90 protein-coding genes, 1 pseudogene and 1 other annotated feature (1 of these 92 running past the window's edge) are annotated in these 115343 nt (G+C 58.7%); of the genes and pseudogenes, 27 read left to right on the forward strand and 64 right to left on the reverse strand.

Annotated elements, in window-relative coordinates; all coding sequences use genetic code 11:
* The first annotated feature begins 547 nt into the window (after positions 1–547).
* Together LKX83_RS14980 and LKX83_RS34390 are read left to right on the forward strand one after the other, a co-directional pair.
* Positions 548–1210, forward strand: coding sequence for a response regulator transcription factor (locus LKX83_RS14980; protein WP_227883090.1), 663 nt, complete (start codon positions 548–550; stop codon positions 1208–1210).
* The gene (locus LKX83_RS34390; RefSeq protein ID WP_227883091.1) at positions 1197–4517 is read left to right on the forward strand and encodes an ATP-binding protein; all 3321 of its coding nucleotides are present in this window, start codon (positions 1197–1199) and stop codon (positions 4515–4517) included. Before LKX83_RS14980 ends, LKX83_RS34390 begins: the two co-directional genes overlap by 14 nt.
* Positions 4518–5344: 827 nt before the next feature.
* Here the strand turns inward: LKX83_RS34390 and LKX83_RS14990 are convergent.
* Positions 5345–6226, reverse strand: a complete 882-nt coding sequence (locus LKX83_RS14990) for a helix-turn-helix transcriptional regulator (protein WP_227883092.1) — start codon at positions 6224–6226, stop codon at positions 5345–5347.
* Between the two features lie 154 nt (positions 6227–6380).
* Between LKX83_RS14990 and LKX83_RS14995 the strand changes: the two genes are divergently transcribed.
* From LKX83_RS14995 to cdaS, 4 genes are all read left to right on the forward strand, one after another.
* A complete protein-coding gene (locus LKX83_RS14995) occupies positions 6381–7778 on the forward strand; it encodes an MATE family efflux transporter (RefSeq protein WP_227883177.1) in 1398 nt (465 codons plus the stop codon).
* 60 nt (positions 7779–7838) lie between these two features.
* Complete coding sequence (locus LKX83_RS15000) at positions 7839–8177, forward strand: L,D-transpeptidase (RefSeq protein WP_227883093.1); 339 nt, start codon at positions 7839–7841, stop codon at positions 8175–8177.
* Between the two features lie 96 nt (positions 8178–8273).
* Positions 8274–8771: a hypothetical protein gene (locus LKX83_RS15005; protein WP_227883094.1), complete on the forward strand. Its 498-nt coding sequence runs from the start codon at positions 8274–8276 to the stop codon at positions 8769–8771.
* A 29-nt stretch (positions 8772–8800) separates the two neighbouring features.
* Positions 8801–9421, forward strand: coding sequence for a sporulation-specific diadenylate cyclase CdaS (gene cdaS, locus LKX83_RS15010; protein WP_227883095.1), 621 nt, complete (start codon positions 8801–8803; stop codon positions 9419–9421).
* Between the two features lie 223 nt (positions 9422–9644).
* Here the strand turns inward: cdaS and LKX83_RS15015 are convergent, their stop codons facing one another.
* Together LKX83_RS15015 and LKX83_RS15020 are read right to left on the reverse strand one after the other, a co-directional pair.
* Complete coding sequence (locus LKX83_RS15015) at positions 9645–10721, reverse strand: lactonase family protein (RefSeq protein WP_227883096.1); 1077 nt, start codon at positions 10719–10721, stop codon at positions 9645–9647.
* A gap of 124 nt (positions 10722–10845) precedes the next feature.
* Positions 10846–11889, reverse strand: coding sequence for a DUF3221 domain-containing protein (locus tag LKX83_RS15020; RefSeq protein ID WP_227883097.1), 1044 nt, complete (start codon positions 11887–11889; stop codon positions 10846–10848).
* 172 nt (positions 11890–12061) lie between these two features.
* Here LKX83_RS15020 and LKX83_RS15025 point away from each other — a divergent pair, with 172 nt between their 5' ends.
* Complete coding sequence (locus tag LKX83_RS15025; protein ID WP_227883098.1) at positions 12062–12664, forward strand: TetR/AcrR family transcriptional regulator; 603 nt, start codon at positions 12062–12064, stop codon at positions 12662–12664.
* A 70-nt stretch (positions 12665–12734) separates the two neighbouring features.
* Positions 12735–14183 (forward strand): MFS transporter, encoded by a 1449-nt coding sequence (locus LKX83_RS15030; protein WP_227883099.1) that lies wholly within the window; start codon positions 12735–12737, stop codon positions 14181–14183.
* 69 nt (positions 14184–14252) lie between these two features.
* Here the strand turns inward: LKX83_RS15030 and LKX83_RS15035 are convergent, their stop codons facing one another.
* Positions 14253–15056, reverse strand: coding sequence for a hypothetical protein (locus tag LKX83_RS15035; RefSeq protein WP_227883100.1), 804 nt, complete (start codon positions 15054–15056; stop codon positions 14253–14255).
* Positions 15057–15062: 6 nt separating this feature from the next.
* On the reverse strand, positions 15063–15944 hold the full coding sequence (locus LKX83_RS15040; protein ID WP_227883101.1) for an ROK family protein: 882 nt from the start codon (positions 15942–15944) through the stop codon (positions 15063–15065).
* A gap of 84 nt (positions 15945–16028) precedes the next feature.
* Between LKX83_RS15040 and LKX83_RS15045 the strand changes: the two genes are divergently transcribed.
* Complete coding sequence (locus LKX83_RS15045; protein WP_227883102.1) at positions 16029–16751, forward strand: hypothetical protein; 723 nt, start codon at positions 16029–16031, stop codon at positions 16749–16751.
* Between the two features lie 816 nt (positions 16752–17567).
* On the opposite strand, the gene LKX83_RS15050 is transcribed toward LKX83_RS15045, so the two are convergent.
* The 3 genes from LKX83_RS15050 to LKX83_RS15060 all read right to left on the reverse strand — a co-directional run bounded on the left by LKX83_RS15050 (position 17568) and on the right by LKX83_RS15060 (position 22551).
* On the reverse strand, positions 17568–18848 hold the full coding sequence (locus tag LKX83_RS15050; protein ID WP_227883103.1) for an ArsB/NhaD family transporter: 1281 nt from the start codon (positions 18846–18848) through the stop codon (positions 17568–17570).
* A gap of 217 nt (positions 18849–19065) precedes the next feature.
* A complete protein-coding gene (locus LKX83_RS15055; protein ID WP_227883104.1) occupies positions 19066–21306 on the reverse strand; it encodes an ATP-dependent helicase in 2241 nt (746 codons plus the stop codon).
* Positions 21307–21318: 12 nt separating this feature from the next.
* A complete protein-coding gene (locus LKX83_RS15060; protein WP_227883105.1) occupies positions 21319–22551 on the reverse strand; it encodes an MDR family MFS transporter in 1233 nt (410 codons plus the stop codon).
* A gap of 252 nt (positions 22552–22803) precedes the next feature.
* Here LKX83_RS15060 and LKX83_RS15065 point away from each other — a divergent pair, with 252 nt between their 5' ends.
* A complete protein-coding gene (locus LKX83_RS15065; protein WP_227883106.1) occupies positions 22804–23286 on the forward strand; it encodes a DUF4358 domain-containing protein in 483 nt (160 codons plus the stop codon).
* Positions 23287–23296: 10 nt separating this feature from the next.
* Here the strand turns inward: LKX83_RS15065 and LKX83_RS15070 are convergent, their stop codons facing one another.
* The 4 genes from LKX83_RS15070 to LKX83_RS15085 are packed head-to-tail and all read right to left on the reverse strand — an operon-like array spanning position 23297 to position 27440.
* Positions 23297–23494, reverse strand: coding sequence for a CLC_0170 family protein (locus LKX83_RS15070; RefSeq protein ID WP_227883107.1), 198 nt, complete (start codon positions 23492–23494; stop codon positions 23297–23299).
* A gap of 47 nt (positions 23495–23541) precedes the next feature.
* Complete coding sequence (locus tag LKX83_RS15075; protein ID WP_227883108.1) at positions 23542–24777, reverse strand: Ger(x)C family spore germination protein; 1236 nt, start codon at positions 24775–24777, stop codon at positions 23542–23544.
* The gene (locus LKX83_RS15080; protein ID WP_227883109.1) at positions 24755–25867 is read right to left on the reverse strand and encodes a GerAB/ArcD/ProY family transporter; all 1113 of its coding nucleotides are present in this window, start codon (positions 25865–25867) and stop codon (positions 24755–24757) included. The genes LKX83_RS15075 and LKX83_RS15080 overlap by 23 nt, the downstream gene beginning before the upstream one ends.
* A gap of 4 nt (positions 25868–25871) precedes the next feature.
* Positions 25872–27440, reverse strand: a complete 1569-nt coding sequence (locus tag LKX83_RS15085) for a spore germination protein (protein WP_227883178.1) — start codon at positions 27438–27440, stop codon at positions 25872–25874.
* A 246-nt stretch (positions 27441–27686) separates the two neighbouring features.
* Between LKX83_RS15085 and LKX83_RS15090 the strand changes: the two genes are divergently transcribed.
* Positions 27687–29219, forward strand: a complete 1533-nt coding sequence (locus LKX83_RS15090; RefSeq protein ID WP_227883110.1) for an MDR family MFS transporter — start codon at positions 27687–27689, stop codon at positions 29217–29219.
* A gap of 155 nt (positions 29220–29374) precedes the next feature.
* Here the strand turns inward: LKX83_RS15090 and LKX83_RS15095 are convergent, their stop codons facing one another.
* The 8 genes from LKX83_RS15095 to LKX83_RS15130 all read right to left on the reverse strand — a co-directional run bounded on the left by LKX83_RS15095 (position 29375) and on the right by LKX83_RS15130 (position 41394).
* Positions 29375–33370, reverse strand: a complete 3996-nt coding sequence (locus tag LKX83_RS15095) for an S-layer homology domain-containing protein (protein ID WP_227883111.1) — start codon at positions 33368–33370, stop codon at positions 29375–29377.
* A 223-nt stretch (positions 33371–33593) separates the two neighbouring features.
* The gene (locus LKX83_RS15100) at positions 33594–34151 is read right to left on the reverse strand and encodes an NUDIX hydrolase (protein ID WP_227883112.1); all 558 of its coding nucleotides are present in this window, start codon (positions 34149–34151) and stop codon (positions 33594–33596) included.
* 107 nt (positions 34152–34258) lie between these two features.
* Entirely contained in the window at positions 34259–35035 is a 777-nt protein-coding gene (locus LKX83_RS15105; RefSeq protein WP_227883113.1) for a Cof-type HAD-IIB family hydrolase, read from the reverse strand.
* 194 nt (positions 35036–35229) lie between these two features.
* On the reverse strand, positions 35230–36054 hold the full coding sequence (locus LKX83_RS15110; RefSeq protein WP_227883114.1) for a carbohydrate ABC transporter permease: 825 nt from the start codon (positions 36052–36054) through the stop codon (positions 35230–35232).
* On the reverse strand, positions 36051–36935 hold the full coding sequence (locus LKX83_RS15115) for a carbohydrate ABC transporter permease (RefSeq protein WP_227883115.1): 885 nt from the start codon (positions 36933–36935) through the stop codon (positions 36051–36053). The genes LKX83_RS15110 and LKX83_RS15115 overlap by 4 nt, the downstream gene beginning before the upstream one ends.
* 97 nt (positions 36936–37032) lie before the next feature.
* Entirely contained in the window at positions 37033–38370 is a 1338-nt protein-coding gene (locus LKX83_RS15120) for an ABC transporter substrate-binding protein (RefSeq protein WP_227883116.1), read from the reverse strand.
* Between the two features lie 151 nt (positions 38371–38521).
* Positions 38522–39595, reverse strand: a complete 1074-nt coding sequence (locus LKX83_RS15125; RefSeq protein WP_227883117.1) for a response regulator transcription factor — start codon at positions 39593–39595, stop codon at positions 38522–38524.
* On the reverse strand, positions 39592–41394 hold the full coding sequence (locus LKX83_RS15130; protein WP_227883118.1) for a sensor histidine kinase: 1803 nt from the start codon (positions 41392–41394) through the stop codon (positions 39592–39594). The genes LKX83_RS15125 and LKX83_RS15130 overlap by 4 nt, the downstream gene beginning before the upstream one ends.
* Before the next feature lie 264 nt (positions 41395–41658).
* Here LKX83_RS15130 and LKX83_RS15135 point away from each other — a divergent pair, with 264 nt between their 5' ends.
* Genes LKX83_RS15135 through LKX83_RS15155 form a run of 5 tightly spaced genes read left to right on the forward strand, consistent with a single transcriptional unit; the run spans position 41659 to position 46799 of the window.
* Positions 41659–43164, forward strand: a complete 1506-nt coding sequence (locus tag LKX83_RS15135) for a spore germination protein (RefSeq protein WP_227883119.1) — start codon at positions 41659–41661, stop codon at positions 43162–43164.
* Entirely contained in the window at positions 43161–44249 is a 1089-nt protein-coding gene (locus LKX83_RS15140) for a GerAB/ArcD/ProY family transporter (RefSeq protein WP_227883120.1), read from the forward strand. Before LKX83_RS15135 ends, LKX83_RS15140 begins: the two co-directional genes overlap by 4 nt.
* A complete protein-coding gene (locus LKX83_RS15145) occupies positions 44246–45460 on the forward strand; it encodes a Ger(x)C family spore germination protein (RefSeq protein ID WP_227883121.1) in 1215 nt (404 codons plus the stop codon). Before LKX83_RS15140 ends, LKX83_RS15145 begins: the two co-directional genes overlap by 4 nt.
* Positions 45457–45690, forward strand: a complete 234-nt coding sequence (locus LKX83_RS15150) for a hypothetical protein (RefSeq protein WP_227883122.1) — start codon at positions 45457–45459, stop codon at positions 45688–45690. The genes LKX83_RS15145 and LKX83_RS15150 overlap by 4 nt, the downstream gene beginning before the upstream one ends.
* A gap of 8 nt (positions 45691–45698) precedes the next feature.
* Complete coding sequence (locus LKX83_RS15155) at positions 45699–46799, forward strand: GerAB/ArcD/ProY family transporter (protein ID WP_227883123.1); 1101 nt, start codon at positions 45699–45701, stop codon at positions 46797–46799.
* A gap of 95 nt (positions 46800–46894) precedes the next feature.
* Here LKX83_RS15155 and LKX83_RS15160 read toward each other — a convergent pair whose 3' ends face one another.
* Positions 46895–47494, reverse strand: coding sequence for a 5' nucleotidase, NT5C type (locus LKX83_RS15160; protein ID WP_227883124.1), 600 nt, complete (start codon positions 47492–47494; stop codon positions 46895–46897).
* 150 nt (positions 47495–47644) lie between these two features.
* On the opposite strand from LKX83_RS15160, the gene LKX83_RS15165 reads away from it, so the two are divergent.
* On the forward strand, positions 47645–48460 hold the full coding sequence (locus LKX83_RS15165; RefSeq protein WP_227883125.1) for a PPK2 family polyphosphate kinase: 816 nt from the start codon (positions 47645–47647) through the stop codon (positions 48458–48460).
* A gap of 103 nt (positions 48461–48563) precedes the next feature.
* Here the strand turns inward: LKX83_RS15165 and LKX83_RS15170 are convergent, their stop codons facing one another.
* The 4 genes from LKX83_RS15170 to LKX83_RS15185 form a co-directional block, all read right to left on the reverse strand.
* A complete protein-coding gene (locus tag LKX83_RS15170; protein WP_227883126.1) occupies positions 48564–48884 on the reverse strand; it encodes a barstar family protein in 321 nt (106 codons plus the stop codon).
* Between the two features lie 21 nt (positions 48885–48905).
* On the reverse strand, positions 48906–50960 hold the full coding sequence (locus LKX83_RS15175) for a PrsW family glutamic-type intramembrane protease (RefSeq protein WP_227883127.1): 2055 nt from the start codon (positions 50958–50960) through the stop codon (positions 48906–48908).
* 226 nt (positions 50961–51186) lie between these two features.
* Entirely contained in the window at positions 51187–52311 is a 1125-nt protein-coding gene (locus LKX83_RS15180) for an NADH:flavin oxidoreductase (RefSeq protein ID WP_227883128.1), read from the reverse strand.
* Between the two features lie 161 nt (positions 52312–52472).
* Positions 52473–52790, reverse strand: coding sequence for an ArsR/SmtB family transcription factor (locus LKX83_RS15185; protein ID WP_227883179.1), 318 nt, complete (start codon positions 52788–52790; stop codon positions 52473–52475).
* Positions 52791–52973: 183 nt separating this feature from the next.
* On the opposite strand from LKX83_RS15185, the gene LKX83_RS15190 reads away from it, so the two are divergent.
* A complete protein-coding gene (locus LKX83_RS15190; protein WP_227883129.1) occupies positions 52974–54038 on the forward strand; it encodes a ParB/RepB/Spo0J family partition protein in 1065 nt (354 codons plus the stop codon).
* 283 nt (positions 54039–54321) lie between these two features.
* On the opposite strand, the gene LKX83_RS15195 is transcribed toward LKX83_RS15190, so the two are convergent.
* Together LKX83_RS15195 and LKX83_RS15200 are read right to left on the reverse strand one after the other, a co-directional pair.
* A complete protein-coding gene (locus LKX83_RS15195) occupies positions 54322–55512 on the reverse strand; it encodes an aminotransferase class I/II-fold pyridoxal phosphate-dependent enzyme (RefSeq protein WP_255654589.1) in 1191 nt (396 codons plus the stop codon).
* 158 nt (positions 55513–55670) lie between these two features.
* Positions 55671–55905 (reverse strand) — a binding site (T-box leader).
* Positions 55906–55975: 70 nt separating this feature from the next.
* Complete coding sequence (locus LKX83_RS15200) at positions 55976–56392, reverse strand: DUF2203 domain-containing protein (RefSeq protein ID WP_227883130.1); 417 nt, start codon at positions 56390–56392, stop codon at positions 55976–55978.
* Between the two features lie 138 nt (positions 56393–56530).
* Between LKX83_RS15200 and LKX83_RS15205 the strand changes: the two genes are divergently transcribed.
* Positions 56531–56707: a hypothetical protein gene (locus LKX83_RS15205; RefSeq protein ID WP_227883131.1), complete on the forward strand. Its 177-nt coding sequence runs from the start codon at positions 56531–56533 to the stop codon at positions 56705–56707.
* Between the two features lie 172 nt (positions 56708–56879).
* Here LKX83_RS15205 and LKX83_RS15210 read toward each other — a convergent pair whose 3' ends face one another.
* On the reverse strand, positions 56880–57509 hold the full coding sequence (locus LKX83_RS15210; protein ID WP_227883132.1) for a TVP38/TMEM64 family protein: 630 nt from the start codon (positions 57507–57509) through the stop codon (positions 56880–56882).
* Between the two features lie 253 nt (positions 57510–57762).
* Between LKX83_RS15210 and LKX83_RS15215 the strand changes: the two genes are divergently transcribed.
* The 4 genes from LKX83_RS15215 (at position 57763) to LKX83_RS15230 (ending at position 61486) form a co-directional block, all read left to right on the forward strand.
* On the forward strand, positions 57763–58680 hold the full coding sequence (locus LKX83_RS15215) for an SDR family NAD(P)-dependent oxidoreductase (protein WP_227883133.1): 918 nt from the start codon (positions 57763–57765) through the stop codon (positions 58678–58680).
* A 47-nt stretch (positions 58681–58727) separates the two neighbouring features.
* A complete protein-coding gene (locus tag LKX83_RS15220) occupies positions 58728–59318 on the forward strand; it encodes a TetR/AcrR family transcriptional regulator (protein ID WP_227883134.1) in 591 nt (196 codons plus the stop codon).
* Positions 59319–59428: 110 nt separating this feature from the next.
* Positions 59429–60016 carry a TetR/AcrR family transcriptional regulator gene (locus LKX83_RS15225; protein ID WP_227883135.1) on the forward strand — a complete coding sequence of 196 codons (588 nt, stop codon included), beginning with the start codon at positions 59429–59431 and terminating at the stop codon, positions 60014–60016.
* A 66-nt stretch (positions 60017–60082) separates the two neighbouring features.
* On the forward strand, positions 60083–61486 hold the full coding sequence (locus LKX83_RS15230) for an MFS transporter (RefSeq protein ID WP_227883136.1): 1404 nt from the start codon (positions 60083–60085) through the stop codon (positions 61484–61486).
* A 14-nt stretch (positions 61487–61500) separates the two neighbouring features.
* Here the strand turns inward: LKX83_RS15230 and LKX83_RS15235 are convergent, their stop codons facing one another.
* The 6 genes from LKX83_RS15235 to LKX83_RS15260 form a co-directional block, all read right to left on the reverse strand.
* Positions 61501–62787, reverse strand: coding sequence for an extracellular solute-binding protein (locus LKX83_RS15235; protein WP_370639084.1), 1287 nt, complete (start codon positions 62785–62787; stop codon positions 61501–61503).
* A gap of 93 nt (positions 62788–62880) precedes the next feature.
* The gene (locus LKX83_RS15240; RefSeq protein ID WP_227883137.1) at positions 62881–63735 is read right to left on the reverse strand and encodes a carbohydrate ABC transporter permease; all 855 of its coding nucleotides are present in this window, start codon (positions 63733–63735) and stop codon (positions 62881–62883) included.
* 3 nt (positions 63736–63738) lie between these two features.
* The gene (locus tag LKX83_RS15245; RefSeq protein WP_227883138.1) at positions 63739–64707 is read right to left on the reverse strand and encodes a carbohydrate ABC transporter permease; all 969 of its coding nucleotides are present in this window, start codon (positions 64705–64707) and stop codon (positions 63739–63741) included.
* Between the two features lie 69 nt (positions 64708–64776).
* Entirely contained in the window at positions 64777–66180 is a 1404-nt protein-coding gene (locus tag LKX83_RS15250; protein WP_227883139.1) for an ABC transporter substrate-binding protein, read from the reverse strand.
* A 219-nt stretch (positions 66181–66399) separates the two neighbouring features.
* Positions 66400–67188, reverse strand: coding sequence for a response regulator transcription factor (locus LKX83_RS15255; protein WP_227883140.1), 789 nt, complete (start codon positions 67186–67188; stop codon positions 66400–66402).
* A complete protein-coding gene (locus LKX83_RS15260; RefSeq protein ID WP_227883141.1) occupies positions 67185–68966 on the reverse strand; it encodes a cache domain-containing sensor histidine kinase in 1782 nt (593 codons plus the stop codon). The genes LKX83_RS15255 and LKX83_RS15260 overlap by 4 nt, the downstream gene beginning before the upstream one ends.
* A gap of 207 nt (positions 68967–69173) precedes the next feature.
* Between LKX83_RS15260 and LKX83_RS15265 the strand changes: the two are divergent.
* A pseudogene (locus tag LKX83_RS15265) lies at positions 69174–69407 on the forward strand (alpha-N-arabinofuranosidase); the annotation flags it as partial.
* 912 nt (positions 69408–70319) lie between these two features.
* Here LKX83_RS15265 and LKX83_RS15270 read toward each other — a convergent pair.
* Positions 70320–70646 (reverse strand): winged helix-turn-helix transcriptional regulator, encoded by a 327-nt coding sequence (locus LKX83_RS15270; RefSeq protein WP_370639085.1) that lies wholly within the window; start codon positions 70644–70646, stop codon positions 70320–70322.
* A 180-nt stretch (positions 70647–70826) separates the two neighbouring features.
* Between LKX83_RS15270 and LKX83_RS15275 the strand changes: the two genes are divergently transcribed.
* Positions 70827–71171, forward strand: a complete 345-nt coding sequence (locus LKX83_RS15275) for a DoxX family protein (RefSeq protein ID WP_227883142.1) — start codon at positions 70827–70829, stop codon at positions 71169–71171.
* A 416-nt stretch (positions 71172–71587) separates the two neighbouring features.
* Positions 71588–72031 (forward strand): Lrp/AsnC family transcriptional regulator, encoded by a 444-nt coding sequence (locus tag LKX83_RS15280; protein ID WP_227883143.1) that lies wholly within the window; start codon positions 71588–71590, stop codon positions 72029–72031.
* A gap of 339 nt (positions 72032–72370) precedes the next feature.
* Here the strand turns inward: LKX83_RS15280 and LKX83_RS15285 are convergent, their stop codons facing one another.
* The 14 genes from LKX83_RS15285 to LKX83_RS15350 all read right to left on the reverse strand — a co-directional run bounded on the left by LKX83_RS15285 (position 72371) and on the right by LKX83_RS15350 (position 93887).
* On the reverse strand, positions 72371–72565 hold the full coding sequence (locus LKX83_RS15285; RefSeq protein WP_227883144.1) for a hypothetical protein: 195 nt from the start codon (positions 72563–72565) through the stop codon (positions 72371–72373).
* A gap of 412 nt (positions 72566–72977) precedes the next feature.
* Positions 72978–77786: an S-layer homology domain-containing protein gene (locus LKX83_RS15290; RefSeq protein ID WP_227883145.1), complete on the reverse strand. Its 4809-nt coding sequence runs from the start codon at positions 77784–77786 to the stop codon at positions 72978–72980.
* Between the two features lie 204 nt (positions 77787–77990).
* Positions 77991–79106, reverse strand: coding sequence for a BTAD domain-containing putative transcriptional regulator (locus LKX83_RS15295; protein WP_227883146.1), 1116 nt, complete (start codon positions 79104–79106; stop codon positions 77991–77993).
* Positions 79103–82219, reverse strand: coding sequence for an ATP-binding protein (locus LKX83_RS34395; RefSeq protein WP_227883147.1), 3117 nt, complete (start codon positions 82217–82219; stop codon positions 79103–79105). Before LKX83_RS34395 ends, LKX83_RS15295 begins: the two co-directional genes overlap by 4 nt.
* Before the next feature lie 113 nt (positions 82220–82332).
* Positions 82333–83589, reverse strand: coding sequence for an FAD-binding protein (locus LKX83_RS15305; RefSeq protein ID WP_227883148.1), 1257 nt, complete (start codon positions 83587–83589; stop codon positions 82333–82335).
* A gap of 206 nt (positions 83590–83795) precedes the next feature.
* Entirely contained in the window at positions 83796–84707 is a 912-nt protein-coding gene (locus tag LKX83_RS15310; RefSeq protein WP_227883149.1) for a fumarylacetoacetate hydrolase family protein, read from the reverse strand.
* A gap of 66 nt (positions 84708–84773) precedes the next feature.
* A complete protein-coding gene (locus tag LKX83_RS15315) occupies positions 84774–85604 on the reverse strand; it encodes a carbohydrate ABC transporter permease (RefSeq protein WP_227883150.1) in 831 nt (276 codons plus the stop codon).
* The gene (locus tag LKX83_RS15320) at positions 85597–86475 is read right to left on the reverse strand and encodes a carbohydrate ABC transporter permease (RefSeq protein ID WP_227883151.1); all 879 of its coding nucleotides are present in this window, start codon (positions 86473–86475) and stop codon (positions 85597–85599) included. The genes LKX83_RS15315 and LKX83_RS15320 overlap by 8 nt, the downstream gene beginning before the upstream one ends.
* Positions 86476–86505: 30 nt before the next feature.
* Complete coding sequence (locus LKX83_RS15325) at positions 86506–87822, reverse strand: ABC transporter substrate-binding protein (protein ID WP_227883152.1); 1317 nt, start codon at positions 87820–87822, stop codon at positions 86506–86508.
* Positions 87823–87865: 43 nt separating this feature from the next.
* Positions 87866–89422: an FAD-dependent oxidoreductase gene (locus tag LKX83_RS15330; protein WP_227883153.1), complete on the reverse strand. Its 1557-nt coding sequence runs from the start codon at positions 89420–89422 to the stop codon at positions 87866–87868.
* Between the two features lie 44 nt (positions 89423–89466).
* Positions 89467–90588 (reverse strand): hypothetical protein, encoded by a 1122-nt coding sequence (locus LKX83_RS15335; protein ID WP_227883154.1) that lies wholly within the window; start codon positions 90586–90588, stop codon positions 89467–89469.
* Positions 90585–91379, reverse strand: coding sequence for a creatininase family protein (locus LKX83_RS15340; RefSeq protein WP_227883155.1), 795 nt, complete (start codon positions 91377–91379; stop codon positions 90585–90587). The genes LKX83_RS15335 and LKX83_RS15340 overlap by 4 nt, the downstream gene beginning before the upstream one ends.
* On the reverse strand, positions 91376–92131 hold the full coding sequence (locus tag LKX83_RS15345) for an SDR family NAD(P)-dependent oxidoreductase (RefSeq protein WP_227883156.1): 756 nt from the start codon (positions 92129–92131) through the stop codon (positions 91376–91378). Before LKX83_RS15345 ends, LKX83_RS15340 begins: the two co-directional genes overlap by 4 nt.
* 34 nt (positions 92132–92165) lie before the next feature.
* Positions 92166–93887 (reverse strand): amylo-alpha-1,6-glucosidase, encoded by a 1722-nt coding sequence (locus tag LKX83_RS15350; protein WP_227883157.1) that lies wholly within the window; start codon positions 93885–93887, stop codon positions 92166–92168.
* A gap of 179 nt (positions 93888–94066) precedes the next feature.
* Here LKX83_RS15350 and LKX83_RS15355 point away from each other — a divergent pair, with 179 nt between their 5' ends.
* Positions 94067–94939, forward strand: a complete 873-nt coding sequence (locus tag LKX83_RS15355; RefSeq protein ID WP_227883158.1) for an AraC family transcriptional regulator — start codon at positions 94067–94069, stop codon at positions 94937–94939.
* Between the two features lie 11 nt (positions 94940–94950).
* On the opposite strand, the gene LKX83_RS15360 is transcribed toward LKX83_RS15355, so the two are convergent.
* From LKX83_RS15360 to LKX83_RS15430, 15 genes are all read right to left on the reverse strand, one after another.
* On the reverse strand, positions 94951–95733 hold the full coding sequence (locus tag LKX83_RS15360) for an IclR family transcriptional regulator (RefSeq protein ID WP_227883159.1): 783 nt from the start codon (positions 95731–95733) through the stop codon (positions 94951–94953).
* A complete protein-coding gene (locus tag LKX83_RS15365) occupies positions 95730–96119 on the reverse strand; it encodes a RidA family protein (RefSeq protein WP_227883160.1) in 390 nt (129 codons plus the stop codon). The genes LKX83_RS15360 and LKX83_RS15365 overlap by 4 nt, the downstream gene beginning before the upstream one ends.
* Positions 96120–96206: 87 nt before the next feature.
* A complete protein-coding gene (locus LKX83_RS15370) occupies positions 96207–97526 on the reverse strand; it encodes an aspartate aminotransferase family protein (RefSeq protein ID WP_227883161.1) in 1320 nt (439 codons plus the stop codon).
* Complete coding sequence (locus LKX83_RS15375) at positions 97523–99007, reverse strand: M81 family metallopeptidase (RefSeq protein ID WP_227883162.1); 1485 nt, start codon at positions 99005–99007, stop codon at positions 97523–97525. Before LKX83_RS15375 ends, LKX83_RS15370 begins: the two co-directional genes overlap by 4 nt.
* A gap of 229 nt (positions 99008–99236) precedes the next feature.
* Positions 99237–100352 carry a glycosyltransferase WbsX family protein gene (locus LKX83_RS15380; protein WP_227883163.1) on the reverse strand — a complete coding sequence of 372 codons (1116 nt, stop codon included), beginning with the start codon at positions 100350–100352 and terminating at the stop codon, positions 99237–99239.
* A gap of 52 nt (positions 100353–100404) precedes the next feature.
* Positions 100405–101295 (reverse strand): carbohydrate ABC transporter permease, encoded by an 891-nt coding sequence (locus tag LKX83_RS15385; RefSeq protein ID WP_227883164.1) that lies wholly within the window; start codon positions 101293–101295, stop codon positions 100405–100407.
* A 16-nt stretch (positions 101296–101311) separates the two neighbouring features.
* Positions 101312–102178 (reverse strand): ABC transporter permease, encoded by an 867-nt coding sequence (locus tag LKX83_RS15390; protein WP_227883183.1) that lies wholly within the window; start codon positions 102176–102178, stop codon positions 101312–101314.
* A 165-nt stretch (positions 102179–102343) separates the two neighbouring features.
* Positions 102344–104068: an extracellular solute-binding protein gene (locus LKX83_RS15395; RefSeq protein ID WP_227883165.1), complete on the reverse strand. Its 1725-nt coding sequence runs from the start codon at positions 104066–104068 to the stop codon at positions 102344–102346.
* A 104-nt stretch (positions 104069–104172) separates the two neighbouring features.
* A complete protein-coding gene (locus LKX83_RS15400; protein WP_227883166.1) occupies positions 104173–105471 on the reverse strand; it encodes a response regulator transcription factor in 1299 nt (432 codons plus the stop codon).
* A gap of 18 nt (positions 105472–105489) precedes the next feature.
* Positions 105490–107211, reverse strand: coding sequence for a cache domain-containing sensor histidine kinase (locus tag LKX83_RS15405; RefSeq protein WP_227883167.1), 1722 nt, complete (start codon positions 107209–107211; stop codon positions 105490–105492).
* 509 nt (positions 107212–107720) lie between these two features.
* Complete coding sequence (locus LKX83_RS15410) at positions 107721–107921, reverse strand: DUF3502 domain-containing protein (RefSeq protein WP_465249332.1); 201 nt, start codon at positions 107919–107921, stop codon at positions 107721–107723.
* Between the two features lie 172 nt (positions 107922–108093).
* A complete protein-coding gene (locus tag LKX83_RS15415) occupies positions 108094–109164 on the reverse strand; it encodes an NAD(P)H-dependent flavin oxidoreductase (RefSeq protein ID WP_227883168.1) in 1071 nt (356 codons plus the stop codon).
* Positions 109165–109426: 262 nt separating this feature from the next.
* Positions 109427–110698, reverse strand: a complete 1272-nt coding sequence (locus tag LKX83_RS15420; protein WP_227883169.1) for a prolyl oligopeptidase family serine peptidase — start codon at positions 110696–110698, stop codon at positions 109427–109429.
* Positions 110699–110733: 35 nt separating this feature from the next.
* Positions 110734–113022, reverse strand: coding sequence for a beta-glucosidase (locus tag LKX83_RS15425; RefSeq protein WP_227883170.1), 2289 nt, complete (start codon positions 113020–113022; stop codon positions 110734–110736).
* 22 nt (positions 113023–113044) lie between these two features.
* Positions 113045–115343, reverse strand: partial view of an alpha-L-rhamnosidase gene (locus LKX83_RS15430; protein WP_227883171.1) — the 3' portion only. The gene runs 380 nt beyond the window's last position; only the last 2299 of its 2679 coding nucleotides appear in the window; the start codon falls outside the window, past its right edge; the stop codon is at positions 113045–113047.

Raw genomic sequence — 115343 nt, forward strand, 5'->3', positions numbered from 1 at the left:
CAGGGCGAATGTATGGATCTCCGAGCGATCGGCGTCATCCAGGGCGAATGTATGGATCTCCGAGCGATCGGCGTCATCCAGGGCGAATGTATGGTAAGTTTTCCCGCTCATCCGCCATATGAAGCCGAATGAACGCAAGGTGCGGTATTTGCTCCCGCTCATCGCACGCTCGGCCTCACTTTCCCCGGAATGTACGATACTTTTTCCCACTCATCCGTTACCCGACGCCGAAATGACGCCATGTGCGGAACGTTTTACTGCTTTCCGCTCGACCAACGCAGTCCTAGCCAAATATACAGATCTTTTCCCCCTCATCCGCCGCCTGACGCCCGAAACGGATGCGTACACCTTAGATGCCGCCGCCGTTGCCGACCGCGCTTCATGACTTTCGTCATCGTGCTCATGTGACGACAACGGGTAGAAACGTGACGCGAGTCCCAACGGTCATGCGCCCGGTCACCGCTTTGCCCAAACCCCTATTCGCGGTGTGGCGCCGTCTGTTACTATCAAAATGAAGCGAGGACGTTCGATCGAAAGAGGGGCTCCCATGATCCGCATCGTCATTGCCGACGATCAGCGCCTGATGCGCGAAGGGCTGCAGACGATCCTGCAATTGGAGGAAGATATGGACGTCGTCTTCAACGCCGAAAATGGCCGAGAAGCTTACGAGGCGGCGGGACGCTGCCGGCCCCACATCGTCTTGATGGACGTCAAAATGCCGGTGATGGACGGAGTCGAAGCGCTGAAGCTGATCAAGCGGGATTATCCCCATATCGTCGTGCTGATGCTGACGACGTTCGCCGAGGAGAAGATCATCGTAGACGCGCTGGCGAGCGGGGCTAACGGCTTCTTGCTGAAAGACTTCGCAGCCGATCGCGTCGTCCGGACGGTGCGCGACGCGATTGCGGGAGAGCTGCTGCTGCCGCCGCTGGTCGCAGCCAAGCTGGCGGCCCGGGTCGCTTCGCAAATCGCCTACGACTTCGATGAGGCCAAGCTGAGCGGGCAGGGACTGGTCTTCACCGACCGGGAACGCAAGATCATCCTGCTGCTGGTCGAAGGCTATACGAACAAACAGATCGCGGCCACCCTGTTCATGAGCGAAGGGACCGTTCGCAACTATGTCAGCGTCATCTACGGCAAGATCGGCACGAACGACCGGCGGGCTGCCGCCGATTGGCTAAAGGAGCTGCTGCTGCGTGCCCGCCTCTAAACGACGTTTTCCATTTCTGGCAAAGGCGCTGGCGCTCGTCGCCGCGTCCCTGACGGCGCTTCTCGTGCCTCTGGCGCTGAAAGGCTCGCATGCCGTCTCCGAGGGCGCGATCATCGCCTCTTACGAAAAAGATTGGAGCGTCCTTTGGGGAGAACGCGCCCAGGACGGCCAAGAGGATTGGAAGCCGCTGAACAACGCGGAAAAACGGGGTTTCGCCGATTACCGGGGGATCGTCTGGCTGCGGCGGGACATGCCGAAGCTCCATACGGCGGACCCAAACGTCACGCTGATTTATGCCAAATCCTTCGAAGTTTACGAGAACGGCAAGCGGCTGTTCAGCTATAACATGGAACATCCAGATCCCTACCTGAATCCCGACATGTCCATGCAAATCGCCAAGCTGACGCCAGGCGACCAGCCGCGCGAGCTCGCCTTCAAGATCCGCTGGGACCGGCATCCCCTGCCGCCCGTCTGGCATATCATCGCCGACCGCCGCATGCTGGACCGCCTAATCGTGCAAAACGACTCGCTGTACGCGGTGTTCAGCGTCCTGTTCTCCGCAGCGGCGGCCGTATCGCTGCTCGTCTATCTTCGGCGCCGCTCCGAAGCGCTATACGCATGGTTTGCGCTCATCACGGCCTGTGCGGGCGTCGGCTTCTTCTCGAACCTGGTATCCACCCGGGTCTTTCTTGATTTGCCCGTCTCCCATCTGTCCTATTTCCGCGACCTGCTCCTCCCGCTCGGCATCGTGGGCTTCATCGGCTTTTACGGCGGGGCGCTGCGCGGTTCTTACACCCGGCTGTACCGCGCGTTGACGGCGGGCGCCCTTGCTTATACAGGCATAGCCGCTTGGCTTTCCCTGATCGACAGTCATCTGTACCAGGCCAGCATTCTGCAGTGGCCCGTCTTTATCGTGCTTCCGCTCTGCGGCCTCATGTCCTATACGCTCGTCCGCAGCCGGCGCAAGCTGCTCCGGGAGAATCCGAACGAATTCCGCTGGCTGTCGTTCGGCTTTGCGGCGTTGTTCGTCGGCGTTTTCGGTTATTTGTTCTTGACGAACGCCGACGCGCTCTTCGGGGACAGCTTGGAGTTTATGCTGCCTATGCCGGTCTACTACGCGATCGCATACGCGCTGCCCCTCGGCCTGTTTATGTTTATCGGCAGCTTGCTCATCGTCCTGCTAGGGCGCTATGCAGGCGTCTACCGCTCGCTGCAGCGCAACGCCGAGCGACTTGCGGCGGCCAACCGGGAGCTATCGGCGCTGTCCCGGCTGAAGGACGACTTCCTCAGTCACACGTCGCATGAGCTGCGCACGCCGCTTCATGGCATCTCCGGACTCACGGAAGCCATGCTGGACGGCGCCGCCGGCCCCGTCGGCGGCGAGATGGAGCGCAACCTGCGGCTTGTCCGAGACAGCGCCGAGCGGCTCCTGCATCTGGTCAACGACATTCTCGATCTGGACCGGCTGCGGAACGACGACATCAAGCTGAGACTCGCCCCCGTCGATGCGGTCGCCGCCTGCGAGACCGTCGCCGCCGCGCTGGCGCCGCTAGCCGCGCGCCAGCAGCTGAGGCTGTCGGTGGAGCGGACTCCGGCGACGGACGAAGGCGGCTTGCCGCTCACGGCGCTTGCCGACGCGGCCCGCTTGGAGCAGATGCTGTACAACCTGGTCGGCAATGCCATCCGATATACCAAAGCGGGCGAAGTGCGGATCGCGGTGTCCGGCGAAGCGGACCGGATCGTCGTCTCCGTCGCGGACAGCGGTCCGGGCATTCCGCCGGAGCGGGCAGAGACGCTGTTCGAGCCGTTCGGCGCGCCAGCGGCGGAATATGGCGGCGGCATGGGCCTCGGCTTGCCCATAACGAGCCGGCTGGCCAGCTTGCACGGCACGGCCCTGTCCGTCGTTTCGCGTCCGGGCGAGGGGACGACAATCTCCTTCGGCTTGCCCTATGCCGACAAGGACGCAGCGGACGAAGCGGATGAGAAAATGGTGCCGGAGCTCCTCGCGCACACCGGGATGCTGCAGGATTCGGCCAGCCGACTTGCGGAAGGGACCGAACCCCCACAGAACGGCCTGCAGCCGAAAGAGGAGAATGGCCGAATCCGGGAAGACGGCATCCTCCCTCTTTCCTTGGCCCCTTCTCGGCCAGACGACACCCCGCATGAAGGGACCGAGGCCGGCTCGATCGCGGCCGGACGGGAACGGCCGACCCTCCTTCTCGCCGACGACGAACCGGTCAATCTCGAGGTACTCCGCCACTTTTTGCGGCACGCCGACTATCGCCTGATTACCGCCGGCAACGGCGTCGAAGCGCTCGCCGCCGTCATGGACGGCCAGATCAAGCCCGACCTGGTGCTGCTCGACGTCTTGATGCCGGGGATGACCGGCTATGACGTTTGCCGACGCATACGCGAACGATGGAGTCCGAGCGAGCTGCCGATCATCCTCCTCTCCGCGTACCACCGGATCGACCGGCTGACGCTCGGCTTCGACGCCGGCGCCAACGACTATTTGACCAAACCCTTCACCCAAGGCGAGCTCCTCGCGCGGATCGAGATCCAGCTGAAGCTCGCTCAGTTCCACCATTCGCTCGAAGACCTGGTACGTCGGAGGACGCTGGAGCTGGAGGAAGCCAATCATCACCTCGCCGGATCCGTGCGAGAGACGGCGGAGGCGCTGGCGGAAGTCTCCGTTCTCGAGGAGCGCAACCGCATCGCGCACGATATGCACGACCTCGTCGGCCACTCGCTGACGGCGGCGATCGTCCAGATCGAAGCGGCCAAAAAGCTGGCGGATCGCGATCTGGCGAAGTCGGTCGAACGTCTGAACGCCGCCGGCGAGATGGTCCGCAAAGGACTGAACGACGTGCGCCGGACGGTGCGGATGCTCAAAGAAGACGATGTCGAGTTCGACTTGCTCACCGCCGTGAAGGAGCTGATCCGCGAGAGCGCCGTGCAAACGGGCGCGTTTTTCGCTTATAAGCCGCAGCCGCTCCCGTCTCTCAGCCCCCTCCTTCAGAAGGTGGTCTACCACGCGCTGATGGAGGGCATTACGAACGGCCTTCGCCACGGGCGCTGCGACACCTTTTGGTTCGAGCTTTGGGCGGCGGAAGACCGGCTTGAGTTCGACCTGTCCAACAATGGACTGCCTTTCGGCACGGCCAAGCCCGGCTTCGGCCTCAGCGCGATGATGGAGCGCGTGCACCTGCTCGGCGGCACCGTCCGCATCGGCGAGACGGAGGATGGCGGCGGCTGCCGCCTCCGAATCACGCTGCCGCTGGACGTGCAGGAAGAGCAAGGCGCTTAGCGTGACGCGATCGGCTGCGGTGCGGGGGCGGAGGCTTGCGGGCAGGGAAATAGTTGATATTTCGACGATGTCAGGGGCTAGAGAGCTCGTAGGCAGGGAGTTCGTCGATTTTTTCGACGATGTCAGAGACGAGAGGGCTCGTAGGTAGGGAGTTCGTCGACTTTTTCGACGATGTCAGAGACGAGGAGGCTCGTAGGCGGGGAGTTCGTCGATTTTTTCGACGATGTCAGGGGCTGGAGGGCTCGTAGGCGGAGATTTAGTCAATTTTCACGGCGATCTCGAGACTACGAGTTTTGTAAGGACAGCGTTACTCGGTTTTTCCGCTTAACTCGCACTCCCGGACACCAGCGAACGTAAAGCTACTCGGTTTTTCCGCACAACGCCAGGCTGCGAGGGCTTGGAGGGACAGCGCTGCTCGGTTTTTCCGCATATCTCGCACTCCCGGACACCAGCGAACGCAAAGTTACTCGGTTTTTCCGCATAACTCCAAGCTACGAGGACTTGTAGGGGCAGCGTTGCTCGGTTTTTCCGCATATCTCGCACTCCCGGACGCCAGCGAACGCAAAGTTACTCGGTTTTTCCGCACAACTCCAAGCTGCGAGGACTTGGAGGGACAGCGCTGCTCGGTTTTTCCGCTTAACTCGCACTCCCGGACACCAGCGAACGCGAAGTTACTCCGTTTTTCCGCACAACTCCAAGCTGCGAGGACTTGTAGGGACTGCGTTACTCGGTTTTTCTGCACAACATCTCGATCAGGGCTGCCCGAGGGTCGTCAACGACTCGTCGGGCAGCCCTTACCGCGCGTTTGTCCGCATTCGCGGCAACCTTCACCCCTGCGCGAACCGCTGCCTGTACTTGCGCGGAGAGAGGCCTTCCACTTTGAGGAAGCTGGAGCTGAAGTACGGCGCCTGGTTAAAGCCGACCTCCTCGGCGATGCGGGCGATCGTGTAATCCGTCTGCATCAGCAGCAGCTTGCTCTGCTCGATCCGGTACCGCAGCAAGTATTCGGTCGGCGAGCAACCGTACTCCCGCTGCATGCAGCGCGCGATGTAGACGGGGTGGAACCGCAGACTTTCGCCGAGCTTCTGTGCCGTGATCTCCTCGCGGTAATGGCTGCGCAAGTAAGCGGCTGCCTGCTCCGCGCAGGAGGTGCCCGGCGAAGACCGCTCGGGCGCGACGCAGGCGGCCAACTGCTGCACGATCTCCTGAAACAACAGCTGCTGCTTGAGCTTGGCGGCTCCGAGGTGGGCCGACGGCGCCAGCTGGACGAGCTGCTGCAGCGTCTCGATCGTCTTGACCGGCTGCAGCAGCTTGGCGTACTGTGGGAGCTGAAGCGGAAACGTCCGCGTCGCGAACTGCACGGATGGAGAGTTGACATCGATCGGCACATGATAGCCTGACGTTTCCAGCGTGTCGGTCGCCGTCCAGCTTCCCGTCGTCTGAAAATGCAGCCAATAGTAGGAGGTCAGCTCCCTACAGCCTTCCGTCCCGTAGTGGTACCGGTCCGGTCGCAGGATGAGCGACTCGCCGACGCCTACCTCGAACCTCCGGTCCTCCTCGCCCATGAAGAGGCGTCCGCGGTTCACGACGAGCAGATCGAAAATCTGTACGTTGCGGCGGTTCATATGCCGATGTCCCGGCTCGAAGTCGGTATGCCCGCTCACGATGTAGTGCGGCAGCGGAGGCACCGTGAATTCCAGCAGATTCACCTCTCCCCTCCTCCCTATTGAGGTTTGTAAATTGAAAGTTTCGGTTGGAAATCTGACACATGCCTCCCAGTATAGCATCTATAATTTGTTCTGACTATGAACATGGCAACAGAGCCTCATCATATCGACACCAAGGGAAAGCAGGAGGGTTTCAATCTTGAAAGCAAATTCCAATCCATACGGCCTGTGGATGCTCGCGTGGCCGATCTTTATAGAAGTGTTCTTGCAGGCGCTGCTCGGCATGGCGGATACGATCATGGTCAGCCGCATCTCCGACGACGCCGTGGCGGTGGTCGGGCTCGCCGGACAGCTGTTCAACGCGCTCACCACGCTGTTCATGACGATCTCGGGCGGGGCCGGCATCCTAATCGCCCAGCGGCTGGGCGCGAAGCGCGGCGAGGACGCCCGCACGATCGGCATCATGTCGGTCACGATCAGCACGGGCATCGGCCTTTTGATCAGCACCGTCCTGTATCTGATACCGGTGCCGCTCGCGCGTCTTCTGCACGTCTCCGAAGAACTGATCCCGCTGTGGAAAACCTACGTCGCCTACTTCGGCGGCGGGATGTTCCTGACGGCGATGATCGCCAGCCTCAGCACCTCCATTCGCAACACAGGCAATACGCGCGCGCCCATGTTCGTCGGAATCGGGATGAACGCGCTGCACATTTTTCTGAATTACGTATTCATCTTTGGTTCTTTCGGCATGCCGAAGCTGGGTCTCGCCGGCGTGACGATCTCCGGCAACGCGAGCCGGCTGCTTGCCGTATTCGTGCTGCTGTACCTGTTCCTAAATACGTTCGAACGCAAAATCCGGCTGCGGGACTTCTGGGTGTGGAGCACCGGCCTGTTCAAAGAAATATTGCGCATCGGCTGGCCGCTCGGCGTCAATATGTCCTGCTGGGTGTTCTCCCAGCTCGCGATCTATTCGTATCTGGCGCAGCTCGGAGCCAAGGAACTGGCGGCCCGGACGTACATGAACACGCTCGAATCGTTCTGCTTTATGCTCGGCTACGCCTTTGCGCTCGCGGTCCAGATCCAGATCGCCCATCTGTACGGGGCGGGCAAAACGCGCGAGGCTTACCGCAGCGCCTACCGCGCGCTGTATATCGGATTGGCGGTCGTGACCGCCAACGCGCTGCTCCTGTACCTGCTCGGCCACGCGCTGCTCGGCATGTTCACCTCGGACGCCGACATCGTCGCCATGGGCGTCTCCCTGCTCGCGCTCAATCTGCTGCTGCAGCCGTGCAAAATGCTCAACATGGCCATCGGCAATTCGCTGAACGCCGTCGGGGATACCCGCTATACGATGTACACCGCCATCGGCTCGATGTCGATCATCGCGACCGGCTGCTCGTATTGGCTCGGCATCGGCGCTGGCTGGGGGCTGATCGGCATCTACTGCTGCATGATCGCGGACGAGATGGTGCGGGGACTCCTCGTGCTCGTCCGCTGGCGCGGCCAGAAGTTCCTCCGCAAGGCGGAAGCCTCTGACAGACCTGCCGGTCCTTCTTCCCGCGGACAACAGAAAGGACTTCCGATGTCCGTCTAGCCAAGTTGGGCTGACCCGATCCCCTCCCCCGTCATACGCTGGCGGAAGGAGGGGATTCGCATGCCGGTCTACCGGATCATCGTCGATATCGGCGAACGCACGCTGTATCTGCTCGACGGGGACAGGGTCGTGGACCAATACCCGGTCGGGGTGGGCAAGATGGTCACCCGGACGCCGACCGGCGATTTTCGCATCATCAACAAGGAGCCCAATCCCGGCGGACCGTTCGGCGCGATGTGGATGGGACTGTCCAAGCCGCATTACGGCATTCACGGCACGAACGACCCGTCCTCGATCGGCCGGATGGTGTCGCACGGCTGCATCCGCATGTACAACGAAGACGTGCTGAAGCTCGCCTCGCTCGTCCCGATCGGGACCCGCGTGACGATTCGGCCGTAGCTACATTAACGTTTTCTGATAAACGTGCTTCGGTCCGCGATCTTTGGTACGATGGGGAAACCAAACCCTGAATTCCATAGAAAGGACGGGCTCCCGATGAACGAGACAACCGAGAACTCGTCGCTAGAGCTGGAAGAAGTCGCGGAGCTGTTCAGACTGGTCTATCCGGCGTTTATCGTCGAGATCGAACGCGCCGAAGCAACCCGCGGCCAGCTGAAAGAATTCCACCTCGCCATGGCCGCGGAGCACGCCAAAAACAGCGTGCGCATCCTGGGCTGGGACAGCCGCAGGACGCTGAACGCCATTTTCGAGACATACAAAGACATCTACCTGCTCAAGGGGCGAATCGCTGCGGACATGTGGGCCAGAGAAACGTTCGGCTGCACCCCCGAAGTCGCCATCCACGATCCGGAAGGGGCGCGCGCGCTGGAGGAAAAGATCGAAGCGATGCAGCTCCTCATCCAGGACAAGGAGGCCGAACTGCTGCACCTGTACCGGGAAATTCACATGCTTCAGGAGATGTACGCGATCAAGAATCAGCCGGTCGTCACCGTAAAAGGAATAACGCCCAGCGACGAGGGAGAACCTTCCTAAGTGAACGACTTGCGAGGGACGTGAACCGGATGGCATGGAGCGGGCAGAGCGAAGATTGCGACTTTTCCCCCATGAAGGAAATGATCAAGACCAATCTGACGGAGCTCGCCGCCGAGCTCCAGGAGAGCATCGGAAGGATCGACAGCGAGGGGCAATGCCTGCTGGAGCGGTTCGAACAATTCGGTCGCCGCTTCCAGCGGGTGCAATCCGTGGCGGGCAGCTTTTATTTGAATTGCTATCTGTCCCCTTTCACCGAACGGTACAACGAGCTTACGCTGAGCCTCCGGCATCTGTCCAAGCGGAAGATCGGGGCGCTCATCGTCGTGCAGCGGGACGACTTGCTCGCGGACTTTCTGCACAACGGCATTCCCGTCGGCGCCTCGGTCTCGCACTTGCTGCTCGAATCGTTGTTTCACCCGGGCAGCCCGCTCCACGACGGCGCCGTTCTCGTCCAGGGCAACGCCATCGTCAGCGCGGCCAATGTGCTGCCGCTCTCGGCGATCCACGTCCACCAAAAGATGGGCACGCGCCATCGCGCGGCCGTCGGGCTGTCCGAGCGCAGCGACGCCATCGTCCTCGTCGTGTCCGAGGAGACTGGAGCGACGTCGTTCGCCGCAAACGGCCACCTTTACCCGGTCCTGCTCCATTGAAGAGGAGCAGGGCTTTTTTTGTTTACGTTGACGTTACAACGATGCAGCGGCGGATTCGGGTGTTGCGACTACATATCAAACTCGCATACATGCCAAAAGGCTTGCCCGATCGATAAACCGGGCAAGCCTTTCAACGTGCGCTTCCTTCACGTGCAAATACTATCCGTTGGGGAGCACAATGCGTTTCGTCAACGGGCACAAAGCCAAGGATGTTCCCAGACGATTAAATGCGTTCCAGCAGACGGATGCAGACCGGCTTGCGCATCGGGTAGCCGGACTCCGTCAGCGTCGGATAGCCGTCCTCGTCGACGGAGAGCACCGCGATCCAGTCGGTATCCTGATTGGCCGAGAGGATCCAGCGGCCGTCCGGGAGCGGCAGGAAGTTACGCGGCGTCTTGCCGCCGGACGGCGTATGGCCGATCGGCTCCAGCAGGCCGTCCGCGCCGACGCGGAACGAGGCGATGCTGTCGTGGCCGCGGTTGGAACCGTAGACGAAGCGTCCGTCGCGGGAAACGGCCACCTCCGCGCAGTAGCTCTTCCCGGCGAACGCCTCCGGCAGCGTGGACAGCGTTTGGAGGTGCGTCAAGGCGCCTTCAGCCGCGTCCAAGGCAAATACGTCGATCGCGCTGGACAACTCCTCGATGACATAGACGAACGGCCGCGTCGGATGGATCGCCAGATGGCGCGGGCCGGCGCCGGGGACGACCTTGGTCTCGCGATGGAGCAGCAGCTCTCCCCGCTGCCGGTCGAGCCGGTACGTATACACCGTATCCGTGCCGAGATCATTGGCCAGATAAAAGTCCGTGCCCGGTACCGGATAGATCGCGTGCGGGTGCGGGCCTTCCTGGCGATCCGCGTTTACGCTGCTCCCCTTATGATCGAGCTTTTGCGAAAGAGCGCCCAGCGCGCCGTCCGACCCGATCGGGTAAATGGAGATCGAGCCTCCGCTGTAGTTGACGAGCAGCAGCCAGTCGCCAGACGGATCGAGAGACAGATGGCACGGATGATCGCCGAGCGTCGGTTGACGGTTGATCTCCGTCAACCGGCCGTCGTCCGGGTCGACGCGAACGGCGACGACCGCGCCGCCCTGCGCGTTCCCGTCGCCGGTCTCGCTGACGACGTACAACGTGCTGCGACGGGCGTCGTAGGCGAGAAAGGAAGGGCTTTCAATGCCGGTCAGACTTTGCTCTTGCTGCAGCTTGCCGGATTCGGGGTCGAACGTGAACAACCGCACGCCCGCCTCGGCGGCGGAGCCGTAAGAACCGACGAACAAGGGATAAGAGCGGGACTCCTGCGTCATGCTGGACCTCCTACTAGGTTTCGTTTCTGCTAGCATACTTGGGGCGTCGTAAGGAAGTCAACACGGTTGCTGCTCCAGATCCCGGTTGCGTGACGCAGATCCCTCTCTCGAACTCGCCGGCAATTCAGCTAATCCAAGTCGTCTTCGCCGCCGTCACAAGCCAACGCCCGTCCTTTCGCTCCAGCGCAACTTCCATTCCGCTTCCCCCTTTGGGCGAGCGATAGACGCTGCCGGTCAGGACGGCTTGATTCGCCTTCACGACCGCATCGTCCACCTTCAGCAGCACCCCGTCCGGCAGTCCGCCGGATTCATCGGTCTTGCCGTCTTCCTTCAGCTGCTCCAACGTCGCGGCGATCGCCTCCACCCCGCGCATAGCGCCAAGCGCGGCCAGGACTGCTTGTTGTTCCTGGACGGATGGCGCCCGTTCGCCCCAAACGACGGCGGCATAGCGGATGTAGCTCCCCGTCTCCACGCCCGCCGCCGTCAGAAAGGCGTCCATCGCGAGCGCGTACATCTCGGCTGGGGAGCCAGCCGGTGCTTCCACGGAAACCTTTTCGTCCGCCCGTCCCGTCCGATCGTCAACGCGAAGCTTCGCCATTCCCTCTCCTCCGCCGCCCGCGATCTCGACCGTCCAGATGGACGAGGCGGCATCGAACGCGACCGACTTCACGACGGGCGCCAACCTCGCGTATCGTGCGGCCGCAGGTGATTCGAGCGCCGCGCGGATCGCCTCCGCTTCGGTCCGCTTCGCTCCGTCCGGCCGGACCTCGTCCGCGACTTCGACGCGCTCCGCGCGGGCTTGTCCCGGGTAAGACTCGTCGATCATGGTCGTCCATACCTGAACCCGGCGGCCGACTTTGGCCTCGGAGGGGGCGCCGGTAAACCAAATCGCCTCGTAATACTCGTTCCTGCCTCCCTGTGCGCCGAAGTGCTTGGCGACAGGCGTGACTACCAGCATGCGGCCGCCGTCCCGCCGCACGACGAAGCCGTCCAAAGTCGGCTTGGACGTCTCTTGCTCCATCATCGGCGAAGCGACCGTCTCTGCGCTCGCCGACCCCAAGCCGCGATCTCCGCCCGCGACGGAGCTGCCGCCGCAGCCGGCCAGCGCCGCAACCAGCGCCGTCCCGGCCAGCGCGAGCGCCGTCGTCTTCCGCAGGTTCCGTTTCATCGCTCCCGCCCCCTGTTCCCAGTCTCTCCTCCCTAGACGGATTCCGAGCGGGAATGGTTGCGGGCGATTGGAGCCTTGACATTTCATGGAGCGCATCCTAAGATAGGAGAACGATAGTTAGCATTCACTAACAAACCAACAATGAGCGTTCCTTGAGAAAGGAGGGTTGCGCATGATGACGAATGCCGATCGAGGAGGCAAACGCGGCACCAAGGATCGCCTGCTGTACGCGGCCGTCGATCTGATCGCCGAACAAGGCTACAAGGGCACCACGACCAAAGAAATCGCCGCCGCCGCCAGCGTAAGCGAGATGACGCTGTTCCGGCACTTCGGCAGCAAGCAGAGCCTGCTCGAGGAAGCGCTCGACCGGTTTCACTACGCCGGCGAGATGCGCAAAATCTTTGCAGAGAAGCTAGTAGGCGACCTCTACACCGATCTCCGCTACGTCGCCGCCGCCTATCACGAGATCATGCATCGCAATCGCAAGATTTTGCATATTATCATGAAGGAAGGCAAGCAGATCCCCGGCTTCGTCGCCCGCGCGCACAAGCATCCCCAGGCCCTTCGGGAGATGCTGACGGACTATTTGAAACGCCTGCAGCGGGAGGGCAAGATCATCCCGATCGACGCCGTAACACATTCGGCTGCGTTTCTGTGGATGCAGCACGGCGCCTTTCTGAACAACCAGCCGGGCAGCTCCGACATTGCGGACATTCCCATCGCCGACTTCGTCGAGAGCAGCGTTCAGCTGTTCGCTAGGGCTTTGACGCCCTAGTTTTTTTAACACGAAAATGTTAGTGAACGCTAACCAACACTCACATGAAACGGAAAGAGGGTTTTCTCCCATGGCAACAGAACCGTCATCTCTCCGCGCAGCCCGAACGGCTGCCGGCGCGGGCGCTCCAGGCGCCGCCGATTCCGGCAATGTCGACAAGCTTGTCCGGCTGCTCTGCTTTATTCTGCTTTTCTCGGTCATGAACGCCACGATGTTCAACATCGCGCTGCCGGAGATTTCCCGGGCGTTTCATCTACTCCCGTCCGAAGCCGGCTGGGTCGTTACCGGCTACTCCATCATCTATGCAGTCGGATCGCTTACTTACGGCAAACTCGCCGATAAATACCCGCTGCGCAGGCTGCTCACCATCGGACTTCTGCTGTTCGCCGCCGGCTCGATCCTCGGATTCGCGTCGCAGAACTATCCGATGGTGCTTGCCGCCCGCTTCATCCAGTCCGCCGGGGCCTCCTCCATTCCGGCGCTCGCGACGATCATCCCGATCCGTTTGTTCGCGCCGGAACGCCGGGGCCGGGTGCTCGGCGTCATCGCATCGGCGATCGCCTTTGCTTCGGGCGTCGGCCCAATCGTCGGCGGCTTCGTCTCGGGCTGGCTGGACTGGCGCTTCCTGTTCCTCATCTCCGTCGGCACCCTCGCGACGCTGCCCTTTCTGCGCCGCTGGCTGCCCAGGGAAGAGGTCCGGCCCGGCCGGTTCGACCTCCCGGGCGCCGTCCTGCTGGCCGGGGCGATGGCGACCGCCATGCTGGGCATCACCCGTTGGAACGGCTGGCTCCTCGCGGCCGGCGCCGTGCTGCTCGCGCTGTTCGTCGTCCGCGTCCGCACGTCCTCGCATCCGTTCATCCAGCCGGCCGTCTTCCGCAGCGGCGGCTTCCGCGCGGGACTGACCATCGGCTTTCTGACCTTGGGCGCGGCCTTCGCCGTGACGTTCCTGACGCCGATGATGCTGAGCGCGGCCTACGGGGCGAGCACCACCGAGATCGGCCTTATCCTGTTCCCGGCGGCGATGAGCGCCGCGCTCCTCGGCCGCTACGGCGGGAAGATGACCGACCTGAAAGGCAGCCTGCCGATGATCGTCTGCGCGCTCAGCCTTCTGATCGTCGGCATGCTCGCGCTTTCGTCCGTCAGCGGTTATGCCGTCTGGATCGTCTCGCTCTGCCTCATTTTCTGCAACGTGGGGATCTCTTTCTACCAAGCGTCCATGACCAAGCTGCTCGCCGCCACGCTGCCCGCAGAGCAAACCGGCGTCGGCATGGGCGTCGTCTCGCTGTCGAACTTCATGTCCGGCGCGGTCACGGGGGCGATCGTGAGCAAAATCGCGGACGGCGCTTCGGCCGGTACACCGTTCAACCCGCTGGCGCGCGCAGGCGCCGCCTCGCTGTTCAGCAACGTCTATCTCGGTCTGGCCGCGGTGACGCTGCTGAGCCTCGCGCTCGTCTATTTCGCCTTCGTCCGAACGCCAAAAGCCCAGGCGACGTCCGGGACCGTCAAGTCCCGCGCCTGAGCTTTCGCTCCGACCAACGACAGAGCCGCCGGAATCCGAATCGATCCCGGCGGCTCGCCGCGCTTTCGCTTAATGCAACAGACTCATCATCTGCACGACCGGACGGTTGTCCCCCGGCAGGCTCATCTCCCGGCTGCGCAGCTGGGAAGAGCCGTCTCCGTCGAGGAAGACGCCGTCCTTCAGCTTGCCCTGGCCAACGGTCTCGAGGATCGCTTCGCGGAAGGCAGCCAGCGTCCCGCGCGTCCGGCTGACGACGAGATACAGGCGGCCCTCCTCGTCATAGACGGCCGCGGACCGCAGACGCTCCTCCTCGGCGAAGGGAGCGTTCTCCAGCAGCGTCTGAGCGGCCCAGCTCTCGTCCAGGCCGAGGCTCATGCTGATGCCGCCCTGCGCCCAATAGTTCGCCCGGTCGGCGACCTGCAGCTCCTCCGGCCTCCGAACCACCTGTACGCTGAGGGCGCGCGAGACGCCGTCCCACACGAGCGTCCCCCTCGCGTATTTGACGTTTTCGCTGCCGGCGCCATAGCGTCCGGCATCGCCCGCGACGGGCGCACCGTTCACGATCGCCATGCTGAGCAGGTCGTTTTCGTAGAAAAAACCGCCATTGATGCCGTAGAAGGGCGCGACCGTCAGGTTGTTCCGCACGGCCAATAGCGTGATGTTGGCCGGATCGGTCTGCAGCACGTGCAGCTCCATCCCGTTCGCCGCCGTCGCCGAGGCGTAGGTATATTCGCGGGGCTCGTTCAGCAGCTGCATCCGCTCCTTCATCCCGCCGGGCTGCGCCGCAAGGATAAACAGCCCGAACATCAGGACGAAGAAGCAAGCGCCGACGCCGATCCACAGCGCCCGGTCCCGCCGCGCCGCAGGTCGCATGAGGCGTCAGACCCGCGCGCGGAGCGCGTTCAAGCCGAGGGCGAGCGAGCCGGCGAGACCTGCGTTGTCGCCGAGACCCGGCGGCACGATGTAGGTGTCGATCTCGGCGAGCACGGCCTCCGCGCGCACGTAGCCGTTCAGGTTGCGCTGCACTTCGGCGCGGACGAGCGGGAACAGCTGCAGCTGATGCATGACGCCGCCGCCGAGGATGACCCGCTTCGGAGACAGCAGCAGAATCGTGCCCGCCACCGCTTGTCCAATGTAGAATGCCTCCATCGCCCAGGCCGGATGGTCGGGCGGCAGCTCGCTGCCCTTGACCTTCCATCTCCGCTCGATCGCGGGGCCGGCGGCGATGCCTTCGAGGCAGTCGCCGTGGTACGGGCAGAAGCCCTCGTACGTATCGTCCGGATGGCGACGAGTCAGAATATGGCCGCCTTCCGGATGGACGAGACCATGCACCAGCTTGCCTTCGGCGTAGACGCCGACCCCGACGCCCGTGCCGATCGTATAGTAGACGCAGCTATCCAGCCCTTGGGCCGCCCCCCACGTCGCTTCGCCGAGCGCGGCGGCGTTCACGTCGGTATCCCAGCCGAAGGGGATGTCGAACGCTTCCTTCATCTTGGCGAGGAACGGGTAATTCGTCCAGCCCGGCTTGGGGGTCGTCGTTACGTGTCCGTATTCCGGGCTCGAAGGGTCGATGTTGATCGGTCCGAACGAACCGATGCCGATCGCCTCGACATGTTTGTCCTGAAAATAAGCGATGATCTGCGGCAGCGTCTTTTCCGGCTGTTCGGTCGGAAAGCTGACCCGATCTTCGATAATGCCTTGCTCGTTGCCGAGGCCGCACACGATTTTCGTGCCGCCGGCTTCAATCGCGCCGATACGCATGGTTATTACTCCTCCTAGAGATGGCGATACTTTATTGTAATCGATATTCCGATAGATTTCGATGTCGAAGGAGGATCACCCCGCATGACGAACTGGCCGGCGCCGAGATGGTGCCTGGGAGCGCTCGTCTCCCTCGCTTTGCTGCTCACCCCCGCGGCGGTCGCCGCCGCCGAATCGATTCCGCAGGACGCACGCGCCGCGCTCAAGCGGCTCGAGCGGATCAGCGGCGCGCCCGTAAAGCTCCGGTGGAACGAGGAAACGGGCACGCCCGCCCTCGTCGCCGGCGAGCTGTCCGGTCCGTCGAATCATTCGCCCTCCTGGATCGCCTATACCTACTTCGAGCGGACCAAGCGGCTCTACGGCCTGCGACAGCCCCGCCAGGACCTCGTCGTGACCGGATTCCGGGTGGAGGACGGCGTGTCCCATATCCGGCTGGAGCGGCTCGTCTACCGGACGCCGGTGTGGGGGGACGGCGTCGAGCTGGAGATCGGTCCGAAGGGCGTCCTCCAACGCGTCGAAGGCGTCATCCACCCCGGCCTCGAGCGCAAGCTGTTCTACCGCGCGCAGCATCCGGCGATCGGCGAGCGCCAAGCGGCGGAGCAAGCGGCGGCCGCGACGGGCGAGGCGCCGGCGGACCTCGGCCGCCCGAAGCTGTACTACCTGGCGGATCGTCCGGGCACCCCGCTCGTCTACGCCGTTCCCTACGGCGTACGCGCCGACGGTTCGGCCGAAGGCCACGTGCTCGTGCATGCACTAACCGGGCGCGCGATCCGGACCGTGCCGGCCTCCGCCGGGCGCGCGGGTTAAGAAAGAAGCGATTGGAAAGAAGCGATAAGGAACAGAAGGAATGTATCTCCCGGAGGAGCGAAGCGTTTGCCTTTTGCCGCCATGAAGTCCCCTTATTACGGGGTTCCCATTTCAAATTTCATGGCGGCATCCCGGGGTCCCCCGCAAAGTATCAGATACCGCTTCGGAGCGATTCATCACTTTGTGGGGTGGATCAGCAACCGGAGGGTGATACATCCCCCCATTTCAAATCGCTAAGCTTCTTTGGCTCACCCTAGAAATCGGTGCTTGACCAACGAATGAGCCTCGAACGAGTGACCCGTTTGGAACATGGCTACGGTAACGGTTACCATTGCGCTTAATCGGACAAAAAAACGGAGGTTTCTTTTTAACGGTTGTATGCGCGCCTATTTGGACGAAACAGCCCCTCTGCCTACGAAAAAACGGGAAATAGGCTCGCCGGCAACCGTTACATTTTGCAAACCCCATTTTCAGCCCAAATAGCGTCGCTCACAACCATTAGATTTTGGCACGCTTTTTACGTACTCGTATTTTTTTCTCTGGTCAAGCACCGATTTCGGTTTTGAGCCGTCTTTGCCTTTAAAGTTGCGAGAGGAAAAAGGGGATGTATCTCCCGGAGGAGCGAAGCGTTAGCCTTTTGCCGCCGTGAAATCCCCTTTTGACGGGGTTCCCATTTCAGATTTCACGACGGCATCCCGGGGTCCCCGCAAAGTATCAGATACCGCTTCGGAGCAATACATCACTTTGTGGGGTGGATCAGCAACCGGAGGGAGATACATCCCCGTAAAAATTTCAAATCGCTTATGTTTCTTTGCATTACATCAAGTATCTCAAATAAACATAGCCGCTCGCGATGACGACGGACAGCAGCATCAGCGGAAAGCCGATCTTCAGGAATGACACGAAGCGGATCGGATACCCTTCCTTGCCGGACAGCCCCGCCGCGATCAGATTCGCGCTCGCGCCGATGAGCGAGCCGTTGCCGCCGAGGCAGGCGCCGAGCGCGAGGCTCCACCAGAGCGGCTCCAAGTTGGTGACGCCCATGTTGCCCATCTCCTGGATCATCGGGATCATCGTGGCGACGAACGGGATATTGTCCAGGAAGGCGGAGGCGATCGCGCTCAGCCACAGGATCAGCATCGACGTGGCGACCGGATCGCCGCCGGTCCATTCGATCGCCTTGGCCGCGAGCTCCGCAATGACGCCGGTCTCGACCAGCCCCGAGACGAGGACGAACAGGCCGACGAAGAAGAAGATCGTCGTCCATTCGACCTTGGTGAGCGCGGATTCCATCGCGTGCTCGCCGGTCAGCAGGAGCAGCAGGAACGCGCCGGCGAGCGCGACCGTCGCGGACTCCAGATGCAGCGCCTGGTGAAGGAAAAATCCGATGATCGTCAGCCCCAGGATAGACAGGCTCTTGATCAGCAGCTTGCGGTCAGTAATCAACTGCCGTTCGTCCATTTCCATGATGCCGCGCGTCAGCTCCGGCGTCGTCCGGATCTGTCTGCGGAACAGCAGCGCGAACAGCGGCAGATAGACCAGCATGATAAGCGCCGCGACCGGAGCCAGATTCGCGATAAACGACATGAATGTCAGCTCGGGGACGGCGCTGCCGATCATGATGTTCGGCGGGTCTCCGATCAGCGTCGCCGTGCCCCCGACGTTCGAGGAGATAATCTGGGCGATCAGGAAAGGAACGGGATTGACGCGCAGCTGCCGCGTAATGCTGAAGGTGACCGGCACCATCAGCAGAATCGTCGTGACGTTGTCGAGGAACGCCGAACCGATCGCGGTGATGACGCTGAGGGCGAGCAGGATGAAGACGGGGTTCCCTTTCGCTTTTTTGGCCGCCCAGATCGCCATATAACGGAACAAGCCCGTCTCGGCGGTAATATTGACGATGATCATCATCCCGATGAGCAGACCCAGCGTATTGAAGTCGATGTGATGGATCGCCGTCTCCTGCCCGACGATGCCGAGCGCCACCATCAGCACGCCGCCGATCATGGCGACGATCGTCCGGTGGATCTTCTCGGAGATGATGAGCGCGTAGATGATAAGGAAAATCGCAATAGCCAAAATCGCTTGCTGTTCCATGATGACCTCCCGAAAAATGAAAATGGCCTCCGCGTCCGGAGGCCCTCGCATGCCTAAAAAAGGCAAAGAGGAGCCTGTCATTGACAGGCTCCTCCAGTAACGCTGCGTTTATTCGTTTGTTGGATCGATCTGAACAAATTGTACCGGACCGCAGCGCCGTTGTAAAGATTTTTCGATCGGGCCGTTCCCTCTTTCCGGACACGGTCCCGGCCGCTCCTTATACCGGCTCGAGCAGTCCCTGCTCCGCGCAAGCCTGCACCGACAGCCGCTTTTCCCCGGTCGCGAACCGGATGCGGATGCGTTCTTCGTCGCGATCCACGACCTCTCCGTCTCCGAACGTCCGGTGCCGGACGAGACTGCCCGCCCGGATCGACGGCGCGAGGCTGGGGGCCGCTTTTTTTGCCGGCTGCGGAACGGCGCGTCCGGCGCCGGCTTGCGTTCGCGGGCTCCCGGCTGGCGACGGCTCGGCGCCCCGCACCGCCGTCATGAACCGCGACTCCCGTACGAGCGCGCCATCCTTGCGCTTGTACGACAGCAGCGTGAGGCGGCTGCGCGCCCGCGTCATCCCGACGTAGAACAGGCGGACCGCCTCTTCCATGTCGGCAGGCTCGTCCCGCTCGTCCTTTTTGATGTCTTCCTGCGAAGGAATGATCCCTTCGATGAGGTCGATCATGTACACCTCGTCGAATTCGAGCCCCTTGGCGCTGTGGAACGTGGAGAAGGTCACGGCCCCTTCCCGCTTGGAACGGTAGCGGGACGCCTTCATGATTTCCTCGAGGTACTTGAGCCGCCCTGCGAAGTCGGTCATCGTCTCGAGCGTATCCGCGATATCCTCCAGCGTATTCAGGACGCCGACGAGCGTTTCCAGCCGGAATCCGAACCGCTCGCACAGCCGCTCGAGCGCCCGCTCGTATCCGAGCTGCCAACGGATCGTGCGGATCGCCTGGCGCGGAGGCAGCTCCTTCATCCGCTCGAACGTCGTTTTGACTTCCTGGATCAGCTTCACCTGGTAGTCCCGCAGCGGCACGTGCGCGAGGAGGTTGTCGAACACCGAAGCCTGGTTGTCGATCCGCTTGAGCGCTGCCATCTGGTGTTTGGTAATGTAGCCGTTCAGCTTGGCGTGGATGCGCTCGAGCAGGTCCGGCCGCTTGTCCGTATAGGCCATGCGCATGAAGTTCAGCACGTCCTCCACGACCCAATGGGCGAAAAAGCGATGATCCCCGTCCTTCATGTAGAACGGGATGCCCGCCCGGTCGAACTCGTTCAGGATGACGATGGACGACGCGTGATTGCGGTACAGGATCGCCGCCGCTCCGGGATCGGACAAAGCCGCGATCCGACGGGCCAGGTGCTTGGCCTGCTCCTTGAAGTCGGGCAGGCAGCGCTTCTCGATGGCCGCGCCTGCCGGATTGTTCGTGCGCATCTCCTTCGGATATCGATTCCGGTTCCGCTTGATGAACTGGTTCGCCGCCCCTACAATCTCCCGAGTGGAACGGTAATTCTGCTCCATGAGGAGGACATCCGCCCCGGGGTACGCTTGCTTGAAGTCAAGCAAATACCGCGGCTCGGCGCCGCGCCAGCCGTAGATGCTCTGATCGTCGTCCGCGACGACGCACAGATTGCCGTGCGACCGGACGAGCTTGTCCAGGATGGCGAACTGGACAAGAGACGTATCCTGGCTCTCGTCCGCGAGCACGTAGTCGTATCGGCGCTGGTACCGCCTGAGCAGGTCCGCGTCCCGCTCCAGCGCGTCGTTGCAAATCGTGAGCATGTCGTCGAAGTCAACAAGGAGACGGTCGCTCCCCGTTCGCTTGTACTGCTCGTAGGCCTGCAGAATCCGGTCGGCGTCGCGCACGTCGCACGGCACGTCCGCCCAGCCGGCGGGCGGAACCATTTTGTTTTTCACGTAGCTGATATAGGTCAGCAGCACCTCCATCTGATCGTCCGTGATCGTCTCTCCCTTGACCGTCCGATACAGATGGCGCAGGATAAACTTCTTGTGCGGCACGGGCACGTCGGGGTCCGGACTCTGACCGGCCTGCGGGAGGGCTCCCCCCTCCTCCGCTTCCTCCTCCCGCTCGATATCCCCTTCGATGAGCCGGTAGGCGATGCCCGCCCGGCGATAATGCTCCCGCACCACCTCGAAGGCAAAGCTGTGTATGGTGGAAAAGCCCACCCGTGCTTCCGCCTGTGCCGGGAACAGCCGCGCAAAGCGCTCCTTCATGTCCCGGGCGGCGGCGCGGCTGAACGTAACGGCCTTGATCCGGGGCGGGAGCACGCCGAGCTCCTCGATCAGGTAGCCGATGCGCATCATCAGGGTCGTCGTCTTGCCCGACCCCGGCGATGCGAGCAGCAAGAGCGGCCCTTCGGTGCGAAGGACCGCCTGCTTTTGCACTTCGTTAAGCGACACGCCGACTTCTTGCCGTTTGCGTAACCAAAATCTCTCGATCGCGTTCATCCGACCATTATATCACGGAGCGGGCGCCCGGGAGAACGCCTGATCGCGTCCTCGGCCGAGAAAGCGGCGATCGCCCGACCCGTAAAAGACGGAAGAACAAAGCAGGATGACCGCGATGAGGCTGAAGGCGATGCCCCCGGTCGTCCGGTCGAGCAGCCAGCCGCCGAGCATCGGTCCCATGAACTGGCCGAGGTTGCCGAACGTCTGGGCGCCGAAGTACGCCCCCCGGAGGTTGTCGGGAGCGAGCCTGTCCAGCAGCAGGTTGCCGGCCGGGTAGTTCAGAATTTCCCCGATCGTGAAGACGATCATCGAGACGAAGAGCAGCGGGACGTTCGGCGACAGGCCGAAGCCGACGAGACCGATCGCGAACAAGACGTTGCCCGCATGGATGGAGACGATCGGACGGCGTTTCTCGGCCAGCTTGGATAGCGGCAGCTGCAGCAGAATGACGGTGAGGGCGTTGGCGGTCATAAGCCACCCGAACACCTTCACGCCCTGCGCGAAGTTCGACTCCAGGTGCTGCGAGAGGGTGACCGTCTCCTGGCTGTAGCCAATTCCCACGAGAATCGCGCCGGCGATGTACATCTGCAGCACGCGGTCGCGGCGGAAGGCGTGCAGGGCCGACCCGATCGTGATTTTCTCCTTCTTCGTCCCTTCGATGTCCTTGATGCCGAAGGCGTTCATCATGGAGAACAGGATGATGCCGTACAGCAGGTAGATGAGGCCGGTGACGAGGAAGGGAAGCGCGCCGCTGCCGACGCCGAGCCAGACGCCGATCAGCGGTCCGACGGAGACGCCGACGTTGCCCATGAGATAACGCATCGAGAACACCCTGAACCGGCGTTCGGGCTCCGTGAGGTCCGCCATGAGCACCTGGGCGACAGGTTCGAACCAGGAGCGGCAGAGGCCGTTCAGCAGGCTGAGGAGAAGGAGCAGCGCCGGCTGCGTCGTGAGCGAAAATCCGACGAATACGGCGCTCCAGGCGAACAGCGAGATGAACATGATGATCCTGCGGCTGTACCTGTCCGACAGCGCGCCGCCGACGAACCCGCCGAACGTGGCGGCGAGCGCCCCCGCGCCCGCGACGAAGCCGATCATGGCCGCGCTCATATCGGTATGCTTGGCGAGATAGAGGGCGAGGAAGGGCATGCTCATCGACGTGGCGATGCGGGAAATCATCTGGCCGACGAGCAGCGACAGGACGATCGGATGATAGGAACGCAGAAAGAGCTGAATGCGATTCATGACGGAACACCGCGCTTTGCAGGAATTGAGCCCAAAATGCGACTACCGTCTATCATAATAGATCGTTACGGCTTTGCACCAATAAAAAAACGATCAATTGTTTGCACTTTGCCGAGCGATCGCCCGCGATTCCTTCGAAAAGTCCTTCCCACGCCCGCATTCCTAGATTTACTAGCCTCCCCTTCGTGCAACATTCCCGCAGCGCGTTCCGTTACAGACTACGACACGTCCATGACGAAAGGAGCTGCCATGATGAACAATACCCGCGCGGTCGGGGTTGTCCTCCTGCTGCTGATAACCCTTCTTGGCGCCTGCGGCGGCAAGGACGCATCCTCTGCGGTCCCGCCGAGCTCCGGCCAAATGGCGGATAAGCTCGTCCAACAAATGCAGCAGACGAAGTTCGCGAGCCTGGACGGCAAGATGATAAAGATGATGTATCACCTCGATCCCGCCGTGCTGGAAGACTATGCGGTCCGTACTCCGCTGCTGAACGTCCGGACGGACGAGATCGCGATCCTGAAAGTGAAGGATGCCGCCGATCTGAACGCGGTCGAGACGGCCGTCCGGGAGCGTGCGGCGGACGTGCAGCGGCAGTACGAGTCGTACGAAAAGGCCCAATACGAGAAGGCCGTGCGCTACAAGATCGTCACCCGGGACCGTTATGTTCTGTTTGTGATCTCCGACCGAGCGGATCAACTTCTGCAGACGTACGATTCCTTTTTCGCCTCGAAATAGCCGCTACCTGCTACGTGAACCATTGCCCGACCCAGATCGCGAGGCCGATCGCGACGTTGAGCCATCCAATCCCCCTGCTCACGGCCGCTTCTTTCTTCATCTTCTTCGACCGAAAGATCGCGGCTTCGAGATGAAGGAGGAGATAACCGGTGATGAGCCAGATGGGGATCGAAAAGGTAAAAAACGTGTTGCTGTATTCGCCGCCCACCGATCCCCCTCCTTTCCTCGACTGTGCCGGCGTCACGGAAGCCCGGATCATTGCGATTTCATGCCGATTCGGCGGATCCGGACATCCAGATGGACTTCGACGGAGACGTCTTTATACATGTTCTGCCACTTTTCGGTGGTCTTTATGTTCCGGTTCCAGTAGGCCGGCTTTTTCGCCCTCACATACTCCCCGAAGCCGAAGATGTCCGACCCGACCCGCTGTGTCTGCTTAATAAAGTCTTCAACCGCCTGTTCCGTTTGGCGGGACTGCAGACGCTCGATCGTCTTGATCGTTTTCATGTCGTTGATCAAGAGATCCCCGCTAATCTTCTCTTCGAAATTGATCTCGATCGCGGCGGTCACGACGAAAACCGGCCGTCCGTTTTTGATCGCGACGTCGATTTTCGATTTGCGGTGCGTCGCGGCCGTCGTCACCTCTTTGTTCGTGCCCGGAATCTGGATGAGCACCCGATAGCCCGCCGGGTTGATCCCCTTCACGACCATATAGACTCCGATGCCGATCGGATCCGACTTGCCGACCATTTGGTCGCTGCGGAAGTACGCGATCCCCTTGATCTCCACGTTTTGATGCTTTTTCAGTTCCACATAAGGCAGAAATCCCTCTTGTCCCTTCTTGGCAGACCGGCTCCAGAACATGCCGATAAAATCGATCGGGAACTTGCCCATCCCGATCGCTTCGTCCAACGTCGACATCAGGTACAACGTCGGAACCCGCTCCAGTTGGGGCGCCGCGGTCATCAGCGCCTTGGCGCTGCCTTTGGCAATCAACAGCCAGGCCATCCGGCGCACCTCGGAGTTGCGGTGGAAGTAATCGTTGATGTTGCTGATCCCTTTCTTCGCCACTTCCTCGGACACGACGATGACGCGCAGATGGCCGAAAAACAATCGACTGGACAGCTGCTGCTGCAGATTCATGACCGCGTCGTCGATCGAATGTCCGACCACGTCGATGACCCATACGGTACGTTGGGCGTTTGTCGCGCCTCCGCCGCCTTCCCCGGGCCCCAGAGGAATTCGGCCCGGCAGCGCGATCTGCACGGCGACCCGCACCATCTCCTTGCCCGCTACGGCCGGCGCGTCGGCTTTGTGCGTCGTTTCGTCCTCTTCTGCGATCGCCTCGGGCTTTTCCGCGTCGACGGAAATCCCAAGCACAACCGCCCGGTCTTCGATCTCCAGCCTGTCCCAGCAGCCCGTCAAAAACGGGAGCGCCAGCATCCCGATGCAGAGCAGCTTGACCGTTTTAACCGCTTTTTGAGCTCCCAAGGGGCTTCCCTCTTTTCTTCCGCAGGATGGCGACGAGGAGCAGCAGTCCCGGATAGGCGATCGTAAGGACAAGTCCCACCCGGCCGACCTGCATGATTATCCCGTACATCTGGACGATGTTCTTCGGAAACATCGCCATGAGGAAGACGAACGGAAGGAGAAAAATCGAAAACATGCGGTGATCCTTGAGCCGAAACAGAAACGCGATCGCCTGGTTCGTCAGAAAGTAGCTCGAGAGCAGCGTCGAAAAGACGGCCGTCACCCAGACGGCGAGGAAAGCCGCGTCGAGCCGCTCGAGCACATTGGCGGGCAGGGAAGTCGCCTTGGCCAATTCCAGCGTCGGCCAGAGCAGCTTTTTGGTTTCCTCGGCGCCGAACACCGCGACCGTCGCGATGACGATCGTGACGTACAGTCCGCCTGCAATCAGCATTCCCCAGAAGCTGGCCCTCATCGCCTTCTTTGGACGGCGCATGGCCGGGATGACCATTGTCAGAATGAATGAGCCTTGACAGAGCGCCGCGATCGTTACCGTTCCCCCCAGCATATCCTTTCGCTCGTTGCCCCAGATCGGCTCCAGGTTCAGAATATCCGCGTTTTTGAGCGACAGGGCGACGATGAGAATCGCGGGGCCGATCAGCAGCGGCATGTAAAACATATGGATGTAAGCAAAAGTCGTGATGCCGTTGCGCGACGAGATGGCGGCGAGCACGAGCATGACGATGACCGTCACCTCGACCGGCGTCGTCTTCAGGACCGAGGTGACGACGACCTCGCCGAATTCGCGGGCCGTGAGCGACGTCAACACCGCGAAAAAAACGATGATGCAGCCGCTGCCGATCCAAGCGAGCCAACGGCCGATGATCGCTTCGCTGTACTGCACGATGTTTCTGTCGGGGAAACGCATGCCCAGCCAGGTGATGAGCAGGAGCCCGACCATGGCGATCAGCATGCCGAAAAAGGTGACGAGCGGCGCTCCCGAATCCGCCGCCCGCACGGCGAACAGCGGCAGCGGCAGCACGCCAACGCCGATGATCGTGCTTACGAGGACGGCGGCGGCTTGCGTAACGGTAACTTGACGCGTTTGTTCCATTGGTTTAGGACTTCTCCTTTCCACCTTGGAACTTGGCCGGATCCAGGGCGTTTTCCGACTGCTCGTGCGTAGAGGTGGACGACTGTCCGCTATTGCGCGTCCGGTCGAGCGGATACAGGAACGACGGGCGCTTGTTCGACCACCATAGCGGTCCGCGGATGAGCAGGTCCTTCATCCCCTGAAAGTCGCCGGGCACGAGCGGGCTGAGATAGGGGACGCCGAACGACTTGAGCGACAGCAGATGGTTGGCGATCAGGATGAGACCGATCATGACCCCGTACAAGCCGAAAATGCCCGCCAGAATCATGAGCGGGAACCGCAGGAGGCGCAGGGCGAGCGCGGCGTTGTAAGCCGGCGTCGCGAATGAGCCGATCGTCGTAAGTGCGATGATGACGACCGTGATCGGGCTGGCGAAGCCTGCGGAAACGGCCGCCTGGCCGATGATGAGCACGCCGACAATGGAGAGCGCGCCGCCGACCTGCTGCGGCAGCCGGATGGTCGCCTCCCGGAGCACCTCCATCGAGATCTCGATGATGAGCACTTCGACGACCGCGGGGAACGGGACGCCGGCTCGCCCGCCCGCGACGGCGACGGCGAACTCCGTCGGGATCAGCTCCGGGTTAAACGAAATGATCGAGACGTAGATCGAAGGAAAGATCAGCGAGAACATAAGCGCGACCAGTCGAACGATCCGGATCGGAGACATGAGGAGATAGCGTTCGGTGTAATCTTCGACCGTCTGGTAAAACTGGTTGAACACCGTCGGCACGATCAGCGCGAGCGGCGAGCCGTCCACGAGGATGGCCACTCGGCCTTCCAGCAGATTCGCCACCACTTTGTCCGGCCGCTCCGTGTACTGAACCTGGGGAAACGGGGACAGCTGATTGTCCTCGATGTACTGCTCGAGGTAGCCCGAGTCCAGGATGGCGTCCACGTCGATGCGTTTGAGCCGATTGTTGACCTCATCGACGAGTTCCGGATTGGTCAATCCCTGCATATAGCAGATGGCGACCTTCGAGCGGGTCTTGCGCCCGATGTCCATCTGCGCTACGCGCAGCTCCGGGGATTGCAGGCGATACCGGATGAGGGACAGATTCGTCCCGATCGTCTCCACGAACCCTTCGCGCGGCCCCCGGATGACTTGCTCGGTGGCAGGCTGTTCGATGCCGCGCTTGTCGATCTGCCGGGTCGCGATCAGGAAGGCTTGCTTCAATCCTTCGACCGCGATGATCGTCTCGCCGCGTAGGATACCTTTGACCAGGCTGGGCAGCAGGCTCTCCGTCTGGCAGTTGCTATGGTAAAGGGCATTGTTAAGCAGGACGTCCTGCAGCCGCTCGGGCGGCAGTTGTTCTGTTTGGATGTGAGGCGGCGTATACATGAGCGGCTTGAGGATGCTCTCGTTCAGCATGCTCGGATCGACCATCTGGGAGAAGTAAAACATCGTGGCCGGGTACTGCCCGAATACGTGAAATTCCCGCATGAGAAAATCGCCGTTTTCCCCGAGCAGCTTGATGATGAAGTCGGTCGTCTCCTTTAGATTGCCGGTGATTTTGGCATCTTTGTGCTCCTCCATATAGGCGATGGGAGCATTGACCGACGGGATTTTGTTTATGGCCTTGTTACGGCGTCTGAATAAGGGCATCGGGCAGCCTCCAGGCTTTGGGGTTTCTTTCCATGATGTCCTATCCATTTTTCTCTTATCCATCCCGGTTTAAACGTTGACACACAGTTGTCAGCAATCCCTCCTTATAATGAAAACATCGACGAGGAACGGCGTTCGCGCCGCCTTAATACCATAGAAAAGGGATGAAGTTCACGTATGCGTCAAACGAGAAACAAAACGGGGCTGGTCATCGCGGGGTTGCTGCTCGCCATCTTGACGGCTTCCATGGACAATTCGATTACGGCGACCGCCATGGGTACGATCATCGGCGATCTGGGCGGGCTGGATAAGTTCGCCTGGGTCACTTCCGCCTACATGGTCGCCGAGATGGCCGGCATGCCGATCTTCGGCAAGCTGTCGGACATGTACGGCCGCAAACGGTTTTTCGTCTTCGGGATCGTCGTCTTCATGCTGGGGTCCATTCTGTGCGGCATGGCGACGTCCATCGTGCAGCTCAGCCTCTTCCGGGCCGTTCAGGGCATCGGCGCCGGCGCGATGGTGCCGATCACCTTCACGATCATGTTCGACGCCGTCAAGCCGGAGGAGCGCGGCAAGCTGGGCGGCCTGTTCGGCGCCGTATTCGGTCTCTCCAGCATCTTCGGCCCGCTCATCGGCGCCTTCATCACGGATCACCTGCACTGGCAATGGATCTTCTACATCAATTTGCCCCTCGGCTTCCTCGCGTTGGCGCTCGTCGCCTTTAGCTACCGGGAGTCCGCGATGCACGCCAAGCAGCGGATCGACTGGGGCGGCGCCGTCACGCTGGTCGGCGCGATCGTCTGCCTCATCTTCGCGCTAGAGCTCGGCGGCAAGACGTTCGCCTGGGATTCCGCGCCGATTCTCGGCCTGCTCGCCGGCTTCGTCCTGTTCGCCGTCCTGTTCCTCGTCGCCGAGCGGAAGGCCGAAGAGCCGATCATCTCCTTCCGCATGTTCCGCAGCCGGCTCTACGCCACCAGCAACGCATTGGCGCTGCTCAGCGGCGCGGCCTTCATCACCGCTTCGATGTTCATCCCGATCTTTATGCAAGGCGTGCTCGGCGGCACGGCGACGAACTCCGGGATGGTGCTGCTGCCGATGATGCTCGGCACCGTCGTGACGGCTACCGCCGGCGGCACGCTGCTCGCCAAGCTGTCCTACCGCGCGATCATGATCCCGACGCTGGTCGTGCTGGTCGCCGGCATCGCGCTCCTGACGACGCTGTCGGCCGACTCGCCGCGCTGGATCGTCACGCTTTACATGGTCCTCGTCGGCCTCGGCATCGGCGCGAGCTTCTCGGTGCTCAGCAACGCGGCCATTCACGCCCTGCCGATGAATCAGCGCGGCGCGGCTAGCGCGACGCTGAACTTTCTCCGCTCGCTCGGCATGACGCTCGGCATCACGCTGTTCGGCATCGTCCAGAACCACGCGCTGACGCGCAAGCTGGCGGATTCCTTTGCCGGCGGCGACGCGGTCGGGCTGCCCCAAGGAATGAATCTGAGCGATCCGCATGCGCTTATGGATCCGGCGAGCCGCACCCAACTGCCGGCATCGGTGCTGATTAAAATCACCGAAGGGCTCTCTTCCTCGATCGCGCTCACGTTCGCGTGGGGATTGATCCCGGCCGTCCTAGCGCTTGTCACGGCGCTCCTGATGAGCAAGGAACGCTTTGACCCGAAGGCCGAATCGGAATCTTACGCGGCCTCGCATTAACCGCTCTGGGGGTTGCTCTCCTCCATTCGGCTTGACGAACGGAAACAAAAAGCCTCCGACCCTTCTTCGGGTCGGAGGCTCTTAGGTTGCGGTAGTTCGTTTCGACGAAAAATGAATTGCTGCGTCCCGTCCCTCCTGCCGACGCGAATTAGACGTCAGCTGTCGAAGACGAAGATGCGAATCGGAGACACCGTTTGGAAGTTGGCGTCTTTCACGCCCGTGATCTCCAGTTCCTTCGGCACATTCCCTACATCCGGCAGTTGAACCGCCAGATAGCCGTAGCCGATCGCGAATACGTACGAACCCGGTACGTTCGCGCCGTCCATTTTCGCCACGGCGTTGGGTTGATCCATATAGGTTTGGCCGCTGAACTTGACGATCAGGTATTTGGCCTGGCCCATATTCAGCGGCCGTTCCGAGGTATTGTCCCGGATATCCTGACTGTACACGACATTGGTGACCGAGCCGCCGCCGTCGATGAAGCGGTCGGTAGAGGAATACAAATAGAGGGGTGCAATCGCGTCGAACCGTACTTCAACGGAAAATTGCGCTTGGAGCCCGCCGAAGGCCGCGGTGACGGTCGTCGCCCCGTTGGCATGCGGAATGACCGACCCGGTCGCGGTCACGGCGACGACCCCGTCGTCCGCGCTGGACCATATTGCTTCATTCGTAACGTCCCTTTCGGAGCCGTCGCTGTACGCAGCCCTGATCTGGAGCTGACGGGGCTGCGAATCGACGAACGTATACGGCCCCGTCGCGTAGATGAGTCTAGCCACGCTTGGCGGCACGATCTTCGCCGTTCGCAGGCTCCAGGCGTAAGCATCTCCTTGCGCGACCGTCACAACCGCATAGACGAGAGCTCCTTCCTCCAGCCCGTCGGGTACGGTCAGCTCGACGGACTCGGCCGTCTGGCTTTCGTTGCGCGCCTTCGCGAGCAAGACGCCTCCCGTCCCGGCATCGTATACCTCTACTGTTGCTTGTGCAGGGACGAGGTCTACCGTAACGCTGTCCGGACCCGACGCCCGATTGTCGATGCGGATGCGATCCGCCGCCGGGGCCGCCGGATTCGGCGCGACGGTCTGGGCCGTACGCTCGCTCTCGACCTCGCCCGGATGGGTTACGGTCACGTATACACTCGCTAGTCCGTTGTCGAAGCCTTGCGGGATGGAGGCCGCGGCCCGAGCCCCATCCGGCGTCTGAACCGCGGTCGCTTCGGCGAGTAAGCGTCCCCCTATTGGCGCGTCGTATACCTTGACCAGCGCGCCCGGTCGCAGATCGATCATTCTGATCTCGTCCGGACCTTCAGCATAGTTGTACGTACGGATCGTGCTCGGGGAAGGTTTTGACGTTTGTACGTCGAGATGAGGCGTAAATGTCACAAACTGCACGAAGTTGCCCTGCCTGGTCTTGACCACCAGATAGATCTTGTAAGCGCGCTCCGTGAGCGGGTTGCCCTCGCTGTCGAGCGTCAGCTGCCTCGTGCCGCTCCAAGTCGTCGCCGGATTCAGGACAAGGCCGACCGGCTGTTTCCCGGCGTAGAGATCGTGATCGGCAGAGACAAGGTAGACCTCCGTCGATCTGAAGTCGGCAGCCGAAGTCGCCCAGCTCACCTTGAAATCGCGGCCGTCGATGCCCGGAGTCGAATCCGGGTCCGCAGCGTCGATCCGAAATGCCGCCGCTCCGACCGGGTATTGGACCTGGCCCGCGACGACGCCGTCTCGTACCCACTGCACGGCGATCGATTGGTTCAGGTTCAGCCGCTCCCCGGACGCAGGCCATTGTACGGCGAAAGAAGACGGCTGAACCGAGTCCGGTACGATTCGGTACCCCGTCAACGGTTGCCCCGTCGCGACGTCAGCGATACGCAAAGTATACGTCAAGCCGTCGTAGGTCGCCCGGCCGTTCTCGTCAAGCCCGATCGGCGCAGCCATCGTCACTCGGAGCGACTCGAGCAGGACCTGCTTGGCTTCATCATCGTAGCTGCTGGTCGCGGCGACGTCGACGATTTCGAGCGAACTTACGGCGGCCTTTACTTTGAGGATGAACGTCTGCTCGACCGTCATTCCTTTTTTGCCGATCGTGGCGGTCAACGTCACCGTCGTGTCCTTGGGCGGCCGGGTAACTTTGCCCGCGCTCGTCAGGATGCCGGGTTGGTCCGAACGCCAACTCACACTCGTGCCGTTCGCTCCCTCGGCAGACAGAGAGATATCGCGTTTGACCGTGTACGCGTTGTCTCCCTCCGCGTATTGAATCGGCAGGGCTCTCGCCGCGCCCTCCAAGTCCCGCTTGACCCGCAGCACGGGATCGATCAGTTCGTAAACGCCTTGTTCCAGTTCGTCCCAACCATTCATCAGACTAGCCCCGACGTAGCTGGCGACCGTCAATCTGCCCAAGATCCGGCCCACGTGCTCGCCCATCTCGTTGGTAAACGACGCCATCTGATCCAGCCGCGGATATTTGTTTTGAAAGCTCCCGGCTTCCTCCGCCAGCTGCGTCAACGCCAAGCCGACCAGCGGATTGTAATAGACGTCTCCACCGTACTCTACGGCCGGATCCGCTATGATCGAGGATCTGAAAATATCCTCGGGACTCCCTTGAAGCTTGACGTCCTCGTGCAGTCGGAGCTGGGAGACGGTCGCGTTCGGCGCGACGCCGATCGTCGCGCCTGGCGCGTAATTGTCGACCGTGTCCGCGAAGCTCCCCCTGAATTCCACGGTCCGGCCGGTCGCGCCTTGAAGAATGGCGATCGGACCGAAGGCGCCTGCGCCCGATTCGAGGATCGCACTGCCGTCAACGAGGGTCTCCCGAATCCTTGTCCCCTCCTGGGCCACGACGCGAACCGGTTCCGTTTGTCCGTCGGCGTGAATCTGCAGGGAGCGGATCACGCTCACTCCCTGCAGCTTGATGGAGTGCGAGGAACCCGAAGCGACGACGAGCTCGTCCGCCTCCACGTTGCGCAGCGCGATCTCTCCGGACGGCCCGGGATCGAGCGTCAGGGTGCCCGTCACGACAGCGGTACCTGAGGCGGGACCGATCGTGCCTCCGCTCGCGACGCTCAGATCCCCGTCGATGGTCTCGCCGCGATTCAGGGCGGCTGCAGCCGCATCTCCCGGGATACCGGGCGAAGAGGGCGAGGAAGGCGAGCTGGGGGCGCGGTATCCCGTCACGGCGATACCCGTATCCTTGCCCTTGTAGCTGAGCTTGTACGATTGTCCTGGCGTCTGGCTGCCCGTCGTCAGCACGACGAGGGACGTGCTCCCCGAGCCCGGCGCGAAAGCAGCGCTGACGATGGACAGTCCTCCGTCGAACGCGAAGTCTCCGGCGTTCAGATCGCGAATTGGACCGTCGAACGCCACCTCGACCGTCGTGCCGCTCGCGGCGGAAGCCGAGATCACGGCCGCCGCCTTCGGCGGCGGCGTCGGCGCAGCGGTCCCGAGCTCGTCCGCCCTGTCCTTGTACTGAGCGCCGTTATGGATGAACTCATAGGTCAATCTCGCCACAGCTTGACGCTCGGCGACGGCCTTCGGTTGGAACAAGATTCGGCCGTCGGGGCCGGTGATTCCTCTGACGAACCCGATCCGAAGCGCCAGGCTGGCCGAAGGCTTCGCCCAAGCGGCCAAACGCTCCGCGTCCGCCGGCTCCCCTCCGCCGTCCAGCTCCTTGGCCTTCTCCTCCAAGCCAAACGCGCGGACGAAGAACACGACGAGCTCTTCGCGGGTGACGCGGGCGCCGGGAGAGAACGTATCGGCGGAGGTTCCGCCCGTAATTCCGAATTCCGCCAGCGCGCCGACGTACCCGCGATACCACGCATCCCCCGGGATGTCCTTAAAACCGGCGGCATGCGCCGGACTGGGCGTGAGGTCCAGCGCGAGTGCAAGTATCTTCGCCAGCTCGGCCCGCGTCACCGGCTTGGCCGGACCGAACGTTCCCTCACCGTATCCCGAGAGGATGCCGGCCTGGTACAGAGATTGAATTTCCGATTCGGCATAGGAGCCCGAAATATCCTTCAATGTCGCCGCAGCTCCCGCTAGGGCCGCTGAAGCTGTACCGCCCGGTCCAGCAGGTGCGGTCAGGCCGGCGATCAGGAGCGCCGCGACTGCCCAGCGGGCGAAAACGCCGAGCCCTTGCTTCCGATTGTTCCTTTTCTTCAAAGCTAAAACCTCCATTCGGATCTCAGTAAACGAGGATGAGTTCGTCCATAAATTAACAATACCTCCTATTATAAGGGCTGATAGATGCGTTGTCTGTAATAGAATACGAGAGAACGAAATGAAAAAGCCGTCCCGCAAGGTCACATACGACCTCATGGAACGGCTTCCTTCCGCCAATCTCGCCATCCGGTTCGTGAGAAACGGGATTGGCGCGGATGCGGCTTTAAATCCGGAACAGCCCGTACCCCTCGAGCGGTACGACCGGCGCGTCGTCGCGCTTCAACCCATCCGAGCGGCCGTTCAAGGCGACGTCCACCAGCCAACGCGTGAATGGCGCGACGTTCATCGACTCCATCTCCTCCAGGCTGTAAAAGCCCGCCGCGTCGACCTCCACGCCGTCCGGCGTCGGCTCTCCGCCGAGATAGGCCATGGAGAACGCGACATATAGATTATGAATGTGCCGCGGCTGATCGCGAAGGGCGGCGACGCCCGTGACGACGGCTTCGACGCCGGTCTCCTCCAACACCTCGCGCTGCACCGTATCGTGCAGCTGCTCGAGCTGTTCGGCATATCCGCCGGGATTCGTCCAGTAGCCGCGCCCCGGCTCCTGCGCCCGGCGGACGAGCAGGAGCTTGCCGTCCCGTTCGACCAAGGCGCCTACGCCGATGCTGTAATTCCCCCAGTGCACGAAGCTGCACGCCGTGCAGGCCCGGCGCGGCGTGCCGTCGATGTCGCGCGTCTCCATCGCTTGGCCGCAGGCCGAGCAAAATTGGACTTCCATGCTTTGAATCTCCCTTCGGCTCGTGTGAAATTGCCGATTCTTCTTCTCTCGGTCCGGCCCGAATGCCCCCGACCATCCAGATACGTTCGCCGCGATATCGGCGGGAACTAGGCGATGCAGCCCGCGTACACCAGCCCGTTGCGCACGCCGCCCTCGTCCACGCGGGACGTCACGTAATCCGCGCAGGGGATGAGTTCGGCATGCGAATTGCCCATGGCGATGCCGAGGCCGACCAGCTTCAGCATCTCCTTGTCGTTCAGCCCGTCCCCGAAGGCGACCGCTTCCGCCGGCGTCAGTCCGAGCGCGTCCAGCAGCTTCTGGATGCCTTCGGCCTTCGAGCCCGTACGGGGCAGCACGTCCATCGCCTGGTCGTGCCACCGGATGAACCGCAGGTCCGGCAGCGCGTCGATATACGCCCGCTCTTCATGCTGCCGGCAGTGAAGAAACACCTGATAGATGCCCTCTCTGCGCCAAAAGTCGGGATCGAATCCGGGCTGCGCCACCTTCAAGCTGTCGACCGAAGCGAAAACGGCGGCGTGTGACTCCCGGTTCGAATGGAACGCCGACTTGCCTTGGAATACAAGCGCGTGCCCGTGTCCCTCGGTCAACTGCACCAGCCGCTCCAGATCCGACAGCGGAATGTGGCGCTGATGCACCTCCCGGCCGCGGTACACGACATAAGCGCCGTTCAGGCTTACAAACGAGTCGATGCCAAGCTGCTCCGCGATCGGCTGAAAAAAGTACGGCGCTCGCCCCGTGGCGATGACCGGCTCGATGCCGCTCATCTTGAGCGCGCGGACCGCTTCGGCCGCGTCCTCGGGGATCCGCTTGTCCTCGTCCAGCAGTGTCCCGTCGATGTCGAAGAAGATGATCTTGTATGCCACTCCTACCACTCCTATCTCTCTATAGCAAAGCTTAACGTCCCTATCATCGTACAATTCACCGAGGGAGTAAATAGAGAATTTGAGGCAAACCAAATAGCCGACCTTCCATGATCTTGGAAGTGTCGGCTACTTATTTGGTCTCGTTTGGGGCGGCCGCATACAGCGCTGTCGGTTACGATCCGTCTCCGCCCCTCCTATCCTTTTACCGCGCCCTCCGTAATGCCCTGGATGATCCAGCGCTGGAAGATCGCGAAGATGACGACGATCGGAATCGAGGACAGGATGAGGGAGGCCAGGATGAGCGACCACTCGCGGCTGTATTTGCCGAAAAACATGTTGATCGTCAGCACGAGCGTATAGTCGCGGAAGTCGTTCAGCAGCAGCACCGGCAGCAGGAAGTCGTTCCACAGCCACAGCATGTTCAGGACGACGATCGTAAAGGTGATCGGCAGCAGCAGCGGAAAGATGATGGAGAAAAACGCGCGCCACTCGCCGCAGCCGTCCATGTGCGCCGATTCGTCTAGCTCTCTCGGAATCCCTTTGACGAAGCCGTGGTAGAGAAAGATCGCCATGTTCACGCCGAGCCCCGCGCACACGACGCCCAGCCCGAACGGCGAGCCCTGCAGGCCCAGATCCTTGGCCATCTTGGTCAAGGTGACCATGATCGTCTGGAAAGGGATAAGCATCGACGCGACGAAGAGCATGAAGACGACGTTGCTGAGCTTGCCCCGCGTGCGGGAGAGCTTGTAGCCGGCGAGAGAGCTGCACAGGACGATGCCGACGATGCCCGTCACGGTAACGATGATCGTATTCAGCCCGCTCTGCAGCATGTTGGCCTTTTTGAACGCCTGCGTATAGTTGTCGAAGCTGAACGTTTTGGGCCAGCTCAGCACCGACTTGTAGAGCTCGCTCTGCGTCTTGAAGGAATTGATGATGGCCATGTAGATCGGAAACAGGAAGTAGACGGCCAGGATCAGCAGCACGATCCAAGACAGGACCGTATAGATGCGCCGCGTCATGCTTCCACCTCCCGCTTCTTCATGACCGTCACCTGGATCATGGTGATGACGAATATGATCAGAAAGAGGATGATCGCCTTCGCGCTCGCGTATCCGTAGCGGAAGTTGCCCTGATAGGCCTCCTCCAGGATGTTCATCGTGATAACCTGCGTCCCCCGCCCCGGACCGCCTCCGGTCAAGGCGTAGACGAGATCATAGATCTTGAACGAGCTGTTCAAGGTCAGGAAGATGCAGATGGTGAGCGCATGCGCGATGAGCGGCATCGTGATGTACCGGAGCATATGGAACGGCTGCGCCCCGTCGATGATCGCCGCTTCCTTCAGATGCTGGGGAATGCCCTGAATGGCGGACATGTAAATCAGCATGAGCGTGCCCACCCCGCCCCACACCGAGACGATCATGATCGTCCAGAACGAGACGTTCGGATTGCCGAGCCACGACAGGTCGAGGAAATTCAGAGCGCCGTACTCCGCCATGGCCGGGATGACCTTGGAGAAGACGAACACCCACATAAACGTGCTGATGATGACGCTCAGCATGTTCGGCATGAAGAAAATCGTGCGGAACAATCCTTTGGCCCGCCGCCGGGATTCGATGAGCATGGCTAGCAGGAGCGCGACCGCATTTTGCAGGACGACGGCGCAGATCACGTATTTGGCCGTGAACAGAATGGCCGCGCGGAAGTGCGAGTCTTCGCGGAACGCTTCGACGAAGTTGCTGAACCCGACGAAGCCGTACGTCTTGTTGAGGCCGTCCCAATCCGTAAAGCTGTAATAGGAGCCTTGGATCATCGGAATGACCAGGAAGATGAGGTAAAGGACGAAAGCGGGCAGTACGAAAAGCAGCAGCGAGACGGCGGCCCGGGCCGATCTCCTAGTCATGTGCATTCACGCTCCTTCGGCAAGGTGCGCCCTGCCCGCGCCGCTTGGAGGCAACGACGGGGCAGGGCGCGACGCAAGTCAGTCCAATGGGTTTCCGTTACTTGCTGGCATTGGCGTTGGCGTCTTTCCAAGTCTTATCCAGGTCTTTGATGACCTGATCCTTGGTCATTTTCTTGTCGAAGTAGGATTGCAGCGCTTTGCCGGATTCGTCCTTGACGGCCTGCGGGATCGTCGGGTCCTGGTAGGACTCGCCTTTGCTTACGTATGCCGAAGCGTCCTCGACCCACGGGTACGGCTTGAAGGTGTGGTTTTTGGAGACGGGGTTGAACTTCAGGCTCTGATACAGGTCGTTCGAAGCCTGGTCGTCGAGAATGAAGTTCAGCAGATCGAGCGCCACTTCTTTGTTTTTGCTCTCCGGCGAAGTCGCGAGCGAGGTCGAGACCGACGTGTTGATCAGCGTCGACTTCGGATCGTCGCTGATTGGCAGCGGCGCGACACCCAGCTCGAACTTGTCGTTCACCTTCAGGATGGCGTCGGCGTTCCACGGACCTTGGACCCACATGGCGGCTTTGCCGCTCGCGAAGTCGGCGGAGCCGTCGTCGTTGCCCGTCTCGAAGGCGCGCTTGGTGCCGTTCGCGTTTACGAGGTCGATGATATCGAACATTTCCTGGATGTCCGCGAAGCTGCCTTCGTTTTTGTTCATCTTGTCCAGGAAATCCGTGTGCGTGGAGTTGACGAGGCCGCCTACCGTCAGCGGGAGAAACAGCTGCGGGATCCAGCTTTCCTTGTAGCTCAGCTCGAACGGCGTGATCTTGGCGTCGTTCAGCTTTTGCACGACCGCCTTCATTTCCGACAGCGTCGTCGGCGGGGTCAGGCCTTGCTCCTTGAAGATCGTCTTGTTATACAGGTAACCCCATGCGAGGCTCTCCATCGGCACGGCCAGCACCTTGCCGTCGGCGGAGACGATCGGCTTGATGCCGTCGGTGATCTTGTCCGCCAGCGGCTGGTCGCTCAGGTCGGCCAGGTAGCCGGCTTTGTAGTAGGCGGGAAGCTCGTTGACGGCATGGACGCTGAAGATGTCCGGCACGTCGCCGGTAGCGAGGCGGGTCTTTAGAATTTGCGGCGCGTTGTCGGAGCCGGGGTATTCGGAGTTAAACGTAACCGTAATATTTTTCTCTTGTTTTTCTTTCTCGGCGAACTTCTCGAAGTAGCCGTCGAATTGCTCGCGGAACCGGTCGAGGCCGCCCAGGAAAATTTTCAGTTCGACCTTCGTAGGCGCCGCCTTCGACGCTTCCGGCGATGCGGACGGGCTGCTGCTTGGCGTGTCGCTCGCGCTTTGGCTGGGCGAGGCGCCGCCGTTTTCTTTGGAACCGCCGCAAGCGGCCGTCGTTCCCAGCGCCAGGATGGCGGTCATGGCGAGTAGCGCTTTCTTCATTCGAGATAGACCTCCCTATATCGTGATAACGCTTACGAATTCGAGTATAAAAGGAAAGCGCTATCTTCGCATTGGACGTCATTTGCGGCTTGTTGTGGACGATATTGATATGGTCATGCCGTCTGATCTTAACGCTCCCGACACGCGCGCGTCACTCGTCGCCGGAGCCGAAGCCCCGCGCCTGCGCGGGCGTCAAGCCCGTTACCTTCTTGAAAATTCGGTGGAAATACGTCGGATCGGCGTACCCGACCGCCTCCGCGGCATGCTTGATGGCGGCGCCCTGGGCGAGCAGCTCCACGGCCCGCTCCATCCGGCGGGAGATAATATCGTCCATCACCGTCGCCCCCGTCTCCTGCTTGTACGTCCGGGCCAGATGCTCCTTGCTGACGAAAAACCGGGACGCGATCGACTCTAGCGTGATCGGCTCGGCGTACGCGCGGTTAATGTAGGCCCGGATGTCGCCGATGTCGAGCCGGCTTTTGTTTTTCCGCAGCTGGATCAAGTCGGCGAGCACCGCCGCATAGGCGGCGGACAGGGCGCCGATCCACGCCGCGCAGGGCGTCTCGTCCGTGACGTAGAACGACTCGGCCTGGCCCCGAATGACCGGCGACAGCTCGATGCCCGCCTTCGACGCCTGCTCGCCGAGCAGCGCCATGAACTGGCTGTACAAGGAGTGGTTGAAGCCGGGCCCGTGGGGCTCCCGCCGGGAGAGGCTGAGCGCGAGCGCGTCGAAGCGGGCCTGCACCTCCTCCGTCTGCAGCTCCTGGAAATACCGGGACACCGCTTCCTTGCACGCCGCGACCTCCTCCAGAATGTCCTTCGAGAGCGGCTGCGCGGCATGCATGCCGCGCGCGATCCCGAGCTCGCGCACCGTTTTCTCCAGCGCCCGGTTCAGCTCCTCCTGATGGATCGGCTTCAGGATGTATTCGTCCACCTTGGATAGAATCGCCTGCTTCGTATAGGCAAAGTCGTCGAACCCGCTAATGACGATCTTGCGGATAAACGGGTAGTTTTCCGTGAGGCGGCGAAGCAGCTCCACGCCGTCCATGCCCCGCATTTTCATGTCGGTGATGACGATCTCCGGGCGGATCTCTTCGATGATCCGCAGCCCGCTCAGCCCTTCTTCGGCCTCCTCGACCCGGTCGATGCCGAACCGCGCCCAATCGCCGAGACGCCGGATGCTGTCCCGCGTCCAAAATTCGTCGTCGATGATGACGGCCTTCATGCCGATTCCTCCTCCATGCGTTTCCCTTCGGACGGAATGACGAGCTTCACGGTCGTGCCCGCGCCTTCCGCGCTGTCAACGTACAGGCCGTACGCGTCCCCGAACATCAGCTTGATCCGGGCATTGACGTTGCCCATGCCCAGGCTGTCGCTCTCCTCCCGCATCTCGACCGCGAGGCCGAGCTGCCGGCGCAGACGGTCCAGCCGGTCCGAGGCGATGCCGACGCCGTTGTCGGCGATGCTGATCTCGACTTCGTCCAGCACCATTTCCGCGCGAATGACGATCGACCAGGTATCCATCTTGCCTTCGAGCCCGTGGATAAAGCAATTCTCGACGATCGGCTGCAGCGAAAACTTCGGGATCGCGCATCCGAGACACGCTTCGTCCACGTCGAGATGGACGTCGACCATTTGCTGGAAGCGGAGCTTCTGGATTTGCAAGTAGTTGCGGACATGCTCCATCTCGTCCGCGACGGTGACGAGGTCCGCCTGCATCCGGATCGCGTACCGGAACAGGTCGCTGATCGCCCGCACGTGCTCGTAGATTTCCGGGACGTTGCGGGACAGGGCGATGCCGCCGATGGATTGCAGCGCGTTGTGCAGGAAGTGCGGATTGACCTGCGCCTGCATCGCTTTGACCTGGGCCGTCCGCTTTTCGATCTTCGCTTTGTACTCCGTCTGGATCAGCTCCTTGATCCGGGCCAGCATGGAGTTGAACCTGCGCTCCAGCGTGCCGATCTCGTCGGTCCGGAGGCGGCGGAGCCCGACGTCGAAGTTTTGGATCTCGAGCGCCTTCATCGACTTGGTCAGCCGAATGATCGGCTTGGTCATGAAGTAGGCGGTCAGGATCGAGACGGCGATCGCCAGGATGATAAAGATGACGGCGGTCACCAAGCTGAAGTTCATCGTGGAGGAGGCGCTCTGGGTGACGTACTCGATCGGGATGAACTTGACGATCCAGAGCCGGCCGGACAGCGTAGGCTGAAAGAACAGAAATCCTTTCTTCAGCGCCAGATTGCCGGGCATGTCCGGGTGCTCGATCGCCTTGCGCACGATCTCGGGATCGACCGAGAACCGCTGCCCGTACGGGTTGTACATCTCGTTGCCTTCCGCATCCAGGATGAGCACCTCGCTATTCGGCTCCGAATGGACCATGTCGAGCACGCTGCGCATCATGCTCCAGCGCACGTCGATCGTCACGCCTCCGAGCACTTCCCGGTTTTCGAACTTGTTCATGCTGCGGACGATCGTGAAGATGCCGCTGCCGCTATTGATCAGTTTGTCGTAGCTCTCGCGCTTCCGGGAGATGGCCTCCCAGTCGGCGCTCGCCGTGACGAGCGCGTCCGTCGATCGGCTGGCGTCCCGGTCCACGGTATAGATGCGCTGTCTGGACTTCAGATACAGCGAGATTTGCGCGATGTTTTTGTTGTTCGCGCTGTAGAGCGACCACAGCCGCGCCGACGTATAGGCGTCCATCTCGTCGGGGCCGCTCGCCTCCCGGACGAAGCCGCCGTTGACGTTGGGAAACAGGTTCTTGTCGAGCAGCAGCGAATAGACGACCGACTGGAGCTGCTCGAACTTTTCGTCGAAGTAGCGGGCCGACCACTCCATCCGGGCCTCGTTGGACCGGACCACTTCCTCGCTGAGGGAATGCTTGGTCGTCCGGGTGGCGAACAGCGTGACCATCGACAGCGGCAGCACCGCGATCGCGACCATGAGCAGCATGAGTTTGTAGCGGAGACTTTTCTGGAAAGGCTGCAGCAGTCTGCGTCCGAATCGCTTCAACGCGCCGAGCGCCATGGGAGGACCTCCTCCGACCAGGTTGGGGTGAAATCTGTTTCCTAGTTTGGCGTGAAGGCGTCCGCCTGTCAACGCTTTCATTTTGGCAGCCGGTAAACGCGAATCAAGGCCGCTCCCAGAAGCCGGGCAGCTCACCCGGTTGACGCCGGCAGCCCCTGATCCACGACATGATAGAGACGCAAGGCGCCCCGGCCTCTCATCCACCGAGTTTAAGGAACGACAAAAATGGACAGAAAAATCTTATCCCATCCAAGGAGCCGCCTCATGTCCAAGGATTCGTCCGATCTCGTCTCCCCGTCGCTCGAAGCGAACCTGCAGGCGCTTCAAGATCTGTACGAGAATTGCGCGGATGTCTACTACCGCCGGTTCGGCATAGGGAAGAAGAAGGCGTTCGTCGCGTACATCGACGGCATGGTGAATATCGATCAACTGGACGAGCACGTATTGGCGCCGCTGATGCGAGGGGATGCCGCGGAAGCGGGAGACGATGCCGGCGGGTTGCCGTCCGTTCTCTCGGTCGCGGTAGTCGGCACCGTCTCCACCTTAGACGACGCGATCGCCAAGCTCTCGGGCGGCAGCGTGCTGCTCTTCGTCGACGGCGCCCCGCATGGATTCGCGCTGGGCCTCGCGAAGTGGGAGAAGCGGAGCATTGAAGAGCCCGCAGCCGAATCGATCGTCCGAGGCCCGCGGGAAGGCTTCACGGAGACGCTTAGCGACAATACGTCCATGCTGCGCCGCAAAATCAAGAGTCCCGCGATGAAAATCGTTCCCTTCGAGGTAGGCAAGCTTACGCGGACGCAAGTGCTGCTGGTTTACGTCGAAGGTCTGGCCGCGGAGACGCTCATCCGCGAAGTGCGGGAGCGCATCTCGCGGATCGATATCGACGGCATCCTCGAGAGCGGGTATATCGAAGGCCTGATCGAGGACAACCCGCTGTCTCCGTTCCCGCAAATCCAGGTGACGGAGCGGCCGGACGTCGTCAGCGCCGCACTGCTGGAAGGCCGCGTCGCGATCCTGGTCGACGGTACGCCATTTACGCTCATCGCGCCTTCGACGCTGTTCTCCATGCTGCAATCGCCTGAAGACTATTATCAGCGGTTCATGATCGGAACGCTGATCCGCTGGCTGCGCTATACGTTTTTCCTCATCACCCTCGTGCTGCCTTCGCTCTACGTGGCGATTTTGACGTTCCACCACGAGATGGTGCCGACCTCGTTGCTGCTGAGCATCGCCAAGTCGAGAGAGGACATTCCGTTCCCCGCGCTGGTCGAAGCGCTCCTCATGGAGATCTCGTTCGAAGCGCTGCGGGAAGCGGGCGTCCGGCTGCCCAAGCAAGTCGGCGCGGCCGTCAGCATCGTAGGCGCGCTCGTCATCGGCCAGGCGGCGACCTCCGCGGGCCTCGTGTCGGCGCCGATGGTCATGGTCGTCGCGATTACCGGGATCGCCTCGTTCATGATTCCGCAATACTCCACGGGGATCGCCCTGCGAATGCTCCGGTTTCCGATCATGTTCCTCGCGGGCATGTTCGGCTTGCTCGGGCTGATGCTGGGGGTGATCGCCATCGTGGTCCATCTATGCTCCCTGCGGTCGCTGGGCGTTCCTTACCTTCAGCCCCTCGCGCCGATGAAGGGAAGGGAGATGAAGGACGTGCTGATCCGCGCGCCGATCTGGGCCATGCGGACGAGACCCCGCTTGGCGGATAGCGCCAACCGGTATCGTCAACCGCCGGGACGGCGGCCGAAGCCACCCAAAGGAAATGGTTCCCTATGATCGAAAAAGGCAAAATATCCGCGCTGCAAATGGCGCTGCTCATGCATCCGACCATTCTGGCCACCGCGGCGCTCAGCGTCCCCGCGATCACGATGGAGAAAGCCGGCACGGATATGTGGATGACGCCGGTCCTCTCTTCCGTCGTCGGCTTTTTGGCGGTGCTGATTTCCTATCGGCTGCATCGCCGATACCCGAGAAAGACGCTCACCGAATACTGTCACCTCGTCCTCGGCGCTTGGCTTGGCAAGATCGCCGCGGCCGTGTATCTAATCTCGTTCCTGTACACGATGGGGATCATCCTGCGCGAATACGGGGAATTCATCGTCGGGACCTTCCTCGCGAAGACGCCGATGGTGTGGGTCATCCTCTGCCTGGTTGCCCTGTGCGCCTACGCGGTCCACGAAGGGCTCGAGGTGCTCGGCCGCTCCGCGCAAATTCTGATTCCCGGCGCCACGCTCGTCATCTTCGGCATGCTCGTCATCATGCTGCCCGACATGCAGCTCAAGCATATGCTCCCGGTCATGGAGAACGGTCCGCTTCCGGCCGTGCGCGGTTCGATCGTGCCGATGTCCTGGTTTTCCCAATTCATCATGATCACCTATATGCTTCCTTACCTCTCCCGGCCGGACAAAGGGTTGAAATGGGGCTATATCAGCGTCGCTGCCGTCATGATCACCCTGCTCGCCATCAATTTGTCCATCCTGTTGCTGTTCGGGCCGCTCAGCCGGGATCTCAGCTACCCGTTCCTGGTGGCGGTGAGATACGTCGCGCTAGCCGATTTTATCGAGCATATCGAATCTCTGCTCATGGCGGTCTGGCTCATCGGCATGTTCGTCAAAGTCTCCGTCGTGTATTACGCATCGGCGCTCGGCGCCGCCCAATGCCTCGGATTGTCCGACTATCGCCCCCTGATCGTCCCGCTCGGCTTCCTCGCCATCCTGTTCAGCATTTGGTCCGCGCCGAATTACGAGACGCTGAAGGAATTGCTGGGAATGGAGCTGCCCTACTTTGCGCTGTTGATGCAGGTCCTCCTCCCCGCCTTGCTTTTGGCGCTGGGAGCGCTCAAGGGAGGACGCGCGGCATGAACAGATCCGGATGCGGGCGCATGGCGGCGCTTGGACTTCTGCTATGCGCGGGGGCGCTTGGCTTGACCGGCTGTTGGGACCGGACCGAGGTGAACGATCTCGCGCTGATCACCGGCGCCGCAATCGACTGCAACGGTAACGGCCGCCTCGAGCTCACGGTCCAGATCTTCATCCCCCGCGCCTCCGGCGGCGGAGGCGGCGATATGATGAGCCAGAAGAGCGGAGGCGGAGGCAACGAAAACACGTTCACGCGCACGGCCGAAGGCGAAAACATCGCGGACGCGCTCTCTCATCTGCAAAGCGAGCTGCCGCGAATGCTGTTCTGGGGGCACGCGGAGGTCATCGTCTTCGGCGAAGCTGCGGCAAAGGACGGTATCCGCGACGACGTCGACTATTTGATGCGTTCGCCGCATCCGCGGGAGCGTTCCTTTATCTACGTCAGCCGAGGCAAGGCAAAGGATGTGCTCGAGCTGCATTCGATCCTCGAGCGGGACACGGCCGAGGTGCTCCGAGAAATGTCCAAGAGCCGGTTGGCCCTCTCCGTTACGCTCGCGCAGCTGTCGACCATGCTGACGAGCGATGCCGATGCGGCGCTGCTTCCGATGATCACCGTCGTCCCTGCGCCCGCCAAGCAAATGGACCAAGGTATCAGCTATATCGACGGTTTGGCCGTCTTCAAGGACGACTGCATGATCGGCTATGCCGACAAAGAGACGACAAGAGGCGTCCTGTGGCTGCGGGACCAGGTGCAACGGGCGATCTTGACGGTCCATCCCGCCGGGCCCCGCGGTTCCGTCTCGCTGAAGATGATCAATAGCAACACGCGCCTCATTCCCCGAATCGAAGGAGACGACTGGCTGATGGACGTATACATCAAGACCGAGAACGACGCCTTGCAGAATACGACGCGGCTGAATCTCGTGTCCGATCTTCGTGCCGTGAAGCAGGTGGAAGCGGAATTGAACGATGAGATGAAGTCGAAGGTTCGCCTCGCGCTGACGCTGGCGCAGCAGACGTTGAAGGCCGATATTTTCGATTTCGCGGGCGAGTTTCACCGCGCGTATCCCGCCGTATGGAAAAAAGAAAAGGGCCGCTGGGAGCAACACTTCGCCAGCGTAGAGGTCCGCATCCACCCGGCCGCCAAGATGCTGAGGCCCGGTCTCGCCAGCATCCCTTCGCCGGTACCCGACAAAGAGGAGCATTCGAAATGACCGCCGCCATTCCCGGCCTGCTGGCCTTCTTCGCGATCGTCACGGTCTTCCAGTGGCTCAAGTTGAGAAAAACCGCCACAGCCAAGGAACGGCTTGTCTACCTCGTGCTGCTCGGCGCGGTATGGCTCCTCGGCTTCTTGCTCCACTGGCTCCCTCTCCTGCCGGGACCGACCCAGCTGGTCAAGTTCGTATTCGGGCCCTTGAGCCAGGCATTGGAAAAAGGAGGCTGATGCGCGACATGCGGATCAGCGGCGCCCAGCTATTTTGGATGATTTCGTCGATGCAGGTGGGCATGACGATCCTGCTCACGATAAACCCGGCCATCAAGATCGCCGGACAGGATGCCTGGATCTCGACGCTGGTGGCCGGATTGGTCGGCGTACTCGTTGCCGCGGTCAGCTCGCGCGTCAGCCTGCTGCATCCCCGCCGAACGTTCGTGGATTACGCGAGATCCCTGTTGGGCAAATGGCCGGGCGGCATCGTCGTGTTCCTCTACCTGGCGTTCTGGATCTCCGTCCTGTCGATCATCCTGCGGCAGTACGCCGACTTGATCGCAAGCACGATTTTGCCGGAGACGCCGATCGTCGTGCCGATCGCGGGCATGCTGCTCGTCGCGGTCTACGTCAACGCGGCGGGACTCGAGGCGATCGCCCGCTGCAGCGAACTGATGGGACCGTTCGTCCTGCTGGGCATTCTGATCCCTGTGCTGCTCGTCGCGAAGGATGTCCGACTTGCGAACCTGCTGCCCGTTTATCTCGATTCCGGATGGACGACGGTGCTCAAAGGGGCCTTGCCGCCCGCGACGTTTCTCGGCGATTGCGTCATGCTCGTCATGCTGCTCGCCTTCGTCGCCCGGCCGAAGACCGGGTTCCGCCCCGCGCTGCTCGGCGTGGCCGTCGCCGGCTTGCTCACCTCGGCCACGACCTTCGTCATACTGGCCGTGCGCGGACCGAACGCCAGCGCCCGCGAGACATACTCCTACTTCAATTTGGTGCGCTACGTCTCCTACTTCGACTTCGTTCAGAACCTCGACGCGTTCGTGATCGCGCTGTGGATCACCGGGGTGTTCGTCAAAGTTTCGCTTTACTTTTTCGTCGCGACATACGGCGCCGCCCAGTGGATCGGATACGCCGACTGGCGCAGGATGATCAAGTTCGTCGCGCCTCTTTGCCTCGCGCTTGCGTTTCTTCCGCGCGATTTTTTGGACAGCTCCATTTTATTTCCACAGAAAATCGCCATGCCGTTCATTCTGCCGTTCCATATGCTCGGCATGCCGCTCATCCTGTGGGGGATCGCCGAATGGCGCGGCCGCCGCGCCAAAAAGAGGCATTCCGGCTAATCGCGCCGGAAGGCCTCTTCGTTCATTCGGTTGCCGCGCGGCGGATCGCGCCGGGGCGGAAGGCTTCTCCGCAGCTCGGCAGGCCGTCCCTCGTCCTATTCCGGCAACCGGGCGTTCCGCTCCTTCCCGGCCTCGTCCTCTAACAAAGCTAGCAATTCATCCCATGAACCGATGCGCGGGAAATCCAGATGCCGGTTGTACGCATTGTCCTTCGCGTACACGTGCAGGTCCAAGCCGCCCAGCGTGTCCAGCACGGCCGGCTTGTCGTCGAAGTAATAATCCAGCCCGAGCTCCCGGATGACATGGATCTTCTCCCCGTCTCCCATCCCGCAGTAAAACCGCCCGTCCGCGACCGGAAAGCCCGCCGCGACGAGCCAGTCGCGCGTCCGTTCGCAATGCTCCGGCGTCCGCGCGGTGACGTAATACACCTCGTGTCCTCGCCGCACCAGCTCGTTCAGCGCCTCGACCGCGCCGGGAAACGCCGGGCAGGAGGTATAGTAGATCTCGCTCTGCAACTCCCGCCATATCCGGCGCCCCTCCTCGGCCGACAAGCCGAACAGCTCGTGGATCGAGATCGTCGCGCATTCGCGAAAGCGCTCGATCGCGACCTCGCGGCCCAATCTCCTGCCGTACAGGTGGAAAGCGTGCTCCCGTAGGTTGATTAGCGTATCGTCGATATCAAAGCCGAACTTCATCTCGTTCTCCTTATCCGCAGTCGGGTATGTTAGACTCATCTTACCAGAATGCGGCGCAAATGACCTAATGACCGAATGCCGATCGCTGATTGCCGGCCGCCGCAGCCGGGGAATACGTATCGTAAGCTTCTTAATCGGGAGGGAGCGCCAATGCTGAATCGTTATCGTCTGGACGCCAAAAGCGCCGTGTCGCTGCGGGACTTCGATCCGAACGACACGGCCGGGTTGCAGAGCAAGGAAGAAGCCGCCGAGGCCGTCCTCGAGCTGAAGGAGCGGCTGCAGGAAGCGCAGGAGAAGCTGTTCGCGAGCAAAACCCGCAGCGTGCTCATCCTGTTTCAGGGGATGGACTGCAGCGGCAAGGACGGCGTCATTGGCAAAGTGCTTGCCGGCTTGAATCCGCAAGGCTTCCGGGCCGAGAGCTTTAAGCAGCCGACGGCGGAGGAGGCCGCGCACGACTTTTTGTGGCGCGCGCACAAGCTGACGCCGGCCAGAGGCTACATCGCGGCCTTCAACCGATCCTACTACGAGGACGTGCTGATCACCCGCGTGCACGGCATGATCGACAAGCGGGAAGCCGCCTCGCGCCTGAAGCATATCCAGAGCTTCGAGAAGCTGCTTGCTGATAGCGGCGTCGTCCTGGTGAAGATCTTCCTGCATATCTCCCAAGACTTTCAACTGAAAAAAATCAAACAGCGACTCGAAAATCCGGACAAGCGCTGGAAGTTCGACCCGACCGATCTGGCGGAGCGCAAGCACTGGGACGCCTACTGGAACGCCTACGAGGAAGCGTTCAAAGCGACGGCCACCAAGCGCAATCCGTGGTACGTCGTCCCGGCGAATCGCCGCTGGTTCCGCGACTATCTCGTCTTGCGCATCCTCGTTTCCGTTTTCGAGCGTCTTGATCTCGCTTATCCGGAGATCGATCTTGCGGCCCTGGGCCCGATCGACGAAGCCAATCTCAGCTAAGCCCAAGCTTGCGCGAAAAAGCCTGCGCGCCCGTCGGGGCGCGCAGGCTTTCTTTTCGGCGGTACCGGCGACAGCCGCAATGCGAGCCGCGTCCGACCGCAGGCTAATCGACGTACCGGATCTCGGTCTTCCAAGCGGGGAAATCGGCGTTGCGCCGTTCCAGCAGCTCGCGCAGCAGCCGGGCGTCGTCCGGCAGCCGCTCGTTCAGCCTGCTCCAGCCCGCCAGCACCAGCTCCTCCGGCAGCTCCACCAGCCCCGTTACCGCGTCCCAGAACGCGTCCCAATTCATTCCGTAGTAGTCGGGAAAGTCCAATTCCCTTTGCAACAGCGCATGCAGCTCGTTCGCCGTGCGGGCTTCCCCGACGGGAATCGTAACGATGGGCAGACGCTCCCGGTCTTCTTCTTCGCGTTCATAGGCATCCATTCCGCATGCACCTTCCTTCGCTTATTTGTACCGGCCGATGAAGTTCACCGTCTTGTAGTGATCCGAGGTGACGTACATCAGGCCGTCATCCGAATACAGCAGCCGCGTGCCCGGCTGCTTCGCCCGGGACATCGTGTTCGTGAGTCCCACGTCTGCCTCGTACCAGACGCGTCCGGGGGACTCGGGCAGCACTTTGGTCGTATTTTGAAACACGTCCCCGCCGATTTGGCCGCCCGGCACGTAATTGTTCAGCGCTTTGCCCGGTTTGTAGCCGTGCTGAGCCGCCGTAGTTTTGTCTACAAAGTGGGGCGGGAGGCGCCCCGTCTGGCGCAGGCTGTCCACGAGCGGATTCGCCGCCTCCGTGACGCGGAGCAGCTCCTTGTGCTTGGCGTGGGTGGCGACGTTGTCCGGGCCGCGGCCCGGCGGTTCGGCCGGCGGCTTGGGCGCTCGCCGTTCTCCCCATTGTCGCACCTTCGCCCCCAGCTTGTCGATGGCGTGCCCGAATCGCCCGCGCCCCCGCTCCGCCACCCATCGTAGCCCTCTGCCGAACGGAATCCGGCTGAGCGCGATGCCGATCGCGACCGCGATGGCGTTCTCCGGCGTCAGCAGCTTGCGCGGATGGCGGATGTAATCCGCGATTTCGCGCCCGCTGCCGGCGGTACTCGCCACCGTCATCGCGAAGCCGAGCGCCGGCCAGAAGCCGACGAACAGCATCGCCAGCGCGAAGGCGCCGAGAACGATCGCCGCCTGCTCGTGGCCGCCGAGCCGATCCCACCAGCGCTGCAGCGACTCGAACATGCAGGCGAAGCAGGCGCCGTCGCCGAGAACATGCGAAGCCTGGCCGACGTACGCGAGCCAGCCCGCCCCGACGCCTGCGAGCAAGAGGAGCGCGGCGGCGCCTGCCGCGAGCTTCGCCAGCCTCCCGTCCAGCTTTGCCTTGAGCGGCTCGATGCGGCCCGCGGCTTCGGCGTTGCCGTACAGCATCGCGAAGCCGAGCTCCCTGCGCTCCCGGTAAAATCGCATCGCCTGGAGGAAGCTCCCTCTTCGCCCCGCCCATGCGGCGGCCATGCCGATCCACTCGGACAGCGGGTTCAGCACCGGCTCGAACCGATAAGCCGGCAGCCGGTCCCGCACCCGGTTCAGCGCGGCGTAGTCCCAAATCAACGCGGCCGCCAAAAGCAAGAGGAAAAATCCGCGCGTCTCGTACCCGCTCCCGGTCCAAGCATGAAATCGCATCAACCATTTCGGCAGCTCATCCTGACCGTTGTACGCCGCATGATCGAGGATGGCCCACCCGAGCAGAATGGCGGGAAAGGCGAACGAGGCGCAGTTGGTTCGTTTCCGAAGCCGAACGGCCATCCCGCAGCCCAGCGCGACGAGCGCGGTGTGGACCGGATGACTGACCGTCATGACCGTCGGAAACAAACTCGGTTCGAACCGGCCGGGGAACAGCGAGAAGAAATCCCAATGTATCGTTTCCCCGCCCAGCATCGTGTAGCTGTAGCCGTACGTTTTGGCGATGACGCCGTGATTGATCCACCGCCTCGTCAGCTCCTCCATCAGCTGAAAACCAACGCCCGAGGCTGCCCCGACGATCGCATAGTCGCCCAGGCTGAACGCCGTAGCCCGCCTTGCGAATAAAAGCATCGCGCCGAGCGGCAGCAGCTTCCACGCTTCCTCGACGATCGGCGTGGCGACGGCCATGGACCATACGTCCCGCGTTCGCCCGCCCGCCAGTCCGTGGATCGCGTTCAGCGTAAGCGCGGTGAACGGCACGACGACGAGCGCGCCCGACAGCGCCAGGAGCGAGACCTGCTTCCAGGGCAGCGTCTTGCTTCGGCAAAGGAACCAGAATTGCAGCAGGACATAGAACGACCACAAGTATTGGACCAGCATCGTGCGGGAATCTTCGTATCGGATCAATCCCCAGAGGAGAAAGGCGAACGCGACCCAGGCGTAGATCGCGAATAGCTTTTGAATGGACGGATATTTTCCGATCCATGCCGCGCAAACGCGATAGGCGGCCTCGGCCGTATCCCGGATTCCCGTACGGATTCGCCAAATGCGATTTGTCATTGCTCCCTCCTTTTTCTTCTCCCGAATGAATTACCCCCAAAATAACACAACGCCAACCCCCTAGCGAGGCCCAATTATGGAAATGCGATTCGATCCGGACGCGAAAAAAGTCCCGAAGCGTTGAGGTACGCTCCGGGACTGGTTGGCTCGGCATGGATATTAAACGCGCTAAAAGTCGAGGGCGGGAAGCCTCCGCTTGGGGCTCCCGAACCTTGAGCCGCTTAGCTTAGGACAGGCTGCGCAGCGCCTCTACCGCAAACGGCTTGAGCTCCTCAAGCCGGCCGCCGCGGACTTTGGCCGCCCAGGCCGGATCCTGCAGCAGGGCGCGGCCGACGGCGACGAGATCGAACTCCTCGCGCGAGAGCCGGTCGGCCAAGCCGTCGAGGCTTGCGGTGCCGGCGCCCTGGCCGGCGAACGCGTTCGTGAACTCGCCGTCGAGTCCGACGGAGCCGACCGTGATCGTCGGCTTGCCCGTCAGCTGCTTGGTCCAGCCCGCGAGATTGAGCGGCGAGCCTTCGAATTCGGGCTCCCAGAACCGGCGGGTCGAGGCGTGGAAAATATCGACGCCCGCTTCCGCGAGCGGCGCAAGAAAGCGGCCGAGCTCCTCGGGCGTATGCGCCAGCTTGTACGCGTAGTCCGTCGGTTTCCACTGGGAGAAGCGGAAGACGATCGGGAAGTCGGGTCCTACGGCTGCCCTCACGGCCTCCACGACCTCGACGGCGAACCGGGTTCGCTGTACGAGGTCGCCGCCGTAGCGGTCGTCGCGCCGGTTGGTGACGTCCCAGAAAAACTGGTCGATCAAGTAGCCGTGCGCGCCGTGGATCTCGACGCCGTCGAAGCCGATGCGCTTCGCCGCCGCTGCGGCTTCGGCGTAGGCGCCGACGAGGTAGGCGATCTCCGCCTCCGTCAGCGGTTCGGAGACACGCGTATCAGGCGGAGCGATCCCCGACGGTCCGATCGGGGCGGCGTCGGATTCGGGGAACGTTTCGCGGCGGCGCGAGGTACCGACGTGCCAGATTTGCGGGATGATCTTGCCCCCCGCTTCGTGCACCTCCTTCACGACGTTCGCCCAGCCCGCAAGCGCGGCTTCGCCGTAAAAGTGAGGCACGCCGAGGTCCGCCGCGGCGGCTGGATGGTTAATGACCGTGCCTTCCGTAATGAGGAGTCCGACGCCGTTCTCCGCGCGACGGCGGTAGTAGGCGGCGACATCCGGGCCCGGCACGCCGCCCGGCGAGAAGCCGCGGGTCATCGGCGCCATGACGATGCGGTTGGTCAAAGTCAGCTTGTCGCTGACGAACGGGCGAAAGAGCGGCTGTGCAGTGCGTGCTGTCTGAACGTTTTCGATGGACATGGCAGGATTCCCTCCGGAACTCGTTTTAAGATATCTATATTTATGAATATATAGATGTGATCGATCAATTGCAACCCCCTCGCTCGGAAAAATAAAAAACTTTGCAATCGCCCGCCCGGGACAAACCGCAAAGCCTCCTATATCCGCAAAGCCGCAATCGGCTAGATGTCCATCTTGAGCTGCGCCAGCCATTGCTCGACCGTCTCCGCGTTGCGGCGGTAATAGGTCCACTGGCCGAAACGGCGGGATTCGAGCAGCCCGGCCTTCTGCATGGCGGAGAGATAGCCGGAGATGACCGACTGGGTCAGACCCGACTTTTCCTGGATTTTGCCCACGCAAACGCCGCCTTCGAACTCCGCGTTCACGGGCATGCAATCGGGGGCGAAGTGCGCATCCGGCTCTCGGAGCCAGCGCATGATATTGAGGCGGGTCTCGTTCGACAGCGCCTTGATGATTTGCAGGCAGCGTTCGCTTTCCATCATGTCCGTCATCGCTTTCTAAGAGGATGAAGGGACGGCGGTCCCTTGTCGTGCTACAATTATACCAGAGGAGCGCCGAGATTCCCACGCCCGGGCGCTTATTATATAATACAGATAGATTTAGTCAAATGTTCCCATGCCGCCAATACCCGTCGTCCGGATGGAGAGATAGGAGAATCGCAGATGGACATTGTGGAAATCCGAACGAGTCTGATCGACGAAGATACCGACCAGCCCCGCTATCAATTCGACGAGGAAGCGCTTCAGGAGCTGATGAACAGCATCGAGGAGCTCGGCCTGCTATCCCCGATCAAGGTCCGCCCCACGGGAGACGGACGCTACAAGATCATCTACGGCAACCGCCGGTACAAGGCGTGCCGCACGCTCGGCCGACCTACGATCCCCTGCATCGTCTCGGATGTGACGGACGAGCTCGAGATCTACCTGGAGCAGATCGCGGAGAACTTGACCCGCCAGGGCTTCTCTCCGATCGAGGAAGCCGAGGCGTTTCACAAGCTGCTCCACGAATCCAAGTTCAACAGTTCGGTCAAATATTTGTCCGGCAAGCTGGGCAAGCCCGAGTCCTATATTAGAAACAAGTGCGAGCTGCTGAAGTTCGGCCCGGCCGTGAAAAAGCTCATCGTCGGCGGCACCGAGATCCGCAAGGATCTTCTGACGGAAGACCAGCTGCTCCCGCTCAAGGATCTTCCGATGGAGTATCGCGATCCGCTCGCGCTCATCATGGCGCGGGACGAAATGCCCGTCAGCGACGTGAAAAAGATCGCCCGCCTGTTCAAGGACAAGGACATCTCGGACGGCATCAAGTCCAAGCTGCTCTACAAGACCGGCCCGTCGCTCATCGAGACTTGGTCTTCCTACGAGCTGACCAAGGCCGAACGGGCCAAAGCGGCGGAGCCGAAGCCGGCCAAAAAGACGAAGGCAGCCGAAGCCGAGCCGCCGATAGCGGAAAGGGACGCGCCGGCCGAGACGCCAAACGGAGAGGCGGAGACTGCAACTGTCGCGGACACGCCGGCTGGTCTGGCGATCCAGGACAAGCTGGCGCGGCTGCTTGCGGCGCTGCCTGACCAGAGCTCGCTGCCGATCGAGGATTTGCAGTCGCTCGCCCAGCTGCCGCCGGATCAGGCCGATCCGTTCCTGAGCGGCGTCGACGCGCTCATCGCCCATCTCGAACGCCATCTGGCGGAGTGGAAGACGGTCCGCGACCGCGCCAAAACGATCACTGCCTGAGCGCCCGACGTTGGCCGTTTCGACGCTTGCGCCTGCGCTCTCGCTAGCTGGCCTCTATAGAGCCGGATTGGACGCCTCCGTCCAGTCCGGCTCTTGGCGTCGTTTCAGGCCCCATGGCGCAAGCGGCACAACGGATGACGAAATAGGCGAAGTGTGGGGCTGTAGCGAAAGTTTCTTTCGTTGCAGCGGCGGTTCCGGGATTCGCGGGGACTGTAGCGAAAGTTTCTTTCGTTACAGTCCCCTGTCTCCTATATGGCGCAAATCGCGCGGGTTGCGGCTACTTTCAGGAGAGCCGCCCAAGGAAGGCGCGCATCCGCTCCAGCGCTTCGTCCAGCTGCGACTGCGAGCTGGCGTAGGAACAGCGGATGAAGCCTTCCCCGCCTTCGCCGAACACATGCCCCGGCACCGTAACGACGCCCGCCTCCTCCAGCAGCCGCTGCGCGAACCGCTCCGAGTCGAGACCGGTGTGCGCGATCGAGGGAAAGGCGTAAAACGCGCCCAGCGGCTCGTGGCACGGCAGTCCGATCTCTCGCAGCCCCTTCACGAACGCCCGCCTTCTCCCGTCGTAAGACGCGATCATCCGGTCCTTTTCCTCCATGCCGATCTGCAAGGACTCGAGCGCCGCGACCTGCCCCAGGATCGGCGCGCACATGACCGTATACTGGTGGATCTTCAGCATCGCCGCGAGCAGCTCCCGCGGTCCGCACGCATATCCGACGCGCCAGCCGGTCATGGCGAACGCCTTGGAGAAGCCGTTCACGACCAACGTCCGCTCCTTCATGCCCGGCAGCGCCGCGAAGCTCGTATGGCGAACGCCGTAGGTCAGCTCGGCGTAAATCTCGTCCGAGATGACGATCAAGTTGCGCTCCTCGGCGAGCCGGGCGATCGGCAGCCAGTCCTCGTACGTCATGACCCCGCCCGTCGGATTATTCGGATAGCAGAGCACGAGCACCTTGGAACGAGGCGACAGACGGGCGGCGAGCGCATCGGCGGTCAGCTTGAACCCATCCTCCGCCCGCGCGGGGATCTGGACGGTCCGCCCGCCGCCCAGATAAGAGATCGGCGAATAGGAAATATAGCAAGGAACGGGGATAAGAATCTCGTCCCCCGGCACGACCAAGGCCCGTAGCGCCAGGTCGATCGCCTCGCTGCTGCCGACGGTCACGAGCACTTCGTCCGCGGGATCGTAGGAAATGTCGAAGCTGTCGGACAAATAGCCCGCGATCGCCTCGCGCAGCTCCGGCAGCCCGGCGTTCGGCGTGTAGGAAGTCCTCCCCCGCTCCAGCGCGCGGACGGCCGCGTCTCGCACCGGCTTGGGCGTGACGAAGTCCGGCTCGCCGACCCCGAGCGAGATGACGTCCTGCCTTCCCGCCGCATAATCGAAAAACTTGCGAATGCCCGATGGCGGCATGTCGCGCACGACCGGCGACAACAAGTCGGCGATCGGGGAGGTGTGAACGCGCTGCGAATGCATGGAATACGTCAATGTAAACCCTCCTTTTGGTCGTGAAACAAGTAAAAACGGATTTGCCGCCTTCCTAGACGGCGATTACGTTTTTATCGTCGGTCATACAGAAATGGAAAGACGTGAAAACTTGTACATTCTGTATGACAAACAAAAAAACCCGTCCCGAAAGGGACGAGTTTGCACCCGTGTTACCACCCTAGTTCCGCTTGAAAAAGCGGCACTCTACAACGTATCCAACAATACGCGGTCCCGTTAACGCTGGACATGCGGCAGCACCTACTAGGCTTCAGCCTGCTTCTCGGAGATGGCGTTCGGTTATCGCCTGAACGTTGGTTCGCACCTGCCCCAACTCTCTGCGGATCAGTCGGATAACGTACTCTTTCTCTTCATCGAATTTCATCTTGCGATATCAAGTTAACGGTATTATACGCCCTGCCTCGCGACTTGGCAATACGCATCCGCCGGACGCTCAAACGTCGGGCAGCGGCTTGCGGCTCTGGTAGCCGTCGTGCCAGCCGTGATAGTGCTTGACGCTCGACTCTCCCTGCCTCCAGCAGATCAGGACGTCTTCGCCGTTCACGACCGCCGGAAAGTCGATCAGACCGGGCTCGATCATTTTGAGCAGCACGCCCTTGCGGGCGAAATTCGAGATGAGCAGATCCGCTTCGATGCGCAAAAAATCGAGCCGGCTTTCCTCCTCGAAAAACGGATCCGCGTTGCCCGCCGTTCCATCCACCATCTGCACGGCCCAGCTCGCCTTCTGCGAACGCAGCTCTCGGCATCGCTCCTCGAACTGTCTCGTCAGCGTCTGAAGCCGGCGCAAATCCTCGTTCAGCTCCGGCAGCAGCGCATTCGCCTCGTCCGGCGTAAAGATACGGGTTTCCATCGCTTATCCCCCCTTTCCCACGGGATTGTCGGTGCCTATTCGGAAGGCCCTCCTCGATCGCGTTTCGCCCCGCCGTATAAAACACGAGCCGCCATGGGAAAATAAATCCTGTTGTCGATCGACAAAGGAGGTGCCAAGATGCCCCACGAGAATAACCAAAGCCACGACCAAGCTTCCAAAGCGGAAGTGCAATCGACCAAGCTGAACCAGATTCCCGCTCCGGGCGAGAACGATACCGAGTTCTCCGCCGAGGAAGCCGCAGAGGCGTTCCAGAAGAACCCCTCCTCCAGCCAAGCGTCGAACCGCCAATCCTAAGGCACGTCCGGTTTCCCCTCTAAGGAGGACGAACCCGATTTTCGCCCGGTCGAATCAAGGTGCGGCCCCAGCCGGTCGCCCGGCCGTGCAACCGACAAGCCCGGTCCCTGCGGACCGGGCTTACGCGCGTTCGGGGCGATCCCAAGGACGAAAAATGCCGTCCGACTGCCGTCTAAACCGGCTTATCGGCCGTCTCATCCGCCTCCGCGGGACGCGTGAACTTCGTCTCCAGCTTCTTGCTGATCACATAGGAAACGGCGACGAAAAGCAGCACGTACAGGAGCTGCGCCGGCTCGCGAACGAACCGGGCGAGGTCGTAGCCGATGAACGACACCGACAGCACCATGACGGCTTTGCCGAACAGGATGGCGATCAGAAACGATCGCAGCGGCATGCGCGCCAGCGCGGCGGCGATATTGATGACGACGAACGGCCCGACGGGAAACAGGCTGAGCAAGAAGACGTAGCTGAATGCATTGCGCTGAATCCAGACCATGCTCCGCCTCACGCGGGGCTTGGACGCCCACCGTTCCGCATATGGATGCCTGCCGAGCCGGCGGAAAAGTAGGAACGTCGTCAGGCAGCCGGCGATCATGCCCAGCCACGAATACAAAAACCCGAGCCACAAGCCGTAAACCGCAGCGTTCACGCCCACGATGACGACGGTCGGCAGCGGCGGCACGAACGACTTGAGAAAAGTCAGAAAGATGCCCGGCAGCGGCCCGAGGGATCGGAACCGGTCGAGCCATTGCTTCAAATCGTCTTCCGTTATGGAAGACAGCGAATCCACCAAAGATGACATGTCCAGCGCTCCGCTCGTAATTCGTTTCGGGTCCGGGTCGGTCCCGTCTCGATCGCTTTGGATTTCAGCATAGCGCATCCTCCGGGCGGCCGCAACCGAACGGAGAACCGGACAACGGTCTTCGGCGCGCCTCGGAAGGAGGCGTTTAACGAAGGGCGGCTTTTTCCGAAAATAGCGGTTGACAGAAACTCCCTCTAGTCTTATGATCAAAATGAATGAACGGTTCATTCATAAAACGAGGGGGGAAAAGACAATGAAAGAGCGAATGGTAAAAGAACAAACGTGGACTGTACAAGGAAAATGGGTGCTGATTACAGGAGCGACCAGCGGCATCGGGTTGGCGGCTGCCAAAGCACTGGCCGCCCGCGAAGCGCACATCGGCATCGTCGCGCGCAACCCGGTTAAGGCCCAGGACGCGATCGCCCAGATTCGGGAAGCCGCCGCCGGGCAGCAGATCGCCGTAGACCTTTTTCTCGCCGATATGTCCTCCCAATCGTCCATCCGACACGCGGCGGCGGATATTTGGGCCAGATGGCCCCGCATCGACGTCCTGGTCAACAATGCCGGCGCCATGTACGTCCAGCGCAAGCTGACGGACGACGGCCAGGAAATGACCTGGGCCGTCAACCATCTCGGCCCCTATCTGCTGACGACGCTGCTGCTGGATCGACTGAAGGAAAGCGGCCAGGCGCGTATCATCACGACCGCCTCCCACGGCCACAAAATGGCTCGGAAGGGCATCCGCTTCGAAGACCCGACCGCGCAGCGCCTTTACAGCTTCCCCCAGGCCCTGCTTGGCGGAGCCAACTTCCGCTACGGGGAAACCAAGCTGGCCAACATTCTGTTTACGGCCGAGCTTGCGAAGCGTCTGGAAGGAACCGGCGTTTCGGCCTACAGCTTCGATCCCGGCCTCGTCGCCACGAACTTCAATCAAGACAACGGGCTGCTTGCCCGGATGACCATGGCCGTCATGCGCCGATTTTCCCGCACGCCGGAGAAGGGAGCCGAGACGCTCGTCTGGCTCGCGGAATCCGCTGACGTCGGCGGCATTAGCGGCGCTTATTATGCGGATATGCAGGAGCGTACGCCCGCACCGCAAGCCCGCGATGCCAATGCCGCCCGGCAGCTGTGGGAAGTTAGCGAAGCGCAGACCCGCAACAGCGCGATGTGACCGGAACCGCAGCTGTTTATCTCATTCGTATGGAGCGTGAATCGAAATTGACTTCTACCCGACAACCGATCGCCGATCAGCCTCTCGATGCGCGCAGAGAGCAAATCAAATGCGCCGCCCTCAAAGTCTTCTCCGAGCAAGGCATCGGCGGCACCAAAATGAGCCTGATCGCCGCCGAAGCCGGCATCAGCCAAGGCCTCTCCTATCGCTACTTCAAATCCAAGGAAGAAATCTTTACGCTGCTCGTCGAGGAAGCGCTGGAAGCCGCGCAAGCGTCGATCGACCGGCTGCCGGATCTGCCCGGGACGCCAACCGAGCAGATTCGGGCCTTCACGGCGAACATGCTGGACGAGAGCCACAAGAAATACTTCCTGCTTCTTCGGCAGGCGCAGACGTCGGAGGAAGTCCCGGACCGCGTCAAGCAGCTGCTCGAACGCTATTCCGCCAAAGATACGCTCGGCGGCCTGGTCCCCATCCTCGTCCGCGGCCAGCAGGCAGGCGAGTTCGGTCCCGGCGATCCCGAACGGCTCCTATTCCTCTACTTTTCCGTCGTCACCGGCCTGATGCTGCAGGATATCCACGTTCCCGAAGGCTACTGGCTGCAAGAAATCGATCGCCTGATGAAGCTGTTGGGCTAAAACGGTGCGCCCCTAGGGCCATTCCTCCCCTTGACAGGGGATCGGAATCGCCTTATGATATTGTCAGTAAGTACTGACACCCTGATTCGCCAACGACAAGGAGCCTTGCGATGGATCAGAGCCATTTGGGAACCAGTGACCGACTGCTCTTCGCTGCGATCGATCTCATTTCCGAAAGAGGCTACAACGGCGTCACCACCCAACAAATCGCCGAAGCCGCCGGCGTCAGCGAGAAGACGCTGTTCCGCCATTTCGGCGCCAAGCAAAAGCTCCTCGAAGCCGCCTTCGACCGCTTCCACTACGGCCCGGAGATGAAGAAGCTGTTCGGCGAGAGACTGGTCTGGGAGCTGGAAGCGGACCTGCTCACCGTTTGCCGGACGTACCACGAGACCATGAACCGCAACCGCAAGGTGGTGCAGATCAGCCAGAAAGACGAAGTCATCCTGCCCGGCTACAAAGAGCGTACGCACCAGCACCCGCTGCAGCTGCTGGAATTTCTGACGAACTACTTCGTCGAAATGGGCGAGCGGGGCAAGATGATCCGCACGGATCCCAAGCTTGCGGCCTTCACCTTCATGATGTCGCACTTCGGCGCGTTCATCAACGACCTGGAAGCCGGGAACCATTATCCGGGCATCCGCCTCGAACCGTTCATGCAGGAAAGCGTACGGCTTTTCGCTAGGGCTTTGACACCCTAGTTTTTTTTGTTCCCTATTTGTCAGTAAGTACTGACGGTCATTCTAAATCGAAAGAAGGCAATCTCCATGTCTCGTTCATCTGCAAAGGAAATCCCGACGGGCGACCGGCTCATGCGCATTCTGCTTTTCACCCTCGTCGTCTCCATGATTAGCGGCATCATGTTCAACGTCGCCCTGCCCCGCATCGGCGAGGAGTTCGGCCTTTCGCTCGGCCAGGTCAGTTGGTTGTCGTCCGCCTACATCCTGATCTATGCGATCGGCTCCGTCACCTACGGCAAGCTGGCGGACCGCTATCCGCTCCGGAAGCTCGTCGCGTTCGGACTGCTGCTGTGCACCGCCGGCTCGCTTGTCGGGCTGTCGTCGCACACGTTCGCGCTCGCGCTCGCCGGACGCTGCCTCCAAGCGGCGGGCGCCGCCGTCATCCCTGCCATCGCCATGCTCATCCCGGTCCGCTACTTCCCGCCGGAGCGGCGAGGAGCGGCGCTGGGCCTTACGTCCGTCGGGCTGGCGCTCGGCAGCGCGCTCGGTCCCGTCCTGTCGGCGCTGATCGTCACCTTCCTCCATTGGCGGTGGCTGTTCGCCCTTCCGCTCCTCGTTCTGCTCACGCTCCCGATGTACAACAAGTACCTCGCGGACGAAGGAACGCGGGCAGACGGCCGCTTCGACGGGATCGGCGCGGGCTTGCTGGCGGCGGCCGTCGCCCTCTTCCTCCTCAGCGTGACGAACGGCTGGATGTACGGCTTGGCGGGCCTCGCGGCGCTGGCCGTCTTTGCCGTCCGCGTCCGGACGGCCCGGGAACCGTTCATCGCGCCGGCGCTTTTCCGCAACCGAAAGTACACGCTCGGCCTCGCGGTCGCTTTTCTGCTGCAAGCCACCGGCTGCTCGCTGAACGTGTTGAGTCCTCTGCTGCTCGCGCGGGTTCAGGCGCTGCCGACGCTCTGGATCGGCCTGTCGCTCGTGCCCGCGGCGCTCGCGTCCGCCTGGTGGGGACGGCGGGGCGGACGCCTCGCGGACCTTCGTGGCAACGCATACCTGTGGCGGCTCGCCACCGGATTGGCGCTGTTTTGTTCCCTGCTGTTATCCACCTTCGCCGCGAGTCCGGCGCCGTTTGTCGCCGCGTTCCTCATCCTCGGCACGGTCGGGCAGTCCTTCCTCGTCATCGCCCTCTCCAATGCCGTCTCTCGCACCCTGCCACGGGAACAAGCCGGCGTCGGCATGGGGATGCTGTCGCTGGTCAACTTTATCGCCCAGGGCATCGCGATCGGGATTTACGGCCGGATGGCGGACCTCGGCGGAACGGTCGTCGTTTCCTGGAACCCGCTCTACGGCTCCGCCGTTCGAGGCGTCGTCTTCAGCAACCTCTGGCTCGGGATCGCCATTCTGCAAGTCGCAAGCCTCGCGCTGTTCGTGCTGGCCTTCGGCGAGCGGCGCAGGGCAACACCCGCCAAGTCGCGAACGCATCCGGCTTGAAGCACGGGAATTTCCTACTTCCCTGCCTGTATCACCTGGTCGTGCGCGGCCGCGAACTGCTCCGGGGTGACGGCCTTGCCAAACAACGCCTGAATCTGGTTCAGATGCGTCTCGGCGGCGCCCGGCTTCATCTGCACGTCGGCGAACAGCGTGAGGCTCGTCGCCTTGTTCATCTCGTCGAGCAGATCGATGTACAGCTGCGGCAGCTTGACGGTCGCCGTGTCGACCTTGGTCGCCGGGATGACGCCCGCGTCGGTCACGGACTGCTCGCCCCAGCGTTTGACGAAGTATTCGACGAACGACTTGGCTTCGTCCTTCACTTCGGAATTTTGGGCGACGAACAGGCCGACGCCCGGGCCGCCGACCCAGCCATCGATGTTGCCCTGGCCGCCTTCGATCGTCGGAAATTTGAAGAAGCCGACATTGTCGCGGAAGTCCTGCGGAATATCCCGGTTCGTCGTGAAGTTCGGCAGCTCCCACGTGCCCACCAGGTACATCGCGGCTTTGCCGTTCAGGAAGATCGCCTTGGCCTCGTCGTTGGACAGGCCGTTGAAGCCCGGTTCGAACGCGCCCGCGTCCACGAGATCCTGCACGTTGCGCGCCGCCTGCACGAGGCCCGGGACGGAGAAGGAAGCTTTGCCTTCGATCGCGTCCGCCAGCGCGCGGGAGCCCGCGATGCGGTCGGCCATGTACATGTACCACAGCGAGCCGGTCCAGCGGTCCTTGTTGCCGAGCGCGATCGGCGTGACGCCGCCCGCGGCCAGCGTGTCTGCGGCATGCCGGAATTCGGCGAACGTCTTGGGCACTTCGAGATGGAACTGCCGGAACAGCTTCTTGTTGTAGTACACGGGCGCGATGTTGAATTCGAGCGGCAGCGCGTACGTCTTGCCGTCGACGGCGTAGGCTTCCGTCGTGCCCGCGACGAAGGAGTCCCGCAGCTCGCCGTTCAGCAGATCGTCGAGCGGCGCGAACAGCTCGCCTTCGACGAACGGCTGAAGATAGCCGGCCGCCCAGGTCAGGCCGACGTCCGGCAGTTCGTTAACGGCGGACAGCACCCTGATCTTGGCTTTGTATTGCTCGTTGTCGAGCACTTCCTGCTTGATCGTCACGTTCGGATGGTCCGCCTCGTATTCCGCGATGATCTTGTTGACGATCTGGTGCTGGCCCAGCGCGCCCGCCTCCGGCCACAGATGCATCATCTTGATCGTTACCCTGTCTCCGGCTCCCGGGTCCAAAGCCAGATTTTCGTGCGAGCCGCCCCCGCACCCGGTTGCCATGAGGGCTAGGCCGACCGCAGCCATGGCCGATATCGCCCGATTCGTTGTACGCACGTTTGCATCCTCCACCGGACATATAGCCCGTCCAGGCAGTCAGCGCTTGGCGGATACGGGAACTTACTCCTTGACCCCGCCCAGCGCCACGCCTGCGATAATATACCTCGACAACAGGAAGTATATCACGAACAACGGCAGCACGGTCAGGGACAGCCCCATGTAGATCGAACCGAACTCCGTCTTGTAAATGTCGCCTTTGAGCAGGCTGACCATGATCGGCAGCGTGTATTTTTCCTTCTGCGTAAGCAGGATAAGCGGCATGAACAGGTTGTTCCAGCTGGCCACGAAAGCGAAGATCGCCTGCGTCGCGATCGCCGGCACCATGATCGGCATGACGATCCGGTTAAACGTGTAGAATTCTCCGGCGCCGTCGATGCGCGCGGCCTCCACCATCTCGATCGACAGCGTGGCCAGCAGGTATTGGCGCATGAAAAACACGATCGCCGGGGCCGCGATAGCCGGCAGGATCAGCGGCAGGAAGCTGTTCGTCCAGTGCAGCTGGTACATGAACTTGTAGAAGCCGATCGCGCTGGCCTGCGCCGGAATCATCATAACCAGTATGATGAACGTAAAAAACGCCTGGCGCAGCTTCCAGTGATACGCGACGAGCCCATAGGCGGTCAGCGACGAGAAGTAAACCGCGCAAATCGTCGAAAACCCCGAAATGATAAGCGAGTTGACGAAGCCCTTGAGCGGATCGAAGCTCTTGCTCAGCAGTACGTCCAGATTCGTCTTGATATGGGTGGACGGCAGCAGGGACAAGCCGCTTTGAATCTCTGACGTCGAGCGGGTGGCGTTCACGAACATGATCCAGAACGGCATGATGCTGAGCAGCGCCAGCACGATGCAGACGATGTAAACGATCGTCCGGTTGACGTTAAGGGAGACTTTGGATTCCGATCGCACGCTTTCCATCGCTTACATCCCCCTTGCCGCAGCTTGCGCAGCTTTTTTCATTCTTTTTTGGGCCTTTTTGAGCCTGCCGGCGTCGCGGTCCCGCATGAGGTAGAACAGCAGTCCCGACAGCACCGCCGCGATCACGAACATGATCATGCTGGCCGCCGCCGCCTTATTGAACATATAGCTGCCCTTGAACGCCTGTCCGTAGATGAAGACCGATGTCGTGAGCGTCGCGTCGTCCGGTCCGCCATACAAGAACAGCTGCGGGATATCGAACAGCTGCAGGCCGCCGATCATCGACGTGATGAGCGTATAGAGCATGATCGTCCGAAGGCTGGGGAGCGTGATTCGCATGAACGTCTGGAACCCGCTGGCGCCGTCGATGGCAGCCGCCTCGAACAGCGCGGGATTGATGCCCATAACCCCCGCGATGAGGATAATCATCGTGTTGCCGTACCACATCCAGAACTGGATGAAAGCGACGATGCCTCGCGCGGTCGTCTTGTCCTGCAGGAAATTTACCGGCGTGTCGATCCAGCCGAGGCTCTCGAACAAGCTGTTGATCGGCCCCATCGGATAGGAGAACAACGAGTTAAATAACACGGCGATCGTGCTCGCCGTGATAATATTCGGCATATAGAGAAGCACCTTGAACGTACCTTGCCCGCGTACCTTGAGCCGCAGATTGGTGAACCAGGCGGTCAACAGAAGCGCGAGCCCGATCTGGGGAATAAAGTTGAGAATCCAGATGAGCGCCGTATTGGCGAGCGAGATTTTAAACGATTCGTTGTGCAGGAGGAGATCCCTGAAATTCTCGAGCGGATCGGACAAAAAGTGAATCGGCTTCGGGATGACGCCCTTCATATCGGTAAATCCGATCATCGCCGTGTACAGTACCGGATAAAACGAAAAAACCAAAAACGCCAATAGAAAAGGCAAACTGAAAATGTAGCCGAATTTCGAATAGTTGACGCTCTTGCGGCGCATGGCTACCACCTCATTCATGGTTATAAAGGGGCGGGTAATGGACCCGCCCCTTCGGCTCAGCGTGACGGTTTATTCACTGTCGATCCCGAGCTGGTCTTTGACCTTTTGCTTGAAGTCCGCGATCGTCTTGTCTTTGTTCTTCTTGCCTTCCGCGTATTCGCGGGCTTGGTCGCGCCAGATGAGGTTGATCGATTCGTCGTACTGGGTGAGGTTTTTGCCGGTCGCGTTGGCGTTGGCCGGGACGAATACGTCGAACATATTCTGCCCGCCGAGCAACGCGACTTCGCCGTTGGACTTCGCCATGACGACGCTGGAGGCGACGCTGTCCTTCGTGCCTTGCTCGCCTTCCTTCATCGTGCCGTTCGCCCAGTAATACTGGAGACCCGTCTCGGATGTGTCGAGCGTTACCCACTTGACGAAGTCGGCGACGGCCGCTTTTTTGGCGTCGTCCTTCAGGACGGACTGATTGGCGAGCAGCCAGGTGCCGCCCCAGAAGAAGCCGGTTGGCGGCTCGGTCGCGGCCCAGTCGCCGTTCGTGTCCTTGACTTGGCCGTTCATGACGTAGTTGATGAGCCAGGCGGGACCGAAGAAGCCGAAGATCGGCTGTTTGCCCGTGCCGGACATATCCGCGTACCACGCTTCCGTCCAGTCCTTCGTGTTGTTGGAATAGCCGTTATCCTTCAGCTTCTTGGAGAAATCGAGGAATTGCTCGCGCTTCGGATCGATGTGCAGCTTGCCGTCGACGATCCAGCCTTTGTCGGAGCTGTTCTCGATCGGGTGCCAGATGTCGCCGTCGCCGGATACGATGCCGTAGCCCTTGGCTTTCAGCTTGGCGGCGGCGTCCCAGAACTTGTCCCAGCCTGGACCGACCTCGGTCTTGACCGTGGCGGGATCGTCCGTGCCGAATACGTCCTTGGCGATCGAGCGGCGGTAGATGAAGGCGCCGCCGGTCGCCTGGTAGGCGAGCGCTTTAAGCTGGCCATCCTTGCTGCCGATGTCGACCGAATATTGAGCGATGCCGGCGTCCTTCACCAACTGATCGTCGAGGCCGAGATCGGCGTAGCTCGCGGCATAGTCGGAGGCGTCGCCTTGCGTGTATTTGAGGACGAAGGCGGATTCGGCCGCGTACAGGTCGGGGGCATCCTTGCCGCCGCCGGAGAGCGCCTGGTCGAGCGCGGGCTGGTACGCGCCGTCCGTCGTCGCGATGACGGTCGTCTTGAATTCGACGTTCGCATCGGGGTGCGTTTCCATATACTTTTTCGTCATGTTCGGAATTTCGTCGGTGAAGCTCCACAAATTGATCGTCACTTTTTCCTTCGGCTTGCTGCTCTCCGCCGGCGTGGAACTGCTACTTGCGCTTGGGGTCGGGTCCGATCCGCTTGCGCCGGCATTGTTCGACGGGCTCGAGCCGCATGCGGCCAGTACGGAAGACAAAAGGACGATAGCGGTGCTTGCGGTTAAAGCGCGTTTCATTTTTTTAGCCTCCCTTTTTTTGTCATACAGAATGTCTAAGTTGTACCCCTATCCATTTCTGCATGACCGCCGATAAAAACGTGTCGCCGTCCGGGAAGACGGCGAAGCCGTTTTTACTTGCGACACAGTCAACTTGTAATCGCATACAAAGTATAAAACTAGAAATGTAAGCGCAACAGTTAACGGTCGTTGGGAGAAATTCCACTATGATTGGATCGATTATTGGATCGACGGATCGTTGTCCGCCGCCTGCTGCCGATACTGCCGGGGGCTTAAGCCTTCATTGTCCTTGAACACCTTGATGAAATATTTGACCGTCTGGTATCCGACTTTTTCGGCAATTTCCCAGATCGGCAGCCGGGTCGCGACCAGCAGCTCCTTCGCCTTCTGCAGACGGATGCGCGTCAGATAATCGCTGAACGTCATGCCCGTCTGCTCCTTGAACAGCACGCTGAGATAGCTCGCGTTCAGATGAAGATGTTCCGCGACCTGCTTCAGGCTAACCGCTGCCTGCAGATGATCGTAAATATAGGCAATCGCGTCCTTGATCGAAGCGCCGTACCGCGCTTCGTCCCGGTTCACCTCGAGCAGCTTCGGATCGACGAGCTTCTCCATCGCGTCCAGGCGATCCCGTCCGCTGACCCGCTCGAACGCCCTCTGCACCGTGTCGATCAGCACTTCCTTGCCCAGCGGCTTGAGCATATAGTCGAACGCGCCGAGCTGCAGCGCCCGCTTCGCGTATTCGAATTCGGCATAGCCGGAGACGACGATGACGACGGGCAGCGGCCCGCGCGCCGACAGCGCCTCCAGCATCTGCAGCCCGTCGACCTCCGGCATTCGCACGTCCGTGATGATCATATGAGCCTGGTTGGACTTCAGCCATTCGAGCGCCTCGACCCCGCTTGTCGCGGTCTCGATCCGATGCCTGCCCGCCGACCAGGCGACGAGCGTCTTCTGGATGCCGAGGCGCGTGCGCGGCTCGTCGTCTACGATTAACAACGTTTTCACAACGGTTCGACTCCTCCCTGAGGAATGGTAATCTCAAAGCTGACGGTCGTGCCGACGCCGACCTTGCTCTCGATCCGCAGTCGGCTGCCGCGTTCGTCCGCGTCTACATAATACAACTTGAGACGGCGCTGAACGTTGGACATCGCCACCCCCGCGCCTTTTTTGGCGGAAGGCTGCATGTCCGTTCCCTCGATTTTTTGCATCAGCTTCTCCAGCGTCTCCTCGTCCATCCCGACCCCGTCGTCGATGACGGAGACGGTCGCGAACCCCGGCTTCCCCGATCTGACCCGGATCGTGACCGCCCCCGGGCCGATGCGGCTCTCTACGCCGTGCAGGATCGCGTTCTCCACGAGCGGCTGAATGATCAACTTCGGGATGGGCATCTGCATGAGACGCTCGTCCGCGTCGATGCGCCAGCTCAGCCGGTCGATCAGGCGCATCTTCATGATCTGCAAATAGCGCTGCGCATGATCGAGCTCGTCGCGGACGGTCACCCACTCGCCGTCGCCCCCGGCGCTGCCGATGACGTACCGGAACAAGCCGGACATGGCGACGACGATGCTCGCCAGCTCCTCCTCGCCCTTGTCCTCGAGCGACCAATAAAACGCTTCCAGCGTGTTGAACAAAAAGTGCGGATTGATCTGCGCCTGCAACGCCTTGAGCTCGGTGCGGCTCTGGGTGATCTCCTTCTCGTATACGACCTGGATCAGTTCGTTCATATGCGTCACCATCTGGTTGTAGGTATGGTTCAACTCTCGTATCTCCAGAGAAGCGATCGGCGGCGCGGGCGACGGGTTCATCTTCAGACCGCCGAGCCGGGCGCCCCGCATCGTCCGCATCAGCTTGAGGATCGGCCGGGTGATGAGCGTGGACAAGAGCAGCGTCAACAGCAAAAAAGCGACCGCGCCGATGCCAATCGACAGCAGGATCGCGGTACGCAGTACCGAGATTCCCTCGGTCGAGGCGCGCACCGGGGTGAGCAGCAGCAGCGTCCAGCCGGTCGCTCGCGACTGCTGCCGCACGGCCAGCAGCTCCTCGCCGCCGACCGTCACGGTCGGCCCCCGCTGCGCGAGCACCTCCTTCGCGTCCGCCGCCGCGAGGTCGGAGAGGATCGGATCGCCGTTGCCGTCCGCGAGCAGCATGTACTCGTCGCCTTCCTCGGCCGTTCCCCCGAGCGGCTCGTTCATCTCGAAATAGTCGCGGCTCAGGTGCACCGCCAGATAACCGCCCGCCGCGTACCCCCGGTCGATCAGGCTGATGCGGCGCATCGCGAGCACGCTGTCCGGCTGCGCCGGGTCCAGTCCCAACCAGACGAGCTTCCCCTTCATGCGCTCCGTCTGCAAAATCATCTCCTGGGATACGCGCGCGTTCAGGCTCGTGTCGTCGAGCGGGAACAGGCGGCGATAGTCGCCCGCATACAGCTCGAGCGAGCGGATACCCGTCGAGTAGGCCATATACGTGCTCGCAATTTGCAGCAGCGACTGGCGTTCGTTGAAGGCGGAGCGGGTGCCGTCGGCCTCCTTCAGCAGCAGCTTCTGCACATAATCGTTCGTCGCCACCTGGGTTGTCAGCGAGTCGACCTGATCCAGCAGCGCGTCGAGCCGGCCGTTCGCCTGGACGGCGGTTTGTTGGATATGCTTTTCCGCGCTGCCCCGGAGCAGGCCGGATACCTGTCCGTAAATATACACGCCCGCGAACGCAAGCACGACCACCATCGTGAGCGTGAAACCGGCGAATATCTGGTTTCTTAACGTGTTCAGCTCGCTTAGCTTGACCATGCCATCGCCCGCCCGTTTTTTCGCAAGTTTCAATCCCGTATACTGTATCACAAAGAACGAAGAATCAGCTATCCGCCCTTGCCGGACCGCAAACATCTAATCAAAGTGGGTATAAAACCTAAACATTGTGAGGTTTCGTGCGGCAGCGGAATTTGATAACATGATGGGAAGTCTAACAGATAGCGCTTACAAGCAGGAGGGGCCGACATGACGACTGGGCCGCGACGCGGCGAGTCGTTGGTGAAGCATATCTATACGGCGAACCCATCCGCCCATGTGTTCGAGGGCAAGCTGTATATATCCCCCTCTCACGACCTCGATCATGAGATGGAATTCAACGATAACGGCGATCAACACGATATGGAAGACTACCACGTGCTGTCGCTCGACGTGGAGCTGACGCATGCCTTCGATCACGGCGAGGCGCTGCACACGAGCGATCCATAAATTGGAAAGTTAGACGGTTTCGCATTCAGAAATCTGCATAGGATCAACAAATCCAGTCTAACACTTTATTTTCTTCGGACAGTAGCCTAGTTTAACTAAACGGGCAGCATTCAATGAGCGGATACTTCAGCAGCAATTTCAGGGCGTAGCTAATTAGTGCTACCTAATAGGGGACTGTAGCAACAACGATATCGAGCTTTGCTTACAAAAGGCTGCCGGTTTTCATTGAAGTAACGGGCGGAAAGGGAGTTTAATTACAAAGACGAACAGCAGGAGGGAGTCTCAAATGTAAGTCCGATCACGCGACAGAAAGCTCTCCTCCATCCCTAAACGTGTGAAAACGAAGGTATGGCGGTGTTTGGGGAGATGATCCCTGCACCGCCATTTCTCGCTTTCGATCTACTGCTTCCTTCTTCAACCAATGATGGGCAAGCGAAAGCCATCCGGCCTCACCTTCGGCAAGACGTGAAGCAGAAAACGCCGGAATCCGTTTTCCGTGTTGCCTATCCCGCATCCAACGATTTAGATGCAAATGTACAACTAACTTTGCTATATTGCCATCTTAACGATCATTTAGTTGCAATCGTACAACTAATTAATCCATTTTCTGCTAATAGGACGGATTTACGCTAAATTAGATGTACTTTTACAAGTAACCCGCTCCACCATCCCGAAATGGCCCTAAATAAATGTACGAATGCAACTATTTTACTGAGCGACCCGAACCGAGCGCAAACAAGGCCAATTGGCATACACCAGTGGCGAACCATCGGCCGGAATCCGACGAATTTGCACCAAGGCCCAACTCAAGCGCGCGCACCCTCGGCAAAACGGCCCTATCGGATTCAGAGGGGTTGCCGTAAAAAAATGCAAAAAATGAAGCGGCCGCTTGCGGGCGCTTCATTTTTATTCTGCCGATGGATGAATGTCCATCTCGGGCTTAATCCAACGCTCTGCCCAATCTCCGATGCTCTTGTATAACGGGGAAAGATCCCGCCCTTTATCTGTTAACGAATATTCGATCCTCACCGGGACTTCCGGGTACACGGTTCGAATAATTAAGCCTTCCGCTTCAAGCTCTCTCAAGCGATCGGAGAGCACTTTACCGCTAATGTTCGGAAGGGAATTCTCGATGTTGACGAACCGCATCGGTCCTGGCAGCAACGTGAAGACAATCAACGCCGTCCACCGCTTGCTAAGCAGCTCCATCGCTTTTTCGACTGAAGTGCACATCCTCGGCTCATGGTCGGCCAAATTCATCACCTCTTATTGCTTCCATTATAACGAGAGACGAAATCTGAAACAAGGAGACAACAGAATAATAGGACACTTGACGAAACTTAGTTATAAAAATATAATAAGTTACATATAGTTAGTATATAATATTAAGTAAATTCGTGGAGGGTGCCCACTATGAATGTGGCGTTGTGGATTGCGCAAGGCTTGCTGGCGGCAATGTTCCTGATGGCTGGCTCACAGAAGCTGTTCGGCAAGCCGAATGCGGAGCAACCGGCGGCAATGACGAAATTTATCGGCTTAACGGAGGTGCTCGGCGCGATTGGTTTGATCTTGCCTGGGGCGCTGGATATTGCGCCGGATCTTACGGGAGCGGCTGCGGTCGGAATCGCTGTCATTATGCTGCTTGCAGCAATGTTCCATGCCAAGCGCAAAGAGACGCAAGGCGTTGTGATGACGGTGGTTCTGTTATTGATCGCATTGTTCGTGGTCATCGGCAGATTCGGCTTAGAGCCGTTCTAATCATGATGACAGACTTCAGCTAACAAATAGCCAATGGCGGCGCTGGGAATCATTGATTCCTGCTCCGCCATTGGCTATTTGGCTCTGCCTGGCTCTTGTTAGAACAAGAATGGTCGCACTAATGTTTATTCTCCTTAAGTATCCCGGTTGAGTGCCACCTTCAACTAAACGATTTCACTGATAAATAAACTCCCGCTCCTCGTGCTTCTCGTACATCTCCCAATATACCTGCGCGATCCGGTCCGGATCGAAAGGGGTGCCTTCCTTCACGGTGCCGGCGATGGAGATCGTGCAACGGGCGCAAGTGCGAGGCCGCCGCCCGTGAAGAAGAGGGTGCCGCTCCCGCGCGAAATGAAATCGGGCACGACTATTGGTAGATGAAGCCTATTATGTTGAAATGCTAAGGAGAGGCGAAAATGGATCAAGTGGATCGGCAAATTCTGGAGGCGCTCCAGATCAATGCCAGAATTTCGATGACGGAGCTCGGCAAATCCGTCGGCTTGACGCAGCCGGCGGTTACAGAGCGAGTGCGGCGCTTGGAGGAAAAGGGCGTCATCCAAGATTACCGCGCCATGATTTCCCGCGAGAAGATCGGAAAGACGGCATTGGCCTTTATCTGCTTCCGCGCCTCGGACTGCTCGCCTTTTCATGCGTTTTGCCAGACCGCTCCCGAGATCGTGGAGTGTCACCGGGTCAGCGGGGAATACAACCATCTGCTGAAGGTGGTCGCGGATTCGCTGCCCGCGCTGGAGAAGCTCGAGAACGAGTTGGCCCGCTACGGAAGGTTTGCGACCTCCATCGCGCTGTCATCGCCCGTCGAATACAAGGAAGTCCTCCCTTCTATCCCCGATCCCGAGTGAATGCTCCGGTACCTGGAACCCGGCGGCGCTATCGCTGCCGTTCCTTCTCCCAGGATCGGATCAGCAGCTTGGGCGAATTACAGCAAAAAAAGCTCGCCTAGCCGGGGCTAGACGAGCTCTAAACGATGTATAAAAGAACCCGGTCAAGTATACCGAGTTTTGATGTTTACCTCATTTGGAACTGGGTATGTCAGCTTTACTTCGATTTTTTTTGTACGCCAGTTCTTCCTTGATCGTTCGGGTCGTTAGATCGTGATGGGGTATGCTTTGGGTTGTTTTTATCGGATTTATTGCTCATGTTTATCGTTCACCTCCTGCGATAGATCTGCAGCCTGCATTTTACTGAATCCCACGTTCTTTACTATCGATGATCTTGTCTAACGAGGTGTGCGCATCGCGGTTTGCCATTTCAGCAATTTCACGGTCCGTTTCACTTTCGCCTTGAGTGGTATCCGTTGCATTTGCCTGCTGCTTCAATTGCTCTTCAACTTGTCCTATTCCATGCGCCCCTTGATGATTCCGGCTTGTTGACATCGTTATCACCCCGTTAACATTTTTGGATTAACTTATTTTTTGTTGGTGGAACCCGGAACTGCAGAACCGTGATTGTTCCCGGGATTTTTTTACCCATAAAAAGTATCTCCCGTTTGTAAATTCGTAATCCGAGAAACGGAAGCAGATTCCTCCAAACACCCCCGTCGTTCTCTAGGGATGAACATTCAACTATCTATTCGCCGTCCACTTCGATCGGTTTCTGGCCGAAAGGGGTCTTCGGCGAATCATCATCGTCAAGAAATTTCTCCTGCAAAGTCACATTTCCCATGAGCATCTCTCGCTAAAAAAAAGGGATCGTCCCGAATATCACTTCGGAACGACCCTCTTTGTAAACAGGTCAAGATTTCAACATGGCTAACGATTCACGGAGCCGATAACCGCTAACCCTCTGTCAAATCAACTCGGACTTCGCGAGCAGACGCTGCATCATCGCGGCGACTTCCGCCCGGGTCACCGGCGCTTTGGGCGCGAGCGACGACGGGCCTCTGCCCGTCACAACGCCGGCCTGCACGCTGTCGGCGATTCCCGCGGTTGCCCAAGCCGATGCGTCCTTCGCGTCCGCGAACGGCTGCAGCCGCTCTTCGACGCTGATGGGAGACAGCTTCGCCTGGAGACCGGTGAGCTTCATCGCGTTCGCCAGAATCGCCATCGCTTGCTCGCGGGTGATGCTGTCGTTCGGACGGAACGAGCCGTCTGCCATGCCGTTGATCAGTCCGTTGGCATGGGCCGCGCTTATCGCGCCGGCATACCAATCCGAAGCGCGCACGTCGGAGAACGGCGCCGTGCCGGTCTCCGGACGGAGTCCAAGCGCGCGCACGACGATGGCGGCGAACTCGGCGCGCGTGATGTTGCGATCCGGGCTGAAGCGGCCGTCTCCCGTGCCGTTCAGCACCATGCGCGAACCCATCTCGTTGACGGCGTCCTTCGCCCAATGCGCCGCCATATCCGTGAAGGCGACCGGGTTCCAGATGACCGCGTACGTGCTGTTGGTCAGGCTGTTGATCGTGGCGTAGTCCCTGCCGTCGATCCGCTCGACCTTCGTCGGGACGTGACGCACGCTGCCGTCCGGATCGACGATGACGCCCGTCGTGATCTTGGCGGGATCGACCCCGTCCGGGAGAGCGATCGTCCTCTTCACGTAGGCGTGGAAGGACGAGAGATCAAGAACCGTATCCTTGTAAATGCCTCGGATCGTAAATTCGACCGGCGGCAGCGCCAAAGAGAACTTGCCGCGGGCCGCCGCGTCCTGCACCGCCTGCATCCGGTCGGCCGTCGGAGCGGCGATCTCGACTTGGAGCTTGATGTCCTCCAGCGCGACGGATGCGCCAAGCCGCTTCGCCAGCGACTCGATGTCCAGCTGCAGCGCCGGGATCGTGTACGTGGCGCCCTCGGTCCGGATCTCAAGGATGGCCGCCTTGTCGGCCATCTTCTTGATCATCCGGCCGTTCAGCTCCCCGACAACCACGTCGGCTTTAGCCCGGACGGGTACGACGACAAGCGCGCCGCTGCCCTCGGCTGCGAGCTTCGCCTCGAGCTTTTGCTCGTCGATCGAGATCGTGAGCACCGATTGGCCGTTGCGGGTCGACGTCGCCGCCGTGCCCGCGCTCTCCGACTTGCCGTTCACCAGAATGTCCACCGAGGTGCCTGCCGAATCGGCCGGTTGGGAAGGACCGGACTGCACGCTCGGACCGCTGGGACCGGAAGGTCCTGTCGGATCGGTCGGATCGGTCGGATCGGTCGGATCGGTCGGGCCGTTATCCGACGGTTGGATCGACGAATCCGTCAACCGAATTCCGCCGAAACGCACGATGTTGCCGTTTCCGTCTACTTCATACACGCCCACGTAGTCCCCGGCTCGCACGTCGGTGATATCTTGGCCCGGCACGTAATCCCGAATCAGCGTGCCGCCTGTCGGCAAGGGATCGCCAACGTACGGTCGCCCGATCGGGCTCGTCGAGACGAGCAGGAAAATCCGATGTCCGTCAGCGACGGTTACCGAAGGAATCTTCGTCGTGCCCGCGGCGCTGCCCGGCACGGCTGCTAGAGCGGGTTCGAAGAGCGGTACGCGCACTCCGAAGACCTGTAGATACGGATAACCGTCGTTGCGCTGCGGATCGAGCGACCAAGTGCCGCCCAGATCCCAGCCTTGCGAGAGAATCAGCGCGGCGTCCTTCATCATGTCCGACGAGGCGTTGCGGCCGATCTCTCCGTCTTGCCGGCCAAGACCCGACAAGGTTTCGTCGAAGTACAGCTGGTTGAAGTGCGAGGCATCGTCCGCCTCTTCGCTCGCATAAGCGAATCCATAGGTGGAAGAAGCGACCCCCGCGAGATGTCCGGCTGCATAGCTATAACTGATCTCATGGCCTTGATCGAGGGAACCGATATAGCCGCCTACTTTCGTCTCGCCCGTCACGTTAGCTCGGGTATACGTATTGGCATACTTGCCCGATACGGACCAGCCGACGAATCCGCCTACCGTGTCTACGCCCGTGACGAGATTGTCCGCGACAAACACGCGATCCATCGAGGCGTCGCTTAGAATTCCCGCCAAACCGCCGACGTTCGTGGTTCCCGATACATTGCCGGATGCGTATGCGTTCTCGATGTGAACGCCCCATCCGAGCCCGATCATCCCCCCTACGCTATCGGAGCTCGACACCGAACCGGTGGCATAGCTATTCTTGATGAAACTGATCGCGTTCCCCGTATTCATGTCATAGCCTTCGATGTATCCGACTAATCCGCCGCTTGCCGAGTCCCGCGCCACGATCGACGCCGCGGATGAGGAATTTTCGATGGTAACGCCCTTGGAGGCCAGGCCGATTAACCCCCCTACCGTTTTTCTGCCATAGATCGCTCCGGTGACCTGAACGCCGGAAACGGTCGACTGCTCGGCATAACCTGCCAATGCCCCTACCTGTACTCCAGGGCCTGAAGTGCTTTCCTCGATGCGGACGTCGACGAGATCGACGTTACGGACTTCCGCTCCCTGCAAGGTATTAAACAAACCCAGGCCCGCTTTGTCGGAAGCCATGAACAGGTTGCGAATCTGGAAGCCGCGGCCGTCAAACGTTCCCCGGAAAGGCGCCTCTTCTGCGTTAGAACCGATCGGCTTCCATCCCTCGCCTGTATTGAAGGGAGCGACGTTCAGATCGATATCGCCGACGAGCACGAAGTGCTTGTCCAGATATTGGCGCACCTTGTTCAGTTGCTCCCCGTTCGCGATCTCGTACGGATGCTCGGCCGAACCGTCGCCGCCCGCGAATTCCGCCGGCACGATCCGCGGCCAAATCAAGAACGGATACCCTTCATTAGCCGTCGGATTGATCTTCCACACCCCGGTGAAGTCCCAGTCCGCGAACGTGGACTGCTGCTTCATGGCTTCCGTGGTTTGGCCGAGCGAGCCGTCCGATATCGGCCCAGTATACGTATCGATATTAAAGTAGGATTTCACGATCGACCTTGGAAGGCCCGAACCGATAAGCGGACCTTTATAAATACTCTGCGATGAGGTCGTGTTGACGGATGAGACGACATAGGTTTGCTCAATCGTAGACCCGTTGCCATAGCCGACGAGTCCGCCCGCTTTGTCGTCTGCTGTTACCTGTCCCCGGAAGTAGGCGTTCCGGATGACGGTCGCTTCGGACATGCCGACCAGCCCTCCGGCTGTGCCGAGCTCCCCCGAAGCCTTAACTTGTCCTTCCGCGGAGACGCGCTGAAGATCGGCCCCCACCGTGCGCCCGACCAGCCCGCCGACGCTGTAGTCCCCTTTGACGTCGACGTTGGCCAGGTTCAAATTGCGAATCTTGCCTAACGGGCGGATAAATCCGAACAATCCGACCTCCGGTTCGTTGCGATTGATGGACAAATTGGAAATCGTATGGCCGTCCCCGTCGAAGACGCCGGCGAAATTGCGGAAGTTGTCGTAGATGCCGATCGGCTTCCAGCCTTTCCCCCGGTTGTATCCGGCATGGCCTCTGGACAGATACGGTTGCAGATCGATATCCGCGTCAAGCTTGAAATAGCCGCTCAAATAATTGTTCACGTTCTGCAACTGCTCCGGCGTGGAGATGAGATACGGATCTTCCTCCGCCCCGACTCCGCCGGAGAACGGCGCGACGGATGGGGCTTGCGCCGCCAAGAATGTCGTGATCGCGAACGTCCCGCTTACCGAATCGAACGTATTGAACAGTTCTTTCGTGATTTCGTTCGTAGCGGTGTCGATGACGAACGTTTTCCCCCGGTTCGGCGTAGGCGCATATACGAATTTGCCGTCCGGGGAAATGGCCATCGCTCTCGTCTGGCAGCCGCTCGAAGGGCAATTATCGAACGGGATCGTAGCTATTTCTTCTCGGGTTTGCGTGTCGATCACCGAGATGGAATTGCCAGTGCCGTTGGACACGTAGAGGAATTTGCCGTTCGGCGTAATTTCCGAAGACTCCGGTCCACGACCGACCGGAATCGGCTCATCGAATTGGCCGTTACGCAGGTCGAGCACCCTGACCTGATTCTCTGGTTTGTCCGCCATGTAGAGGTAAGTCCCGTTCGGATCGACGGAAGCGTTGGTCGTATAGAAGACGCCGACTGGGATCGACTGGACATTGCTCCCCGTGGCCGCTTCGAATATCTCGATGCTGGCTGGTTGAGGAACTCCCTGCAAAATGATGCTGCTGCAAACGACGTACAGATGAGGGCCCACAACGACGAGCGCAGTTGGCGTCGATGGCACTTGAAGCGTACGGACGACGGACAGCTTCTCCGTATCGATGACAGAAACCGTTTGGTCCGTTTCATTGGCCACGAACGCCCGGCTGCCGTCCGGCGTGAAGGTGATGCTCCCCGGGTAGCGCCCAACTGGAATCGTCGCGACGACCTCATCCGTCGCCGGATTGACGACGTAGACCGCGCCCGACTCATCCGAGCGTCTGGCGGAGATAAGGACTTGTTTGCCGTTCGGGTTCACCCCGGCGTTTACGGGAGAGCCGTCGATTTGAATTTTGTCGGCTTCGATCCCCCCCGTCTCCATATCGACCACGTGGATTTTTTCGTTGGTGCCGGGCAAGTAAGCTTTGTAATAGGAATCCGGGTAGGCGGGCGTATCCGGCGCGGCTCCCGCTGGCAGAGGCGGCAGCAGCGTCAGCAGCAATGCGACGAGCGCGAACAAGCTGACTCCCCTTTTCATCAACTTTCCTTGGAACATGGTGTCTCCCCCTGTAGGAATAAGAATCTTCATTGGCGAAAGTCCGTCCGCGATGGCGAAAAAAAGACGAACTCCGACAAAGGTCGACTCCATCATACAAAACCGCTCTAAACAAACGATAAACAAGCCCTGCAGCCCCGAACGTCAAAAAGCCTCGAATCGTCCAAGACGATTCAAGGCTTTGAGGGTTCTCTGTCCCGCCGATTAGGACGGCTCGATCGCGCGGCGGAGGAGGTCCAAGAGCGCGGGATCCGGACCGGTGCCGAGCTCGCGGCGCATGACCGTCTCGAGCTCCCGATATTGACGCAGCGCCTCGTGGTTTCGGCCCATCGCGAGATACAGCCGGACGACCTCCTGATGAATATCCTCTCGGATGGGGTCCGCCTTCAGCATTTCTTCGTAATAGCGCAGCGCTTGCGGAAGCTCGCCATGCCGCTTCTCATATCTGGCCGCGCGCTCCAGCAGCTCGAGACGATCCCGCTCAAGTCTGCGAGCGAGCTCGGCAGCCCACTCGTATGGCCTTCCGTTCAACAGCTCACCCGTATACAGCGACTCTGCCTGCCGGTACGACGCCGGGTCGTGCCTCGAGCTGAGCCGGATTTGCTGGGACAGCTGCTGAAATTCATACAGGTCGCAAAAAACGAGGTCCTTGTCGATGCGCACTTCGTTTCGGTCGGACTGGATGCAGGCGGAGGCATTGGCGCCCCCGAGCGCTTTCCGAATGTAATAGAGGTTGGTATTCAAATTGTTGAGCGCCCTGTCGGGATGCAGATCCGGCCACAGCGCGTCTACGATCTCCTCCCGGCTCGCCGCGCCGCAGCAGACGAGGTAGGCGAACAGCTCCTCCGTCTTCGGACTCCGCAGTTTGACCGTCTCGCGGCTGTTGTCCGGCAGCCACAGCCCGATCTGAAGCCCCCCGAACAACCGGATCTCCAGCGCTTTTTCGACGGCCGGAATGCGGGGGCGCCCGCGCAGCCGGCTCAGCGTCTTGCCCAGCCGCTCGGCGGTCACCGGCTTCAGCAGGTAGTCCACCGCGCTCCGTTCAAAGGCCGCCACCGCGTATTCGTCATAGCCGGTGACAAAGACCGTCCCGATCCCCGCGTTCAAATCCGACAGCAGGTCCGACAGCCGCATCCCATCGATCTTCGGCATCGAGATGTCCAAAAACGCCACGTCGACCGGATGTTTGCCGGCGTAGCGATAGGCTTCCGCGGGGTCTTGAAACGTCCCGCACACCTCGACCTCCCGGCTTTCGGCCAGGATGCGGCTTAACCGCATCATCGACAGCTCTTCGTCGTCCACGATCATCGCGCGAATCATGCGCCTGCCTCCTCTCCGGTTCCGTGCTGTGCGGGAAGATCGAACGAGACGCGCGTCCCCGCGCCTTCCCGACTCTCGATGCGGAGCTCCGCGCCGTACAGGAGCCGGATGCGCTGTCCGATATTCCACAGCCCGACCCCGTTTTTGTCCGCATCCGCGCGCAGCACTTCCGCCACCTTTCGTTCGCTCATGCCGCAGCCGTCGTCCTCGATGGCCATGTGAAGTCCCGCTTCCGATTCGAGAACGCGGACGACGACTTTGCCCCCTTGGGGTCTGGACATGACGCCGTGCCGGATCGCGTTCTCGACCAGCGGCTGCAGGATGAGCGGAGGAATGAGGACCGAAGGATCGGCATCCAAATCGTAGGTCACCTGCAATCGCGAGCCGAATCGGGCTTGCTCGATCTGCACGTACGCCCGGACGAGCTCCAGCTCGTTCGCCAAGGTCGTCAGCGAGTCGAGCTGCTTGAAGTCGAAGCTGCTGCGCAAGTACCGCGACAGCTCCAGCGTCAGCATCTCCGCCTGCCGCGGTTCCACGACGCACAGTTCGGCGATGGCGTTCAGGGCGTTGTACAGAAAGTGCGGTTTGATCTGCGAGCGCAAGAAGGCGATCTCCGCCTGCTTGACGTCCTTTGCCGAAGCCCTCAGTTTGGTCAGGCTGCGGACGCGAGCCACAAGCTCCTCCGCTTCGAACGGCTTGCCGACGATATCGTTCGCCCCGTTCTCCATCGACAGCCGCACATCCGTCCCCCGGTCCTTCGCGGTCAGCATCAGCACCGGCAGCTCAAGGGGCGAAAACCGCTCCCGCATCCGCTTCAACACCTCGTAGCCCGACAGATCCGGCATCATGATATCCAGGATGACCAGCGCGAAATTCGTCGGGCCGGCCAACTCCTCCAAGGCCAGACGCCCGCGATGGACCACGACGACGGAATACCCTTCCAGGCTGAGCAGATTGATCATCGACTGCAGGTTGGCGAAGTCGTCGTCCACCACGAGGATCGTCTCGCCGATCGGCCCCCGGATCCGGATCGGGTATTCCGCATGCGCGAGCGGTGTTGCGCCAAGCATAGGCTCGATCGCCGCCGCCATCTCCGCGGGTGCGCCCACGGCAGGCGTCTCCGACAGCGGCAGCGTGAACGCGAAGATCGCCCCCTCGCCGAGGACGGACTGCACGCGGATCTCCCCTCCGTGCAGCTCCACCAGCTTGCGGGTGATGCTAAGGCCGAGGCCGGTCCCTCCGGCGTGCTTCGTATCCGCGACGTCCGCCTGCTCGTAGGCGAGGAAGATCCGTTCGTGCATTTGCGGCGCGATGCCGATGCCCGTATCCGCCACCCTGATTTCTGCGCGATCGCGGCCGGCCTGGGCGGTGACGCGAACCGATCCGCGGTCCGTGAACTTGATCGCGTTGCCGATCAGGTTGTGGAGAATCTGCATCAGCCGGTTGCCGTCGGCCCAGACGGGCGGAAAGCCTTCCGGGATGTCGTTCTCGATCGCGACCGGCTTGCCCCCGAGCAGAAACTGATGAATGCGGACGACGGCGTCGACCGCCGCCTTCAGATCGACGGGATTCCGATAAAGCGCGATATCGCCGTGCTTCATCTTCGAATAGTCGAGCAGTTCGTTCACCAGATGGGTCAGCTTGCGCCCGCTTCCCATCACGATGGACAGATTTTGCGCCTGCGCTTCGCTCAGCGGGCCGCCGATGCCCCGCAGTAAGGTGTCCGTGATGCTCACGATCGCGTTCAGCGGCGTCTTCAGCTCATGCGACGTATTGGACAAAAAGTCGTCCTTGACCTTGTCCAGCCGGACCAGTTGGTCCTTCATCTTTTCGATCGTATGATAAGACTCGAAAAATCGCAGGACGACCAGGAAGATCAGGATGACGTTAAACAAGACGAGATAGACTTGGCCTGGCCAAAAGCTGCGCTTGAGGGAAAACGCGAACAGAATAACGTCCAGCGAATACAGGTTGATGCACAGAATGGCCGTATACAGCAGCAAAGACAGCGTACGGCCGCTCCCCGCGCCCGTCACGTAGAGCCAGGCGATCCGGAGCAGCAGCCAGAGCATCATCAGTTCGTAGACCACGATCACGTAGCTCTGGATCGGGACGTATACGCGGATCGGCAGCACCGCCGCCATCGCCATGAAGACGGCGAGCACGAAACCCGCGGCTTGCGCGAGCTTGAGAGAAACGACGTTCTGCTGCAGCCGGTAGGTGACGACCGTCAGGATGATGAAGCAGGCGATCGAGCTGATGTCCTTGATCCGGTAGATCGTCTCGTAAGGTACGTCCTTCAGGAAAAGAAGGAGAGGGCGCTCTCCGGTCAAGCCGTTGTATACCGCGTACAGGAGGCAGATGACGGCAAACGCCAAGTAGGAGACATCCTTGTTGCGATAGACCGACGTCGCGATAAAGCAGAAGAAATAGATCAGCGCGAGCGTGCAAAGGATCGCGAGAATCGTGTACTCGCGCGCAACGCCCTGCTGCTGGCCGCCGGTCATCGGCGCCTGCTCGCCGAAAACGAGGGAGACGGGAATGCCGCCGTTCATATAATTGAAGTTGGAAACCTGGACGATAATCTCGACCGAGGAGCCGTCCGCCGCAAAAGTGCCGAACTGGGAGGTGTTGCCCATGCGGTATCCCGAGGCGTTTAAGGACGTTTGTCCGTCCGCAAAAAGCGGCTTCCCGTTCACGAAAACCGCGCTGGCGAACCGGATGTTCGTTTTTTTCAGGGCGTAGACGCCTGTGTGGGGAAGATTCGTCAACGTGAGGCGATAGGTGGCGCTGCCGTATGCCGGCAGGACGAGGCCGTCCGCGCGCTTGCCCTTCCACACCGACGGCACCTTCATCCAGGTCGGCCCGAACGGCCGGGCATCGTCCGCCAATGCGAAATCTTCGGGACCGAGCAGCCGGTTCCAATAAAACGCCCATTCCCCGTCCAGCGGGATGCGCTTGTCCCGCTCGGGATGCCAAGCGGACAGATCCAGCACGCCATGGCGGGCCAGGAGCTCAGGTTGGTTAGGGGAGCGATCGCCGAGATAGGAGATGGGGATGAGCGAGAACGCGACCAAGCCGATGAGGAGGATGACGACAAACCTTTTGAGCACGGGACTTGCTCCTTTGGGCGAATAAGCGACGCGGGGGCTTGACGACGAGCCCTGCGTGCGCGCGTTCTCTAACTATAACCCAGGATCAGGAAGATCGCATCTGTTTTTGCGCTTTATCCGATATAGGCGTCCAACCACTCGTTGCGGAACTTGCCTTGCGGATCCAGCCGCGACCTCAGCTGCCTGAAGGCGGGCAAGCGCTCGTAGAGGGGCTGCACACGCTCCGGCGGCATGGCGAACAGCTTGGCCCAGTGCGGCCGGGCACCGTAAGGCGCCAGTTCCCGCTCGAGAATCGGCAGCACGCGGCCGACCGCTTCTCCATCGGCCTTCCATGTAAAATGGATGCCTACGGAATCCTGCCGGTAGCAGGGACTCATCCAAAGTCCGTCCGCCGCGATCGTTCGCACTTCGGAAATGTGCAGAATCGGCGCGATCCGCTCCTTCAGGCGATCGATGGCACGTAGGGCGGCATAGGCTTCGCCGCGCGGCACGAAGTACTCGCTCTGCAGCTCGTCCCCCGCGCTCGGCGTGAAGTCCATGCGAAAATGCGGCAGGCGTTCGTACGCCGGACCGGGGACGCCCATCTGTTCGCTGCACGGATCCGCCGCATGGCCCGGCACGGGATGCCGGTTCGCGGTTGCCGGCGACGCGCCGTAAAAGTCGACAGCCGCACGGTCCGGCGATTCGGGATCGGCGTGGCTGCGCTTGAGCCATACTTGGTTGATCTCCGACGACCGCCAATCCGTGAACAGACTGACGCTGTAGGTGCAGGAAGAGATGGCGTCGAAGGCGTCTTGAAGGTTGGCCAGCGGCAGCTGCTCGTAAACGTATTGGCTCACCTCGAACGCCGGGACCACGTCCAGCGTCACCTGCGTCACGACGCCGAGCGCGCCGAGGTGGACGACCGCGCCGTCGAAATCCTCGTCTCCCCTGGACAACGCGACCCGCTCCCCGTCCGCCGCCACGAGCTCCAGCGCGCGGACGGCCGTAGCCAGGTTGCCGTGCCGGTCGCCGGACCCGTGCGTCGCCGTGGCGATCGCTCCCGCTACGCTAATGTGCGGCAGCGATGCCAAATTGTGCAGCGCGTAGCCCCGCTCGTGGAGATACCGCCCCAGCTCTCCGTACCGGATGCCGCCTTCGACCGTCACGCTGCGGCTCTCCGGATCGAGCGCGACGACCCGGTTCAGCTTGCTTAGCGACAGATGGCTTCCTTCCGTGTCGGCGATGCCGTTAAACGAATGCCGCGTGCCCAGCACCTTGATGCGGCTGCCGCGCCCCACCTGCTCCTGCACCTGTTCTACGCTCTCCGGCTCGAGAAGCTCCGCGGCCAGATAGCGGTAATTGCCCGCCCAGTTGCGATGATTCTCCATCTGCTCCCTCACCTTCTCGGACGAATTCAGTGTTTTCTCGCTACTACTTCGTTTTCGATTCCGGAATCCCTGCTTTCCCGCCCAAGTCGCCAACGGGCGCAGACCGCCGGTAACCATCCGGCAGCCTGCGCCCGTTCATCCCTCTCCGCCCGAGATCGCCCGCTCCATCCTCACCGCGTTCATGACGTCGATCAGCGGCTTGGAGGTCATTTGTTTGTAGATGGTTTGCCAATCAAACGATTCGTCAGGACGCCGAGCTTGGCAATCTCGACCGTAACCACATCGCCGTCTTGGAGATAAATCCGGCGGTCCTCCGGATAACCCATGATGACACCCTCGGGCGTACCGGTCAGAATGATGTCGCCCGGCTCGAGCGTAATATGCTGCGAGATGTAGCTGACGATCTCGTCGCAAGGGAAGATCATATCCGACGTATGGGACGACTGGCGCGTCTCGCCGTTGAGACGGCAGGCGATGTCGAGCGCATTGGGATCGCCGACTTCGTCAAAAGTGACCAGATAAGGCCCGAGCGGCGCAAACTTGTCGCAGCTCTTGCCCAACATCCATTGGGAGGTTCTAAGCTGAAAATCCCGCGCGGAAAGATCGTTGGCATTGCAATAGCCGAACACATAATCCAGTGCTTCGTTGCGGTTAACCGCTTTGGCGCGTCTGCCGATGACAATCGCCAATTCCGCCTCATAATCGACCATATCGCTGCCCGGCGGCAGCGGAATCTCCTCCCCGCTGCCGGCCAGCGTATTGGCGAATTTGTTGAAGAGGATCGGGTACTTCGGAATGTCCATATTCGACTCGATGGCGTGCTGCCTGTAATTCAGACCGACGCAGATTATTTTGCCCGGCGCGTTGACGCAAGGTCCGATCTGAAGCTTCGCCTCGTCCAGCCACCATTCGCTGTTATTGGAGGACAGCGCCCGGTTCGTTATATCCTTCAATGCGCTAATCGCTTGCAGACCGCCCGCGACGACTTCGGAAGCCGTCGCCGGGAGTTCGAGACCGGGAGCCAGACGCTTCCCGGCGAATTCGACATCCAGCACGCCTCTGTCCGTTGAGATTCCAAGCTTCATGTTCCCGTCGGTGCGGTAATTCATCAATTTCATGGCATATTCTCCTCTGGAACGGATTAGCGCCGATGAGACTGTCGTAGCCGCCGCTTCCTGCGGAAGCTAGCCTTTCAAACCTGTCGATGCAATTCCTTGTACGAAGTACTTTTGAGCAAACAAAAAAACAAAAAGGACGGGGATAATGGTCGTGACCGCACCAGCCATAATAAGTGTCATCCGATTTTGCACTTCGTTTTTCAGAAAAAGCAGCCCGAGAGGCAGCGTAAACATATGCTTATCCTGCAGGTAAATAAGAGGTTCTAACGTATTGTTCCAGGCACTGATGAATGTAAAAACCGCTAGGGCAGACAAGGCCGGTTTCGCCAAAGGCAAATAAATGGCGCAGAAAATTTTCCATGGATTCGCTCCATCGACCCATGCGGCGTCATACAGCTCCTTAGGCAGCGTCTTGAAAAACTGGTGAAGCAGGAAAATTCCGAAGGCTCCTCCCAGAAAGCTTCTTAGAATAAGCGGATAGTAAGTGCCCAGCGCACCGACGGATTTCCAAATAAAATACGTTGGGATCATCGTAATTTGAGAAGGCAGCATCATCGTGCCGAGCATCGCCAAAAAGATCAAATTCCGTCCTCGAAATTCAAAAAAAGCGAGTCCGTACGCAACAATCGCACAGGAAGCAACCATTCCGATCAGATCCATCATGGTAATAAAGGTGCTGTTCATGGTGTACTGCAGGAAGTTGACTTCGACCCATACCTGCCGGTAGTTGTTCCAGACAACCGGATCGGGCACCAGCTTGGGTGGCAGCGTCAATTCGGACCCCGGCGCCGTCAAGGAAGTCGAAAGCATATACAGAAACGGGATCAGCATGAGGAGCGATCCCATTCCTAAGACGAGATAGGCAGCCCATTTCAGAACGGTACGGCGATTACTCATAATGCACCCATCTTTTCTCCGTCACCTTCTGGAAAATGGTGATGATCAGAATGATCAAGAACAGCCCCCAAGCCATGGCCGATGCACTGCCCATCTTGAAGTTGAGGAAGGAATCCCTATAGATGAGGATATTCGGCACCATATTTCGATCCGCAACGGAAATGACATCGCCTAGCATCACTAGGAACACATCGAAAGCATGGAATGCGGAAATGGTTGACAAGATCATGACCATATATACCATGGGAGAGACGATAGGAACTGTTATTTTGGAAAATAGCGTCCAACCATTGGCTCCATCCATCCGTGCTGCCTCCAGCATTTCTTTCGATATATTTTGCATACCCGCCAAAATCAGCACCATGGAATACCCGGCCCCCTTCCAGATGTTGACCACGGCGATGGAACCGATGACGAGCCACCAGTTCCCGCTGCGGATCCAATCGACCGGCTGGATTCCGATGGATTGCAAGATCCAATTCAACAATCCGTATTCATGGTTATATATCCAAAGCCAGATCATGCCTCCCGCTACCCAAGGGGTGATGACCGGCAGGAAAAAAACGAGTCGAAACAGCGATTTGCCCCTAAGCTGTTGATTAAGCAAGTACGCTAGGAATAGCGCAGCCATGGTTTGCAACGGTACAAAAAGTACCGCAAAAAAGCCGACATTGCGAAGCGAGAGCCAGAACACTTTCTGATGCAGCAGCTGGTCCCAGTTTCGCAGGCCAATCCATTGCGTTGGATTGAATAAATCCCACTTCGCAAATGTCAGGTAAAGGGAAAATACGAAGGGGAACAGGAAGAATATGAGCAGCTGCAGGACAAAAGGTAGCGTAAAGGCGAAGCCCCACAAGCCTTGTTTGCGCATCCTAGCACCCCTTTTCCTTGTCGATTCCGTTTATTTATTGTCATCCAACACTTGCTGAACCTTTTGTTGAATTTCTTTGGCCCCGTCTTCCGGCGTCCGCTTTCCGTCCATAATGTCGTTTAGGATCGGACCGGCTGCGGCTCTCCATTCGTTCCAGGACGGGTTCTCGTCCAAGGTGCCTCCCGCTTCTTCAATCCCCTTCGTGAAAGCCTTCTTGTTCAGCGGCTTGGTCGTCGATTTCTCAAGCTCTGCCAAGGCTGTTTTCTTCACAGGCAAGCTAGTTCCGCTTTCGGAGAGCAAATTCTGTCCCTCATCGCTCAAATAGTATTTGAGGAACGTCCATGCCGCCTCTTTCACTTCCGGCTTCGACTTCGAGTACAGCACCCATTGATTCACCACCATCGGAACGAAACGTTTGCCGTCCATCCCTTTCGGCATCATGACCGTATCCCAATCCAGGTCCGGCTTATTCTTATTTAGCGAAACCTGGGTTGCGTATTGGAAGAAGGTCATTGCCGCCTTCCCATTCTCGAAAAATTTGCCGGTGGTCGCAGCTTCCCGAGTCGGACTGATCTTCAGCTTGTTGATCGTATCCGCCCATGCCGTCAGTCCTTGGATCGATTTCGGATCGGTAAAATTCGATTTCGTCAATGTCGCATCCAGGGCAGAACCGCCGTAAGCCCTCATCCAAGGCAGCCAGCCGAGCGTAATATTATTCCCTGTCTGAAAACCGAAGATATCGGGTTTCCCATCTCCGTTCGTATCTTTCGTCAGCTTCTTGGCCGCCTCGATCATATCATTGAAGGTCCAATCGTCTGTTGGCAGCGGCACGTTGTGATCTTCAAAAATCCGTTTATTAAAGGCGAGCGCACCGGGATTAATTCCGTGGGGAATGCCATAGATTTTGCCGTCCAGCTCGGCGGAGGTCAGTGCGCTAACATACTCATCCGTCTTCAGATCCCGCGTAATGTAAGGCTCCAGGTTTTCCGCAACCCCGCGCTTGCCGTACCCGAGCACAACGGCATTTTCTTGCAACCAGAGGTCAGGCGCATTATTGCCCGCAATACGCGTCACGATTTTGGTAACAAAATCAGCCCAGGGCGTCTCCTCGATGTCCAGCTTAATATGCGGATACTTGGCTTGAAAATTAGTGATGATCTGCTTGCTGGTGATATCATACCCCCCTGGCAGACCGATTTTAACGGTGACTTCTTTCGGCGAAGCCGCCCCCCCTTCTCCGACCTGCTTCCCGCTCGCCGGGGCATCTGTAGAATTGTTGGATGAACAGGCAGTGACCATAAGAGATAGGGCTGCAACAAGCCCAATTGCCGTTGCCTTTGTGTTCATGAATGTGTGACCTCCCGCTAAGTCATATTTGAAAATCAACCGATTACATCTCGGCATGCAGAATTTGACGATCCGCCAGCAGCTGGTTGCGCAGCACGCCGTAATCCAATTCTTGCAAAGCGCATTGATGCCGTAGCGCCAGTGCGGCCGCTGTAGCCGCAGATTGACCAAGAATCATGAAGACAGGCTCCATCCGTATAGAACCATAAGCAATATGGGAGGAAGAGAGACATACCGGTACGACAAGGTTCGTACATTCCTCTCCTTTGGGAATGATCGCTCGGTAGGAGATCGGATAAGGACCCTTCGGACTGACTTCCACATTGCCCTCATTGATGCAACGACCGTCTAGCGCTAATCGCCTGCAATTGTGGGAATCCATCGTATATGCGGCTAACCCTACGGAATCCTCTACGGTGGAGTAATGACGACAATGATGCTCTGTCATAACGACATCGGAGATCATGCGTCTTGCCTCGCGAATATAAAGCTGATGAGGCCATCCGCCGGCAGCTTGGAATTCGTCGGCGGGCAAGCCCCATGCCCGAACCTCGGCTCTGATCGATGAGGGAATGCTGTCATCATTCGCCAGAAAATACAGCATGCCCATATTATAGTGGACATGTTCTTGGAAGAGCTTCTCGCGAACCCGGTAGTCCGCTTCGGGCCATGCATTATTTTTGCCAATATAATCCGTAGAAACCGCACCACAGTTATTCAAATCGCTCTTGCGGTTCGGCATGATCTTGTTGAGCTTCAAGGCATCCCAAACGCCGCTACGGATATATCTGGCCAGCAAGGCGAATTCATCCCGGTTATAGCCGGGCGGCTCAGGGAAAGGAAGCTGATTGTCCGGATTGCTGCTCAAGCAAATCCGGAAATTGTACGCTTGCACGGAATCGTCTCCCTGGCCCTGCACGCCCGGCGCGGCCTGGGTTACGCCCTGCAGCAGACCGCTATCCATTTTCCCTTCTACAACATAGGGATCCACCCAAGCCATAAAGTTATGCTTCGGATGGCCAAAATGGATACCGTTCAAGGTTTCTTTGTACACGGTGTTGGATTCCCGGCCCACATGATACGATACGCCGGCCCGAGCCAGCAAATCCCCTTCGTATGAAGCGTCGATAAACATTGGAGCGGAGTAAATCGTGCCATCTTCCATTGTGATCTGTTGAATGCGACCGGATTTCAGCTCTACGGAGTCCAAGTGCTGCTCCAAGCGAACCTCCACCTTCGCTTGCTCCAGCCATTCCGTAAAGATCCTCTCAGCTACCCCAGGCTCAAAAGCCCATGTTCTGCCGTCCGGTTCATCGCTTCCGTAATGCCGGCCAAGTGCCTCATACAACTCGCTGGAAATGCCTCCGATAGCAGTCCTATCCCCAATATCCGTTCGTCCGAGCCCACTGGAGGTCATGCCTCCAATATTCCGTCCGAATTCGGCAATAACCGCTTTAAGACCCATGCGAGTTGCTTGGACAGCTGCTGCTACACCCGCTGGAGTACCGCCATAAATGCATAAATCCGCATCCATGCGTCGAGGTGGATCGGAGAGCTGCTGTTTGGTCCTGTAATAATATAAGTTGGATAAAGCGCTCATCCGCGATCTCCCCCTAGGTTTCGTTTTGTATCCTTTCGCAGGGATCATCCCGAAGGATTCCGCAGGGAATATCGGATGGATCGGAGCTCGGATACGACCCGTTTCTTACCCGTATGAAGCGCTTCCATTCCCAGGTTGATCATGGCCGATGTGACGAATGTACGTTCAATAGGTACGGAAGAATGGCCGGTCAGGATCAACTGCTCAATCTGTTTCGTAAGCCTCTCGAAGTGGCTGTAGGGCCGCTCCCATCCGCTTTCGCAGCGAGCTGCCGTGATCTTCCCATCCGCTCCCCGAAAGGCAAGAGCCCATTCTTGTACAAAGCGTTGCAGTTGAAGAACGTATCCTCGCACACCGTCGCAGTACGCGATGATGAATACGACGGGAACATCTACATGATCCCTCGGATGCCCCGGCAGCGGCCCCCTTACCGTACGCAACGCTTCAACCATCAGCTCCTCGGGGATCTCTCCCCGATCCATAGCAGCCCATACGGACCTCCCCTCCAGAGCCTGCACCGAATGAACGCCGGTCTCGCCTCCGTCTCTTTGTTCTGCCGCCGCTTGCAGCACCTCCATTCCATGAAATCCATAAGACTCGATGCCAAGCCAGCTGACCACGAAAATTTCCTTGGCCTGCCGCAATCGCTTGGACGGGTAGCTTGGCACCTGTGGCGCATGCGGAATAGACGAACCCCCCAGAAAGGGAAGCCCTCTTCGCGTAATCTCCCTATAAATCCACTCCGTATCCTCTATCCGATAAGAAAGATGCTTGTCGTTGAATATCGGAACAGCAAGCCCCAACTGATCCAGCGCACGGAAGGTTTCTTCAAAAAAGCGACGGCGCGGATACAGCTTCTGACGCTTCTCGTTCCATGGATAGTCTCCATGCTCTCCGATCAGAAGAACGCCATCTACCGGGAGTCCGGCATGAGGTGCAGCGATCGCTTCTTCAATTGAGGCATAGACAGGGATTCCATTGACGCGTGCAGCCTCCTTTCCGATATCGTTAAGAGGCTCCTGATCCAGGTACAGCGCAACGACATCAATCTGCGGCTTATAACCGAATTGACCCAACAGCCTTCCAAGGATGACTTCCGCATGGGAATCAGGACGGTATTCCGTAACGATGGCAGCCACTTTTTTGCGTTCCGCTCGGTTGTTCATGTGGCTGCCTGCGCCCCTTCATTCATCCAATGGTCTACTTGCAAGAGCCAGCGGGCCGTTGCTTCAATGATGGCTTGCAAATAGGATGCGCCTTTGGCTCCGTCCATGGGAGAGATGGAATCCGTGTAACCGTCCATCCCGGTCAATTCACTATGTTTACCTACATAAGAACCTGGTGGCCCTCCATGTATCCATGAACGCTGCAGATGCTTAGACCCCTCTATAGGATCCTGCCCTCCTTGGATGAGTTGGGGGTCTAAGGAAGCAATCAACGAGGCTTCGAACCCTCCGGCATGCCCCGGAACCATCCCCATCTCTTGAGCATGCAGCTCATGAAGCGCTTCTCGGGACAAGCTCCAATAGGAAGCGGAAGCAGTCCAGATGGTATGCTGAACGGCAAGATCTTGCGCTGCTTGGTGCATCAAAGGCTCATTGCCTCCATGCGCATTCAGAAAAATGATTTTACGGAAGCCTCCGGCTACGAGGCTTTCGCCAAGCTCTTTCAATAAAAGAAGATACGTCGAGGAGGAGAAAGATAAGGTGCCGCCGAAAGCCAAGTGATGCTGCGAACAGCCTACCGGAAGGATGGGAGTCATGAGCAGCTTCATCGAATCGGCAGCCTTCCTGCACGCCTCAAGGACAATATGTTCGCCTATCATCGTGTCTGTGCAAACGGGGAGATGCGGTCCATGCTGTTCCGTCGCCCCCAAGGGAACGATTGCAACATACCCTTCCTTGGCCTGCCTCTTTAACGTCTCCCGCGTTCCATGATGAAACAGAAAATCGCTCATAACGCAAATCCCCCATCAACGGTTATCAATGCTCCGGTGATATAAGATGACGCATCGGATAGCAGAAAGGCAGCCAGCTCGGAAACTTCCTCGGGTGTACCTGATCGGCCCAACGGTGTTTGTGCAGCGACAGCTTGCTTGAAGGCCGGGGTTAGTTGACGCAGCGCCTCCTCCGTCTTGATGTCCCCAGGCAGCAGAACATTCGCTCGAATTCCTCTATGCGCATAATCGGCAGCGAGGACGCGGGTCATCTGATTGACGCCTGCTTTGGCGGCGCCATAAGCCAGACAGGCCGGTTTCACCTTCTGACTCAAGACCGAAGAGGTATTTAGAATGACGCCGCCTCCAGATTCAATCATCAGAGGAAGTGCATACTTATTCACCAGAAACGTACTGGTTAAGGTGCCGGACAGCACTTCATTCCACTCCTCTGAAGTAAGCTCCATGGCCGGTTTGGAAATTTGCGTATAGGCGTTATGATACAGACCGTCCAAGCGCCCCCAACGCTGCCTGATGCATTCGAGAGCCGAGATGACTTGCTCTTCATCGCGCGCATCCGATCTCGCATAAATCCATTCCGTCTTTCGTCCAGCAGCAACAGTATGATCCAGCTTTTGGCTCGCCTCTTCAGGAGAAGCCAGGTCTGTAGCTACCACCCGGGCACCTCTCTCTAAGAACAGGTTGAAGGCAGATAAGCCTAGCTTCCCCAGTGCGCCTGTTACCAGAATGACTTTCCCATTCAATTGAGCCACAGTCTCCCCCCTCCCCCTGATGACGATACATTTCCTATGTCAGTTCCATTAACATGCAAGCCGTCAATGCTGCCGACCAATGAAAATCGCGGACTACATCCATCTTTTTCCGTATGTCATATAAAGCCGATGGAGGTCCCTTGCGATCGCAAGCGATAGGAGGAACACGATCCGAAGAGTCGAAATATTCGAAGATCACCCCGAATCTTTCATAATACTTTTGAACCATCTGAATCGTTTGCCGGGCCAGCCGGTCCGCTTCCTCTTTCCTCCCTTGCCTCTGAAGTCCGATGTAGACGAGGTAGTTCGTATTCAGCCATACCGGTCCTCTCCACATGTCTGTGCCGTATTCCGCTTCCGAGGCTGCCGTCGTGGGGATCGGAAACTTCGTTTGGAAATGGTCAGGGTCGTGAAGCAAGGAGACCAGTCGCTGCGCATGCTCCGGGGGCAATCCGTCCAGAAGCAAAGGTAGAAATCCGCTCACCGCCTTCACTCCGGAGAGGCTCCCGTCCATATCTCTATCAAAATAAAAGCCTTCTTTCTCATCCCAGAGGCTGCTATGAATTTGGGCGCGTACATTGGCCGCCTTCCGCTTCCATTCGTTCGCTAATGCGATGTCCCCGACCTCGTCTGCAATGCGTCCGATATAATGAGCATCCTGAGCCGCGAATACTGAAAAATCAACCGCATCCAACAAGGCCGCACGATCAAACCGCGGAGAATTGTCCATCCCCGACTCGCCGGAGCGGCATAACGGGTTCCCCTCAATCATCCACTCGAGCAGCTCATTACTGTTACTGTCACGGTTCGCCATATCCCAGGACAAATAATGTACCAACCGGGGAAGCGCATACCGCAGATCGTCCTTTCGCCTCGTATGGAGATAATTTTCCCACACCCCCCAAGCGAGCACGGGAGGCTGCGTCATATTCGAGCTTGACCCATCCACCTTTGTCGTATGCGGAATCATTCCATCCTCTTGCTGCGTATCCAGCACCGATTTCAAAAAATGCCAGGCGATCGCCGGATCCACCTTATTCATTGCAAATGTATGAAACACGGAGTCCCACAGCCACATCGCTTGGTGGGGAACACGATCCGGCGTGGACCAGTGCTGATGAATAACGCCTTCGGCTGAAAGCGTATTTACTTTCATCACGCTAAAGCATTTGAGCAGCAGTCTCTCCTTTAGCGGATCTTCCAACCGGGGAGCATGACGATAAAATTGCATCCGGTCTTCCGCTTCATTCCAGACGTCGGATGCCAAACCTTTCACGGCCCGCTCGGCTGCTTCTTCCACTCGGCTTCCGTAAGCCAGCGCCCAACGGTCCTCGTGTCTAAGCAATACGACAGCATCCTGTTCATCCACTGATTCCGTAACCAGAAACGCATTCTCCCTCCGAACCTCGCCCCCGTCTTCTTCTTCAAAGCGCAGCTGCATATCTACGGTCGCGGGAGCTGTTCCAACTAGCGTGTGCCAGCTCTGAAATACCGCGAGCAGCGGACCCTCTTCATGGTCTACTAATAAGATGTCGCCCGTTGCAATTTGAACGTTCCCGGGTGGAGTGGCTTGAAATTCCAGCCATCTCCGTTTCGGAGTATGGAACAGTAAGCTGTAATCGTTAGCTCCTGCTGTAGCTACAAATCGAGAGCTTGAATGCGTCCGCCCATCATAACCGGAGAACGCGAACAATGCTCCCTCCATCCACAAATTAGGCATATTGCGCCGAACCTGCATCAACGTCTTGCTCTTCAATTCATTCTCTCCCTTATGAATTGCTTTCTTGATGTCCTAATTATCGGGCAATTCAAATAACGTATTCTATAGAACAATCTGCGCTTTCCTTACAAGATCTTGCTCCTTTTTCCTCATTTCGGATGTAAATCAGCTAAGTTATAATAACGATCATCAGGCTGACAAGGCGGTGGTCCGAATTGGATGCTTTGAAGAAAATCGAACCCTTCGAAGGAAAGCGCTTTCCATTGCGGATGACGGAAGTGAAGAGCTCCTATCATCTGGTAAGACCTCACTGGCATGATCACCTTGAGTTTATTCATCTTTTGGAGGGCACCGCTCAGGTCCATATTGACAACCGAACTTTCACCGTAGACGCACCGGCTATTCTTTTTATCAACAGCTGCAAGATTCATTCCATGCAAGCATTACACGGCAAGAGTTGTACCATTCGCGGCTTTATTTTTGATATGTCCCTATTAGCCGGCTCCTTGGAGCATACCGAATCGCAGCATGTGTACGCCCGATTTATTCAAACCGCTCCCATTTTGGAGCCGATTCTCCCCGCTCATCCGATATGGGGGGAATTGGTTGTTCCTTTTGAATTGGCCTACCAAGAATACGCCAAGCAAGCGATCGGCTGCGAGCTGATGATCAAGTCCTCCCTCTACCGCATGATCATCCCTATCCTCCGAGGTTATCAGAGAGAAACATGCCTGAACAAAGATTTGGACAAAAGTCTCGCTCACTACAAACGCCTCAAGCCCGCTCTTGATTTTATCGAATCTTGCTACGATCAAAAAATTTATACCGACACCCTTGGTTCTCTGGTAAACATGAGCCTGTTTCATTTTACCCGTTTCTTTAAAAAAGTGACCGGAGTCACCCCCACGGTGTTCATCAATCGTTACCGGGTTGAGATGGCCAAACGGCTATTGATTCAGCAGGATTTGACGATTACGCAAATTGCAGAGCGTACAGGCTTTTGCAACGTCAATTATTTTGACAAAGTATTCAAGGAAATGAATGGGTTTACCCCGCTTGAATTAAGAAAAAAATTCACGGAGGGATAGACCCATTCTTGCTATACCTGATAATACAACAGCCAGCTAAGCTTTTTTGCGCCTTGTACGACCTGTTCCTCCATTTGATGCCAGGTCTTTTCCTCCAACCGGCTTAACGGAACCGAAATGCTCATGGCCGCCACGATTTCCTGCTTCGCATTTACGATGGGAGCGGCTACGCATTGAATCCCTTGCACTGCTTCTCCCTTGCTGTAAGCAACCCCGGTCCGGCGAATCTCATGAAGCTGCTCCAATAGCTGATCCATATCGGACAGGGTATGGTCCGTAAGCAGCCCCAGACTATGGGTTTCATACATGGCCACAATCTCCTGATCATTCATGGCGCTTAGAAATAGCTTGCCCATAGCTGTCGTATGGAGCGGCAGCTGCATACCCAAATGCGAAACAAAACGAACCGGATGCGTACTTTGTTTCTCGGCGATATAGAGAATGTTCCTGTCGCTTCGGATGGATAAATACACGGCTTCATTGACTTCAGAGACGATCTGCTGCGCGATAGATTGAAACTCTGCGGTCAGATTCGTATGTTGCGCGTATTGGGCGCCGATTTGAAAAATTTTATAGCCAAGATGAAACAGCTTGCCGTGCTCATCCTTTTCCAGGTATCCCCGGTGAACAAGATTTTGAACAATCTTGAAAACACTGCTCGCGGGGAGCTCCAGGCGTCGCGCAATGTCCATTAAACTTAATTCGCGTGCTCCCGCTTCCGCGAACAATTCAAATATATCCAAGACGCGGTCGGCCGATTTGACCGTCAAGTTTGATTTTTCCGATGTATTCATTGAGGCATCCGTCCTTTAGGCGATAGTGCGATCACATCGATTTCTACCAGAATGTCAAAATTCAGATCGCAATAAATCGTGGTTCGGGCAGGAAACGGATAAGAGAAAAAACCCCCGTAAATTTCGTTGAACTCCTCATAATGGGACCTTTCCTTCAAATAAACGTTCACTTTGACCACATCGTCCAAGGTGGCATGGGCTTCATGCAGGATGCTTTGGATATTGTGCAGCGTCTGGTTGGTTTGTCCCTTTAAATCAGGGCTAACAATTTGCCCGGTATTCGGGTCTAATCCCCCTTGGCCGGATACATAAATAAACCCTCCCGCTTGAATGGCGGAGCTAAAAGGTTTTCCATTGTTTTCTTGTGTCGACACAGGTTTTTTCATCTAGCGTCGCTCCCTTCCTTTATGGTCATGCAAAAGCGCCCAGCATCTTCCCGCGGCCTCCATCTCTTGCTTATCTCTACGACCTGATTATTGTTGGACAGTTATCTTCCGAGCAACCCGTTCTACCGCAAGCAAAGTCTGATCTATCTCTTTCTCGCCATGGGCCGATGAGACATACCAAAGTCCATTGGGACGAACGAGTATCCCTTCGTGCAGCAGCGCCTCGGCAAATTGCGTATACAGGCTCGTATCCCGAAGATTAAACGTATCGAAATCGTTCACTTCCGTTCTATCGATAAACATGACATGAAACACCGGACCCAGTTGATTGACGACGACTGGATGACCGTTCCGGCCAAGATGAGATCGAATGCCATCCGACAGACGGAGTGCGGTGTTCTCCATCTCCTTGAGCACTTGTCCGTCCTCCTTCGATAGCTCTTCAATGACCGCTAATCCGGCTGCTGTCGACAAGCCGTTGCCATTGAGCGTCCCGAGATGCATGACGGTTCCTTCTTCGATGAGAGACATCATCTCTCTATTGCCCGCTACCGCGCTTAGAGCAATTCCGCCACCCAATGCTTTGCCGATCGTCACAAGATCCGGAAGGATGCCGAATCGTTCGTGCGCACCGCCAAGCCCCATGCGAAAGCCGGTGATCACTTCATCCCAGATGAGCACGATGCCCAACTTTGACGTCAACTCCCGCATCAATTCCATATAGCCCGGCTTGGGTGCAATACAGCCTGAATTGCACATCACGGGCTCAGTTATGACTGCTGCGATCTCATGATGATGCTGTGCCAGCGTCTCCTCCAAAGCTTCGGGGTCGTTCCACGGCAAGAGGATGATATCCTGCAGACTGCTGCGGCTTTGTCCGTTTGTTCCCGGGATGATATCCGAGTTCCCTTCGGTCGGGCCGGCGGAGGAGAAATCCGGGCTTGGGAAAGACGTAAAAATGGTGTCCGACCATCCGTGGTAATGACCATAGAAACGGACGATTTTTCGCTTTGAGGTATAGGCTCGCGCTAACCGAAGCGCCAGCATCACCGCTTCGGTCCCCGATCCGCTGAATGCAACTTGCTCGGCGCAAGGCAATATTTCCGTTAAACGCCGGCCCAGTTGAATTTCGCCGTCGTGCTGCATGCCGTAGGTGCTCCCCTTCTGCAAAGCCTCGAGGATTCGTTCGTTAAACCCGGGATGGGCATGACCCAAGATCAGAGGGCCATAAGCCAGCATGTAGTCAACGTACTCATGGCCGTCCACATCTTGAATGATCGCCCCGTACGCTTTGCGTACGTACAAGGGCGTCGGCTTCATCGAAACCCGGAGACTGCTGGCTACCCCTCCCGCTACATAAGCTTTTGCTTCTTGAAATTTGTCGATCGATTGTTGGTATCGGTTCATTCTGCATGCTCCTTTTCAATTGAATTCCATGGAAATGCAGATGGGGGTACATGGCGGTAGAGGAGACTCTGCAACGAGACGGTGCAGCAGCCGGGAGTGTCCACCTCGATCATCTTCTTGGCATAGGGTCCAAAGGCGCTGATCCAAGCTACGGCCGATTTCACTACAATGATGTGGAAAGAAGAAGGATGCAGCCCTAATGATTCAACATGCCCGATATCCCAGGGAGGCACCCGCTCGGAGGTGAGGACAAGGGTAACAGGACCTGCTTCAATAACAGCGGTTGTTCCCATATAAGCAATAGCGCCCTTCATGTAAGGCCCTCGATGCGTATACATGCCATCGAAAAGCAGCCGGACCTTCCCCTCGACAGGAACCGGCATGCCATGCAGGCTGTCGCTTTTGCCTCCAACCGGATAAGAGAAGACTTCGCCTACACCTTGCCGGCATGCAGTCGCAACCGCGTCCGGATCACGAATGACGATCAGGCTACGTTGAGGGAGCTTCAGAAGCTCTTGTAGGAGATGCGTTCCATCGGCAGGAGAACCGCCGCCTACATTATCGGACCCTTCCACCAGAATGACGGGTCCCTCATGGGCCTCCTGAACGGATTGCAGTGCAGCCGTCACGCCAATAGCTTCAACTCGAAACTGATCGCGCAGAGACCATGCAAGCTGAGCCAGCTCATCCGCATAGCGCTGTGCCAAGGATTCCCGCCCGTTGGTCGTCACCGCAAAACACATTCCCGCAAAAGGGACGTCACTGTACGGAAATCCGCCGCAAACAGTTACATTCAGGACGTCGGGGTCACGCTCCATTGCAAACGCCTTCTCCATGATCTGCTTCATGACACCTTGCGTCGTGATCATTTTTTGAGGAACCACGAGCATATTCGGTCTGGCCAATGCGATCACAGGCTGAATCTCTCCACGAATTTGTCGAACCAGCAGCTGCAAAGCTTCCATCCCACGTTCATAGGCATCGATATGAGGGTAAGTATCGTATCCGACGAGCAAGTTGCATAACTGAGGCATGTTTGGTCCCAGATTGGCATGCAGGTCCACAGTGACGGCAATGGGAATATCTACACCAATGCGACTTCTGATGGCCTCCAGTATAGCTTCCTCCATATCCGGACAACTCTCTGACACCATCGCGCCATGAAGAATAACGACCCAACCATCAAGACCTGGTTGAATCGATTGTGTCAGCTGCTGCAAAATATGTCTCGCAGCTTCATCGGACACGATTCCGCCAGGCGTCGCCGAGACATACAATCCGGGCACAAGCGTAATGGAGTCTTGCAGCGAGGCATCAATCACTCCTCCCATCGTCGTTCGGGTATGCTGAAACAGCTCCATAAAGGGAAATTCCCCCAACGTGGAACAACGACTAAAGTCACTCAGGTGCGTTAACCCAGGTGCAAACGTGTTCGTTTCATGGTAAACACCCACTACCCCAATGCGTAACGGTTCTGCCATGCAAAAGCTCACCCGCTTTCACACCTAATGAAGTAAATATTTATTAAATTATGGAAGTAATTGTAGCATGAGCTCCAATTTCACATCAAGAAAATTATTTTATATTTGGAAAAAATTTTTGAATACTAAGAACGAGCCTGAAAATTAGATTTTCAGGCTCGTACAATAGATCCGCTCATGTTGTCCTGCACCAATCTCCATGAATATGTACAAAAGTCAGCGTGACCGTTTACTTTATAAAGGTTATCTTCACGGCCTCCAGATAGCCGTATCCATATCGATCATCCGGTTGAAGATAACTGGTTTCCGTCCATTCGTTCCAGCTGTTGATGGTAATCAACGGCTGTTGTCCCGGATGCTCGTCGGCATATTGCTTGGCCAGCTGAAGCGCCTTTTGTACATGGTCCGGCGTGTTCTGCCTCACGATGCCGGGACGGAATTCCTGAAATCTCGGATTGTTGTCCCATCCGATTGAGATATGCGGGTAATAAGGAATGTCATAGGTTTGGTCAATTCGCTGCCATTCCTTAACGACATCCTTCATAATATCCTCATAGTCTCTGTCGATATCGGCAAAATGCACAAACTGATAGTGGGACAAGCTGTCAAATCCAAGCAGCGTGACCACTTCGCTTGTCGTGGCCTCCTTGCCGCCATCGATGCCGCTAAGATTGAAGCTCATCTCTTTCCACAGAGTCAATTGAAGATGAAGTCCCGGAAGCCCTTCCTCTACCGCCCGGTTGCGGAACCAGTCGAACGCGTCTTTGGTTGCGTCCGCCCCTCCCAAGCCCTTCATCAAATTGGCCAGATCGTAAATCATAAATACAGGCTTGCCGTCGATGGTGTAGTAGGAAGGGTGCTTGAAGTATTCGGCGATCAACCGATGGGCAATTCGTTCGAACTCGGGGCGATCCACCGACGCCTCCCAAATGACCGTATCCTGCATATGAGATAGCCGGATATCCCACGTATGATTGACGTCGTGATTCGCCCACATCAAGTAAAATTGAACCCTGTCATTGTTTCGTGCTTTCAAGTATCCGTTATTCAAGCATTGCTCCAAGAAAGGTCGTTTGTCATACCAATACCAGTCATAGATAAACACATTGATGCCGTGATCTGCCGCAGCATTAATTTGCATTTCCATCACATAAGGATCCGCTTCATTGACATATCCCCATAACGGTTTTCTCGGCCAATCGTGTTCCGGAAATTTTCTCGCGGCATTTTTGACGGACTGCCACTCCCCGATTCCTTCCGGCCAGAACATCCTGGTTCTGGGTTCGTCCCCCGTATAAGCCGGCCAGACATAAGCGGCTACATCATAGCTATTCCTATTCATCATGCGAAGCCCTCCCTACATCAATATACGAGAAGCTAGGATTGCCAGACTAACATCAACCTTTCACGCTGCCTACTACAATTCCTTTCATAAAATACTTCTGAAGGAACGGATATACGGCCAGAATCGGGGCGGCAGCAATAAAAATCTGAGCCGACTTCAAGGTGCGGTCTGACACTTCCGACAGCATCTTGAGTTCTTCCTGTGAGGCGGTCGTAAACAGGGACATATCGCGATTGATCATGATCGTCTGCAGATAGGTTTGCAGCGGATAGTGATGCGGCGAGCTCATCAAGATCAGCCCGTCGAACCAAGCGTTCCAGTGCCCTACGCAGGTAAAGAGCACTAATGTCGCGAGAGCCGGCTTGGAGAGCGGCAAATAAATTCGGCTTAGAATGGTCCAATGACCCGCGCCATCGATGAAGGCCGACTCACCGATCTCCTTCGGGAGCTGGCGGAAAAAGTTAAGCAGAATGATGACGTTGAATACGGGGACCGCACCCGGCAGAATCAGCGCCCACACGGAGTCCATCAGGCCGAGCTGCTTCACCGTCATGTACCAGGGGATGAGTCCGCCGCTGAAAATAATCGTGATAAACAGGTACCACGAATACGCATTCCGCCCATACAGATCGCTGCGTTCCTTGGACAAAGGATAGGCTGCGAAAATGGTTAACAGCATATTGACGGACAAGCCGAGCGCGACACGCTCCAACGACACCAGGAAGGAGGTGAGAAACTGCGGATTGTTAAGCGCATATTTATATGAGCTTAGGTTGAATTCGACCGGCCAGAGCGTCACCTGTCCGGCAGCCGCCGCAGTACTGCCGCTGAAGGACACGGCCAACACGTGGATAATCGGGAAAATACATAGCAGCGCACAAGCGGCAAGGAATAGGTGATTTACGCCCTCGAATACTTTGCCGCCGAACGTTCGGTGATGCATGATACCCGCCCCTTCGTCAGAAAATGCGATAGCCTGCAAATTTGGAGGCAAGCCTGTAACCCGTGACGATGAACACGAACGAAACGACCGATTTGAACAACCCGACCGCGGTAGCGACGCCATATTGGCTGTTTTGCAATCCGATCCGGTAAACGAACGTATCCAGGATGTCGCCGGTCTTGTATACGACGGGGCTGTACAGGTTGAACACTTGCTCGAAGCCTGCGTTCAGCACATTGCCGAGACTGAGTGTCGCCATTAGCACAACGATAGGCATGATGCCCGGAATGGTTACATGCAGCACCTGGCGGAAACGGCTGGCGCCGTCCATGACGGCAGCCTCATAGAGCAAGGTGTTGATGGAGGTGATCGCCGCCAGATAAATAATCGTCCCGTAGCCGAACTCCTTCCAAACATCGGTAACGACCAGGAGATAAGGGAATATTTTCTCGTTTGCCAGAAAAAAAATCGGTTCGATTCCGATCCCTTTCAGTATGAAACTAATGATGCCGTCGGTTGGCGACAAAATATCGATCAGAATGCCCGACAGAATGACCCAAGACAAAAAGTGCGGAATATAAATCAGCGTCTGAATGGACCGCTTCACGAAGCTGCGGCGAACCATATCGAGCAATATCGCAAATAGGACGGGCACGAGCAGCCCGAATACGATCTTAAGCAGCGCTATAAAGACCGTATTCCAGAGCACCTGCATCGTCTCCGGCATGGCATAAACATAGTTAAAGTTCTCGAGGCCGACGAACTTCGAGTTAAAGAACCCTTTCGTCGGATTGTAGTTCTGAAATGCGATCAGGATGCCGGCCATCGGATAGTAGCTGAAGACCGCGACTAGTAGAACACAGGGGAGCAGCATGAGATGCATCGGAAACTGATGCCTGATTTTCGCTGCGGCACGAGTACGTTTGGTATAGCCGCCGGTTTGCTCTACGGTTTGTCTACTCGCCATTCCCTTACACTCCTTGTCCTATCTGTAGCCGGTTGAAAGGCAGTTCCATTCATCCATCCAACCGGCTTCGTTGCCGTTTCCTTACTTGGCTGCGTTGACTTCTCTGGTAATGTCGTCCCCGCCGAGCTTCTTCCATTTCGTCACGTAAGCGTCGAATTCGTCGACGGGCGCCGCTCCCATAATGATTTTCGTGAACGTCTCGCTGCGCATCTGGTTAAGCGTCGCTCCCTTTTGCGTCGTCGACTCCGTATCGGCTTTGATGTAGCCGTTTTGCAGGAACCTATCATTCTTGTCGTAGAATTCGATCACGTTGAACGCGCTGTTGTCGGGACCTGCCCAGGCATAGCCGCTCCAAAGCTTATTATCGCCGGCTTTGTAATTCTCGATCTGTTCCACGTTATCCTTGACCCAGTAATTCTCCAAAACCGATTGATCCTTTTCATTGAAATATTTGTTCACGCTCTGATGGATGAATAGGTTCTGCTGCGGGTAGAACGACGTCATCGTGGCCAATTGATAGTTTTGATCCGGTATTTTTTCTTGCTCGCCGTTCTTGCCGTGATAGGCGGGAGCGAAATCCGGGCTGATCGCCGGGTCTTTGGCATAGAAATAGTTGTAAAGCTTGATCGCGGCTTCCGGGTTTTTCATTTTCTTGTTGACTACGTAGAACGTAGCCGCAGAGCCGTTAATCATCGGCTTGGCAGGCACGCTGTCTATAGAGACAATCGGGAACGCCTGCCAATCCGCTTTGGGGTCCTTGTTCTTCGCATCCTGCAGCGGGTAGAACGGGTTCCAATGTTGGCCGTAAAGCATGCCGACCTTGCCGGCCGTTACCGACTCGGCGACCTTCGCGGTGTCTTTGACGGAGAATTCCTTGTCGATATATCCGTTCTTGTACATTTCCGCCAGCTTGGCGAGCGCGCTCTTGATTGGCGGCTGTATCCCCCCGAAGACAAGATTGCCCGATCCGTCATCGATCCACCCGTTCACGTAACCGTGATAGCCTTCGAAGAAACCGTCAAGCCCGGCAAACCCGCCCGTCAGGTCCTTCAAGAGCCCAAGGCCGTAGGTATCGTTAGCTCCGTTCCGGTCCGGATCGTTTTTTGTGAAAGCCTCCGCGATTTTTATGACATCGTCCATTGTCTTTGGAGGCTCCAGACCGAGATTTTTCAGCCAATCCGCCCGAATCCAAATCATCGATGCTGCATCAATGGCCCCATTCAGTTGCGGGATCCCCATGAGTTTGCCTTCCACAGTCGCCTGATTCAAACCGATGTTCTTGTCGGCTTCCATCATTTTCTTTGTAAAATCGGAGGCGTACTGATCAAACAGCTGCGTGATATCCATGGCGACGCCGGTATCAACCAGCATCTTAAATTGACGCGGGTTGGCAGGGATGATGTCCGGCAAATCGTTTGAAGAAATGGCCACGTTCATTTTTTGTTCCATTTGCGCCCCCGGTACCGTCCAGAGGTATTTAATCTTGATGCCCAAATCCTTCTCATAGCCGCGGGTCCATATGTTGTCGTTCACAACATCCGGTTTGATGGCGACGGATTTCTGCACCTGATCGCTTAAGCCCATAACCGATGTAACAGTAATCGGAGAATCGTATTTTCCCTTCGCGATTTCCGCCGTAGAATCGGCAGCATCCCCCGTGTTGTCGTTCGATGTTTGGCTTGCTTGCGAGGAAGGATTGCTTTCTTTGTTCGTTGTATGGTTACCGCTGCAGGCAGCAAGAACCAGAATGGCAGCCGTTAGGACAGCAGTCGTGAGGATTTGGGGGTATGAAGCTTTCTTTTCCATGCACGTTCCCCTTTAATCATGATTTACAGTGGCCACTGTGCTTACATTATAGAAAGGATTGAAGCGTTTTCATATCATCATTTCTTTACGGCTCATTCATTTATTTACCTGCAAAAGGCATCCCTGTATTCTTGTGGGGCAAGACCCGTCAGCTTCTTGAAGGAACGAGCAAAGTTCGAAGCGGAACCGTATCCGAGCGATGCCGCGATGTCATTGATGCGGTTTTCGGAATCGGCCAGCAGCTGCTTGGCCCGGTCTAACCGGACCGTCTGGATGAATTCGGAAAGGTTAAGACCGGTTTGTTGTTTAAAGAAGCGGGACAGATAGGTCGGATTGAAGTGAACGAGATCCGCAAGCCTCACAAGGGAAATATCCTCGTGAAGATGCGCGTCGATATAGACTTTGACTTTGGTGACGATATCCTGGGATCGAGCTTCCTGCTTATCGGTACGCAGCATCTCCGTACCTGCGCCCAATCGGTGATCAAGCAGGTGCGCGAGCGATTGATTCGCTTCCGCAATCCGCTCCCATTCGATCGTCTCCGTGCAGACCGCAAACGAAACCGTCCGCCCAATCGTTTCCTTTGCGGCCCTTTGGATCGTTTCGAGCGTTTCGCGGATGAACAGTCCGATTTGCTCCTCCCGATGGTCGGAGACTTCAGACCCGCTGCTTGTATGCTTCGCCTGCAGGAGCCATGCCATCCGATTGGAACCGGAAGCGGTCATGACACTCTCCACAAGCGGTGAGAAATACCGCTCGGCAATCAGACGGATCGTCTCGACCGCGGCCTTCCTGGCCCTATATCCGGACGGAACTGGCGGGAATGGCGCGTCAAAGCGGCAGACGGCCAACCAGATCGGCTTAAAGGGATCGAGCGGCATGCCGAGCCGCACCCATTCTTCAGCAATATCGGGACCGGCCTCCATCTCTCCGCACAGCGCGGCTGCCAGCAAGTCCTGCAGCATCATCTCGTTCAACACTTGAAGCCGTTCTTCCGCCTCGGCGATCAGCGCTTCGGCGCGAAGCGACCGCTCCATCTCCGCTATGGTCTGCCCAACGGCCTCCATGACCTTGCCATACCCTTCCGTTTTCAGAATATATCGGACTGCGCCATGCTCCATGGCGCGGTGCGCGTAGTCAAACTCCTTATAACCGGTTAAAAAGATCACACGGCAGGAGGGCCAACTGCTCTTAACATGATGCAGCAATCCGATTCCATCCAGGCCAGGCATACGAATGTCCGATATGATCATATCGACTTTCATCCGGCCCAATAGTTCGAGCGCTCCTTTCCCGGAGTAGACGCGATGCACATCCATTTCCCATTCGCCGCACTCTTTGAATTCTTCATATAATCCGTCGGCGATAATCGGTTCATCATCGACAATCAAAAGCGTATACATGGGTATCCCCCTTCTTATTCAGACTGTGGTCAGCCGAATGGTCACAACGACGCCGAACTTGCCGCTTGCCATGCAGAGCCCACTATCGTTCCCGAGAAGCAGCCTGATCCGCCGGTGTATATTGATCAAGCCCGTGACTTCCGCATGTTCGTTTGATTCGATATCGGATTCGAACTTGCGGAGCTGCTCGTCCGTCAACTGTGCTCCGTTGTTCGCTACTTCAATGCGCAATCCGTCCTGCTCCGGCAGGAACCGGATGTTCAATAGGCCGTTCTCTTCCAGATTCTCCAAACCGTGCTCAAAAGCGTTCTCCAGAATAGGCTGCAGAATTAACCGCGGCACAATAAAGTCTGTATAGGCCGGCGGCAGCTCGCCGAACGCCACCCGAATTCTGTTGGAGAATCGCATGGACTGTATGTCGCAATAGGTTCGCGCGTGATTTACTTCCTGCTCCAGAGTTACCTCATCCGAAGCATTTCGGGTTACGAATTGAAAATACTCGCCCAGCTGGAGCTGGAATTTCATCAATTGCTCATATTCCCCCCGCTTGGTCATCGTGTAAAGAATAAAAAAACTGTTATAGAGAAAATGCGGGTTGATCTGGGCTTGCAGCTGCTTCAGCTCTGCCCGCTGCACCATGATGGTCTGCTTATAGTTCTGGTCGATCAGCGCCCGCAACCGTCCAAGCATCGAATTGAATCTGTCATAGAGAAACCCAAACTCGTCTTCAAATCGATGGCCGATCGTGAAATCCATGTCTCCGTTCTCAAGCCGTTTAAACCCTCTGATCAGGGTGTGCAGCGGCATCCTGATAAAGCGGAGAATCGCCAGCGAAAAAAGAATGATGATCAATAGTACAGCAATCGAAAGCAGCCAGAACGAGGATTCGTATTTTCTCAGTCCGGCAAACAGAGCGCTCTCCGGAATATAGCTGACCAGTGTAAGACCCAGATAAGATGAAGTGCTATAAATATAAAGATAAGGCTTGCCTTGTACAGTAACTGAACCTCTGCCGCTGTCAGAACTGCCTACCATGAAGCGGATGCGTTCCTGAGTCGGTGTAGCTATACTGTCTGAAATCAGCAAATGCTTGTGGGCGTCCATAAGGAACGAACCGCTATTTTCGTTCAGATTGAATTGCTTTAGCGACTCCTTCAGTTGAGGGAGGGATAGCTCGATCAACACAGCATATAAAGGCTGGGGGCTCTCCTTGATGTAGTTCGGCGGAAAAAAAGCGTTAAGAAAGAGATGCTCATCGCTATAAACCAACTGAGAAGGCGTCGAGTTGTCGAAGAGGGCCATCCGTTTCAAATCCGTCTCTTGCAAATCTCCAATACTGCCTTCTGCAGGAATCGTTCGTCGGATGGAGGGGATGTAAGCGATTACATTTTCGATATAATTACTGCCGTTTTTAATTGCGCTCAGCCTCTGCTGCAGTTTGTTCAAATAATAGCCGCGTTCGTAATTGTCCATGAACGAATCATTATTGGCGAGCCGGTTAATATCGTCATTGTAAAGCGCATCGGACTGCACCAGCTTCAGTCCCTGGATTTCCTTTTCGATTTTATCCAAATAGTAGGACATCTGCGCTGCCTTCGTGTTGAGAATTTCCCTTTTGATCGCGGTCACGCCCCACTTGTACATGCTGATGCCGATGCCATACAGCGGTACCATAATGATCAGAAAGGTAAGGACAAGCCGCATAAAGATCGATCTTCGCCAAAAGCCGACTACCTTCAAAGTGCTTCTCCCTCCTTCTCCTACAATTGACATAAGAAAAAGCCCTGGACCTTCGGGGCTTGGGCTTTCCTGTACGTTTAGCAGTCGCAATCGGGAGGATTGGGGTGTATGAAGCCTTCTTATCCATGCACGTTCCTCTCGTGTTTACATTATAGAATGGAATTAAACGTTTTCATATCCTCATTTCTTTACGGCCCATTCATTTTTTTACCTGCAGAATGCTATAGTATGAGCCGTGGCCCTCGCGATTCGTACATCCCCTACAGTCACTACTTCTTTGTACAAACACAGCCCAAGGAAATTAGTTCCATTGGGCTTCAGCAGACATTTTCCGGGATCGCCAAGGTCTTAAGTGACCTGGAGTTTCGCACGGATTCCGCTTAGGTCAATTTACCAAACAAATCACCCCTTAGCCTTCCGGAATACCAAGAGGTTTTCCGATGCCTATGCTAAGGGGTGCGCATCCGTTCATTCCCCGACGGCTTTCTTCTATATATAAAGAAGCTTTTCTATTTGCCCGCCGCCCACGCGTCCAGTTGCCGCTGCTTCTCGGCAATGACCTTGTCGATGCCGGCCGCATTCAGCAAGGCGTTGAACTTCGGCAAGTTTTGCTCCGGATCGATCGTACCGGTTTCCAACGCCATCGCGTATTGCTGCACGACGTTCTGAATCGCGGCCAGCTCCGTCTTGACCGGCTCCGGATTGTACATGATCCCGAGCGCTTTCGATTTCTCGGCTCCTCGTTGAAATCATCCATTTGCCGATGATCTTCAATTGCGCCCCGCTCGGTTTCATAAACAGGAAATGATAACGCGTCCGCGTTTTTTTCTCCAGCGCTGAGATTGGACGACTCGCGATTTGCGCGTTGAAAATCAAGTTTGATTACTTCCTATCCTCGATAAGCTTTTTGGCTTGATCGATTGTTTGTTTGATAATGGTCGCGGCAGATTGATCGTTAGCCAACCTCAAGCCTTGCCCGGCCCAGAGTGACATATACTCCGGGTTATTTGCCATTGCCGAAGCCTGTCTAATATCCTTTGTCATGACATGCTGAATCGGGTAAGGAGGAATTTTTCCCGGATACGCATGCATATTACGCATAAATTTGGTCTGAATGCCCCTTGCTGCTTTGCCGGAGTAAGCACGCGTAATTTCGGTGGCATCCTCGTTTGCCGAAAGAATTTGTTGTTTGTACGTTGGATGTGCTCCGCTTTCCGTACAGGCCAAAAAAGCTGTACCCATTTGAACGGCTGACGCTCCCAATGTCAGACTGGCTACTAACCCCCGTCCATCCATAATCCCCCCTGATGCGATCACGGGAACCGAAACACGATCAACCATTTGGGGAACCAGAGCCATGAGTCCGATTAAAGAATCGGATACGTTCTTAAGGAATGTCCCTCTGTGTCCCCCTGCTTCACTTCCTTGGGCCACAATCGCATCTGCGCCAGATGCCTCCAACTGAATCGCTTCATCCACTGTTGTTGCAGTACCGACTACAAACGTTCCGCGTTGTTTCATGCTTTGAATCATGTCGGGTGAAGGTATGCCGAACGTGAAACTAAACACGGGAACGCTCTCTTCCAGAACTACCTGTACCTGCTCTTCAAACGATTCCGAATACTTTCGAAGTGCCGGACTTTGCGGAATGCCAAGTTCATTACGGTAAAAGTCAAGGTAGTCCGACATTTCCTTCATCGTCTCTTCTTCTGATTCTTCCGGTTGTTCAAAGACAAATAAATTAACGCCGAAAGGCCGGTCGGTTAACTTTCTGATCTTATGGATTGTATTTCGGAGCTGTTTGGGGGTTAAATACCCGGCACCTAGGTTGCCTAGTCCGCCAGCGTTCGAAACGGCTGCTACTAATTCCGGAGTCGTTGGCCCGCCTGCCATCGGTGCCTGAAAGATCGGATATTTAATGTTGAGCTTTCGTGTTAAAGAGGTTTCAAACACTATTGAACGCCTCCTGTCATTTATGGTTTATTGGTGCCCGCATTTGAACCGCGACATGCTTCTAAAATCATTTTAACCTCCCTTCATCTATCGCGTAAAATGAACATAAATGATGGTTTTCATAAAAAAATTCAATGCCTAATACGAGGTATGCAGGTGGACATCCCATCACCTTATGACAAGAGGGCAACCATGAAAACTGGTTGCCCTCTTGTGCAAATAAGATCCTTTACTTCCAAGCGATCCGATAAGCAGTTTATCGTTACTTGTGCTGCAAAGCCAGCCAATCCATCAGCGAAACTTCTTTACCTTCAACCACGACCGGCTCTCCATCGTAATCCAGGCGGCAGTCGTCATTCAGAGCATATATCCAAGTGAAATGACCGTGGTAGGTAAACGGTTGCCCCTGTTCATCGGTAAACAGGCCATGGAGATCCACCACTTTGTCAAAAAAAGAGAAATGCACGTTCGTTGCTCCGGCCTTCATCAAGCGCTCATAGGTCGGTACAACGGTTTCTTCCGGCTTTACGACGGAGTCGTCCTTGGAATGCGTAAACCAAATCGGCATAATCTTCATCTTCTCGATCTCCGCATCGCTGATGACTTCATCGAACAGCGCTTCGCATACCGGATAAGCCGCCGCGAAAAAGTCCGGATAATCCAGCACCATTCGCATCGTCATAAATCCGCCGTTAGAGCAACCGCCGATATAGATCCGGTTGGTGTCGATTGCCGCATCATTGCGGGAAATAAACTCGTCGATGAGCGCCTTTAAGGCTTGCACGTATTTGGAATTTCCTGTCCGGCCGTAAAGTCCGCTCCCGTCGTCCAACCAGAAGGTCGGCGCTTGCGGAACCAATACGTAGGCGCCGCCGAACTTCGACTGGATGTCATCTCCGGCCAAGTTCACCACCTTGTTGCCCGTATAGGCAATGGCTGGGTCTTGACCCCCCTCTCCTCCTCCGTGCAGCCAGATGATGAGCGGTCGTTTTCCGTTTCCCGTCTGCGGTACGAAGTAGCCGTACTTCAGCGGTTCCTCTTGGAAGGAAGAGACACCCTGCAGGAACGATTCTGCCTGCTTCATCGTAGTACCCGCACATAGATCGAAGACGAAACCCGACAGCGTACCTCTATCGGACGGGATCTCTGCAATCTGCGTAATCCGGTAATCGCTGATGATATATTCATTCATTCCATTCAGCGGGGCAATCGCGGCCGATAAGGGGTCCATCGGACCATGCTTCATTTCGAGCGTCACGAAATCCCCTTCCGCTCTCCGTTCTCCGTCGAGACCCGATGGGTATGCATCCATGACGACGCCGTATCCCGTGCTCGGAATTAGGTTATCGAGTTCAAACCAACTCCGCGGAAGCATTAAGATCTCCCCGTTCTTGTCCTTCCGCTCCACATAGACATTAAAGCATTCCGGCTTTACCGCTTCCGCCTTCACGTTTGCCTTTATCGGCAGCACCAGCTTGGTAATAAACGGCCCGTAATCCGTGATCTCGGCAATCGCAAAATAAGGTTTCCCCATACAAACGCCTCCTCTTCTCTTTTCTGAAAACTCAATCATATATTCTTGTCTACTTTGACTTTGTTCAATTTGTCTAGCCAAGCGTCCAGAGCCTCGTCGGTTAACGCTCCTCCGCTGAAGGCGACGACGGCGCGCAGCGGCAAATATTTAGCGAAGGCCGCCATCATCTCCGCGCCCTCTTCATCCGAATCCTCCGCAGGCAGCGGGAATGGCGAGTTCTTCATCAGCTCTTCGATCGCGACCGAGGCGGCGGGATCGGCCAGCAAGTCGCCTACCGTGGAGTTGCGATCGTACCGCCTCTCGAGGTTCGTCTTCGAACGTACGGCAAGCGTGCCGCTCAGCCGGATATCGGCGGAAGAAGAACCGACCAGAAGCTCGAATTCGCCCGTCTCGACGCGCCAATCCTTCAGGGCGACGTCATAGAACGCGAACGACCGCTTGTTCAGCGTGAAAATGATCTCCTTCTCTTCGCCCGGCTGCAATTCGACCTTGGCGAAGCCCTTGAGCTCCTTCTCCGGACGAATGACCGAGCTTTCCGCGTCTCGTACGTAAAGCTGCACGATCTCTTTGCCTGCACGATTGCCGACGTTCTTCACGCGAACCGTGGCGTTCACGGTCTCGGTGTCGTCGATGATGGAGTGATCCGTCTCCAGATTGCGATATTCGAAGCTAGTGTAGCTTAGGCCGTGGCCGAACGGGAAAAGCGGCGCTATCCGCTTCGCGTCGTAATACCGGTAGCCGACGAAAATTCCCTCGCGATATTCCACCCGGTCTCCCTCGCCCGGGAAGTTCAAGTACGACGGGTTGTGTTCGAGCCGGACAGGGAACGTCTCCGCCAGCTTGCCGCACGGGCTCGCGACGCCGAACAGCAGGTCCGCGATCGCACCGCCGAGCGCCTGGCCGCCCAGATACGCTTCCAGCACCGCCTTCGTCTTGCCGATCCAAGGCATCTCGACGGGAGCGCCATTGCTCAGCACGACGACGACGTTGCCTTGAACCGCAGCGACCGCTTCGATCAGCTTCGCTTGATTGTCCGGAATGCGCAGATGAGTCCGGTCGAAGCCCTCGGACTCATAACGTTCCGGCAGGCCGGCGAAGACGATCGCAACGTCCGCTTGGCGAGCGGCCTCCGCGGCTTCCCGGAACAGATTGTCGTCGATGTCGTCGTTCGCAAGCGCATAGCCTTGGGAGTAGGAAATCAAGACGGCCGGGCCGGCAACGCCCGCCAACTCCTCGCGGATGTTCTCCAGCTTCGTGGGATTGACGTGAGAACTGCCGCCGCCTTGGAAGCGAGACTGCTCCGCCAGTTCGCCGATCACGGCAATCTTGCCGGACTTTGCGAGCGGCAGCAGATGGTCGTCATTCTTAAGCAGCACCATGCACTCGCGCGCCACTTCGCGGGCCAGCCGGTGATGGGCGTCCGCATCGAAGGTCGCGCCGGGCTTGCGGGCGTCGACCGCCCGGAAAATAATATTTAGCAGACGCTCCACCGCCGCGTCCAGCTTCTCCTCGGGTAGCTTGCCGCTGCGGACGGCTTCCACGATCTTGCGATCGCCCGATCCATTGCTGGACGGCATCTCCAGCTCGAGGCCTGCGGCCAACCCGTCGGCGCGCTCGTTGACGGCGCCCCAGTCGGACACGACGAAGCCCTCGTGGCCCCACTCGTCCTTCAGAATGTCCGTCAGCAGCTTCGGGTTTTCTGAAGCAAACGTGCCGTTCACTTTATTGTAAGAACACATGACCGTCCATGGCTGTGCCTTCTTGACGGCTCCCTCGAAGCTCGCCAAGTAAATCTCGCGCAGCGTCCGCTCGTCGACGACCGAGTCGCCGGTCATGCGGCGGTGCTCTTGGTTGTTGGCGGCGAAATGCTTGAGCGACGTGCCTACGCCTTGGCTTTGCACGCCTTCGATGTGGGCGGCGGCCAGCTCCGAGGACAAGTACGGATCCTCGGAGAAGTATTCGAAGTTGCGGCCGCAAAGCGGGGACCGCTTGATGTTTGCGCCCGGCCCGAGCAAAACGGCCACTTCCTCGGCCTGGCACTCCTCTCCGAGGGCAATGCCCACTTGTCGGATCAAGTCGCGGTCCCAGGAGCTGGCGAGTCCGGCCGCGGAAGGGAAGCAAGTGGCCGGCACGCTGTCGAACAGGCCCAGGTGGTCTGCGCTCGCCTTCTGCTTGCGCAAGCCGTGCGGGCCGTCGGTGACCATCACGGAGGGAATGCCGAGTCTCTCGATTCCTTTCGTATGCCAGAAGTCGAGGCCGGAGCAAAGCCCCGCCTTCTCCTCCAGCGTCATCTGCGCGATGAGCTGCTTCAGATCTCGTTCCATGGAATCCATCCCCTTCGTTCGATTAGTAGGTAAACCGATAATGGCCGGAGCCGGCCGTCAGCCGAACTCCGCCTTCCGCCTGCTCCGCCGACAAGATGCCGTTCTCCGTCCCCAGGATGACGCCGTTCTCGCGCGTTTCGGCCAGCGCCGCTCCCGGAAGCTCGATCTCCGCCGTCGTATTCGGCGGAATGACGATGCGGACGTCCATTCGGCCGCCCTCCGACCGGCTCCAACGGGAGACGACCGTGCCGTACATCGTCTCGAGTCGGCCTTCCGCCCATGTCAACCCTTCGCCCGGCTGCGGACGAATGCGAAGCCGCTTGTAGCCCGCTTCCGCCTCGTCCGTGTCGATGCCGGCGACGCAGCGGTACAGCCAATCGCCTATCGCCCCGTAGGCGTAGTGGTTGAAGGAGTTCATCGCGTCGCTCCAGAACGTGCCGTCCTCCCGAATGCCGTCCCAGTGCTCCCAAATCGTCGTCGCGCCTTTGGTCACCTGATAGAGCCAGGACGGAAAGTCCTTCTGCAGCAGCAGCTTGAAAGCCTCGTCGTTCCGGCCGTTCCGGCTGAGCGCAAAGTTCAGGTACGGCGTACCGACGAAGCCGGTCGTCAGGTGGTGATCGCTCTCTTCGAGCAGCTTCATCAGCTTCGCGATTGCCTTCTCCTTCGCTTGGCCTTCCAGCAGGCCAAAGTGAAGTCCGATCACCTGCGCGGTTTGCGTCGGGACGGCGAGCCTGCCCGAAGGCGTCACGTACTCTTCGCGGAACGCGCGGACGATGCCGTCGTACAGCTCGGCGTAGCGCTTGGCGTCTTCCGTCTTGCTGAGAATCTCCGCCGACTTCCGTACAATCGACGTCGAGTAGGCATAATACGCCGTCGCGACGAAGTGCATATCGGTCGCTCCCATGTATGCCCCCGGCTTGGCGTCGAGCGCCAGCCAGTCCGCGAAGTGGAAGCCGGTGTCCCACAAGTATTCGTTATCGCCCGTCTGGCGGATATACTCGACCCAAGCCTTCATGCTGTCATATTGATCCTCGAGGATGCGCTTGTCTCCGTAGCTCAGATAGACGGTCCACGGCACGATCGCGGCGGCATCGCCCCAGGCGGCGGAGTTGTACGGCGGCGGGAATCCCCCTTTGCTCGGCTTCTTCTCCAGCATGTTCGGCACGACGAATGGGACCCCTCCGTCCTCGGCCTGCTCCGCCTTCAAGTCGCCCGTCCACTTGGCGAAGAAGGGCGCCGCGTTCATCAAGTACGTGGCGGTGCGGGCAAATACTTGGGCATCCCCGGTCCAGCCGAGCCGCTCATCCCGCTGCGGGCAGTCCGTCGGCACGTCGAGGAAGTTGCCCTTAAGCCCCCACAGAATGTTGTGCTGCAGCTGGTTCACCAGAGGATCGGAGCATTCGAAGAAGCCGGTCCGCTCCATGTCGGAATGAACGACGATGCCCGTGAAGTCCTCCAGCCTGATCGGCTCCTCGAAGCCGATCAGGCGAATATAGCGGAAGCCTTGGAAAGTAAACCGGGGCTCAAACGACTCCGGCTCCGAGCGCCTCTTCGTATAACGGATCGTCTGCCTCGCAGACCGGATGTTGCCGAGGTAGAAGTTGCCTTCCTTGTCCAGCACTTCCGCGTGGCGAATCTCCACCCCGCGCCCCGCCTCGCCGCAGACCGTAAAGCGAACCCAGCCGACCATGTTCTGCCCCATGTCGATGACGGCGTCGCCTCCCGGCGTCCGCAGCAGCTCGATCGGTCGGATCTCCTCGATCTTCCGTACCGGCACGTTTTCCTGCGGAATCAAGATGTCCTTCGCATGCGCGATCATCTCCGCTTCCCGCCAACCGACGTCATCGTAGCCGGGTGAGCTCCAGCCGTCCCGTTCCAGCCGGGCATCGTAGGTCTCGCCGTGATAGATCTCGGACATGAGGATCGGCCCCGTCGCCGTCTTCCAGCTGCCGTCGGTGCGAACGACGACTTCCCGCCCGTCCTCGAACGAGACGTGCAGCTGAAGCAGCAGCGCCGTCCGGTCGCCGTACATCTCGTTATAGCCGTCCCAGCCCAAGTATCCTTTGTACCATCCGTTGCCCAGCCAGCCTCCGATGACGTTCTCGCCTTGAACGAGCAGTTCCGTCACATCGTACGTTTGGTACTGAAGCCGCTTGTCGTAGCTGGTCCAACCCGGCGTAAAATAGCTGTCCCCGACCCGGCGCCCGTTCAACCCCAGCTCGTACAAGCCGAGCGCCGCCGCATAGACGCGGGCCGAACGTACGGCGCCGTCCGCGCGGAACGGCTTCCGCAGCATCGGACACGCCTCCGGCTGCTCCGGA

This window comes from Cohnella baijiui (genome assembly GCF_020731285.1).
Lineage (GTDB): Bacteria > Bacillota > Bacilli > Paenibacillales > Paenibacillaceae > Cohnella.

What these genes read in the sequence shown, in the direction of transcription:
- LKX83_RS14980 (WP_227883090.1), top strand. Translation starts at nt 548, where the DNA reads ATGATCCGCATCGTCATTGCCGACGATCAGCGCCTGATGCGCGAAGGG.
- LKX83_RS15000 (WP_227883093.1), top strand. Translation starts at nt 7,839, where the DNA reads ATGCCGGTCTACCGGATCATCGTCGATATCGGCGAACGCACGCTGTAT.
- LKX83_RS15005 (WP_227883094.1), top strand. Translation starts at nt 8,274, where the DNA reads ATGAACGAGACAACCGAGAACTCGTCGCTAGAGCTGGAAGAAGTCGCG.
- cdaS (WP_227883095.1), top strand. Translation starts at nt 8,801, where the DNA reads ATGGCATGGAGCGGGCAGAGCGAAGATTGCGACTTTTCCCCCATGAAG.
- LKX83_RS15015 (WP_227883096.1), bottom strand. Translation starts at nt 10,721, where the DNA reads ATGACGCAGGAGTCCCGCTCTTATCCCTTGTTCGTCGGTTCTTACGGC.
- LKX83_RS15020 (WP_227883097.1), bottom strand. Translation starts at nt 11,889, where the DNA reads ATGAAACGGAACCTGCGGAAGACGACGGCGCTCGCGCTGGCCGGGACG.
- LKX83_RS15025 (WP_227883098.1), top strand. Translation starts at nt 12,062, where the DNA reads ATGATGACGAATGCCGATCGAGGAGGCAAACGCGGCACCAAGGATCGC.
- LKX83_RS15030 (WP_227883099.1), top strand. Translation starts at nt 12,735, where the DNA reads ATGGCAACAGAACCGTCATCTCTCCGCGCAGCCCGAACGGCTGCCGGC.
- LKX83_RS15035 (WP_227883100.1), bottom strand. Translation starts at nt 15,056, where the DNA reads ATGCGACCTGCGGCGCGGCGGGACCGGGCGCTGTGGATCGGCGTCGGC.
- LKX83_RS15040 (WP_227883101.1), bottom strand. Translation starts at nt 15,944, where the DNA reads ATGCGTATCGGCGCGATTGAAGCCGGCGGCACGAAAATCGTGTGCGGC.
- LKX83_RS15045 (WP_227883102.1), top strand. Translation starts at nt 16,029, where the DNA reads ATGACGAACTGGCCGGCGCCGAGATGGTGCCTGGGAGCGCTCGTCTCC.
- LKX83_RS15050 (WP_227883103.1), bottom strand. Translation starts at nt 18,848, where the DNA reads ATGGAACAGCAAGCGATTTTGGCTATTGCGATTTTCCTTATCATCTAC.
- LKX83_RS15055 (WP_227883104.1), bottom strand. Translation starts at nt 21,306, where the DNA reads ATGAACGCGATCGAGAGATTTTGGTTACGCAAACGGCAAGAAGTCGGC.
- LKX83_RS15060 (WP_227883105.1), bottom strand. Translation starts at nt 22,551, where the DNA reads ATGAATCGCATTCAGCTCTTTCTGCGTTCCTATCATCCGATCGTCCTG.
- LKX83_RS15065 (WP_227883106.1), top strand. Translation starts at nt 22,804, where the DNA reads ATGAACAATACCCGCGCGGTCGGGGTTGTCCTCCTGCTGCTGATAACC.
- LKX83_RS15080 (WP_227883109.1), bottom strand. Translation starts at nt 25,867, where the DNA reads ATGGAACAAACGCGTCAAGTTACCGTTACGCAAGCCGCCGCCGTCCTC.
- LKX83_RS15085 (WP_227883178.1), bottom strand. Translation starts at nt 27,440, where the DNA reads ATGGAGGAGCACAAAGATGCCAAAATCACCGGCAATCTAAAGGAGACG.
- LKX83_RS15090 (WP_227883110.1), top strand. Translation starts at nt 27,687, where the DNA reads ATGCGTCAAACGAGAAACAAAACGGGGCTGGTCATCGCGGGGTTGCTG.
- LKX83_RS15100 (WP_227883112.1), bottom strand. Translation starts at nt 34,151, where the DNA reads ATGGAAGTCCAATTTTGCTCGGCCTGCGGCCAAGCGATGGAGACGCGC.
- LKX83_RS15110 (WP_227883114.1), bottom strand. Translation starts at nt 36,054, where the DNA reads ATGACGCGGCGCATCTATACGGTCCTGTCTTGGATCGTGCTGCTGATC.
- LKX83_RS15115 (WP_227883115.1), bottom strand. Translation starts at nt 36,935, where the DNA reads ATGACTAGGAGATCGGCCCGGGCCGCCGTCTCGCTGCTGCTTTTCGTA.
- LKX83_RS15120 (WP_227883116.1), bottom strand. Translation starts at nt 38,370, where the DNA reads ATGAAGAAAGCGCTACTCGCCATGACCGCCATCCTGGCGCTGGGAACG.
- LKX83_RS15125 (WP_227883117.1), bottom strand. Translation starts at nt 39,595, where the DNA reads ATGAAGGCCGTCATCATCGACGACGAATTTTGGACGCGGGACAGCATC.
- LKX83_RS15130 (WP_227883118.1), bottom strand. Translation starts at nt 41,394, where the DNA reads ATGGCGCTCGGCGCGTTGAAGCGATTCGGACGCAGACTGCTGCAGCCT.
- LKX83_RS15135 (WP_227883119.1), top strand. Translation starts at nt 41,659, where the DNA reads ATGTCCAAGGATTCGTCCGATCTCGTCTCCCCGTCGCTCGAAGCGAAC.
- LKX83_RS15140 (WP_227883120.1), top strand. Translation starts at nt 43,161, where the DNA reads ATGATCGAAAAAGGCAAAATATCCGCGCTGCAAATGGCGCTGCTCATG.
- LKX83_RS15145 (WP_227883121.1), top strand. Translation starts at nt 44,246, where the DNA reads ATGAACAGATCCGGATGCGGGCGCATGGCGGCGCTTGGACTTCTGCTA.
- LKX83_RS15150 (WP_227883122.1), top strand. Translation starts at nt 45,457, where the DNA reads ATGACCGCCGCCATTCCCGGCCTGCTGGCCTTCTTCGCGATCGTCACG.
- LKX83_RS15155 (WP_227883123.1), top strand. Translation starts at nt 45,699, where the DNA reads ATGCGGATCAGCGGCGCCCAGCTATTTTGGATGATTTCGTCGATGCAG.
- LKX83_RS15160 (WP_227883124.1), bottom strand. Translation starts at nt 47,494, where the DNA reads ATGAAGTTCGGCTTTGATATCGACGATACGCTAATCAACCTACGGGAG.
- LKX83_RS15165 (WP_227883125.1), top strand. Translation starts at nt 47,645, where the DNA reads ATGCTGAATCGTTATCGTCTGGACGCCAAAAGCGCCGTGTCGCTGCGG.
- LKX83_RS15170 (WP_227883126.1), bottom strand. Translation starts at nt 48,884, where the DNA reads ATGGATGCCTATGAACGCGAAGAAGAAGACCGGGAGCGTCTGCCCATC.
- LKX83_RS15175 (WP_227883127.1), bottom strand. Translation starts at nt 50,960, where the DNA reads ATGACAAATCGCATTTGGCGAATCCGTACGGGAATCCGGGATACGGCC.
- LKX83_RS15180 (WP_227883128.1), bottom strand. Translation starts at nt 52,311, where the DNA reads ATGTCCATCGAAAACGTTCAGACAGCACGCACTGCACAGCCGCTCTTT.
- LKX83_RS15185 (WP_227883179.1), bottom strand. Translation starts at nt 52,790, where the DNA reads ATGGAAAGCGAACGCTGCCTGCAAATCATCAAGGCGCTGTCGAACGAG.
- LKX83_RS15190 (WP_227883129.1), top strand. Translation starts at nt 52,974, where the DNA reads ATGGACATTGTGGAAATCCGAACGAGTCTGATCGACGAAGATACCGAC.
- LKX83_RS15195 (WP_255654589.1), bottom strand. Translation starts at nt 55,512, where the DNA reads ATGCATTCGCAGCGCGTTCACACCTCCCCGATCGCCGACTTGTTGTCG.
- LKX83_RS15200 (WP_227883130.1), bottom strand. Translation starts at nt 56,392, where the DNA reads ATGGAAACCCGTATCTTTACGCCGGACGAGGCGAATGCGCTGCTGCCG.
- LKX83_RS15205 (WP_227883131.1), top strand. Translation starts at nt 56,531, where the DNA reads ATGCCCCACGAGAATAACCAAAGCCACGACCAAGCTTCCAAAGCGGAA.
- LKX83_RS15210 (WP_227883132.1), bottom strand. Translation starts at nt 57,509, where the DNA reads ATGTCATCTTTGGTGGATTCGCTGTCTTCCATAACGGAAGACGATTTG.
- LKX83_RS15215 (WP_227883133.1), top strand. Translation starts at nt 57,763, where the DNA reads ATGAAAGAGCGAATGGTAAAAGAACAAACGTGGACTGTACAAGGAAAA.
- LKX83_RS15225 (WP_227883135.1), top strand. Translation starts at nt 59,429, where the DNA reads ATGGATCAGAGCCATTTGGGAACCAGTGACCGACTGCTCTTCGCTGCG.
- LKX83_RS15230 (WP_227883136.1), top strand. Translation starts at nt 60,083, where the DNA reads ATGTCTCGTTCATCTGCAAAGGAAATCCCGACGGGCGACCGGCTCATG.
- LKX83_RS15235 (WP_370639084.1), bottom strand. Translation starts at nt 62,787, where the DNA reads ATGGCTGCGGTCGGCCTAGCCCTCATGGCAACCGGGTGCGGGGGCGGC.
- LKX83_RS15240 (WP_227883137.1), bottom strand. Translation starts at nt 63,735, where the DNA reads ATGGAAAGCGTGCGATCGGAATCCAAAGTCTCCCTTAACGTCAACCGG.
- LKX83_RS15245 (WP_227883138.1), bottom strand. Translation starts at nt 64,707, where the DNA reads ATGCGCCGCAAGAGCGTCAACTATTCGAAATTCGGCTACATTTTCAGT.
- LKX83_RS15250 (WP_227883139.1), bottom strand. Translation starts at nt 66,180, where the DNA reads ATGAAACGCGCTTTAACCGCAAGCACCGCTATCGTCCTTTTGTCTTCC.
- LKX83_RS15260 (WP_227883141.1), bottom strand. Translation starts at nt 68,966, where the DNA reads ATGGTCAAGCTAAGCGAGCTGAACACGTTAAGAAACCAGATATTCGCC.
- LKX83_RS15270 (WP_370639085.1), bottom strand. Translation starts at nt 70,646, where the DNA reads ATGTGCACTTCAGTCGAAAAAGCGATGGAGCTGCTTAGCAAGCGGTGG.
- LKX83_RS15275 (WP_227883142.1), top strand. Translation starts at nt 70,827, where the DNA reads ATGAATGTGGCGTTGTGGATTGCGCAAGGCTTGCTGGCGGCAATGTTC.
- LKX83_RS15280 (WP_227883143.1), top strand. Translation starts at nt 71,588, where the DNA reads ATGGATCAAGTGGATCGGCAAATTCTGGAGGCGCTCCAGATCAATGCC.
- LKX83_RS15285 (WP_227883144.1), bottom strand. Translation starts at nt 72,565, where the DNA reads ATGTCAACAAGCCGGAATCATCAAGGGGCGCATGGAATAGGACAAGTT.
- LKX83_RS15290 (WP_227883145.1), bottom strand. Translation starts at nt 77,786, where the DNA reads ATGTTCCAAGGAAAGTTGATGAAAAGGGGAGTCAGCTTGTTCGCGCTC.
- LKX83_RS15295 (WP_227883146.1), bottom strand. Translation starts at nt 79,106, where the DNA reads ATGATTCGCGCGATGATCGTGGACGACGAAGAGCTGTCGATGATGCGG.
- LKX83_RS15305 (WP_227883148.1), bottom strand. Translation starts at nt 83,589, where the DNA reads ATGGAGAATCATCGCAACTGGGCGGGCAATTACCGCTATCTGGCCGCG.
- LKX83_RS15310 (WP_227883149.1), bottom strand. Translation starts at nt 84,707, where the DNA reads ATGAAATTGATGAATTACCGCACCGACGGGAACATGAAGCTTGGAATC.
- LKX83_RS15315 (WP_227883150.1), bottom strand. Translation starts at nt 85,604, where the DNA reads ATGAGTAATCGCCGTACCGTTCTGAAATGGGCTGCCTATCTCGTCTTA.
- LKX83_RS15320 (WP_227883151.1), bottom strand. Translation starts at nt 86,475, where the DNA reads ATGCGCAAACAAGGCTTGTGGGGCTTCGCCTTTACGCTACCTTTTGTC.
- LKX83_RS15325 (WP_227883152.1), bottom strand. Translation starts at nt 87,822, where the DNA reads ATGAACACAAAGGCAACGGCAATTGGGCTTGTTGCAGCCCTATCTCTT.
- LKX83_RS15330 (WP_227883153.1), bottom strand. Translation starts at nt 89,422, where the DNA reads ATGAGCGCTTTATCCAACTTATATTATTACAGGACCAAACAGCAGCTC.
- LKX83_RS15335 (WP_227883154.1), bottom strand. Translation starts at nt 90,588, where the DNA reads ATGAACAACCGAGCGGAACGCAAAAAAGTGGCTGCCATCGTTACGGAA.
- LKX83_RS15340 (WP_227883155.1), bottom strand. Translation starts at nt 91,379, where the DNA reads ATGAGCGATTTTCTGTTTCATCATGGAACGCGGGAGACGTTAAAGAGG.
- LKX83_RS15360 (WP_227883159.1), bottom strand. Translation starts at nt 95,733, where the DNA reads ATGAATACATCGGAAAAATCAAACTTGACGGTCAAATCGGCCGACCGC.
- LKX83_RS15365 (WP_227883160.1), bottom strand. Translation starts at nt 96,119, where the DNA reads ATGAAAAAACCTGTGTCGACACAAGAAAACAATGGAAAACCTTTTAGC.
- LKX83_RS15370 (WP_227883161.1), bottom strand. Translation starts at nt 97,526, where the DNA reads ATGAACCGATACCAACAATCGATCGACAAATTTCAAGAAGCAAAAGCT.
- LKX83_RS15375 (WP_227883162.1), bottom strand. Translation starts at nt 99,007, where the DNA reads ATGGCAGAACCGTTACGCATTGGGGTAGTGGGTGTTTACCATGAAACG.
- LKX83_RS15380 (WP_227883163.1), bottom strand. Translation starts at nt 100,352, where the DNA reads ATGATGAATAGGAATAGCTATGATGTAGCCGCTTATGTCTGGCCGGCT.
- LKX83_RS15385 (WP_227883164.1), bottom strand. Translation starts at nt 101,295, where the DNA reads ATGCATCACCGAACGTTCGGCGGCAAAGTATTCGAGGGCGTAAATCAC.
- LKX83_RS15390 (WP_227883183.1), bottom strand. Translation starts at nt 102,178, where the DNA reads ATGCATCTCATGCTGCTCCCCTGTGTTCTACTAGTCGCGGTCTTCAGC.
- LKX83_RS15395 (WP_227883165.1), bottom strand. Translation starts at nt 104,068, where the DNA reads ATGGAAAAGAAAGCTTCATACCCCCAAATCCTCACGACTGCTGTCCTA.
- LKX83_RS15400 (WP_227883166.1), bottom strand. Translation starts at nt 105,471, where the DNA reads ATGTATACGCTTTTGATTGTCGATGATGAACCGATTATCGCCGACGGA.
- LKX83_RS15410 (WP_465249332.1), bottom strand. Translation starts at nt 107,921, where the DNA reads ATGTACAATCCGGAGCCGGTCAAGACGGAGCTGGCCGCGATTCAGAAC.
- LKX83_RS15420 (WP_227883169.1), bottom strand. Translation starts at nt 110,698, where the DNA reads ATGGGGAAACCTTATTTTGCGATTGCCGAGATCACGGATTACGGGCCG.
- LKX83_RS15425 (WP_227883170.1), bottom strand. Translation starts at nt 113,022, where the DNA reads ATGGAACGAGATCTGAAGCAGCTCATCGCGCAGATGACGCTGGAGGAG.